The sequence below is a fragment of the Actinoplanes sp. CA-142083 genome (assembly GCF_050942195.1).
GTDB lineage: Bacteria > Actinomycetota > Actinomycetes > Mycobacteriales > Micromonosporaceae > Actinoplanes.
Genome location: NZ_CP192076.1, coordinates 1,555,001 through 1,667,415, shown reverse-complemented (window position 1 = coordinate 1,667,415; position 112,415 = coordinate 1,555,001). Strand labels below are relative to the sequence as shown.

Here is a 112,415-nt window from a genome sequence, read left to right as displayed (position 1 = left end):
ACAGCGCGCGGTGGAACGCGACCGGCGCGATGATCATCGCGGTCGAGGACGCCGCGGAGAGCAGCGCGACGACGTACACGTCCTCTTGAAATTGATTGGCGCGCGGGAAGCCGTTGGTGAACGGCAGCGTCAGCAGGAACGCGAAGAGGATCTGGATGCCGGTCTGCGCGACCCGTAGCTCCTGCAGCAGGTCGTTGAAGTTCCGGTCCCAGCGGTGCTTCTCGGTCTCGTTGCCGATCCGGCGCCGTTCCCGCGGCCTCATGCCGGCCGGATGCGGTCCAGCGCGACGCTCGCCACCGACTCCGGCGCCTGCTCGGGCGCCCAGTGGCTCACCCCGCGCAGCACCACGAACTGGTAGTCGGCCTCCACCCAGTCGCGGGTGCGCAGCGCGGCGGTGCGGGCGACGACCCCGTCGCGGTCCGGCCAGATGTACGTCGTGGGCACGGTGATCACCCGGACCGAGCCGAGGTCGCTCCCCCGCAGGCCGCGATACCAGTTCAGGCCGCCGGTGAGCCGGGCCCGGTCGTCGCGCATGGCGTCCACATACAGGGCGGCGCGGTCGCCGATCGGGCGCAGCATCGCCCTCAGCCCGCCGGCCAGCAGGAAGCGCTCGGCCACCCGCGAGCGGAACAGGGCGAAATACGCGAAGCGGGCGCGCTGGGTCGGGCGTACCCGCATCGCCAGCTGCAGCGCCTTGGGGTGCGGCACCGAGATCGCGGTGAGCGAGCGCACCCGGCCCGGATGCAGCGCGGCCAGCAGCCAGCCGACCTGCGCACCCCAGTCGTGGCCGATCACGTGCGCCGACTCGATGCCGAGGGCGTCCAGCACGGCGATCGCGTCCGCGGCCGGCTCGGTGATCCGGTAGGCCTCGACCCCATCGGGTCGCGCTCCTGGCGAATATCCGCGCTGGTCGAGGGCATACGTGCGCAAACCGGCCTCGTGCAGCTTGGGGAGGATCAGATCGAACTCACGGTGATCCTGCGGGAACCCGTGCAACAGCAGCACCGGCTCACCGTTGGCCGGGCCGCCCTCGTACACGTCGAAGGTGAGCCCACGCGCCTTGATCTCCATGTTTGTGATCACTCCCTCGCTGTCCCACAACTAACAACGGTGTTAGCGTCATCGAAACACATGCAATCCGACAGGGGAGCGCACAGCGCTGAGAGTGCGGGCAACCGCAGACCCTCGTACCTGATCTGGGTAATGCCAGCGCAGGAAGCTCGGTCTTTCTCCAGCCGCGCCGCAGTGCAGCGGCGTGCGTCTCCTCCCGGTACCCACTGGGAGGCTCACATGGCAACATCATCCAACCGATGGCGCACGATCGACATCGTGATCGCCAGCATCGTCGCGGTCGCGTTCGGCGTCATCTTCTGGGCGTGGAACCTGCTCTGGAACGGCCCCGCCGACGCCATCCCGCTGCCCGGCCGGGCCGTGCTCTACGGCATGTGGCTGGTCCCGGCGGTGCTCGGCGCGCTGATCGTGCGCAAGCCCGGCGCCGCCTTCTACACCCTCACGCTCGCCTCGCTGGTCTCGGTCGCGATCGGCACGAGCTGGGGCTGGACCCTGGTCGTGCAGGGCCCGCTCGAGGCCCTCGGCGCAGAGCTGATCTTCGCGCTGTTCGCGTACAAGATCTACAACCTGCCGGTGGCGATGCTCGCCGGCGCCACCGCCGGCATCGTCGCCTCGGTGTACGACGCGTTCGTCTGGTACCCGGGCTACTCCTGGGCCACGTTCCGGATCCCCTACATCCTGATCACCGCGGCGTCGTCGCTGGTGGTGGCCGGTATCGGCAGCGTCCTGCTGGTGCGGGCGCTGGCTCAGACGGGTGTGCTCGACCGCTTCCCGGCGGGCCGATCGCGCGCGCTGGTCTGATCCTTGATTCCATGTGAATCATGAGTCGGGTCGAGCTGCGGGGTTTCGGGTGGCGGCATGCGGGCCGCCGCGCCTGGGCGGTCCGCGACGTCGACCTGACCATCGAGCACGGTGAGCGGGTGCTGCTGCTCGGTCCCTCGGGGGCCGGCAAGAGCACCCTGCTCGCGGCGCTGGCCGGGCTGCTCGCCGACGACTCGGGCGAGCGGGCCGGCAGCGTGCTGATCGACGGCGCCGACCCGCACGAGGCCCGCGAAGGGACCGGCATCGTCTTCCAGGATCCGCAGACCCAGCTGGTGATGGCCCGCAGCGGCGATGACGTCGCGTTCGGCCTGGAGAATCGCGGCACACCGGCCAAGGACATCTGGCCGCGGGTCAGCGACGCCCTCGATCGCGTCGGCTTCCCGTACCCGATCACCCGGTCGACTGCGGCGCTCTCCGGCGGCGAGGCGCAGCGGCTCGCGCTGGCCGGCGTGCTCGCCCTGCGGCCCACCCTGCTGCTGCTCGACGAGCCGACCGCCAACCTCGATCCGGCCGGGGCCGAGCTGGTCCGCGAGGCGATCCTGCGGTCCCGCGACGACTCCACGCTGATCGTGGTCGAGCACCGGGTGGCCGAGGCGCTGCCGCTGGTCGACCGGGTGGTGGTGCTGGAGCCGGGCGGCGGGATCCGGGCCGACGGCGCGCCCGAGGTGGTGTTCGCCGCGTACGGGGACCGGCTCGCCGCCGAGGGGGTGTGGGTGCCGGGCTTCGCCATCCCGCCGCTGAAGGCCGGCACCCCGGCCACCGAAGAGCTGATCCGCGCCGAGGACGTCACGGTCGGGCAGCGGCTGCGCGTCCCGGTCTCGATGAGAGTGGGCGGCGGCGAGGTGCTGGCGGTGACCGGGCCGAACGGCGCCGGCAAGTCGACGCTGGCGCTGGTGCTGGGCGGGCTGCTCGCGCCGGCCGGCGGCACGGTGACGGCGTTCGGCGATCCGCGGCCGCCGCACAAGTGGAAGGCCGCGACGCTCACCCAGCGGATCGGGTCGGTGTTCCAGAACCCCGAGCACCAGTTCGTCACCGCGCGGGTCGCCGACGAGCTCGCGGTCGGGCCGCGCCGGCTGGGACGAAGCGCCGCCGCCATCCGGGAGACCGTGGATCAGTTGCTCGAGCGGCTGCGGCTGACGAAGCTGGCCCAGGCGAACCCGTACACGCTCTCCGGGGGCGAGGCCCGGCGGCTGAGCGTCGCGACGGCCCTGGCCACCGCGCCGCGCCTGCTGGTGCTGGACGAGCCGACCTTCGGCCAGGACCGGCGGACCTGGATCGAGCTGGTCACCCTGCTGGCCACGCTCCGCGACGACGGGCACGCCGTGGTTGCCGTGACCCATGACGACGACTTCGTGCAGGCGCTCGCCGACCGTACGCTGCCTCTGGGATCGTCGAAGTTGAACGACCCACTCCCCCGCCGGCGGCGGCAGTGACCTTCACCCTGCAGCCGGTCGCCGATCCGGCCGCGCCCCTCGCCCGGCGCAACCCGGTCGCCAAGCTGGGCGCCGCCCTGCTCTTCACGCTGCCGCTGATCGCCACGCTGGACCCCCTCACCCCGGCGCTGGCCCTGGTGATCGAGCTGACCGTGCTGCCGCTGTTCGGCCTGCGCTACGCGACGCTGGCCCGGCGCGCCTGGCCGCTGGCGCTGGCCGCGATCGGCGTGCTGGTGACCATGGTGCTGTTCGCGGCCGACCGCGGCGGCACCTTGCTGCTCGACCTCGGCCCCTTCGACATCACGACCGACGTGCTCATCTCGGCGCTCGCTCTGGTGCTGCGGCTGTTCGCGATCGCGCTGCCCGGGGTGATCGTCTTCGCCACCACCGACCCGACCGACCTGGCCGACGCGCTCGTGCAGAACGCCAAAGCGCCGGCCCGGTTCGCGATCGGCGCGCTGGCCGCGTTCCGCCTGCTGCCGCTGCTCGGCGAGGAGTGGCAGATGCTCACGCTGGCCCGCCGGGCCCGGGGCGTGGACACCGGGATCCGGGGCTTTCCCGCGACCGCCTTCGCCCTGCTCGTGGGTGCGCTGCGGCGCGGCGGGCGGCTCGCGGTGGCGATGGACGCCCGCGGCTTCGACTCCTCGGCGCCGCGCACCTACGCGCGCCGCCAGATCTTCACGAGCGCCGATGTGCTGCTGATGACCGGCGCGCTCGCGCTGGCCGCCGTGGTGCTTGCCACGACCGTCCTGACCGGCCTGTTTCGACCGATCATCGGTTAAGTTCGCCTGCGCTTCATTGATCGTTGAGGTGGGGCCACGAGGGTTTCGCACCATGGGTCATGGCCACGATCACGATCACGATCATTCTTCGGACAGCGCCGGCGGCGGAGATCTCGCCCCGGCCCTCGACTTGAGCATCCCGGACAGCGAGCTCTCGCCGTCCGACGTCTCCCGCCGCGGTTTCCTGCGCGGCGCGGGCCTCCTGGGCGCGGGCGCGGCGGCATCCGTGCTGGCCACGCCGGCTGCGGCTTCCGCCGCCGGGCTGCCGCACGCCCACGGCCCGGCCGGCGGCGGCACCGACAGGGGCGGCTTCCGCTGGCTCGCCGGCGACCACCACATCCACACCCAGTACAGCTCGGACGCCCAATACCGGGTGCTCGACCAGGCGCAGCACGGCCACGCCTTCGGCCTCGACTGGCTGGTCATCACCGACCACGGCAGCAACGCGCACGCCAAGATCGGTGTGGAGAAGGTCAACCCCGACATCCAGAAGACCCGGTCGGAGCTGCGCGACCTGCTGACGTTCCAGGGTCTGGAGTGGAACATCCCGGGGGCGGAGCACGCGACCGTCTTCGTGACGCCGAGCAAGAACGAGGTCGAGGTCCTCAAGCAGTTCGAGCAGACGTACGACGGCTCGCAGCTGCCGGCCACCAACACCGAGGCGCAGAACGAGGCCGCCGCGATCGCCGGCATCAAGTTCCTCGCCTCGCAGGTCAAGGCCCGCAAGGTGGACGGCGCGCTGTTCCTCGCCAACCACCCGGCCCGCCGCGGCATCGACTCGCCGCACGAGATCCGCAACTGGCGCGACGCCGACCCGACCGTCGCCGTCGGCTTCGAGGGCGCGCCCGGCCACCAGGCCGCCGGCATCCCCGCCCCCTACGGCCGCGGCGGCGCCCGCGGTTACTACGACAACAACCCGTCCGCCGCCTCGTACGTCGGCTACCCGCTGGAGAGCTACCGCACCTGGGGTGGCTTCGACTGGATGACCGCCACGGTCGGCGGCCTGTGGGACAGCCTGCTCGCCGAGGGCAAGGCGTGGTGGATCACGGTCAACTCCGACTCGCACGTGAACTACCTCGACCAGTCGGACCGCGGGCCGGGCAGCGACTTCGAGGCCAACGGCAAGTACAACGACCCGGTCTACACCGGCAAGACGCTGACCACGGCCGGCGACTTCTGGCCCGGCTTCTACGGCCGCACCAACGTGGGCGCCTCGTCGTTCTCGTACAAGGCGGTCATGGACGGCCTGCGCGCCGGCCGCGTCTGGGTCGACCACGGCCGGCTGATCAAGGGCCTGGACGCCCGGGTCCGCGCCGGCGGCGACCGCCGCTGGGACACCGGCACCCCGCTCGGCGGCGTCGTGCACGTCAAGCGCGGCACCTCGACCGAGCTCACCCTCGACATCGACCTGCAGGACCGGCCGAACTGGGCCGACTTCGTGCCGGTGCTCAAGCGGGTCGACGTGATCGTCGGCACCGTGACCGGGCCGGTGGCCGACAAGGACAGCTTCACCACCCCGAACACCAAGGTGGTCAAGTCGTTCGAGGTCTCCGCCGGGGCGAAGCTGGTCTCGCTGACCTACGACCTCGGTCGCCTCGACAAGCCGTTCTACGTGCGGGTTCGCGGCACCGACGGCAACCGCACCCAGCCCGGCCTGATGGGGCCCGGCGTCGACCCGTACGGCCCGAAGCTCGACGTGATCGGCGACGCCGACCCGTGGGGCGACCTGTGGTTCTACACCAACCCGATCTGGGTCCTGCCCAAGTGACGCTGTATCGCTCCGTGTCGGCCGGCTCCTCCGTGGAGCCGGCCCGCACCTTTGGCGTGAGTCTCGGGCACCGGGAGCTGTCCGAGGCCGATCACTGGATCCTGTCGCTGTCGCCGGCGCCTGTTGTGGCCTGCACGCACCTGGTTTCCGAGCCCTATCGCCACGTCGCGATCAGCCTCACCGCCGCTGGGGAGACATTTCCGACATCGGCGGAGCTGCAGCCCGGCGCCGACGCGGCTTTGACCGGAAAATTCGGGCGGGCCGTGATATTTCCGGGCTCGACCGACCTGGTCGGCACGCTGACGGTCGAGGAGATCCTGTCGCTCAGCGCGATCGCCAAGGTCGAGGTGCTCGGCTCGGGCGGGGCCACACCGGACCAGCGCGTGGACACCTGCGGCTTCGTCCGCCCGCAGTACCGCTTCGGCGAGCTCGTGCTCACCACTACCCCGGCGGCCGGCGGACTGCTCGTGCCGTTCGAAACGCGGGATCCCACCCCCTGCTGCGCGAACCACTGAATCCGGACTTTCTACGCTGTCCCGATGTCCCCCACGCTGCAGACGATGCTTTCCGACGCGCAGAGCGGGGTGCTGCTGTTCGGCATCACCCCGCCACGCAAGAACACCAGCCCCGAGCGGGTCAAGGAGATCACCGAGGTCACGCTCCAGCGGTTGTCGCGCTTAGATCTCGACGGCCTCATCCTGTACGACATCACGGACGAGTCGGACCGGATCGCGGCCGACCGCCCCTTTCCGTTCCTGCCGACCCTCGACCCGGCGGCGTTCCACGAGGAGCACCTGGGCGGCTGGGACCGCCCGGCGGTGATCTACCGCTGCATCGGCAAGTACGACGAGGACGAGCTGCGCACCTGGCTGCACGGCGTCGACCCCGGCCGGGTGCTGAGCGTCTTCGTCGGCGCCTCCTCCGGCGAGAAGCCGGTCCGCACCGACCTGCGCCGCGCCCAGGAGCTGCGCGCCGAGATCCGCCCCGACCTCCCGCTGGGCGCCGTGGTGATCAGCGAGCGCCACACCCGCTCCGGCGACGAGCACCTGCGCATGCTGGCCAAGCAGGAGCGCGGCTGCACCTTCTTCATCTCCCAGGTCATCTACGACGTGGGCGAGACCAAGAACCTGATCTCCGACTACTTCTACGCCTGCCGCGAGCGTTCCCTGCAACCCCGCCCCATGATCTTCACCCTGTCCCTCTGCGGCTCGCCGAAGACCTTGGAGTTCCTCAAGTGGCTGGGCGTAGACGTGCCCCGCTGGCTCCAGAACACCTTGCGCCACTCCCCCGACCCCCTGGCCGACTCGTACCGCGAGTGCCTGTCCATGGCCCGCGACCTGCAGGCGTTCTGCACACACTTGGGCATGCCGTACGGCTTCCACGTGGAGAGCGTCTCGATCCGCAAGGCCGAGATAGAAGGCGCCACCAACCTGGCTGCCGAGATCGGCAAACTCCTGCGCCGGTAGCTCCTCCGGCGCCGCATGAACGGGCAACACCGGCGGAAAATCGGGCCTCACCCTGCCAGAAAGCGCGATCCCACGCGCCGGCCGCTATCGGCGCGCCCGGCCACAAGATAGCGTGAGAGCGCTCTCTCAGCCGGCGACGGAGGGTTGCCTTCCTCCCCGTCCCGGCTGGGACGATAGGCCCATGCTGGTTGCGTTTTCTGTCACGCCGCTCGGTGCGGGTGAGTCGGTCGGTGACCTCGTCGCCGAGGCGGTGCGGGTCGTGCGGGCCTCCGGGCTGCCCAACCGGACCGACGCGATGTTCACCACGATCGAGGGTGAGTGGGACGAATGCTTCGCCGTCGTCAAACAGGCAGTGGAAGCGGTCGCCAAGGGGTCGCCGCGGGTCAGCCTGTCGCTCAAGGCCGATGTGCGGCCGGGGGTCAGCGACGCGCTGCACGCCAAGGTCGAGCACATCGAGCGGGCCCTGCGCGAGTGAGACGCCTGGTCATGTGGGACGTCGACTACACCCTGCTGCGCGGCGGCGGGGTGGCGTCCCGCGCCTGGAAGAGGGCGTTCACCGAGATCACGGGGCTGGAGTGGCTGGCCACGCCGGTGTTCGGCGGGCGCACCGACATGGACATCTGCGCCGAGGTCTTCGCGGTGCACGGGGTCACCGACTGCACGCCGGAGCGGTTCTTCCTGCGGTACGTCGAGCACATCCGGCTGACCCAGCACGAGTTCGGCGAGCAGGGCTCGCTGATGCCGGGCGTGCGGGACGTGCTGGACCGCCTCGGCGACGACCCGAATGTGGTGCAGACGCTCGTCACCGGCAACGTCCCCGAGGTCGCGCGGGCCAAGGTAGCCGCCTTCGACCTTACGGACGCCTTCGACGCCGACGTCGGCGGTTACGGCACCGACGACAGCGTGCGGGCCACCCTGGTCCGGCGCAGCCTGGAGCGGGCCGAGGCGAAGTACGGCGAGCGCTTCGCCCCGGTCGTGGTCGGCGACACGGTGCACGACGTGACGGCCGCCCTGGCCAACGGCGCACTGGCCGTGGCCGTGGCGACCGGCTCGACCAAGATGGCCGACCTGGTACTCGCGGGCGCGCACGCCGTGCTGCCCGACATGTCCGACGTGGAGGGCACCGTGCGAATCCTGACCGCCTGAAGGGCCGCCCGAAAGAGGCGGCCTACGAAGAAGCCGACTTGGGGGGCGCCACCGGGTTCGGCATGGCGCCGCCGAAGCGCCGGTCGCGGCCCGCGTAGAGCTCGCACGCGTACCACAAGTGGCGGCGGTCGAAGTCGGGCCAGAGCGTGTCGAGGAAGACCATCTCCGCGTACGCCGACTGCCACAACAGGAAGTTCGACGTGCGCTGCTCCCCCGACGGGCGCAGGAAGAGATCGACCTCGGGCACCTCGGGGTGGTAGAGGTAGCGGGCGATCGTCTTCTCGTTCACCCGGTCGGGCTTGAGCTTGCCGGCCGCCACGTCCTGCGCGATCCGCTGGGTCGCGTCGGCGATCTCGGCCTGGCCGCCGTAGTTCACGCAGAACTGCAGCGTCAGCGTGCTGTTGTTCTTGGACATCTCCTCGGCGGTCTGCAGCTCCTGGATCACGCTTTTCCACAGCCGGCCCGCGCGGCCCGACCAGACCACCCGCACGCCGAGGTCGACCAGCTGGTCGCGGCGGCGCCGGATGACGTCGCGGTTGAAGCCCATCAGGAAGCGCACCTCGTCAGGCGAGCGCTTCCAGTTCTCCGTGGAGAAGGCATACGCCGACAGGTACGGCACGCCGAGCTCGATCGCGCCCTCGATGGTGTCGAACAGCGAGTATTCCCCCTGCTCGTGGCCCTTGGTGCGGGAGAGCCCCCGCTCCTTGGCCCAGCGCCCGTTGCCGTCCATCACGATCGCGACGTGTCGGGGCAGCGCCGCCTTGGGCAGCTCCGGCGGACGGGCGCCGGAGAGGTGCGGGGTGGGTGGACGCGGCATCAGGAACTCTCCCGTCGATCGACAAGCGGCAGCGAGCGCAGCGCCCGCTCCATGTGCCATTGCAGGTGGGCGGCGACCAGCCCGCTGCACTCGCGGCGCACCGGCGGCTCGGCCGCGTCGGCGATCGGCCAGTCGCCGTCGGTGAGCGCGCTCATCAGCAGGAGCGTGGCCGGCGCCGGGTGGGCCGAGCCGGGCGGCCGGCAGTCGGGGCAGACCGCGCCGCCGGCCGGCACCGAGAACGCGGCGTGCCGGCCGGGAGTGCCGCAGACCGCGCACTCGGCGATCGCGGGCGCCCAGCCGGCCGTGGCCATGGCGCGCAGCAGGTAGGCATCCAGCACCAGGCCGCCGGCGTGCTCGCCGGCGGCGAGCGCCTTGAGCGCGCCCAGGGTGAGCTGGAACAGCCGCAGGGACGGCTCGCGCTCGACCGGGGTGAGCCGCTCGGCGGTCTCGGCGATCGCCGAAGCCGCCGTGTAACGCGGGTAGTCGGTGAGGAACTGCTTGCCGTAGAGCGCGACCGCCTCGACCTGGCTGACCGAGTGCAGCGAGCTGCCGACGCCCTCGGGCGAGCCGGCGAGCTGCAGGTCGACGTGGCCGAACGGCTCGAGCCGGGCGCCGAAGCGGGACATGGTGCGCCGCACCCCGCGGGCGACCGCGCGCAACCGGCCGTGGCGGCGGGTCAGCAGCGTGATGATCCGGTCGCTCTCGCCCAGCTTTTGCACGCGCAGGACGACCGCGTCGTCGCGGTAGAGCTGCCGGCGGTAGCCGGATCCGGTGGGCACGGAAGCCATTCTGCCCCGCGGGTACGACAAACCCTGACCCGGATCTCAGGGTCATCTAGGGGACGGCTCAGTGAGAGGACCGATAGTGCCGGCCGGGGCGCGACCAATAGCGTCAAGCCATGACCACGACCCTGATCCGGCGCGCCGCAGTCCTCGCCCTCATCGCCGCGTCGACGACCGCCCTGACCGGCTGCTCCGGGGTCATCGGGGCCAAGATGACCTACGACGACACCCTGAAGGCCAAGATCACCGACATCGTGCTGACCGGTGGCGCCGGCGACGTGGTGGTCACCACCTCCGAGGTCGACGAGACGACGATCCACCGGGTGATCCGCCGCTCCACCAACCCGGGCGAGTCATTCAAGCTCGAGGGCACGACCCTGAACATCGACACTTCCTGCGGGATGAACTGCTCGGTGTCGTACGAGATAAACACCGCCCCCGGCGTCAAGGTGCGCGGCAAGGAGCGGGCCGGCGACATCCGGCTCGAAGGCGTGGCCGACACCGACCTCGAGGTCACCTCGGGCGACCTCACGGTGAGCGACGCGACCGGCCCGGTGCAGATCAAGGCCACCTCGGGCGACATCAAGGTGCTCAACGCCAAGGGCTCGGTGAAGATCAAGTCGACCTCCGGCGACATCGAGGCGCTCGACGCGGGCGGCCCGGTCGACATCGGCGTCACCTCCGGCGACGTCCACGTGTCGCTCACCGCGCCCAACTCGGTGACCGCGCACTCGACCAGCGGCGACATGACGATCGGGGTGCCGGCGACCGGCAAGTACAAGCTGGTCACCAACGCCGGCTCGGGCGACGTGCACACCGACGGGCTGACCAGCGACGCCACGTCCAAGAATGTGATCGACGTGCGCGTCGCGAGCGGCGACGTCACCGTAGCCTCACTTCCGTGACCTTCTACCAGCCGCTGGGTGACGACCGCTACGCACCGACCGAGTCGACCGAGAGCCCTTGGGACAGCGCCATGCAGCACGGCGGCCCGCCCGCCGCGCTGCTCGGCCACCTCCTGCGCCTCGACGGGCTGAGACTGGCCCGCATCTCGGTGGACTTCCTGGGGCCGATACCGCGCCGCGAGTTCCGGGTGGAGGTGTCACCGCTCAAGCCGGGCCGGCTGACCGCGCTGAACGAGGCCCGCATGGTGATCGACGGCCGGGTGGCGGTGACCGCGCGGGCGTGGCACATCGCGCCCGGCCCTCAGCCGCCGGTGGTCACCGGGACCGCGGCGCCCGTGCCGCTGCCCGAGCAGGAGAACACGTTCGGCGAGGCCTTCGGCGCGCGCTGGGGCTACGGCCGCGCGATCGAGTGGCGGTGCACCGCGGGCAGCCTGGACGGCCTCGGCGAGACCCACGTGTGGACCCGGGTGCGGATGCCGCTGATCGACGGCATCGAGCCGACCGGGCAGGACCGCGCGCTGATCGTGGCCGACTCGGCGAACGGGCTCTCCGCCGAGCTCCCGGTCGACAAGTGGCTGTCGATCCCGCCCACGATGACGACCACGCTGCTGCGCGAGCCGGTCGGCGAGTGGGTGCACATGGCCTGCCGCACCGTTCTCTCCGACGACGGCCTGGGCCTGGCCGAGGCCACCATGTCCGATAATTTCGGAAAAATCGGCCAAGTGGCCCAGCCGTTGCTGGTGCGGAGCCGCTAACCCGGCAGAGAGTCGGACGCCGGCCGGAGCTGCGCCATGGCCGGCGCCGGCGACACCGGCATCCGCCGCGCCGACACTCCCGGCACCAGCGTCGGCCGCCGCCCGGCCGCCACGTCCTCGACCCATCCCACGGCCAGCACGATCATCGACAGCAGGACCGCGACCACCGCGAGCCGCCAGCTGATACCCACCCAGCCGAAGATCGGCAGCCCGGCCCACTCCGCGAACCGGGCCACCGCCACGATCAGCGGCACGTGCCACAGGTAGATCGTCAGCGCCCGCGAGTTCAGCACCGTCAGCACCCGCCGCGGCCGCACCATCGGCGAGATCCCCAGCACGACCAGGATGAACGCGGCCGACCAGAGCGCGTTGCCGAGCGGGATGTCGTTGAGGTCGAGCCCACGCGGCCCCGGGTGGGTGAGCGCCCACGCCGCGCCGGCCACGGCCAGCACGCCGACCAGCCACCAGCGGCGACGCTTCAGCAGGCCGTCGTGATGGGCGAAGCCCAGCAGCCAGGCCCCGCCGTACAGCGCCAGGTCACGCAGCACCGGCGGCGGCGTGAGCCCGGCGAAGGTGATCACCGCCAGCCACACGTACGGGATGATGATCGTCATCAACGGCGCGCGCCGGAAGACCGGCAGGACCAGCGGCGACAGCAGCACGAACCAGAGGAAGTCTCGCAGGTACCACATGGCCGCGAGCCCTTCGAGCCAGAAGCCGGTGGCCGGCGGATCCTCCAGCGGGAACGCCCACAGCAGCACCCGCCAGTCCCACACCAGCCCGATCGCCAGCATCGAGGGCACCGCCACCGCCACCAGCACCCACAGCGACGGCAGCAGCCGATGCAGCCGCTTCTCCACCGCCCACGGCCCGTACCGGTCGAGGGAAGCCGCCATCAACGACCCGGCCAGGGCGAACATCACCGACATGGCCGGGAAGACGATGCTCAGCGCGGCCCAGCCGGTGGAGTGGTAGACCACCACACGAACGGTGGCGACGGCGCGCAGCAGGTCGAGGTACTGGTTCCGCGATCGCATAGGCCCTATGACTTACCCACGCTCGGACCAAGGTCGCAAACCAGCGTGAATTATCCCATATTACGTAAAACTAGAAACCCAGCTTGCGCAATTGACGGGGATCACGCTGCCATTCCTTCGCGACACGCACGTGAAGATCGAGGTAAACCTTGCCACCGAGAAGGTTCTCTATCTCCCCCCGGGCCTTGCTGCCGACGTCCTTCAATCGAGCGCCCCGCGACCCGATCACGATCGACTTCTGGCTGTCGCGCTCGACGTAGAGATCCGCGTAGATCTTGGTGAGCCCGCCCTCGACGATCATCTCCTCGACCAGCACCGCGATCGAGTGCGGCAGCTCGTCGCGCACGCCCTCGAGCGCCGCCTCCCGGATCAACTCGGCGATCAGCACCTGCTCCGGCTCGTCGGTCAGCACGTCGTCCGGGTACAGCTGCGGCGACTCCGGCAGGTACTTGATCATCACGTCGACCAGCTGCCGCACCTGATGCCCCGACACCGCGCTGACCGGCACGATCTCCGCGAAGTCGTGCAGCCTGCTCACCGCGAGCAGGTGCTCGGCCAGCCGCTGCGGGCTCACCAGGTCGACCTTGGTGACCACCGCGATCACGGTGGCCTTCAGCTCGGCCATCTCCGCCGAGATGAACCGGTCGCCGCGCCCCACCGGCTCGTCCGCCGGGAAGCACACGCCGATCACGTCGACCTCGCTCCACACCTCGCGCACGAGATCGTTGAGCCGCTCCCCGAGCAGTGTCCGCGGCCGGTGCAGCCCCGGCGTGTCCACCAGCACGAGCTGCGCGTCGTCCCGATGCAGAATCCCCCGGATCACATGCCGGGTCGTCTGCGGCTTGCTCGACGTGATGGCGATCTTCTGCCCGACGATCGCGTTGGTCAGCGTGCTCTTGCCCGCGTTCGGCCGCCCGACGAAACACGCGAACCCGGCCCGGTACACACCGTCACTCGCGTCGCTCCGCGCCGCTTCGGCATGCCGGTGCACTTTCTGTGGGCGATCTTCCGCACGCCTTTTTTCCGTACGGGCCGGCGCCGTCCCGCCGGAATCGGGTCGTTTCCGGCCCTGAGCAGCCCCGGTCCGCCCCCGAGGCGCCCCGCCACCGGCCTTGGCTTCATCTACCTTGCTCCGGCCCGAGGACGGCGTACGCGTGCTGCCGCCGGAGCCGCGCCCACCCGAGGACTCGCCCCCGGACTCGGCCCGCCGGGCGGCCCGACGCTCCTGCCGCCGCAGCTCGTTGCGCTCCCCCGGAGTGAGCCGCCGCTCCCCCGGCGACTGACGCTCGCCCTGGGCACGGCGCTCGGCCGGAGCCCGCCGGCCCGCACCCGCCGGCTTGCTCTCGCGGCCGGGCTTGTTGCTGTCGGGCTGCGTCATGCGGTTACCGAGCCGAGCAACGAGCCATCCGGCGCCGCCACGTGGATCGGCGCGTCCGTCGACAGGTCCCGCACGGCCGCGTGCCCCGCGCCGTCCAGCTCCGACGCCTCGGTCACCACCGCCGCCGCCTCCAGCCGCGAGGCCCCCGACGCCGCCGCCAACGCCACCGCCAGCTGCAACGCGGTCACCGCCAGGCTCGGCAGCGCCACCGTCGCCGCCGCGTATGTGCGACCGTCCTGGTCGCGTACGGCGGCACCCTCGGCCGCACCCACCCGCGCGCGTGCGCTCCGCGCCAGGGTGACCAGCTTGTTGTCCTCGGCGCTCAGCGCCGTCCCTTCGGTCGCCGGCACGGCGGCCCCCACGAAGATCTGCTCAGGCATCCGCCGTCTGTCTTTCCTCGGTCTCGGTTTCGGTGTCGGGCTGGGCGGGCTTCTCCGGCGGCGCCACCCGGCGCACCAGCACCGAGTCGATCCGGTTGCGCCGCCCGGTCGTGCCCTCGGCCACCAGATGCAGGCCGCCCACGTCGACCTTCGCGCCCGGTATGGGCACCCGGCCCAGCGTCTGCGCCAGCAACCCGCCCACGGTCTCGACCTCGTCGGCGGGCAACTCGACCCCGAACAGCTCGCCCAGGTCCTCGATCGGCAGCCGGGCCGTCACCCGCACCGCGCCGTCCTCGAGATGCTCGACCGGGGGCCGCTCGACGTCGTACTCGTCGGTGATCTCCCCGACGATCTCCTCGAGGATGTCCTCGATCGTGACCAGCCCCGCCGTCCCGCCGTACTCGTCCACCACGATCACCAGGTGGGTGCGGGCCGCCTGCATCTCGGAGAGCAGGTCGTCGACCGGCTTCGACTCCGGCACGAACGTCGCCGGCCGCATCATCTCGGCCACCGCCTGCGCCGTCGACGCCGGGTCACCCGACTGGGTACGGCGGATCACGTCCTTGAGGTAGAGCACGCCCAGCACGTCGTCGACACTCTCCCCGATCACCGGGATCCGCGAGAAGCCGGACCGCAGGAACAGGTAGAGCGCCTGCTGAAGGGTCTTGGACTCCTCTATCCACACCATCTCGGTCCGCGGCACCATCACCTCGCGGGCGATCGTGTCGCCCAGCGCGAACACCGAGTGGATCATCTCGCGCTCGCCGTGCTCGACGACCCCGCGCTGCTCGGCGAGGTCGACCAGCTCACGCAACTCGACCTGGCTGCCGAACGGCCCCTCCGGGAAGCCTTTCCCCGGCGTGACCGCGTTACCGATCAGGATCAGCAGCGAGGCGAGCGGGTTCAGCACCTTGCCCAGCCAGCGGACCAGCGGCGCGGCGGCCCGGCCCACGGCGTACGCGTGCTGCCGCCCGATCGTGCGCGGGGCGACCCCGACCACGACGAAGCTCACCACCGTCATGACGCCGGCCGTGACCAGCGCCGCCTGCCAGCCGATACCCCAGCTGTCCACGGCGACCAGCGCGATCATCGTGGTCGCCGTCAGCTCGCACAGCAACCGCAGCAGAAGCAGCAGGTTGAGGTGCCGGACCACGTCCTTGGCCACGGCGGCCAGCGCGGCGGCGCCCCGCTGACCCTCCCGGGCCATCTCGGCGGCCCGGGCCATCGAGACCGTGCCCAGCGCCGCGTCGGCCATCGAGGCCAGCCCGGCCAGGAAGACCAGGATCACCGCGACAGTGATCAGCTGCACGTCCGGCAGGCCCGCCGAGGCCTGGCCTGCCGCGAGTAGGTGTGCGGGATCCACGCGATCAACCGGCCTGCCGTCCGGCCCGCCAGCCTTGCAGCAAGCGGTTCTGGAGCGAGAACATCTCGCGCTCCTCCTCCGGCTCGGCGTGGTCGTAGCCGAGCAGGTGCAGCGCGCCGTGCACGGTGAGCAGGTGCAGCTCGTCGGCGGCCGAATGCCCCGCGGCGGCGGCCTGCTTGGCGGCCACCTCGGGGGCGAGCACGATGTCGCCGAGCAGCGCCGGCTCCCCGGAGCCGGCCTCGCCGGGACCGTGGTCGACGCTGCCCTCGTCCATCGGGAACGCGAGCACGTCGGTCGGGCCGTCGCCACCCATCCAGCGGTGGTTCAGCTCCGCCATGTAGTCGATGTCGACGAGCAGGATCGACAGCTCGGCGAGCGGGTTGACCCCCATCTCGTCGAGCGCGTACCGGGCCACCGCGAGGATCGCGTCGGTGTCGACCTCGACTCCCGACTCGTTGGCGATCTCGATGGACATAGTGGTTGCTCTTACCCCTTGGACTTAGCGCCTACGCCCGGACCGGCCACCACCACTGGCGGCCCGCCCCGGAACGGCGCGAACGGATTGTGCGGCGTGCTGCTCCTGCTCAGCGTCGTACCGCGCGTACGCGTCGACAATCTCCGCCACCAGCCGGTGCCGGACCACGTCGGCGCTGGACAGCTCGGAGAAATGCACGTCCTCGACATTCTGCAGGATCTCGCGGACGAGCTTCAGTCCGCTGGTGGTACCGCCCGGCAAATCCACCTGCGTGACATCACCGGTAACCACGATCTTCGATCCGAAACCCAGCCGCGTCAGAAACATCTTCATCTGCTCGGGCGTCGTGTTCTGCGCCTCGTCCAGAATGATGAACGCATCGTTAAGGCTCCGCCCCCGCATGTAGGCCAGTGGCGCGACCTCGATCGTGCCGGCGGCCATCAGGCGCGGGATCGACTCCGGGTCGAGCATGTCGTGCAGCGCGTCGTAAAGCGGGCGCAGGTAGGGATCGATCTTCTCCGTGAGCGTGCCGGGCAGGAAGCCCAGGCGCTCGCCGGCCTCGACGGCGGGACGGGTCAGGATGATGCGGCTGATCTGCTTGGCGGTCAGCGCCTGCACGGCCTTGGCCATCGCCAGGTACGTCTTGCCGGTACCGGCGGGGCCGATGCCGAAGACGACGGTGTTCTCGTCGATGGCGTCGACGTAGTGCTTCTGGCCGAGCGTCTTGGGGCGGATGGTGCGCCCGCGCCGGGAGAGGATGTTGAGCGTCAGCACCTCGGCCGGGCGCTCGGACGTGTTCTCCTCGAGCATGTTCGCGGTACGCCGTACCGAGTCGACCGTGAGCGTCTCGCCCTTCTCGATGAGCTCGATGAGCTCGGAGAAGAGGCGTTCGGCGGTGGCGTTCTCGGCGGGGTCCCCGGTGATGGTGATCTCGTTACCGCGGACGTGGACGTCGCTCGCGAGGGTTCGCTCGATGAGCCGCAGGATTTCGTCCTTGGCACCCAGCAGGTTGACCATGATCTTCGGATCGGAGACCGAGATCTTGGTCTGCACCCGCGCCGCGCCGCTGGAGCCCGCGCTGGAAGGGTTCGGCGTACCGGTCATAGGGCGGCCCTGGGGGCCTCCGCCACCTGCTTTCGTGCTCTGCGCCGCTGACACGTCGACGCGCTGATAACGATCGTGCCATCGTATCCGCTTGGCCCGGCCGACGCCGATGCCATTATCGGGCCCTCACTCGCCGGGACCGTCCCACGCGGCGCCGCCGTCGAACGCCTCCTGCACGCGCGTGAACCGGTAGGTCGCCCAGTGCATCAGCACGACCGCGCCGCTCGCGTCGCGGGTCAGCCGCAGCTGTTCGCCGGCCTCGCGCCCGGAGACCGTACGCAGCACGTCGGGCCGGTCCGGCAGCGGCCGGAAGATCGACGGCGGCAGGTCGGCCGGCGTTCCCGCGACCCGGGCCTGCAGGGCGCCGTCGTGCCAGGAGAAGACGAACTGCGATCCCTCGCTCCACCAGGCGCCGAGCGCCGAGCGGATCTCCCGTGGCGCGGGCGGGGCCGGCGCCCACGGCTTGATGTCGGCCGGGTCGAGCTCGACGGCCATCCGCAGCAGCTCGTGCACCAGTTCGTTGATCTGGTCGGCGGTGCCGGAGGAGCCGAGCACGGCGCAGCCGAGGGCGTCGGGGGTGCCGTCGCCGCCGCGCCGGCCGTGCACGCCGGCCAGGAAGCCCGGCATCGCGCCGTTGTGGCCGACGTCCATGGCCCGCCGGCCCTGCGGGTGCAGCATCAGGCCGAGGCCGAAGCCGGAGACCCAGGTCACCTCGTCGCGGGTGGTGAGCGGCCAGCGCATCTCGTCGAGGGTGGCGGTGGGCAGCACCTTGCCACCCGGGTCCACGACCTCGGGCGAAACCAGGAACGACGCCCAGGTCGCCATGTCGGTCGCGGTGCTCCAGAGCTGGGCGGCCGGGCCGGCGCCGCCGAGGTCGAGGTCGGGTTCGGGGCGGGCGGCGTCGGAGTACTCGTCGACGAGGTAGCCGACCGCGGCCTGCGGCGGCGCGACGGGGGTGGTGGCGGTCAGGCCGAGCGGTTCGAGGATCCGGTCGGCGACCAGGCTCTCCCAGGTGGTGCCGTGCAGCCGGGCGACGAGCTGGCCGAGCACCCCGAAGGCGAGGTTGGAGTAGTGGAACCGGCGGGCGTTGGGCAGCACCCGCTCGGCGCGGTCCAGCTCGGCGAGCAGGCGGTCGGCGTCGGGCGAGATCAGGGTGTCCCAGACGTCGCCGTGCGGCTCGCGCTGGAAGCCGGAGGTGTGCGAGAGCAGCCGGCGGATGGTGGCGTCGTCGTGGGCGGGCAGCTCCAGGTACGCCGAGAGCGGCTTGTCGAGGTCGAGCAGCCCCTCGTCGCGGGCCTGCATGACCAGCACGGCGGTGAAGGTCTTGGTGACCGAGCCGATCCGGAAGCGGGTGTCGGGGCCGAGCGGGTGCTCCGGGTTGCCGGAGTCGCCGACGGTGAACACCCAGGGCTCGCGGTCGGCCCGGTGCAGGGCGACCGAGAGGGCCGGGACGCGTCCGTCGGCCTGCGCCTTGCGGGCGGCCCGCTCGTACCTGATGAGCGCGCTCATCGCATCGCTCCGCCGCTGCCGGCGCCTGGTCCTCCGGACGGCGCGGAGAACCCGGGCCCCTTCGGGGCCAGCATCGGGCCGAGCGGCTCGCCGCCGAGCACGTGCGCGTGCACGTGGAAGACTTCCTGCCCCGCGTACGTGCCGGTGTTGAACATCAACCGGAAACCGTCGGTGAGCAGGCCCTCGGCCTCGGCCACCGCCGAGGCCGCGGCGAGAAGGTCGGCGGAGCCGGCCGGATCGTTCCGCGCGAGCGCGACCACGTCGGCATGGTGTTCCTTGGGGATCACCAGGACGTGCACGGCGGCCTTGGGGTCGATGTCCCGGAACGCGAGGGTCGTCTCCGTCTCGTGCACGACGGTGGCCGGGATCTCACCCGCGACGATGCGGCAGAACAGGCAGTTGTTGTCCACCCGCCAGATCTTAGGCTGAGGGCATGATCGAGATAGAGGACGTCATCACGCAGCTCTCCCTCGAGGAGAAGGTGTCGCTGCTGGCCGGGCAGGACTTCTGGTCGCTGCCGGCGATCGAGCGGATCGGACTGCGCTCGCTGGTGATGTCGGACGGGCCGATCGGGGTTCGCGGGACGGGGTGGGCGCCGGACGATCCGTCGATCGCGCTGCCCAGCCCGACCGCGCTGGCCGCGGCCTGGGACCCGGAGCTGGCCGAGACGGCGGGCCGGCTGCTCGGGCAGGAGTCGCGGCGCAAGGGCGTGCACGTGCTGCTGGGCCCGACGGTGAACCTTCAGCGCACCCCGCTCGGCGGCCGCCATTTCGAGTGCTATTCCGAGGATCCGCTGCTCAGCGGCGAGGTCGCGGTGGGTTTCGTGCGCGGCGTGCAGGCGCAGGGCGTGGGCACGACGGTGAAGCATCTGGTCGGCAACGACTTCGAGACGGACCGGATGGAGGTGGACGTCCGGATCGACGAGCGGACGCTGCGCGAGATCTACCTGGCGCCGTTCGAGCGGGTCGTCGAGGCCGGCGGCTGGGGCGTGATGAGCGCCTACAACGGGGTGAACGGCTCGTCGATGGCCTCGAACGGGCGTCTTCAGGACGAGATCCTCAAACGCGAGTGGGGTTTCGACGGGGTCGTCGTCTCCGACTGGCGGGCCGCCCGGTCGACGGTCGGCGCCGCGCTGGGCGGGCTCGACATCGCGATGCCGCAGTTGGAGAACCCGTGGGGCGCGGCGCTGGTGTCGGCGGTCAGGTCCGGCGAGGTGCCGGAAGAGGTGATCGACGACAAGGTACGGCGGGTGCTGCGCCTCGCCCAGCGAGTGGGCGCCTTGGGCGACATCCCGGAAATGTCCGAAGTATCACTCGACGGTGACCGCATCGCGCACGAAGTGGCGACCCGCTCCTTCGTGCTGGCCCGCAACGAGAACTTCGCGCTCCCGCTGGAAGCGGCCGGCCTGACCCGGGTAGCGGTGATCGGCGCGCTGGCGATGGACGCCCGGGTCCTCGGCGGCGGCAGCGCCCAGGTCTCCCCGCCGCACACCATCTCCCCGTTGGAGGGCCTGGCCCGCGCACTGTCCGGGGTGGACGTCGAGTACGCGATCGGCGCCGACCCGCGCCCGTTCCTGCCGGCCCTGCACAGCCCGACCGAGGTGACCATCGGCGACCTTTCGTTCACCGTGGACCCCGCGGCCGTGCGCTGGATCGGCTCGCTCCCCGGCGGCCTGGACAAGGACGAGGTCGAGGGCCTGCGCCTGGTCACCACCTACACCCCCGGCGAGGGCGGCGAGCACACCTTCGCGGTCTCCGGTTTCGGCACGTTCAAGCTCTCGGTGGACGGCGTGATCCGGTACGAGGGCACGCTGCACCCCGCCGGCACCGGCCGCGCCGACCTGCTGCTCTCCCCCCGCGAGCAGCGCGTCCTGGTGGAGTTGACGGCCGGCGTGCCGGTCCGGATCGAGCTCGAGCAGACGATCGCCCGCGGCGCCGCCCACTCGGTGGCCACCACCCTCGGTCACCGCCCGCCGGCCCCCGACGAGGACGGCATGATCGCGGAGGCGGCCACCCTGGCCGCCGAGTCCGACGTGGCCGTCGTCGTCGTGGGCACCACCGAGCAGGTCGAGTCCGAGGGCTTCGACCGCAAGTCGCTGGCCCTGCCCGGCCGCCAGGACGAGCTGGTCGCGCGGGTGGCCGCCGCCAACCCCCGCACGATCGTGGTGGTGAACGCCGGCTCGCCCGTGCTCATGCCGTGGTCGTCGTCGGTCGCCGCGGTCCTGCTGACCTGGTTCCCCGGTCAGGAGGCCGGCGCCGCCCTGGCCGACGTGCTGCTGGGCGTGACCGAGCCCGGCGGGCGCCTGCCCACCACGTGGCCGCGCGCCGAGGCCGACTGCCCTGTCTTCGCGATCGAGCCGAAGGGCGGCGTGGTGGCCTACGACGAGGGCGTCTTCGTCGGCTACCGCGGCTGGCTGCGTTCCGGGAAAACTCCGCTCTACGCCTTCGGTCACGGCCTCGGCTACACGACCTGGCACTACGAGGAGATGGTGGTCAACGCGACCGAGGCGGTGGTCACACTGACCAACGCGGGCGCGCGTTCCGGCCGCGAGGTGGTGCAGGTGTACGTGTCGTCCAGCGCGCCGTCCCCGCTGCCGCGCCCGGCCCGGTGGCTGGCCGGTTTCGCCAACGTCGAGGCCCACCCCGGCGAGACCGTGACCGTCCGGATCCCGTTGCCGCCGCGCACGTTCCAGGTCTGGGACGAGGGCTGGCAGACCGTCCCCGGCGACTACACCGTGGCCGCCGCGCACGCGGTCGACGACCTCCGCCTGGAGGCTCCGCTGGCCATCGGCTGACCCCGCGCTCAGGAGCGCGACTGCCACGCCTTCCACAGGTCGGCGTAGCGGCCGCCCGCCGTCACCAGCTCCTCGTGGGTGCCCTCCTCGAGCACAGCGCCGTGCTCGAGGACCACGATGCGGTCGGCCGAGGCCGCCTGGGTGAGGCGGTGGGCGACCAGCAGGGTGGTGCGGCCCCGCGTCGCGGCCAGCGCCGACTCCTCCAGGGCCCGGGCGCCCGCGCTGCCGGCCTCGGCGGTGGCCTCGTCGAGGATCGCCACCGCCGGGTCCAGCAGGACCAGGCGGGCCAGGGCGAGCTGCTGCCCCTGCGCGGCGGTCAGCGGATGCCCGCCTTCGCCCACCGGCGTCTGCAGGCCGGAGGGCAGCGCCAGCGCCCAGCTCAGGGCGCCGACGGTCGCGAGGGCCTCGCGGACTTCCTCGGCCGACGCCGAGGGGCGCGCCAGCCGGACGTCCTCCACCAGGGGGCCGGCGAATACGTGGGTCTCCTGACTGATCACCGCGATCACCCCCGGAGCGAGCTCGTCCACCGGCACGCCGCCCGCCGACGCCGTACCGCATCGGGGCCGCAGGATGCCCGCGGCGATGGACGCCACGGTGGTTTTCCCCGCGCCGGTGGAACCGACCAGCGCGACCCGCTCGCCCGGCGCGACCCGCAGGTTGATGTTGCGCAGCACCGGCACTCGCGCGTCGTATTCGAAGCACACGTGATCGAGCGCCAGGTCGGCCTTGTCCAGCCGCACGTCGCCGGCCGGCGCGACCCGCAGCGTTCCCACCCCGACGAGCCGGGCCAGCCCGGCGCCGGCCTCCTGGATCTCGTCGAAGGTGAACAGGATCATCCCGATCGGGTTGAAGAGCCGGTGGAACAGCACCGCCGTGGCCGCCGTCTCGCCGACCGTCACCCAGCCCGAGCGCACGAACCAGAAGCCCGCCACCAGGATCGTCGCGAGGCCCATCAGCTCGGCCCGGTTGATCCGGCCGACGAAGCGGGTGAACAGCGTGAACACCCCGATCGACAGGTCCCGGGCGCGGGCCGACGCGGCGTCGATGCCGGTGAGATGGCGTTCCTCGAGGCGGTACGCGTGGACGGTGCGTACCCCTTGGAGGCTCTCCATCAGCATCTGCGACCGCTCGCCGATCGCCAGCCGCTCCCGGGCGTAGACGGGAGCGGAACGCGGCAGGTACCAATGCAGCGCCGCGAGGTAGAGCGGCAGCGCGGCGAGGCCGGCCACCCCGAGCCGCCAGTCCAGGCCGAACATGGCCGTGACGCTGAGCGCGGCGAGCAGGATCGCCGAGATGACCGTGGGGAGCACCTCGGCGGCGGCCGTGCCGATCGCGGCGACGTCGGCGCCGACCCGCGAGAGCAGGTCGCCCCGGCCGGCCCGGTCGAGGACGTTGGCGGGCAGGCGCAGCGCGATGCCGACGGTCTCCTCGCGCAGGGTGGCGAGTATCCGCTCGCCGAGGCGGCTGACCAGGGCCGTGGTGGCGCCGGCGGCCACGCCGCCGATGAGGGCGGCGACGATGACGACGACGGCGATCGGGACCAGCGTGGCGGGGGCGGCGTCTTCGCGTACGAGGTCGACGAGCCGGCCCAGCGCGGTGACCGGAACCACCGACGAGGTCGCGGCGATGAGCCCGGCCAGCAGCGTGACGGCCAGCTCCAGGCGGCGGGTGCGCAGCTGGCCCAGCAGCCATCCGCCGGTCTGCCGCGCGGTGGCGACCGGCAGCGTCGCGCTCATCGCAACACCGCCGCCCGGTAGGCGGGATCGGCGGCGGCGAGCGAGGCGTGCGTGCCGGTGGCGACGATGTCGCCGTCGCGCAGCACCACGACCCGGTCGGTGACGGCGAGCAGGGCCGGGCTGGTGGTGACGATCAGAGTGCCGAGCGTGGATCCGGGGCGGTGCCGCAGGTCGCGGATGCCCCGGGCGATGGCGTGCTCGGTGACCGCGTCGACGGCGGTGGTCGGGTCGTGCAGCACGAGCAGCTTGGGCCCGGCGAGCAGCGCCCGGGCCAGCGCGAGCCGCTGCCGCTGGCCGCCGGAGAGGGCGGAGCCGCGCTCGGCGATGGCGTGCTCGAGGCCGTCGGGGTGGGCGGCGACGACGTCGTCGGCGGCCGAGGCGTCGAGCGCCCGGTCAAGGTCGCCAAATTTTTCGGACAAGATGATGTTTTCCCGAATTGTGCCGGAGAACAGCTCGGGATGATGCGGCGCCACCAGGACGTCCTGCGAGCCGTCGTCATAGAGCTGGAGCAGCGCCGACGCGTCGGTCTCCACCACCACGCCGAGGCACTCCCCCGCCGTCGGCAGAACGGGCGGATCGGCCGGGACGTCTGTGTCCTGGGCCGCGCGCAGAACCTCGGCGATCCGGTTGGCGGAAGCGCGTGAGGTCGCGATCCACGACGGCGCCGCCGACAGCGTGCCGAACGGCTCCCCGAGAAAGGCCGCCAGCCCGATCACCGTGACCAGCTCGCCGGCGCTGATCCGCCCGGTCAGCGCGAACCACCCGGCCAGGATCGCGATCCCGCAGGCCAGCAGCGTGCTCACCATGGTCGAGGCGGCCTTGAACCCGCCCTGGGTGCGGGCCGCGAGCAGCGTGGCCCGCAGCGACTCCCGGCTCACCTCGCGGTACCGCGCGTCGGCCGCCTCCTGCGCGCCGATCCCGCGCAGCGGCCGCAGCCCGGTGACCAGGTCGGTGGCGACCGACGAGGCCCGGCCGGCGACCTCCTGCCGCTCGGCGACCCGCCGGGTGATCAGCGGCGCGGCCCGCTGCATCGCGAGCAGCACGACCGGCGTCCCGAGCAGCACGACCAGCCCGAGCGGCACCGAGATCACGCAAAGTCCGACCGCGCTGACCGCGGTGGCCACCAGGGCCCCCATGATCCGCGGCACGTAGTCGAGAAGGTAGGACGCGTGGTCGGCGTCGGTCGTCGAGATGGTGAGCACGTCGCCGGTGCGCACGTCGGCGCCCGGGGTGAGCACCTTGGCCGCGACCTCGAGGCGCAGCGCGTGCGACTCGTCGGCGAGCGCACGCATCAGCTGCCGCGCCCCGTTGCGATACGCCGTGGTGAGCAGCAGGAACAGCAGCCCGAGCAGCCCGACCCAGGTCGCCAGCCGCAGCATCGAGCCGGTCGCCACGGCCTGGTCGACGGTCTCGCCGATGACGATCGGCACGGTCGCCTCGCAGGCCTGGTGCAGGGCGATAAGGCCACAACCGGCCAGCAGGCGCCATCGGTTACGGGCCACCGCCCGCCACAGGACGCTCATCGGTTACCGACCTTGGCCCGGCGCCACCGCGAGATCAAGACCGGCGCGCGCCCCCTTTGATCTACGCGGCGCATCGGGGGCATGACGGAAGGCTAACCCAGCGAGCGGTTCTCGCCATGATCAGAATGTGTGTTGACTCTCTGTAATGTCGATCGCTTTGACGCTGCGTAGTTTTTGGCTATAGTCGGATCAGTCCGATTCACCCCTTATGCCAGGCAGGATGAGTTCATATGTCGCTCGCTCCCATCACGTTGAGTAATACCGACGCCGACTACCGTGACCTTGCGCCGATGATTCACCGGCAGCGGCTGGTGGTGGAGGGTTACCCGACATTCGTGATCACCGATGAGCACATCAAGGACTACCTGGCCAAGCTCTCGGTCGTGACCGACATGATCACGCTGATCGAGCCGGTCACGCACTGCAGCGACCTGTACGGCTGGGCCGGCTGGATCCACTGGGAGACCTCGGGCGCGCACTTCTACTCCTGGGAGCGCCCGGTCTCGTTCTTCAGCGTCGACATCTACACCTGCAAGGCCTTCGACCCGGCCAAGGTCGTCGAGTTCACCGAGCAGTACTTCCGGACCACCGAGATCGTCGCGAAGGGCTTCTGATGTCCTACGAGCTCGACGAGCCCACGGTCCGCCGGACGGTCGCGGCCGCCCTCGCCACCTACGCCGACCGGCCCGGTCGCTTCCTCGCCCTGGCCGTCGCGCCCGCCTCCCCGCTCGCCGACGTCGCGCGCACGGTCGAGCGGCAGGTCTTCGAGGAGTCGTTCGGCAACGACACCGCCACGATGACCGGCGAGTACGCCCGCTACGAGAACGACAGCCTGTTCTTCCTCGTGCTCGACCGCCGGACCGGCCTGCCCGCCGGCGCGGCCCGGGTCATCGACGGCGGCGGCAAGACCCTCGACGACGCGCCCGGCCGCATCGACACCGACCTGTCGACGATCGTCACGCTGCACGGCCTGCACAACGGGCGCATCTGGGACTTCGCCACGCTCGCCGTGCTGCCCGCCTACCGCGGCGGCAAGTCCGGCCTCGCGGTCAGCTCGCTGCTGTACCGCACGTTCCTCAACGCGGGACGGCTGGCCGGCGTACGTCATCTGGTCGCCCTGCTGGACCACCGCGCCCACCGCAACCTGAAGCTCCTGGGTGTGGAATTCGTGCCGATGGCCGGCTCGGAGCCGTTCGAGTACCTCGGCTCCCCCGCGACCGAGGCGCTCTACGTGCCGTTCCCCGAGCTGATCCCGTCGATCGCCCGCCAGGCCGGCCGGTTGCGCCGGATCGGCGAGCCGTTCCGCGGCAGCATCCGGGCCCGCGGCCTGCGCCGGCTGATCATCCGCCGGGTCGCGGCCCGCATCGCCCACCAGGTGTCCTCGGGCGACGGGCTCGACGAGCGCATCGTGCTGCCCGGCCTCGACCGCCGCCAGCTGGTGCGCCAGCTCTAATTCGGCAGCTCTAAGAAATCACCAGCGGCCGAGGCGGGCCGAGAGCACCGACAGCGCGGCGACGCCCGCCGTCGACGTACGCAAGACCTCGCTGCCCAATCGCACCGGGACCGCGCCCGCGGCTTCGAAAGAAGCCACCTCGGCATCGGCGATGCCGCCCTCGGGCCCCACTACCAGCACGATCTCCCCGCTCGCCGGCAAGCCGGCCGCGGCCAGCCGCACGGTCGCCTCCTCGTGCAGCACGAACGCGGCCGCCGCGTCCGAGAGCCGGGCCGCGATCTGCTTGGTCGAGCAGTCCGGGTCGCCGCCGACGATCGGCAGCCAGGCGCGCCGGGCCTGCTTGGCCGCCTCCCGCGCGGTGGCCGCCCACTTCTCGCGCGACTTGGCGCCACGGTCGCCCCGCCACTGCGCCACCGAGCGGGACGCGGCCCACGGCAGGATCTCGTCGACCCCGATCTCGGTCATCGCCTGCACCGCCAGCTCGCCCCGGTCGCCCTTGGCGATCCCCTGGGCCACCACCAGGCGCGGGTCGGGGGCTGCTTGCGCCGAACGTGAGACCACCCGCACCTCGACCGCGCCCTTGCCGACCGCGGTGACCTCGGCGGTCGCGCTGCCGCCGCGCCCGTCGGCGAGGATCAGCGTCTCGCCGGCGCGCAGCCGCTGCACGGTCGCGGCATGGTGGCCCTCGGGACCGGTCAGCGTGTAGGACGGGCCGGCGGGCAGGTCGTCGACCAGGAACAAAGGCGCGGACACCGGAGAATTATGCGCCGTGCCCGTCGGCCAGCACCGTCACCGTCGCCAGCACGAGCACCAGCAGCGCCACCAGCGCGGCGTGCCGCAGCCGGGAGCGGCTCGGCCAGCCGATGGCCGCCCGCGGCTCGTCCTGCCCGAGCACGACCGCGCTGAGCTCGGCCCCCACGTCGCCGGCCGGGAGCCGGTCGGCCGGGTCGGGGCGCAGCAGCCCCTCGAGCACCGGGCAGAGGGGCCCGGCCAGCCGCGCCGGGTCGGGCGGGTCCTCGGCGATGGCCATCAGCGTGTCGTCGAGGGTCGGCCGCGCGAACGGCGGACGGCCCTCGACCGCGTGGTAGAGCGTGGCGCCCAGCGACCAGAGGTCCGACTCGGGCAGCGCGAGGCCGTCCATCCGCTCGGGGGCCAGGTATTTCGGCGAGCCGAGGACGATGCCGGCCGCGGCCAGCGCGCGCAGGCCGTCGTCGGTGACCGCCGGGCCGAAGTCGGTGAGCACCACCCGGCCGTCGTCGGCGATCAGCACGTTGCTGGGCTTGACGTCGAGGTGCAGCAGGCCGGCCCGGCGCACGGCGAGCAGGGCGTCGAGCACGGCGAGGCCGATCCCGGCGACCCGGGCGGGCGGCAGCGGGCCGGACTCGTCGATGATCTGCTGCAGCGAGCGGGACGGGACGTACTCCATGACGATCCAGGGCGCGTCGGCGTCGGGGAGCACGTCGTAGGTGCGCACCACGTTCGGATGACCGACCGACGAGAGGGCGCGGGCCTCACGGACCGTCCAGTCGAGGAACAGGTCGCGCTCGTCGGGGGCGAGGTCGTCGGGGAGCGCGGTCTTCTTGATGGCGACCTGCCGGCGATCGGCCTCGTCGTGGGCCAGCCACACCCGGCCCAGGCCCCCGGCGCCGAGAGGTTGGACCAGCCGGTAGCGCCCGGCCACGATGGCGCCTGTCCTCACCCGCGGACCACTGCCGTAAACGTCACTCTGCGAACTCGATCCGGAAGATCAGTACGGACAAACCGAACCGTACATCACCCACCCGAAACCGGCTCGAAGCTGCGCACGACTTGATCGAAAATGCTGACATCGGTCGCCCAGGCGTCGGCGCGCGTTCGCATTTCGAGCACGAACATGCGCCGGCTGTCGGGGGCCAGGACCGCCCACTGCATCGCGCGCATGGCCCCGGCCGAGCGCGCCTCATAGCTGAACTCCCACACCACCACGCCGGGCGAGTCCAAGGGCTGCTCGATCCGGACCCGGCGGTAGTCGGGCAGCCGGGTCTTGGCCTCGGCCGCCGTGAACGCGGCCACCATGTTGTCAGGCACCGGCTCGTTCCGGATCTCCAGCCGGGGCCACCCGTCGCCCGCGCGCAGCCCGCCGCCGGGCAGGGGGGTGGCGTTAGGCCAGGCCAACGGCAGAGCGACGCGGAACAGGGGCGACGTCGTGTACCAGAAGAAGCCCACCGGGAGCACCGGCAGGCCCGCCGCCAGCGGTGGCGGCGGCGACGGCAGGGCCGAGGGCTCGTCGTCCCGGCTGGTCATGAAGAGCAGCGCGGCCAGCACGATCAGCGCCGCGACGGCGGCGACGACCACGGCGAGACGCCGCCGGGGCGCGGCGGCCCGGGGCGCGGCGGGATCGGCGGCCGGGGCCGGCGCGGGCAGCTCGGGGCGGTTGGCCGGCTGCCGCACCACGGCCCGCAGGCCCTCCTCCACCTGGGGCGGGGCGAGCCGGTCCGCGGGGTCGAGGCGCAGCAGGCCCTCGATCACCGGGGCGAGCGCGCCGGCCCGCTCCGGCGGATCGGGCGGGCCCTCGGTGATCGCCAGCAGCGTCGCCGCGGTGGTGTCCCGCACGTACGGCGGCAGCCCCTCGACCGCGTGGTAGAGCGTGGCACCCAGCGACCACAAGTCGGACTCGGGCAGCGCGACCCCGTCGTACAGCCGCTCGGGGGCCAGGTATTTGGGTGAGCCCAGGACGATGCCGGCGCCGGCCAGCGCGCGCACGCCCTCGGTCGTCACCGCCGGGCCGAAGTCGGTGAGCACCACCCGGCCGTCGTCGGCGATCAGCACGTTGCTCGGCTTCACGTCGAGGTGCAGCAGGCCGGCCCGGCGCACGGCGAGCAGCGCCTCGAGCACGGCCAGGCCGATCCCGGCGACCCGGGCCGGCGGCAGCGGGCCGGACTCGTCGATCACCGTCTGCAGCGACCGGGACGGCACGTACTCCATCACGATCCAGGGGGCGTCGTCGCCGGGCACGACATCGAGCGTGCGCACCACGTTGGGATGGCCGACCAGGGCGAACGCGCGTGCCTCGCGGACCGTCCACACCCGGAACAGATCCTGCTCGTCCGGGGTGAGCCCGGCGGGGATCTCGCACTTCTTGATGGCGACCGGGTCGTCGCGGTCGAGCTCGTCGTGGGCGAGCCACACGCCGCCCATACCCCCGGCGGCCAGCGGCTGCACCAGCCGATAGCGCCCGGCGACGAGCTGCCCGACCGTGGTCACCATCCCAGGCCACCCTCGAAGATCAACACGCGTTGATGAGCCAGACCGACCGTACTGCATAGACGCTCGGTGTGGGGGACGTCGCTCTCCGGACTCGACCATGTGGTGAGGCGGGCGTATGGTCGGCTGCGACTTTTCCCGAGGCGAAGCTGGGCGATGAGGCACATGCCGATACCTGGACATGGTCGGATCTGGCGGGCGCTCCCCCTTCTCTGCGCCGGCCTGCTCTTTCTCCTGCCCGGCGCCGCCCCGCCGGCGGCTCCCGCGCGCTATGCGAAGGCGCCCTCCGCGCCCGACCTGGCGATCCAGTTCGAGGCGCTGCTCGGCCAGCACTCGGTGCTCGCGGCCGACCTGATGCGCAGCCGGATCCGCGGCGACGACGACTTCGTGCAGTCCGCCAACGCGGCGCTGGGCAAGAACACCACGGCCATGACCACGCTGATCGGGCAGATGTTCGGCAAGCCCACGGCCGACAAGTTCAGTCCGATGTGGTCGGAGCACATCGTGGCGCTCTTCGCGTACGCCGGCGCCCTCGCGGCCCACGACGACGCCGCGCTCGACGACGCCCGTGACGAGCTGGTCGAGTACGAGCAGGAGCTGGGCGACTTCTTCGCCGGCGCGTCGAAGGGCCGCCTGCCGAAATCGGCGGCCCGGACGGCGGTCGTGCAGCATGTCGGACATCTGACAGAGCAGGCCGACGCGTACGCGGCGAAGGACTACACCACCGCAGACGCGCTCTACCGGATGGGCTATCAGCACACGTACGACCTCGGGCTGACCCTCGCGAACGCGCTGCTGCCCGCGGGCGACGCCGCCACGCTGAAGCAGCCGCTGTGGCGGTTGCGCTCCCAGCTCGGCAAGCTGCTCGCCGAGCACGCCGCGCTGGTGGAGGACCTCACTCGCGCCGCCGTGACCCGCTCCCCCGACTTCGCCGCCTCCGGCCAGATGATCAACGGCAACACCCGCGACCTCGCCGCCGCCATGGACTCGCTGTTCGGCGCGCCGGCGGCCCGGCAGTTCCAGGCGCTGTGGGGCGACCACGTCGAGCAGCTGGTGGCGTACGCGACCGCCACCGCCGGGCAGGATCAGGCCAAACAGGCCCAGGCGAAGGCGGCGCTGGCCGGCATCGAGACGCGGACGGCCACGTTCCTGGACGGCGCGACCGGCAAGCGGATGGGCTCCGACGAGCTCAAGGCGGCGCTGCAGGAACACGACCTGATGCTGCTCAAGCACGCCGACGCGTACGCGGCCAAGGACTACGCCACCGCGCACGACGTCGCCTATGACACGTACCAGGAGATGTTCGACCTGGCGCGCCAGATGGCCGACGCGTTCGGGGCGACGGTGGCGGCGCGGCTGCCGAAGGGCGGGGCGCAGACCGGGTACGGCGGTATGGCCGCGGTCGTGGAAAAGCGCTGATGCCGTCGTACGCCCGCGTCCCGGCCGTCGCCGCGCTCGTGCTGATCCTGCTCGCGGTGCTGGCCGGCGGGCCGGCGGCCGTCGTGTCCCCGGTCGCCACTCCCGCCGCCAAGGCCGCGCCGCCCGCGCAGCAGGACGAGACCTTCCGCTCGACCCGCACCTACGACACGGTCGCCGAGCCGGTGCGGCTGCGCATCCCCGCGCTCGAGGTGGACAGCAAGGTGCAGCGCCTCGGCCTCCAGCGCGACGGCTCGATCGCGGTCCCGGCCCGCACCGACGTGGCCGGCTGGTACGAGTACGGCCCCCGCCCCGGCCAGCCCGGCCCCGCCGTGATCCTCGGCCACGTCGACTCGCACACCGGCCCCGGCATCTTCATCGACCTCTACCGCGCGAAGGTCGGCACCACCGTCCGGGTCGACCGCGCCGACGGCAGCGTGGCGACCTTCACGATCACCAAGATCGCCCGCGTTCCCAAGGTCCAGTTCCCCACCGACCTGGTCTACGCGCCCACCCTCGACCCCACGCTCCGGCTCGTCACCTGCGGCGGCAGCTTCGACCGGTCTCGCAGAAGCTATCGGGACAATGTCATCGCCTTCGCGTCGCCGGCCTGAGCCCCGCCGCCGGGCCGGCCGCCGGCCCCGGGCGGCGCTCGCGGCGCTGATCGCGGCATTCCTGATCGCCGGCGCGGCGCCCGCCGACGCCGCGCCCGTTCCCCTTCCGGTGACCGGCGTGCTCAGCGGCGGCGGCGAGACCGCCCTGGTCGTCGACCTCGGCGCCAGCAACGGCAAGGGAAAACGGACCGTCCAGGTCACGCTCGACGGCACGCCACAGCGCGCCGACATCGTGCCGGTGATGTCCGACGGCCTCGCCGTCTCGATCGTGGTGGACGCCTCGACGGCCGGCGCCTCGACGCTGCCGGCCTGGCTGAGCGCCGCCGCCCGGTTCATCCTCGAGGCGCCCGGCAGCACGCAGGCCGTGGTGATCCCCGACCGGTTCCCGGCCGCCCCGGCCACCGCGCCGCTGCGCGGACCGTCCCAGGTGGTCGGCGCCCTCACCGGCATGCGCGCCGCCGGCGAGCGGGACACCGAGGCCGCGCTGACGATGGCCCGCGGCCAGTTCCCGCGGGCCGAGACCGGCCGCCGGGTGGTGGTGATGTACACGTCGGCCACCGACGCCGGCGGGGCGAAGGCGGCCGAGCTCGCCCAGGACTTCCGGGCGGCGGGCACGATCCTGGTGGTGGTCGGGACGGCCGCGGCGAGCGAGTTCTGGTCGGCGGCCGCGGCGGCGACCGGTGGTTTCTTCGCCCCGGCCGGCGAGCCGGTGGTGGTGCCGGCCCTCGACCAGGTCGAGTCCACGCTGCGCGACCGCTATCTGGTGTGCTTCGCGACGCCGCCGTCGCTGCCGGCCCGGGTGGATGTGCGGATCGACACCGGCGACCTGACGCTGACCGGACAGGCCATCGTGCCCGCTCCCGGCCGCGGCGGCCGGCGGGAGGGTGTCACGCCGACGATCCTCGGGACCATGCTGGTGGCGGCCGGCCTGGCCACCGTGGTGGCGATCATCGTGCTGCTGATCGCCCGCGCCCGGCGGCCGCGGCCGGAGGCCGGACCGCCCGGGCTGACGAGCGTGTTCGTCGGGCGGGCCGGGGTTCCCCAGACCGCCCGCGGGCGCGCCGCCGTTCCTCGCGAGCACGGCACGCCCTGGTCGTAGTTCAGGAATCCGCTTCCAGGTGCTTCCGCGATTGCTCGCGCACCCGGCTGAGCGCCGAGTCCCACTCGTCGGGAGCGGCGTCCGCGTCGCGCCGGCCGCTGAACCAGTCGGAATGGGAGATCACGGCCCAGGCGAGCGCCGCCAGCGCGACCAGCGACAGAATCACCTGAAGGCCCTGCACGATGTCCTCGGCCCACGAGTACCAGCCGGGGTAGAGCAGCGCGCGCACCGCCGACTCCTGGTCGCCGATCGCCGAGCCGTGCAGGTCGGCGAAGTAGTTCGCCAGCGTGCGCGTTTCGGTCGCGTCGACGCCCACCCCGAAGAGCCCGAAGAGCGTGGCCACCGCGCCCAGCACCAGGGCGGAGGTGCGTGCCCAGGCGCGCCCACGCAGCAGCCAGATCCCCAGGCTCGAGTACGCGAGGCAGACCGCCCCGAGAACAACGAGCTGGACCGCGCCGCCCCGCCCCCGCAGGAGCTCGGGCGGCTCGATCCCGTAGTCGGCTTGAATCTTGTCGAGCAGGGCGACCAGCGCGTGCGCGTCGGTGCTGGCCCTCCACTGCAACTCCAAAAGGCCGTCGAGCAGGAGCAGCAGACCGACCGGCGCGAGCGCCATGGTCAGTTTCGCCGCCAGCCGCACGAGGCGTGGAACATCGGTCCCCGTCATGCCGCGCATGCTAGTTCAGCAGGCGGTGCGGCTTCATCCCCAATTCTGCGGCGCCTGCTGGCGGGTCGTGACGTTGATGCGGTTGAAGAAGTTGGTCGTCGCGATCCACAGCACGATGGCGCCCAGCTGACGCTCGTCGAAGTGCTTGGCGGCCTCGTCCCAGATGGCGTCGGGCACCGCGTCGGCCTGGTCGGCGAGCCGGGTGGCGTACTCCGAAAGAGCGAGGGCCGCCCGCTCCCCGTCGGTGAAGTACGGCGTCTCCCGCCACACCGCCACCGCGAACAGCCGGTCGTCGCTCTCGCCGCTCTTGCGCATGTTGCGGGCGCCGGAGTCGACGCACGGACCGCACCCGTTGATCTGGCTGGCCCGCAGGTGCACCAGTTCCAGCACGGCCGGGTCGACGCCGGCCGAGTGCGCCGACTTGTAGAGCAGGTTGACCGCCTTCGCCACGTCCTCCAGGGGACCGGCGGGATTCTGCAGGCGAGCAGGCATGGCTATCTCCTAGGTTTTCCGGTGCGCCGGTCACATCGGCGCGCTTTCGTTCGTCGGTGGGATGACGAAACGCGAACGGGGAATGTGACCGATGTGGCATAAGCCACAAAGGGGGCGAAAGAGATGGACGAGTTGGCACTGGCGGAGCAGTTCGAGGCGAACCGGCCGCGGCTGCGCGCGGTGGCGCTGCGCATGCTGGGCTCCACCGGCGAGGCCGACGACGCGGTGCAGGAGGCCTGGCTGCGGCTCAGCCGCGCCGGCGGCGACGTCGACAATCTGGCGGCCTGGCTCACCACGGTGGTCGGGCGGGTCTGCCTCGACATGCTGCGGCAGCGCACGGCCCGCCGCGAGGACGAGTACGCGACGCAGGACCAGCCCGCCGCCGAGCCCGACCCCGAGCAGGAGGCGCTGCTCGCCGACTCGGTCGGCCTCGCGCTGCTGGTCGTCCTCGAGACGCTCTCGCCGGCCGAACGGCTCGCCTTCGTGCTGCACGACCTGTTCGCCGTCTCGTTCGACGAGATCGCGCCGATCGTCGGCCGCTCGCCGGACGCGACCCGCCAGCTGGCCAGCCGCGCGCGCCGCCGGGTCCGCGCCAACCCGTCCGCCGACTCCCCCGCCGACCCGGAGATCGTCGACGCGTTCCTCGCCGCGGCCCGTGGCGGCGAGATGGGCACCCTGATCACCCTGTTGGACCCGGACGTCGAGGTGCGGCTGAACGGCGCCATCCAGCACCGCGGGGCGAAGGTGGTGGCGGGCTTCTTCTCCGGCAGCGCCCAGGCCGCCCGGACCGCCCTCATCGACGGCGGGCCCGGCTTCGTCGTGGTCCTGGCCGGCGAGACCCGGTTCGCCGTGCGCGCCACCATCGAGAACGGCCGGATCACGTCGCTGGACGCGACCAGTGACCCGGCCGAGATCGCCGCCCTCGCCGTACAGGAGCTATAGCATCAGGACGATGCGCCCTTCGTTGTCGCCGGCGGCCTGGCGGACCCAGGCCGCCGCGACGTCGCCGAACGGCACGACCTCGTGCGACACGGTGAGCCGGCCGTCGGCCGCGAGCGCGGCCACCTCGCCGATCGACTCGGCCCGCTGCGCGGTGGAGAGCGCGTTGTTGGTGTAGCCCAGCACCCGCAGCGAACCGCTGCGCAGCGTCGCCGAGTCGATCGGCGCGGTCGCCGAGGCCGAGCTGCCCAGGTTGACCAGCCGGCCGCCCGGGCGCAGCACCCGCAGCGCCGCCGCGGCCGGCACCCCGAAGACCGGGTCGAGCACCAGGTCGGCCGGGCCCGAGGCGGCGCGCAGCCGGTCGGCCAGCGAGGCCGGGTCGTCGTCGGGCAGCAGCAGCACGCCCTCCTCGGCGCCGAACCGCACCGCCTGCTCGAGCGCATCGGGCCAGCGGGACACGGCGATCACCCGGCCGGCGCCGGAGAGCCGGGCCAGCTGGATCGCGGCCTGGCCGACCACGCCGCCGGCGCCGAGCACCACGACGGTCTCGCCCGGCGTGAGCCCGCCGGTGCGGGTCAGCGCCGAGTGCGCGGCGACCGCGGAGAGCCCGAGCGCCGCGATCAGCGGCAGCGGGACGCCGCGGGGCAGCGGCACCACGTCGACGTACGGCACCGAGACGGCCGCGGCCATGCTGCCGTCGCCCGGGCGCATCCCGGCCGAGGTCGCGAACCAGACCGGGGTGCCGTCGTCGCGGTAGCCGACGCCCTGCACCCCCGGCACGTACGGCGTGGCCGGCATCCCGAAGTAGCTGGTGCCCGAGGCGCACAGCAGGTCGAGCGGGGTGATCGGCGCGGCCGCCACGGTGATCGGCACCTCGCCGGCGCCGGGCTGGGGCGCCGGCCTCTTCTCCACCGCCGGCGGACGGCCGCAGATCCGCAGGACGGCCGCGGGGATCATGTCGCGATGTCCGGGTACGGCAGCGCGAAGTGGGCCATCCGCGCGCCGAACGCCTTCTGGTACTCGAGCGGCTCGGTGTTGTCCCGCTCGAACATGGCGATGAACAGCGTCAGCGTCAGGAACGGGTGCGCGCCCAGCTCGAACAGCTTCACATGGTCATGAGCCACCAGCGCCGCACGCTCGTCGTCGGTGAAGCGCTGCCAGGTGCTCGCCTCGCCGGTGACGCAGTTGAGCACCGCGTTCGCGCGTTCGGCCTCCCACCAGGAGACCAGCTCGCTCGGCGACTCCCGGTACCGCTCCACCAGGTCGGGGTCGCGATCCACCGTGTACAGGAACTTGTTCAGCAGGTACTTGCTCATGCCGGAGCTCCGTTCGGGTACCAGGTGAAGTAAGCCTCCATCGTGTGGAACAGGTCAAGGGTGTCCACGTAGTCGGCCTTCGCCCCGGCCCCGGCCACGCCCATCATCAGCATGAAGTCCATGAAGCCGTGGGTGGCGTTGCCCGGCGCGTGCAGGCTGTCGAGCGACACCTCGCGCAGGCAGTTGTCGAGGTCGCCGGTGGCGATCCACTCCACCGCGCGCTGGTCGAATTCAGGGTCGGGCCCATGTGGTCCGAATTGTCGCGGTCCACCCAGCTCGAGCGACAAATGCCCGGTGCCGATGATCGCGACCCGCAGGTGCGACGGCCACTCCTCCACGATCTTGCGGATCGCTGAACCCAGCGCGACGAACCGGGACGGCTGCGGCAGGGGCGGCGCGAAGATGTTCGTGTAGATCGGCACGATCGGCAGGTCGGCTTCGGGCCGCAGCGTGATGATCGGGCAGGTGACGCTGTGGTCGATCCGCAGCTCGTTGCTGAACGCCAGGTCGAAACCCTGGTCGAGCCCCGAGCGCAGGATGTGCGCCGACAGGTCCTCCTGGCCCTTGAGCAGCATCCTCGGCAGGCCGAACTCGCGCTCCTCGTTGTACCAGTTGGCGTCGTAGAACGGCGCCTTGCCGACCAGGAACTGCGGCATGTTGTCCAGCCACAGCTGATGGAAGTGGTCGGAGCCCACCATCACCAGCACGTCCGGGTTCGCCTTGGTCAGGGTCTCGCGGAACGCGGTGATCTTCCGGACCCACTCGTCCGCGAACGGCGGGCGGTCCTCGCCCGTGGACGTGCTGGCGCGGTAGTAGAACGGGTGATGCGTCGAGGCGATGACCGCGACGATGCTGGCCATTGTCAGTCCTCTCGAGATCCGGGGAGGGGTTCGTAAACGGCGTTCCGGTCGACGGCGAGATAGATCTGGTTGGCGATCGGGCGGCGGCGCTCCTCGGCGATCTGACCGAGCAGCCCGGCCGCGCGGGCCAGCAACGCGAATCCTCGCAGCAGATCGGTGGGCAGGCCAAGATCTGCCAGCGCCGCTCCGCAGACGCCGGCGCCGTTGAGCGGCAGCCGCCGGCCGAGCACCTCGGGGTGCACCCGGCCGATCGCTTCGAACAGCCGCAGGTGCGGGCCGCGCAGCCCTTCCTCCTCGGCGATGGCGATCAGCACCGGGGTGCGCGGGTCCTGCTCCTTGTGCACCGGGTGGCCGAGGCCGGGGACGAAGCGCTTCTCCTCGCGGGCCTTGCGCACGGCGTTCAGCGCGATCACGTCGTAGTCGCGCTCGGTGCCGGCCTCGACCAGCGTCTTGGCGAGGAACTTGCCGCAGTCCTCGGTCACGCCGAGGAAGCGGGAGCCGCCGCCGAGCAGGCCGGCGGCGAGGGCGCCCTGCAGGGAGTCCGGCGCCGACAGGTAGGTGAGCCGGGCCGCGATCGCCGTGGGGGTGAAACCGTGGTCGGCCAGCGCCACCAGCACCGCCTCGAACAGCCGCGTCTCGCCCGCGCTCGGCCGCCGCCCGGCGACCAGCCAGAACGCCAGCTCGCCGAAGCCCACCTTGCCCATCAGGTCGGCCGCGAGATCCTGGCCGAGCAGCGAGATGGTCTCCGGCGTGGAGGTGCCCAGGCCGGTGGGGAAGCTCAGCTGTTGCTGTTCCGCAGCCATGCGCGGATCTCCTCGCCGTGTTCGTCGAGCCCGGGCGGCGGCAACTCATAGCCCGCCGGGGTCTCGGAGAAGGTGATCGGATTGCGGACCCCGGGCACTCCGCCGGACGAGATCACCGGGTCGAGGCCGAGCTCGGAGGCGAGCGCCACCCCGCCGTCGATCGTGTTGATCGGCGCGCACGGCACCCCGGCGGCGAGCAGCTCGCGGAACCACTCGTCCTTGCCGCGCTTGCTCAGCCGCTCCACCAGGATCGGCCGCAGCTCCTCCCGGTTCGCAGTACGGTCCTGGTTGCGGGAGAACCGGGGATCGGACGGCAGGTCGGGCAGGTCGAGCACCTGGCACAGCTTGCGGAACTGCCCGTCGTTGCCGGCGATCACGATCAGCTCGCCGTCGGCGGTCGGCAGCGGCTCGTACGGGAAGAGGCTGGGGTGCGCGTTGCCCATCCGGAACGGGATCGAGCCGCCGGCCACGTACGCGCTGGAGTGGTTGACCAGGCCGGAAAGCGCCGACGAGAGCAGGTTGACCTCGACGTGCTGCCCCCGGCCGGTCGCGGCGCGGTGGTTGAGGGCGGCCAGGATCCCGATCGTCGCGTGCATCCCCGCCATCACGTCGAAGACCGAGATCCCCGCACGGTAGGGCGGCCCATCAGGGTCGCCGGTCAGACTCATAAGTCCAGAGATGGCCTGCACCATGAGGTCATATCCGGGCATTTCAGCGCCGCGCGGCCCCGACCCGAAACCGCTGATGCTGGCATAGATGATCTTCGCATTGGACGCCGCCACCGAGCCGTAGTCGAGGCCGAACCGGGACAAACCCCCTGGCTTGAAGTTCTCGATCATGATGTCGGCCCGCCGCGCCAGCTCCTGCGCCGCGGCCACGTCGGACGGGTCCTTGAGATTCAGCGCGACCGACCGCTTGTTCCGGTTGATCCCCAGGTAATACGTGGAGACGCCGTCCCGCACGGGCGGCATCCAGGTCCGGGTGTCGTCGCCGCCCGGCCCCTCCACCTTGATCACCTGCGCGCCGAGGTCGGCCAGCAGCATCGTCGCGTACGGCCCCGCGAGGATACGGGAGAAATCCGCCACCAGCAGACCGTGCAAAGGGCCCTGCGCCATCATCACCGCCCGTTCTGCGGACACTCGTCCGCTGAGCCAGCTTGCGCCGCCGAAGCCCGCCTGTCAACGGCACCTTGTTCACAAAGCCGAAACAGCCTATTGACCCGGCAGGTGACCGGGAGCACACTGACGCCACTCGCCCTGCCCGCTCTGCGGACAGCGGTCCGGATTCCTCGAAAGGATGGGCGATGAGCGACAGCGACCGGCCGGTGATCTTCAAGAACGGCCTGGTTCTCACCATGGACGACGCGCACACGGTCCTCCAGGGCGCCGACGTGCTGATCATTGACGGCAAGATCGCAGAAGTCGGCCCGGGTCTGACCGCGCCCGAGGGCGCGATCGAGATCGACGCGACCGGCGGCGTGGTGATGCCCGGCATGGTCGACACCCACCGCCACATGTGGCAGACCGCCATGCGCGGCTATGGTGCCGACTGGACCCTCACGCAGTACTTCGTCTGGTACTACCTCGAGTCGGGCAAGCTGTTCCGCCCCGAGGACATCTACGCCGGCAACCTCCTCGGCGCGCTCGAGGCGATCGACTCCGGCGTCACCACCACCGTCGACTGGTCGCACGGCCTGCAGACCGCCGACCACGCGGACGCGGCCGTCGACGCGCTCGAGGCGGTGCCCGGCCGGTTCGTGCTCGCCTACGGCAACATCCAGCAGGGCCCGTGGGAGTGGTCGACCTCCGACGCCTTCCAGGACTTCTACCGGCGGCGGATCGACGGCGGCAAGCTGGCCGGCTTCCAGCTCGCCTTCGACATCCCCGGCGACCCCGCGTTCCAGGAGAAGGCGGCCTTCGAGGTGGCCCGCGACCTGGGCGTCGCGGTCACCACGCACGCCGGCGTCTGGGGCGTCACCACCGACGACGGCATCCGGCTCATGTACGAGAACGGCTTCATGACGCCCGGCAACGTCTACGTCCACGCGTCCTCGCTCAGCAGCGACTCGTACCACCGGATCGCCGCCACCGGCGGCTCGGTTTCGGTCTCCACCGAGAGCGAGCAGAGCGCCGGTCAGGGCTACCCGCCCACCTGGCAGCTGCGCAAGCACGACGTCCCGGTGTCGCTGTCGATGGACACCAGCGTGTGGTGGAGCGGCGACCTGTTCTCGGCGATGCGCACCACGCTCAGCGCCGACCGGGTCCGCGAGCACATGGAGGCGCACGGCAAGAAGGAGACCGTCACCCACCACCAGCTGCGCGCCGAGCAGGTCGTCGACTGGGGAACCCGCGGCGGCGCCAAGGCGCTCGGCATGGACTCCTCGATCGGCGCGCTCACCCCCGGCCGCCAGGGCGACGTCGTGCTGATCAAGAACGACTCCTCCCCCGCGATGTTCCCCGTGCTCAACCCGTACGGCCATGTGGTCTTCCAGGCCCAGCGCGGCGACGTCGACGCGGTCGTGGTCGGCGGCAAGGTGGTCAAGCGCGACGGCAAACTGGTCGGCGCCGACCTCGCCGCGGCCCGCGCCAAGGTGAACGCGACCATCGACTACCTGCGCGAAACCATGGGCGAAGAGGCCTGGCTCCGCGGCATGAACCCGGAGATCCCCGAGGCCAGGATCCTGCACAACCCCTATCAGTACACCAAGTAGGGTTCGGCAAATGACCGACAGCGGAAGGGGCACGGGGCCTGACTTCATCGAGGCCCTGGCTCGCGGCCTCGACGTCCTGCGCTCCTTCCGCTCCGGCACCCCCGCGATGACGCTCAGCGAGATCGCGGGGCGCACCGGCCTGGCCCGCCCCACCGTGCGCCGCATCCTCATCACGCTGGAGGCGCTCGGCTACGTCCGGTCCGCCGACCGCGGCTACGCCCTCACCCCGCGGGTGCTCGACCTCGGCATGGCGTACGTGAATTCGCTGAGCATGTGGGAGGTCGCCCGCCCCCACATGGAGAAGCTGGTCTCGCAGACCAACGAGTCCACGTCGATGGCCCAGCTCGACGGCGGCGACATCGTGTATGTGGCGCGCGTGGCCGTACCCAAAATCGTCACCCTGGCCGTCACCATCGGCACGCGCTTTCCCGCCCCCGCCACCTCCATGGGCAAGGTGCTGCTGGCGGCCCTGCCGCCGGCCGCCCTGTCCGCCGTCCTCGCCGAGCCGTCCCGCTCCGGCATCAGCGCCCGCTGGCAGCCGGCCGCCGCCGATCTCGACGCCGCGTTACGCGAGGTGCGGGCCAAGGGCTGGGCGCTCGCCGACCAGGACCTCGCACCCGGCATCCGCTCGGTGGCCACCGGCGTCCGCGACGGCGACGGCACCGTGATCGCCGCCATCAACGTCACCGTCCACGCCGCCGAGACCTCGGTCGAGACCCTGCTGGAAGACCACCTCCCGAAGCTCCTGCGCACCGCCGCCGACATCAGCCACGACTGGTCCCTGACCGCCGCGGTCCCTGCCACGACGTCCTGATGCCTCCACGGCGTGCGAAAGCGCCCGACCAGTGCCAGGCTTGATATTCGTGAAGCAAGTGGACGATCTTTTCGAGCCGGCGCCCGACCGATGGGGTCTGCGCGGCGATCCGTGGGTGTGGCAGGCGATGCGCGACCACCTCACCGGCACGTACCTCCCGCCCACCCTGGGCGAGTGCGAGGCGCTTCTCTACACCGCGTTCAACCGCCTGGTCGGCGTCGACCTGGCCACCGAGATGGAGCCGATGGTCTTCCGCCAGGAGTTCGCCCACGGCGGCATGTCCTCCGGCCAGATCCATCTCGACACCTGGCGCGCCGAGCTCCTCCCGCTCCTCGTCGACCGAGCAAGAACAAAGATCTGACCCCCATTTCGTACGCGTCGGCCAAAGCCCCCGCCGCGCCACGCGACCACGTGCCGCGCAAGGGCGCGGCGCGACTCTCGCGTGAGGTGGGTGCAAGGGCTTCGTACCGTGGTGCCATGGATCCGGATTTCTTGGACTCCATGCGCGCCCGGCTGGCCGCCGCCCTGGACCCCACCGAGGCGATCCGGCAGCTCGACGCCGTCCCCGTGAATCAGCCGCTGGCCGCCCGCCTGCTCGCGGTGATCGACATCTTGGACGCCTACTACGTCCACGCCCGCGCCGGCTTCGACGACCACCGCGCCCCCACCGCCCGCCCGTTCAGCCGCGACGACTTCCGCGCCATCACCAGCGTGCCCGAGACCCAGCAAGCGGTGACCCGCCTGCTCGAGCCCGACCGAGACCGCCTGCGCCTCCCACCCGACGTCCTCACGAAGGCCTTCCTCGGCATGTCGTCCGGCCCCGCCCGCACAACCCTGTCGGCCGCCCAACTGGTCGACCTGTTCCTCAACGGCGCGCCGCTCTAGCCCCGCCCCTCGCGCCGGGCGGCGGCACTCGCTCTAGTCCCCGCCCCCGCGCCGGGCGCCGGCACTCGCTCTAGGGCCGCCCTCGCGCCGGGCGCCGGCACTCGCTCTAGGCCCGCCGCAGCAGCCGGAAGTCTCGGCGCCGCAGCAGCCTGAGCACCGTCGCGGCCGGCTCCCCGAAGGCCGCCAGCCCCACCTCGGGCGCACACACCTCGATGCGCCCGATCTCGTACTCCACGCCACCCACCACCACCCGGCACCGCCCGGCCGCCTCGACATTGCGATACCAGGCGACCTCGGGCCCGTAGGTCAGCTCCGCCACGAAGTCGTCCCCGAGCCGGGCCAGCAACAGCGGCGTCTCGTACGCCCGCCCGGTCTTCCGCCCCACGTGCCGGACCAGCGCGAACGGCCCGCGCCCCGCCCGCGCGAGGCGGACCGTCACGCGGTTGAGCGTGTTCTTGACCAGCCAGAGCCAGGCCCGCCGCACCCGCCTAATCGTGCGACCCCACCCGCGGCGACGCCGCAGCCTCGTCCAGCACCTGACCGACGGCCTCCTCGAGCGCGGCGGTGCAGGGCGACGCAGCCGCATGACCGACGACAGCCTCCTCAAGGGCGGCCGTGCACGGCGACGCGGCCGTCTGCTCGAGGATCGCCCGGTCGAACTCCGCCGCGCCGTCCGCGGCGCCCCCCTCGGCGGCCGCCTCGACGATCGCCTGGTCCAGGGCCGCGGCGAGTTCCGGCGACGTGGACCCGACGAGCTGGCGGCAGATCAGCTGCAGATGCCCGACCTGCTCAGGGGTGATGGAGTCGAAGACCAGCCGCCGGGCCTCCCGGACGTGACCGGGCGCGGCCGCCTCCAGCACCGCCAGGCCCTTCTCGGTGAGCATCGCCTCGGTGCAGCGGATCTCCGAGTTGTGCACCTCGCGCCGTACCCAGCCCTGCTTCTCCAGGCGGGTGACCGCGTGCGACAGCCGGGACGCCGAGCCGCCCGCGTACAGGGCGAGCGTGTTCATCCGCACGGCCCGGCCCGGCCGCCGGGACAGCGCGGACAGGATCGAGTACTCGAAGAAGTTCAGCCCCGAATCGCGCTTGAGCTGCGCGTCGATCGCGGTGGGCAGGCTCATCAGCAGGGAGATCAGGGTCATCCATGCGCCGCGCTCGTCGTCGCCCAGCCAGGGGACGTCGTCGTCGTGCGGCGGCGTCGTGGTGTTTGTCACCACTGAAGGGTACCCGTCTTGAACATTCAACACTTGCCGTGGCAAGCTTCTGGAGAACCCGGTGTTGAACATTCAACACCATCTGACAGGGAGCGTTTGCCGTGACCGTTCTTCGTATCGACGCCAGCATCCAGGGCCCGCACTCGGCCAGCAGTGAGCTCGCCGACATCGCCGAGGCCGAGTGGCTGGCCGTCCGGCCGGAGACCACGTTCGTGCGCCGCCACGTCGGCGCCGACCCGCTGCCCGCCGACGCCTGGGGCCACGCCGCGCTCAGCGCGTTCACCCCCGACGAGCAGCGCACCGAGGAGCAGCGCAAGGCGTTCGCGCTGGCCTCGACGCTGACCAACGAGCTCCGCGAGGCCGAGGCCGTGATCCTGGCCCTGCCGCTCTACAACTGGGGCGTCTCCCAGCACGCCAAGATCTGGATCGACCTGGCCATCGCCGGCGGCGCTCAGGGCGAACGCCTCCTCGAGGGCAAGCCCGCCATCGTCCTCACCACCCGCGGCGGCGGCTACAGCCCCGGCACCCCGCGCGAGGGCTGGGACCACAACACCGCCTACCTGCGCCGCATCGTCGCCGACGTCTGGGGCGCCGACCTGACCTTGATCGAGCGAGAGCTGACCCTGGCCGGCGTCAACCCGGCCATGGACGCCTTCATCGAGACCGCCAACCTCCTGAAGAAGACCGCCCACGAGGCCGCCACCCACGCCAGCCGCACCCTGGCCACCCGCTAGACCGCACTACCTGTGGACAACGGGCGGCCGGACAACACCGCCCGGGCCGCCTGCTCGGCGTCGATCGTGTCGCTCTTCGTGACTGGCCGCCCCACCCGTGCAGGCCGGTATAGCCGCTGCTCGTGGCCGGAAGGTGCGAGTGCCCGGCAGGGCCCCGCGGTGATCGAGTACCGCAGGTGTCCACACCGAGGACGACCTCGCCGTCGGCAGGGCGGTTCTGGCCAGAGGGCCCGGGATCGATGAGCTCACGGCGGGACGCAGCGGCAGGGATCGGCTCGAGCCTGCATAGCGGAAGCCCCCACCCGCGAAATCTTGAAGAGCCGCCGTCAGCTGCGCGCACCAACTCATCAGCTTCACCGGGCGATCAGGTGCCTCCGCCGGAAATAAGCGATATTTCCAGCGGGGGCACTGCGCGTTTCCCGCAATGTGACCCGCAGACCAGCCCATATGACCAGCAAAGGGGACGGCCCGCCGGGGAGGGCGGGACACGCTCCCATCAGCTGGCAACGGCCACCACATAGCGGGATTTCAGCGGCGGCCGCACGGGGGAAGCGCCGGCCCGGCAGCTCAGCCCGGCGCGGGCGGCAATGGCGCGACCAACGACGGTGATCGCCTTGCGCCCCGGGGACCTGTCCCCAGGGCGTATCAAATAGGTCAGTGGCCGTTGAAAGCGTCGCGCATCCGGCTGAAGAAGCCGCCCTGCTTGCTCAGCTCGGCCACGTCCTCGCCGCGGGTCTTGGCGAACTCGCGCAGCATCCGCTCCTGCTCGGCGGTCAGCTTGGTCGGGGTCTTGACGTCGAGGTGGACGAAGAGGTCGCCGCGGCCCTGGCCCCGCAGGTGGGGCACGCCCTTGCCGCGGATGCGCAGCGTCGAGGCGGGCTGGGTGCCGGATTTGACCTCGATCGCCTCCTCGCTGTCGAGCGTCTTGATCGTCAGGCGGGTGCCCAGGGCGGCCGCGGTCATCGGGAGGGTGACGCGGCAGTGCAGGTCGTCGCCCTTGCGGGAGTAGACGTCGTGCGGGCGCTCGTGAATCTCGACATACAGGTCGCCGGCTGTGCCGCCGCCGGGGCCGACCTCGCCCTGCTGGGCCAGGCGGATGCGCATGCCGTCCTCGACGCCGGCCGGGATCTTCACGGTCAGCGAGCGGCGGGTGCGCACGCGGCCGTCGCCGGCGCAGGTCGGGCAGGGGTGCGGGATGACCGTGCCGTGGCCCTGGCAGGTGGAGCAGGGGCGGGACGAGACGACCTGGCCGAGGAACGTGCGCTGCACGCTCTGCACCTCGCCGCGGCCGCCGCACGTCTCGCAGGTGGCCAGGTGGGTGCCGGGCGCGGTGCCGGCGCCGGAGCACTGGGTGCACAGGACCGCGGTGTCGACGGTGATCGGGGCCTCGACGCCGAACGCCGTCTCGACCAGGTCGAGCTCGAGGCGCAGGATCGCGTCGGCGCCGGGGCGGGTGCGCGGGCGCGGGCCACGGGAGCCGCCGCCGGCCGCCGTGCCGAAGAACGCGTCCATGATGTCCTGGAAGCCCACGAACGGGCCGCCGGGACCGCCCGGACCGCCGGGGCCCATGCCGCCGCCGGGGGCGAGCGGGTCGCCGCCGAGGTCGACGATCTGGCGCTTCTGGTCGTCGGACAGCACCTCGTACGCCGCGTTGATGTCCTTGAACTTCTCGGCGGCCTCGGGGTCGGGGTTGACGTCGGGGTGGTACTGCCGAGCCAGCTTCCGGTAGGCGCGCTTGATCTCGTCGTCGGTGGCCTCCCGGCTCACGCCGAGAATGCCGTAGTAATCCTTGGCCACGGGGTTTGGGGTCCTCATTGTCAGCGCGAATCCGTCAGTTCTGAGCCGGTCAGTTCTGGGCCAGCAGGTCGCCCACGTAGCGTGCCACCGCACGAACCGTGGCGATGGTGCCGGGGTAGTCCATCCGGGTGGGTCCGAGCACTCCCAGCCCCCCAACGATAGTCGTCCCTGGGCCGTAGCCCGTGCTGACCACGGACGTCGAGCGGAGGTTGTCTATCTCGTTCTCGTCGCCGATGCGCACCCTGGTCTTGCTGGGCTCCAGGTCGCCGATGAGCTTGAGCAGGATGACCTCCTCCTCGAGGGCCTCGAGCACGGGGCGAAGCGTGCCCTGGAAGTCCAGCACACCTCCCCGCGTCAAGTTCGCCGTTCCGGCGAGCGCCAGCCGCTCCTCGCTGCGCTCCACCAGCGTCTCGAGCAGGACGCTGGCCAGGCAGGCCATCGTGTTGCGGTGGCCGGGGGCGCACTCGTCGACCAGGCCCTGCACCAGCGGCGGGGTGTCGGACATGCGCTGACCGGCGAGCTTTTCGTTGACCTTGCGGCGCAGGTCGGTCACGTCGTCGGAGGCGACCGGGCCGGGCAGCTCGACCAGGCGCTGCTCGACGCGGCCGGTGTCGGTGATCATCACGAGCATCAGGCGGGTCGTGGAGATCGGGACGAGTTCCAGATGGCGCACGGAAGAGCGGGCCAGCGACGGGTACTGCACGACCGCGACCTGGCGGGTGAGCTGGGCGAGCAGGCGCACTGTGCGATGCACCACGTCGTCGAGGTCGACCGCGCCGATCAGGAAGCGCTCGATCGCGCGGCGCTCGGCCGGGCTCAGCGCCTTGACCTTGGATAGGCGGTCGACGAACAGGCGGTAGCCCGCGTCGGTGGGGACCCGCCCGGCGCTCGTGTGCGGCTGGCGGATGTATCCCTCCTCCTCCAGCACGGCCATGTCGTTGCGCACGGTGGCGGGAGAGACGCCCAACTGGTGGCGCTCGACCAGGGCCTTGCTGCCGACCGGCTCCTGGGTCTCGACGTAGTCCTCGACGATCGCCCGCAGGACCTCGAGCTTGCGGTCATCCAGACTCATGACCCCTCCCTCGCGGACGTTTGGCACTCCCAAAGACAGAGTGCCAGTCTACGTCGCCGTTCCCGCCGGCGCGATGATCGAGTGGACTGTCTATTCATCGACTCGTACCGCATGTCGCTCTCGACCGTATTGAGCTGCGGTCCTACGGTGGCAGCCATGACAGAACCACCTCGCCCGCCCGGTGAAGGTAATCCGTATGCGGCTAACGATCCGACGTCGGGTTCGACACCGCCACCCTCGTCCCCGCCCCCGCCGCCGCCCGGCGGTGGCTACGGCCCGCCTCCCGGCGCATACAACGCACCGCCTCCCGGTGGTGGCTACGGCCCGCCCCCGGGCGGCTACAACCCGCCCCCGCAGCAATACGGCTACGGTCCGGGGCCCAGCAGCGCCACCGATGACCGCACCTGGATCCTCGTGGCCCACTTCGGCGGCGCGGCCGGCGCCTTCCTCGGCGGTGGCTGCGCGGGCTGGATCGCCCCGCTGGTCGCGCTGCTCGCCCGGGGCAACCAGTCCCCGGTCGTGCGGGCCGAGGCCGTCAAGGCGCTGAACTTCCAGATCCTCTGGTCGATCATCGCGCTCGTCGGCTGGGTGCTCAGCTGCATCGTCATCGGCATTTTCGTCGGCATCGCCGCGTCGATCATCGCGATCGTCTTCGGTGTCATCGCCGGCGTGAAGGCCAGCAACAACGAGCCTTACAACTACCCCATGACGGTGCAAATCATCAAGTAGATCGTGGCAGGCGCCGGGTCGGGGGCCCGGCGTAGTCACACCACCTCGCGGATCACCGCATCGGCGAGCAGCCGGCCCTTCAAATTCAAGATCAACTGCCCTTTCCCGTACGCCTCCGGCACGAGCAGACCGTCTTCGAGCGCCTGTTTGGCCCCGCGCCCGTCCAGCCCCGCCAGCGGGATGCCGTCGCTGAGACGTACCCGCAGCATGATGTCCTCGACGCGGCGGTCCTCGTCGTCGAGGAGCTCGCGGGCATGGCCGGGCGAGACGCCGTCGGCGAGCCTTTTCGCGTACGTCGTGGGGTGCTTGACGTTCCACCAGCGCACGCCGCCGACGTGGCTGTGCGCGCCCGGGCCCAGGCCCCACCAGTCGGCGCCGGTCCAGTACAGCAGGTTGTGCCGGCAGCGGGAGTCCTCGCCCTTGGCCCAGTTGGAGACCTCGTACCAGGTGAAACCGGCCTCGGTCAGGGCCTTCTCGGCGGCCAGGTAGCGGTCGGCGGCCACGTCGTCCTCGGGGTAGGGCAGCTCGCCGCGGCGCATGCGGGCGGCCATCCGGGTGCCGTCCTCGACGATCAGGGCGTACGCGCTGACGTGGTCGGCGCCGGCCTCGACGACCGCCCGGAGGGACGCGGCGAAGTCGTCCGGGGTCTCGCCCGGGGTGCCGTAGATCAGGTCGAGGTTGACGTGCTCGAAGCCCGCCTCCCTCGCCTCCCGCGCCGCCTGGGGTGCCCGCCCGGCGGTGTGCTGACGGTCGAGGATCTTGAGCACGTGCGGGCTGGCGGACTGCATGCCGAGGCTGATCCGGGTGAAGCCGTTGGCGCGAAGCCGGCGCAGGTATTCGGGCGTCACGGATTCGGGGTTCGCTTCGGTGGTGATCTCGGCGTCGCTGCTCAGGCCCCAGGTCTTGTCGATGCCTTCGAGGATGCGCCCGAGATCGTCCGCGCTCAGCAGGGTCGGGGTGCCCCCGCCCACGAACACCGTGTCCACCTTTTCCGGATTTATCGTGTTTTGGGCGAGCTTGAGCTCCTGCAGGACCGTGTCGGCGTAGCCCTCTCGGCTCGCGCCGCCTAATTCGCTCGCCGTGTAGGTATTGAAGTCGCAGTAACCGCAGCGGCTCGCGCAGAACGGCACGTGGACATATACGGCAAATCCGTTTTTTCCGGCGCTCGCCGCCGCGTCGGGCGGAAGGGACCCGTCGGTGGGCACGGGGTCGCCATCGGGAAGTGCGCCAGCCATCCACCAAGTGTGCACGGCCGGCGCCTGCGTCGAAGTGGGGGCCGGAGCGAGGCGAGGTCCAGGTGTCGTCTGGGCGTGCGACGCGGGCGCCCGAATACCGGGGTTGTATTCGGGTGTTCGCGTCGTGCGGCCAGGCGGCGGCTGGGCCACGCCGCAGCCCGTCTCCCACTTCGACGCAGGCGCCGTTATGGTCTCGCCCATGGATCTGGTCCGTACCGCCACCGTCGCCGGGGTGACCACCGTGACCCTGGACAGCCCCGCCAACCGGAACGCCCTCTCCACGCCGCTGATGAAGCAGCTGCTCGAGGCGCTCTCGGCGGCGCTGACCGACCCGGCCGTCCGCGCGGTCACGCTCTCGCACACCGGGCCGGTCTTCTGCTCCGGCGCCGACCTCAAGGAGACCGCCGAGGCCCGCGCCTCCGGCCGGGTGCCCGCCGAGCTGCTGGCCGACGTGCTGGCCGCGCTCTGGGAGTTCCCCAAGCCGGTGGTCTGCCGGGTGGCCGGCCCGGCCCGGGCGGGCGGCCTGGGCCTGATCGCCGCGGCCGACATCGCGGTCTGCGTGCGGGAGGCGACGTTCGCCTTCACCGAGGTGCGCCTCGGCGTCATCCCGGCCGTGATCAGCGCCACCGTCCTCCCCCGGCTCGGCTCGCGGGCGGCGGCCGAGCTCTATCTGACCGGCGAGGTCTTCGACGGCGTGCGGGCGGCCGAGGTCGGGCTGGTCACCAAGGCGGTCCCGGCCGAAGGGCTGGAGGCGACGGTGGCGGCGTACTGCGAGGCCCTGGTGCGGGGCGGCCCGCTGGCCCTGGCGGGGGCGAAGCAGTTGCTCCGGCGGACCCCGGCGCCCTCGATCCGGGCCGAGCTGGCCGAGTTGTCGGAGCGCTCGGGCGCCTACTTCCGCTCGGCCGAGGGCACCGAGGGGGTCGACGCCTTCCGCGAGAAGCGCCCGGCCTCGTGGGTGCCTTCGCCGCGCGAGGTGTAGTGCAGTGACGGTTCCGTGGTGCGGTCGTTGTTTACGCTTGTTGCCTGGCACGGGGTAGCCGTCGAGGAGGTGTGAGTGCGCAGGACGCCGATCGTGGTGCTCGCGTTGCTCGCTGTTGTCGGCACCCTGGGCGTGGTGGTCGTGATGCGTGGCATGTCCGGCGACATCAAGCTGCCGACGATCATCGGCCCCGAGTGCACCGTCAAGGCCGACGGCGAGGTCACGCTCGACCCGGTGCAGATGGCCAACGCCGCGACGATCAGCGCCGTGGGCATCCGGCGCGGGTTGCCGGAGCGGGCCGTCGTGATCGCGCTCGCCACCGCCCTCCAGGAGTCCAAACTGGAAAACCTGGACACCGGCGACCGCGATTCGGTGGGGCTCTTCCAGCAGCGGCCCAGCCAGGGCTGGGGCACGCCGGAAAAGATCCAGGACCCGCGGTACGCGGCCGACAAGTTCTACTCCGCGCTCAAGCGGGTCAAGGGCTGGGAGAAGATGCGGGTCACCGACGCGGCGCAGCGCGTGCAGCGGTCGGCCTACCCGAACGCGTACGAGAAATGGGCGGACGAGTCGGCGGTGCTGGCCCGTGCGCTGACCGGCCGCGCCACCGGCGCGGTTGCCTGCACCGTCACGGGCGCGCCCGTCCTGCGCGGGGCGGCCGCCGCCGCGGCCCTGATGAACGGGCTCAAGCTGGACTGGGGCAAGGGCCTGGCGAAGACGCCGGCGGCGAGCCAGGCGGCGGGACTGACGGTCGCGGTCTCCGACGCGAGCACCGGCTGGCGGTACGCGCACTGGCTCGTCTCGCACGCCTCGGCGACCGGCCTCGAACGGGTACGTTTCGCCGACCTCGAATGGCACGCGCCCGACGGCAAGTGGCAGCCTGTAACCGCGGACGGCGGCGTGGACGAGCGTCAGGTCATCGCCCAAGTCTTCAGCTGACGTCGCGAAAGTCTCTCGGCATGCGCCGGGCGCGCTCCCAGGAAACGTTGCTCTCCGTGATGTTCATCGATTCGGTGGCCAAATAGCGCAGCGTATATCCGCGCATGGACAGACAGCTACCGCCCTGGTACTAAGTAGGACGTGTCGAGGGCGATCGAATGGATCCTGCTGGGTTCGGCGAGCTGTCTGGCGATCATCGTCGGCGTCCGGTGGCACCGTCCCAGCCGCGTCGGCCCCTGGCTGCTGCTGGCCGGTTCGGTCGCCGCCATCGCGGTCGGTGACGTCTTCTACGCGGCCGGGGCGATGTCCGCCGCCGAGGCGTGCTACCTGTCGATGTTCGTGCTGGTCGCGGCCGCGCTGATCCAGTTCACCCGGGGCGGCTCGCTGCTGGTGGAGCGGGCCCGCCTGATCGACCTGCTCGCGGCCGCCTGCTCGACGCTGCTTGTCGTGTGGGTCTTCATGATCGGCGACAACGTCCTGACCGGCAAGATCTCGGCGGCCGACGTGATCGGCGACCTGCTGCTGATCGGCGTCACCGGCCGGCTCGTGCTCGCCGCCGGGCGCAACGTGTCGGCGGCGCTGCTACTGGCCGGCTCGGTCGGCATGCTGGCCAGCGACATCATCTATCCGATGGCGCCCGGGGTGATCACCGAGAGCGGCTACATAGTCCTGTACGTCACGTGGGGTCTGGCCGCCCTGCATCCGTCGATGACCCGGCTGACCCGGCCGATGCCGCCGCGCGCGACCCCGTGGCGCGGGCACTGGGCGGCGCTGCTGGGCGCGGCCGTGGCGACGCCGCCCGCGGTGCTGCTCGTCGAGGCGCTCAACGGCGAGGTCCACGACGGTGTGGTGATCGCGGTGGCGGGCGCGCTCACGCTGCTGCTGACCATCACCCGCCTGGCCGACTCGATCTCGCAGAACAGTCAGGCCGCGGCCCGCGAGAGGGCGCTGCGCACGGCCTCGGGCGCGCTGGTCGCCGCGGCCGACCCACCGGCGGTCGAGGCGGCGGTGCATGCGGCCGCCGAGCAGCTGATGCCGGCGCCGCGCGGGGGTGGCCGCCCCGGCCAGCGCGGTCCGTCGACATCGCTGCGCTCGCTCATCTTCGCCGCCGATGACGAGGCGGTCCCGGTCGCGCCGCCGGGGCCGAGCCCGCGCAGCTGGTGGCACGACGAGACGACCCTGGTCTGCCCGTTGCGGCTCGAGCCACTGGCGGTCGCGCGGCCCAGCGGCGGCGCGCTGATCGTCGAGGCCCCGCGCGAGGTGCTGGCGGTGACGCGCGACGCCCTCGAGGTGCTGGCCGGCCAGGCGGCGCTGGCGCTCGACCGCATCGCGCTGGTCGAGGCGGTGGGCCGGCGCGACAGCGACCAATACCTGCGTACGGTCATCGGCAACACCGCCGAGCTGATGCTGGTGATCGACGACGACCAGCGCATCCGCTACGCGAGCCCGGCCGTCCACGACCTCCTGGGCGACGAGGGCATCACTCCGCTTTCCACGCTGACCGACCTGGTCCACCCCGACGATCGCAGCGAGGTGCGGCGGGCGTTCCAGTCCAACGGGGACGGAATCCTGTTCTGCGCCCTGCGCCGCTCCGACGAGTCCCAGATCCTGATCGAGGCGACCTACCGCGACCTGCGCGAGGACCGCCTGGTCCGCGGCTACGTGGTGACCATGCGCAACGTGACCGACGCCCACACCCACGACGAGCGCCGGCCCCACCGCGACCACGTCGACGGGCTGCCGGCCTGGGTGAACAGGCGAAGCGCCCAGCACAAGTTCCGCTACTGACCGCACACATGCCAAGCGCCGGACCTGAACCAGGTCCGGCGCTTGGTGCAGCTTCCCTTATCGGGTGAGGCGGCGGCGCGAGCCGACACCCGCCACCAGGGCAACGCCGATCGCGGCGAGCACGACCTGGAACAGGAACTCGATCCAGTCGAAGCCCTTGGTGTCCGCGACGCCGAAGGCACGAGCGATGACCGTACCGAGCAGCGCGGCGACGATACCGACCACCATGGTCAGCCAGATGGGGATGTTCTGCTTGCCCGGTACGACCAGGCGGCCCAGCGCGCCGATGACAAGACCGACGATAAGCGCCGTGATGATGCCGGTGACAGTCATGAGGTTTCCTCCTCGGGGGTGGAGCATCCGTTGCGTCCGTCGAGCCCCACAGTTCCCGAGCACCGGAGAAACCAAACCGCCCTATTTCTTGTTTGCTCCCTTGGTGTCCGAAGCGTCAGACGTCGACAGCGCGGCGATGAAGGCCTCCTGCGGCACTTCCACGCGCCCGACCATCTTCATCCGCTTCTTGCCCTCTTTCTGCTTCTCGAGGAGCTTTCGCTTCCGGGTGATGTCGCCGCCGTAGCACTTGGCGAGAACGTCCTTGCGGATCGCGCGGATCGTCTCCCGCGCGATGATCCGGCTGCCGATGGCAGCCTGGATCGGCACCTCGAACTGCTGCCGGGGAATCAGCTTCTGCAGCTTGGCGGCGATATTGACGCCGTACGCGTACGCCTTGTCCTTGTGCACGATGGCGCTGAAGGCGTCGACCGGCTCGCCGTGCAGCAGAATGTCCACTTTGACCAGGTCAGCGACCTGCTCGCCGGACGGTTCGTAGTCGAGCGACGCGTACCCCTTGGTCTTGCTCTTCAATTGGTCGAAGAAGTCGAAGATGATCTCGGCGAGGGGCAGCGTGTAGCGAAGCTCGACCCGCTCGCTGGAGAGGTATTCCATGCCGAGCAGGCTGCCGCGGCGGCTCTGGCAGAGCTCCATGACCGCGCCGACGTAGTCGTTGGGCACCAGCACGGTGGCCCGCACGACCGGCTCGTGAATCTCCGCGATCTTGCCGGCGGGGAACTCGCTGGGGTTGGTGACGACGAATTCCTGCGCGTCCTCGGTGTAGACGCGGTAGACCACGTTCGGCGCCGTGGAGATCAGGTCGAGGCCGAACTCGCGCTCGAGCCGCTCGCCGATGATCTCGAGATGGAGCAGGCCGAGGAAGCCGCAGCGGAAGCCGAAGCCGAGCGCCGCGGACGTCTCGGGCTCGTAGACCAGCGCGGCGTCGTTGAGCTTGAGCTTGTCGAGGGCGTCGCGCAGGGCCGGGTAGTCGGAGCCGTCGATCGGGTAGAGGCCGGAGTAGACCATCGGCTTCGGGTCCTTGTACCCGCCCAGCGGCTCGGAGGCCGGCCGGTTGTTGCCGGTGACGGTGTCGCCGACCCGGGACTGGCGCACGTCCTTCACGCCGGTGATCAGGTAGCCCACCTCGCCGACGCCGAGCGCGCCGGCCTTCTCCATCTCGGGCGAGACGACACCGATCTCGAGCAGCTCGTGCACCGCGCCGGTGGACATCATCTTGATCCGGTCGCGCGCCTCGATCCGCCCGTCGATGACCCGGACGTACGTGACGACGCCGCGGTACACGTCGTACACCGAGTCGAAGATCATCGCCCGGGCCGGGGCAGCGGCGTCCCCGACCGGCGGCGTGAACTGCCGGACGATCTCATCGAGCAGGTGGTCGACCCCGACGCCGGTCTTCCCGGAGACGCGCAGCACCTCCGACGGGTCGACGCCGATCAGGCCGGCGAGCTCCTCGGCGTACTTCTCGGGCTGCGCGGCCGGCAGGTCGATCTTGTTGAGCACCGGGATGATGTGGAGGTCGTTCTCCATCGCCAGGTACAGGTTGGCGAGCGTCTGCGCCTCGATCCCCTGCGCCGCGTCGACGAGCAGGACCGCCCCTTCACAGGCGGCGAGGCTCCGAGACACCTCGTACGTGAAGTCGACGTGCCCCGGGGTGTCGATCATGTTGAGCACCGCGGACTCGCCCTGCCGGTCGCCTTCGCGCACCACCCAGGGCATGCGAACGGCCTGCGACTTGATGGTGATGCCGCGTTCCCGCTCGATGTCCATGCGGTCGAGATACTGCGCCCGCATCTGCCGCGGGTCGACCACCCCGGTGATCTGCAGCATCCGGTCGGCCAGCGTCGACTTGCCGTGGTCGATGTGCGCGATGATGCAGAAGTTGCGGATGCGACTCGGGTCGGTAGCCCCGATCACATTCACACCGGGGTCGAGCGGTCCAGGCACGATCGTCCGTTCTTCTCAGTCTTGCAAAGCTGGGATGGCGCCCCGCACAAGCCCGGCGCCGGCCGCCGACACAAGGGCCGGCGCGTTCTATCGTCCCACGCCCGCGCGGGGGACCCCGCTCACACCCGCTCAAGCACCGCCCCACCCAGCGGCACCCGCCATTTCAAACCGCGCCCCGCCCAAGCGGCACCCGCAGTTTCAGACGCCGGCCCGCCAAGCGGCACCCGCAGTTCAGACGCTGGTCCGCCCAAGCGGCACGCGTCGTTTCAGATCCGCTCGAGCGGCGCATGCGGCAGCGGCGGCAACTCAGCCGTGACAGCGTCCCCGGGCCGGATCGCACCACTACGCAGCACCACCGCCATGACACCGGCCTTGTAGACCACGTCGCCCTCCGCACCCCGGCCGACCACTTCCTTGAGCAGCCCCTGCCGGAAGACGTTGATCTGCGCACAGGGATTACGCAGCCCCGCCACCACGACGGCAGGCCGAGGATCGTCCCCCCGATCCCGCGCCGCGGCCGCCGCGACAGCCACCGCCGAAGCCGCGGTAGCCGCGTCAAGCTCCGCCGCGGCCGCCACCTCCAGCACCGCCTTAACCGCCTGCGTAGCCCCCGGGCCATCCGCGCGCACCCCGACGGCTACGGACGGCCCGAAGCGCAGGATCGTGCCGACCGGCAGCGCGAGCAGGTCGATGCCGCTGGTGGTCACGTTCTCGCCCAGGTTGCCCGCCGCGACCGCGAACCCCTTGGCCCCCACCTCGGCGAACAGCTCCTGCTGAATCAGGTGCACCTGCCGGAAGTTCGGCTGCGTCGGATCGTTGCGCACCCGACCCCGGTGCTTGACGTGCACTCCGGCATGCACGTCACCTTTCACTCCGACCCCGGCGATCAGGACGATCTCGTCCCGGACCGGCTTCGTGAACGCATAGGTGTCGTTACAACTGACCGCCGCGACAGTCCCCTCGTCAGCCTCCATGACCCCGAGTGTCCCGGAGCGACCTCTCACCCTCGACCGGGTTTCCCGCTCCCTGGTCCCCGCCGCCTCTCCCCCAGCGGACACCAAGCCGCGCCACCCCCGCGAGACCCGAGCCGCGCCAGACCCGAGCCGCGCGAGACCCGACCGCGAGAGACCCGAGCCGCGCCAGACCCGACCGCGAGAGACCCGAGCCGCGTCACTCCGACCGCGCGAGACCCGAGAGACCCGACCGCGCGAGACCCGAGCCGCGTCACCCCGACCGGCGTCAGTCCGGTGGCTCGAGGAAAAGCGCCGACAAGCGCGGCAGCCTCTTCTGCATCTCCTCCTCGTTGTCGAAATCCCACAACTCGGCCGCGTCGGGCCTGGTCACCGGCCTCTCCCCGGCCGGCAACTCGGACCCGGTGGCCTGCCGATAAGCCTCGGCCGCGATGGACAGCACCTCTTCCGCCTCGAAGACCGCGCCGGTCTCCACCGCGCCGCGCACAGCCGGCACGTCGGCCAGCGAATCGGGTGACTGCACCGACCGCGCGACCGCCTCGCGGCCGTGCGCGATCAGCCAGCCCCGGAAATTGTCGAAGCCCTCGTCGGAACACCCGCCGTTGATCAGGTAGGCCGCCGCCCACAGGTCCTGCGTGCCGGAGGCGACCATGACCTTGTCGAGGTGGCGGGCCCAGGCGACGATCTCCTCCGGGTCATGGGTGGCCAGATCGGCGGCGGCGCGCTTGGCCACCTCGCCGGGGGAGGCGGGCCGATCGGCGGTCGCCCGGCCGATGACCACCCAGAAGTCGTCGGTTCTCATGGCGAGGATCCTGCCAGTCGGGTACGACAAAAATCGGGACGGCAGGATGGTCGGGTGCGGCCGATTTCCTTGCCTGATGTCGCGTACGGCGCCACCGCCGTACGCCCTGATTGGTCTGACCTGCCGGAAAGCCTGCGGCAATCCATCTCGGCGCGTCTCGGCGCGCCGATCGCCTCGGCGCAGAGCGCCGGCGGCGGCTTCACCCGCGCCTTCGCCGCGATTATCACGACATCGGCTGGGCTGAGGGCATTTGTCAAGGCCGCGCCACTTCAAGATCCAACATCCCATTGGTACGCCCGGGAGGCGGCGCTCACGTCCGCACTGCCGCAAGCCGTCCCCGCCGCGCGACCGCTCTGGACGATGGCAGATTCAGACTATTTCGTCCTATGTCTGGAAGCGATCGACGGGCACGTCCCGTCACTTCCGTGGTCACCGGGAGAGCTGGAGTCCGCGCTGACCGCCTGGTCGACCGCGGCCGAGGCGCTACGCGAGCCCACCCCGGAACTCCTGGCCGCCGGCCTGCCCGCGCTCCCGGAGATCCTGCGCGGCGAGATGTCCTGGTGGTCCGAGATCGAGAGCGGCCGCGAGCCCCTGCCCCGAACCGCCCGGCACACGATCGCGCCGGCCCGGATCCGCGAGCTGGCCGCGCTGGAGCGTGCCCTGCCGGCGCTCGCGTCCGGCGCCGCGATGACGCACGGCGACCTCCGGATCGACAACGTCCTGATCGACCGCGACGGCCGGGCCTGGCTGTGCGACTGGACGTGGCCGTGCCTCGGCGCGCCCTGGTTCGACACGGTGACGCTTCTGGTGAGCGCCTTCGCCAGCGGCCAGGACACCGACGCCCTCCTCGGCCCCTGGGACGCCCCGGACGAGGGCGTGGACGGGGCGCTGGCGGCCCTGGCGGGATACTGGCTGATCCGCGCGGACGGCGGCCCGAGCAGCGCGTCGCCGCACAGCCGGCAGCATCAGCGGTTCAGCGGGGAGCAGGCGCTGGCGTGGCTGGCCGAGCGCCGCGGCTGGTAGGCGACGGCCGTTTTGGCGGGTCGTGGCGGTGCTGGTAGTCTGGTTCATCGCGTGTGGTGACGCGCCGCTGTTGGCTGCTCCAGCAGACAGCCGCTCCGGTGGCTGGCTGTTTGTGACAGCCGGCCTCGGTGACCACCGCGCTTGAGACCAGTTTCCGAACCTAGTCAGGACAAGGCTGTCGCGTGGCGAACATCAAGTCCCAGATCAAGCGCAACCGGCAGAACGAAAAGGCCCGGCTGCGCAACAAGTCGGTCAAGTCGTCGCTGAAGACGGTGATCCGCAAGCTCAATGAGGCGAGCGAGGCGGGCAACGTCGAGACGGCTACCGTTCTGCTGCGTGACGCCTCGCGTCAGCTCGACAAGGCTGTCAGCAAGGGCGTCATCCACAAGAACCAGGCGGCGAACCGTAAGTCGGCCATCGCCAAGCGGGTCGCCTCGCTGTCTGCCTGATCCGTCAGGCCGATCCCTCACCGGATCGCCGGCGCGGCAGCACGGAAGCCGCCGCGCCGTAGCTCGCTAGACGCGAGCCGGTCATCGACGACCACACCCGGGCACCGCCGGACTTCCGAGTCCGAGGCGGTGCCCGCGTCGTTTCCGTGCGAGGGCACCGCGGCCAGCAGACCGCCTCGGCGACGCAACTCAGGCCGTGGCCGTCCTGATCGCTACGTGACGCTTCGTTGTCATGGCGGCTATCTCAGCCGGTGACGGACCGCAGCAAGGCACCGCCTACAGGCCGACGGGCTGCTTACTCGTAGCGGCGGGTGGCGGACTGCCGGACGCGCCACTGCTGAGCCTCGACCTGCTCCGCCCACGGGCGCATGACCGGGGCGCCACGCTCCCGGTTGATGACGCCGGGCAGCCGGGTCGTTGCCTCCTCGGCGATGCGGACCGCCGGGTCGCCCCCGGCCCCGCCGCCAAGCCCGCCCGCGGTGGCGGGCCGCAGGACCTCGGCCCGGGCCGCGGCCGGACCGGCAGGGATCGCCGGCTGCGTGAGCGCGCCGGCGATGACGTCGTTGAGCTTGACCATCAGCGCGACCAGGATCGGCAGCACCAGCACGCCCCACCAGCTGACCAGCTCGGCCAGGGCGAGCAGAGCGCCCAGTGCGACGCTGCCCTCCAGAAAGACGAAGCAGAGGAAGCCGCTCGGCGCGACGTGACGCAGCCGGAGCAGTCGTGCATACATCGGCAGGTGCGCCTCGGTGCGCCGGCTCATCGGGCCCCGCCCCCGCGACGGGCCGCGGCCACCGCGAAGACCGCCTGCTCGAGGGCGTACCCGCGATCCTCGGCGCCGCCCTTGACGGCGGCGTTGCAGTCGGCGGCGGCGCGCATGGCGTCGACAAGGCCCTCGGGGGTCCAGCCGCGGCTGCGCTCCTGGGCCCGCTGGATCTTCCACGCGGGCATGCCGAGGCTGCTGGCCAGCTGGTACGGGTTGCCCCGCCCGGCGGCGGCGACCTTCGCCACCGTACGGACGCCGTCGGCGATCGCGTCGGCGATCGGCACCGGATCGACGCCGACGTGCAGCGCCCAGCGCAGCGCCTCGAGCGCGGCCGGCACGTCGCCGATCATCGCCGCGTCGGCGACCGTGAAGCCGCTCACCTCCGCGCGGCCCTTGTAGTACCGCGCCACGACGGCCTCGGTGATCTTGCCGTCGGTGTCGGCGAGCAGCTGCGAGCAGGCCGCCGCGATCTCGCGCAGGTCGTTGCCCACCGATGCGAGCAGCGCGGACGCGGACGCCTCGTCGCAGCGCCCGCCGTGGCGGCGGAACTCGTCGCGCACGAACGCGATGCGCTCGCGATCGCCCTTGAGCTTGGCCGCGGCCACCACGGTGGCGCCGGCCGAGCGCAGGCCGTCGGCGAGCGCCTTGCCCTTGGCCCCGCCGAGGTGCGCGACGATCAGCGTCACCTCGGGGTCGGGACTCTTCGCATACGCCAGGAGAGCGGCGATCAGATCCTTGCGCGCGTCCTGTCCACTGCGGATCACCAGCACCCGGCGGCCGCCGAACAGCGAAGGGCTCAGCATCTCGGCGACCTCGCCCGCGCTGATCGCACCACCCTCGTACTCCCGGACGTCGGCCCCGGGGTCGGCGGCCCGAGCCGCATCGACCGCGGCCGTGATCGCGCGCGCGGCGAGCAACTCCTCGTCGCCGAGAACGAGCAACAGCGGATCGGGGGGCGCGGTGTTCACGCCCAATATCGTCGCACGGGGGTCTGACGTTTCCGCGAGCCTCACTCCTACGCGCAGAACGCCGATCACGGAAAGCGAAAGCAGACATATCGGCGGTCTGACATGCGACGACACCCGTAAAGTCGCTCGATCAGGCTGGATGTCTGCATCGCCGCACCCGGCCCGAACAACCATCATCGACCCGAACTAATACCAACTGAACGGCCTAACTCGGGCGTGTCGGTTCACCTGTCCGGCGGCGCGCCGCGAGCCACCACCGCCAGTCCACGGCCGGTGGCGACGGCGGCCAGATCCCCCGACTGATCGGTGCGCAGCACCCGCGCTCCCCCGCGAGCCAGCCGCGCGAGCAGCGAAGCGTTCGGATGCCCGTAGTCGTTGTCCTTCCCCACCGACACGAGCGCCACGGCCGGGTCGATCGCGTCGAGGAACTCCGCCGACTGGTAACTCGAGCCGTGATGAGCGACCTTCAACACGTCCGCGTGCAGCGCCGGCCCGCCCAGATGCCGCAGCAGTTCGTCCTGCTCCTCGCTCTCCGCGTCACCTGGCAGCAGCACCGTCTCGCCGTCCACCTCGGCCCGCAGCACCAGCGAGTTGTTGTTCGGATCGGAGTTGGTGCCGTGCAGCGGCTCGTAGGGCCCGATCACCGCCAGCCGCAGCCCGCCCAACGCGTACGCCCAGCCTGGCCCCACCGCGTGCAGCGAGCGCCGACCGGCCACGGCGGCGACGGAAGCCCGGCCCGCGGGCGGATCGGGCCAGTCCGGACCGACGACGGCCAGCACATCCCGGCCCCGGAACACGCCCTCCACCCCGCCGATGTGGTCGACGTGGAAGTGGCTGACTACGAAGAGCACGACCTGCCGGACGCCGAGCCGCCGCAGGCAGTGGTCGACCGGGTCGGGCTCCGGACCGGCGTCGACCACGACCGCCCGCGCCGGTCCGGCCGGCAGGACGATCGCGTCCCCCTGCCCGACCGCGCAGGCCACCATCACCCAGTTCGCCGGCGGCCAGCCGGACGCGAGCAGCCGCACCGGCAGCGCGCCGAGCATCCCGGCCAGCGCGGCGACCAGGACGAGCCGCCGCACCACCACCCGGCGGGCGGCGACCAGCAGCGCCACCGTGATCGCGGCGAGCAGGAGCGCTCCCCACACCCCGTCCGGCCACGGCAGCGCGCCGGCGGGCACCCGGGCGCCGTACGTCGCCACCACCACGAGCCACTTCGCCGGCCAATGGGCCAGCCACGCCACGAACTCGGCCCCGGCCGGCCACACCGGCGACAGCACGGCCGACGCGACCCCGAGCAGGGTGGCCGGGGCGATCGCCGGGACGACCACGAGGTTGGCCGGGATCGCGACGATGCTCACGGCGCCGGACAGCCCGGCGACGACCGGGCCGCACGCCACCTGGGCGGCCGCGGGGACGGCCAGCGCCTCGGCCGCGCCCGGCGGCCATCCTTTCCGCCGCAGCGCGTCCCGCCACGGCGGGGCCAGCAGGAGCAGGCCCGCGGTGGCCAGCACCGAAAGCGCGAACCCCGGGTCGGCCGCCAGCTCCGGGTCGTACAGGATGAGGACCGCAACCGCCGCGGAAAGAGCAGGCAGAGCCGCTCTCGGCCGGCCGGAGGCCAGGCCGATCAACCCGATCCCGCCCATCGCGGCCGCCCGCACCACGCTCGGCGACGGCCGCGCCAGGATCACGAAGCCGACCAGCACGATCGCGCAAACCACGGCTCGCGTCACCGGCCCGGCGCGGGTCCACCGCATCGCGAACAGCACCACGCCCAGCAGAATCGCCACATTGGCGCCCGAAACAGCCATCAAATGTGTCATTCCGGTCGTCCGGAAGTCGTCGCTCAGCGCCGGATCCAACCGGCTCGTGTCCCCCACGACCAGCCCCGGCAGCAGGCCACCCGCGTCGTCGGGCAGCGGCTCGCACGCCCGCTGCAGCCCCGCCCGCAGCACCCCCGCGGCCCGCTGAGCCCACGACGGACGCCCGATCAGCTCGGGCGCCTCCTTGACCGAGACCACGGCCGCTCGCAGGTCGCCGCCGCGCGGTGCCATCAGCTTGCCGCGGGTGATGACGTGCTGCCCGGGCAGCAGTCCGCGCCACCCGGGATCGCCGGCGAGCACCAGCGCCCGAGCCGACAGGGTCAGCGGCGGCGTGTCCTCGGCGCCCACCTTGCGCAGGTCAACGGCGACAAGGTAGGTCGGAGGCAGGCCCGGCGATCCGGTCAGGGCACGTGGGTCGTCGCGGATGACTGCCTCCACGCGTACGGGATCACCCGCGCGCACCAGCGCGACCAGCGGCCCGGACTCGCGGGTCGTGACCCGCGCCCCCGTCATGCCGGCGCCGCAACCCGCGCCGATCAGGGTCGCCACCGCGATCCAGAGGACCGGGCTCCGTTTGGCGAACACCAATCCCACGGCCGCGCCACCCAGGGCCACCGCGCCCACCAGCAGGCCGGAGCGGGCCGAGAGGTACAGCGCCGCGAGCGACGACAGCCAGGCCGCCGCCGCGAACCCGGCCAGCCGCAGGTCAGGCGCCCTGGCATTCACACCGTCACCAGGTCTTTCAGCTGCTCGTAACGGGCGTCGCCGATCCCGTCGACCTTGCGGAGGTCGCCGACCGCCTTGAAGCCGCCCTGCGCGTCGCGGGCGTCGAGGATCCGCTGCGCCAGGACCGGCCCGACGCCGGGCAGGCTGTCGAGGTCGGCGAGCGTCGCGGTGTTCAGGTTGATCGGGCCGGCCGGCGCGGCGGCGCCGGTGGCCGCGGGACCGGGCCCGGTCGGCAGGGCCACGCCCGGCGACGGGGTGACGCCGACCATGATGAGCTCGCCATCCACCACCTTCCTCGCCAGGTTGAGCATCGCCACGTCGACGCCGGGCTCGGCGCCACCGGCCGCGTTCAGCGCGTCCGCCACGCGGGCGCCGGGCGGCAAGCGCACCAGGCCCGGCTTGCGCACCTTGCCGCCGACCGCGACCACAATCTCGGCCGCGGCCGGACTCGCCGCGCCCGGCGCCGACGGCTTGGTCACCGCGTCGGTGACCTCGAAGGAAGGCGGCGCGACCGGATCGACCCGCGGCCGGGACCGCCATGCCAGCAGGCCCGCGATCAGGAGAACCCCGGCGGCGACCGCAGCGAGCGCCTTGACGCCCCGGCGGCCGGGATCGAACGCGCCGAGACCGAAGCGCCGGCCGCCGTCGGGTTGGCCGCCACCGAAAGCGCCCGCACTGCTCAAAGCGGGTTCCGGCTCCCCGGCATACCTGTCCACCGGCGCCGGCCACGAGGACGCCGGCGGATCCGGCCACGGGATGTCGTCGTGCGGATCCTCGGGCAGCACCCACGAGGGTGGCGCCAGCGACTTGGCGGCCGACGGCGCGGCCGGGGCGGGCGGCGAACAGAACGGCTCGGGCATGTGATCTCCGGGAGGGGACGGAGGCGGATCATCGGAGTCGTCTTTCGGCGGGGCCGGGTCCTCGGCGAGCGAGCCGGGCGGCGACGCCCAGGCCGTCCCCGGTGGATAGCCGCCGGTCGTATCGGGTCCCGGCGTGGGCGGCGGAGCGGCCTCGGCCGGTGGCAGCGGACCAAGATCGACGTCGTCCGGCCACGAGGTGACCACGTCCGTCCAGTCCAGCGGCTCACCGACCTCCGCGAGCTCGGCGAGCGCCGTCGTGTACCGGGACGGCGCCGCCGGGCCGCCATGGAGGACACGGCGAGGGGCCGCGGCGGCCTGGCTCTCCAGGACCGACCGCAGTCTTGCCGCTACGACGTTGTCCTCACGCACGCCCGGCACGGTAGGGATTTCGCGTGATCTCTGCCGGAGGCCCTGTGGACAACCTCGAACTGTGGATAACTCCCACGAGCGGAGCTTCTGTGCTATGGACTGGCATGTGAAAACGGGGATTCCGGCGCCCGCCGTCGGCGAGGCGATCATTCGGCTCCGGGCCGCGGGCTGCGTGTTCGCCGAGGACGAGGCGGCGGTGCTGGCCGGCGCGGCCGTCGACGAGGCCGCGCTGACGGCGATGGTCGAGCGGCGTGCGCTGGGCGAGCCACTCGAGCAAGTCGTCGGCTTCGCCGACTTCTGCGGGGTCCGGGTCCGGCTCCGTCCGGGCGTTTTTGTTCCTCGCGTACGGAGTGAGCTCCTGGTTCGGATCGCGGCAGATACCGCCGAGCCGGGTTCGGTCGTGGTCGATCTCTGCTGCGGCTCGGGTGCCCTGGGCCTGGCCGTGCGAGCGTCGCGACCCGGAGTCGAACTGCACGCGGCGGATATCGATCCGGTCGCGGTCGCCTGTGCCCGGGACAATCTGGACCGGAACGTCTACCAGGGCGACCTCTTCGACGCCCTGCCCGGCGACCTGCGCGGCCGGATCGCGGTGCTGCTGGCCAACGTGCCCTACGTCGCGACCCGCCACATCCCGCTGCTGCCGTCCGAGGCTCGCGATCACGAGCCGCATACCGCGCTGGACGGCGGCGGCGACGGCCTCGACGTCTTCCGCGCCGTGATCGCGAGAGCCGGCGAGTGGCTCGCACCCGGTGGCATCGTGCTCTCGGAGATCACCGAGGCCCAGGTTCCGGCGGCCGTCGCGGCGGTACGGGCGGCCGGGCTCGACGCTGACCTGCACTTCGACGAAGATCTCGAGGCGCGGGTCATCCGCGGGCGGAAAAGTGTCGGTGCCGTGCGCTAAGGTCGGCGGCCTCAAGGGAGATGGGGCGTCGGGTGGGCCTGCTGGAGAGGATTGCCCGAGCGCGGCTCGGCGGGCAGGTCATCCGCCGGTTGCGCCGAGCAGGGTTCACCGACGCACGGTATGACGCACGCGGTTTCCGGGTCCGCTTCACCGCGGACGGCGACGAGACGCCGACGATCCTGGAGCTTGCCCCGCTGCTCGCGGCGCGGGGCCGGCGACGGAGAGGACAGGTGGATCGGTTCGTCGCCGGCCTGGTGACAACGCCCCGGCTGCCGCTGGACTGGGCAGAAGCCCGGCCGCTGCTGCGCCCCGTGATGCGCGGTGGCACGCCGGGATCGCCGTTGAGGCGCCCGGTCCTGCCGTTCCTGTACGAGTACGTGGTGGTCGATCTGCCGGACACCATGACCTACGTCGGGCCGGACCAGCCGGCCGGTTGGGGGGTGAGCGCGGAGGAGGTCTTCGCGGCGGCCCGGGCAAACCTGTCCGGGGCGGTGCTGCAGGGCGTCGCGAGCGAGCCGGTCGTGGTCCGGTTCGTGGATGACGGGGACGCGTACTGGACGTCGCACCTGCTGCTGGAGCACTGGCTCGAGCGGATGGAGGGGCAGGTCGGCGGGGTGCCGGTGGCGTTCGCGCCGGAACGCGGCACGCTCCTGGTCACGGCGGACGGGAGCGAGCACCTGCGAGGGCTCCTCACCCAGGCGGAAGAGATCTATGCGGCCTCCTCGCGGCCGATCACACCCATGGCGTACGGGTACGACGAGTACGGCTGCACGGTGCCCTACCAGGCGCCGCCCGGCCATCCCCTGCACCAGGCGGTCCGGCGTGCCGAACGGGTGCTCGCCGTCCACGAGTACACCCGCCAGGCCACCCACCCACCGGAGGAGCCGGCCGCGCCGATGGCCGAGCTGCGGCTCGTGGGCTCGGACGAGCAGGGCTGGAGCACGCGCGCGACCTGGGAGCACGACGAGCCGGTGCTGCTTCCCAAGGCCGACGAGGTGCAGCTCGGCGACCAGGTGTGCGCCTGGCACGAGGTGCTCCCGCACCTGAGGGTGGCCGACGGCTACGAGCCAACCCGCTGGTCCGCCACCGGCTGGCCGACCAGCTAACCCGCCACGCGGCCAACGCGGCCGCAGGCAACGCCCGCCGTGGCGGGCACCGCCCGACGGGCAGCGCTCAAGCGCGGGCACAAGCTCAAGCGCGGGGCAGCGCGCATGGGCGCGAGCCGCGGGCGGCGCGCTGAGGCGCGGGCGCGGGCGCGCGGGCGTGGGCCGCGGGCGTAGGCGCGCTGAAGCGCAGGCGCGCGGGCGCGGGCTTAGGCGCGCTGAGGCGCAGGCGCGCGGGCGCGGACGCAGGCGCGCTGAAGCGCGGGCGCGGGCTTAGGCGCGCTGAGGCGCACGCGCGCGGGCGCGAACGCAGGCGCGCTGAAGCGCAGGCGCGCGGGCGCGGACGCAGGCGCGCGGGCGCGGACGCAGGCGCGCGGGCGCAGGCGCGCGGGCGCAGGCGCGCGGGCGCGGGTGTGGGTGTGGGTGCAGGCGACGTGCGGGTGTGGGACGGTCAGGGGCGGCGGTGGACGACGACGCCGGCGAGGCCTGGGCCTACGTGGGCGGCTACTACCGCGCCGATCTCGGTGATGTAGCAGTCTCGCAGGCGGTCCGACAGGCGCATGGAGACCGCGTCGGCCAGGGCTGCCGCGCGCTCGGGGGCCTCCAAGTGGTGGACCGCGATGTCGACCTCGCCGTCGCCGGAGGCTTCTACCGCCAGGTCGACCAGTTTGGCCAAGGCGCGGCCGGCGGTGCGGACCTTGTCGCGCACCACTATCGCGCCGTCGACGACGTGGAGGATGGGCTTCACCGAAAGGGCCGTGCCCAGCAGGGCCGACGCGGCGCCGATCCGGCCTCCGCGGCGCAGGAACTCCAGCGTGTCCACGTAGAACAGGGTGCTCACCCGCGCGGCGTGGTCGGCTGCCGCCGCGCGTACGGAATCCAGGTCTTGACCTTGGGTTGCCGCCGTCGCGGCGGCCAGGGCGGCGAAACCCAGGCCCATCCCGGTGGTTTCGCTGTCGACCACCCGGACCCGGTCGCCCACCTCGGTAGCGGCCAGGCACGCGGCCTCATACGTCCCGGAGAGCTTGGCCGACAGGTGGACCGAGACGATGCCGTCGGCGCCGGCCTTCAGGAGGCGGTGGTAGGCGTCGGCGAACTGGGACGGGGCGGGGCGCGACGTGCTGACGGCGGAACGGCGGGCGCGCAGGGCGTTCGCCACCTCGGCCGGCTGGATCTGCAGGCCTTCCAAGCCCTCGGCGCCGTTGATCACCACCGTGAGGGGGACGACGGTCAGGTCATACGAGCCGCTCAACTCGGCGGGCAAGTACGCGGTGGAGTCGGTGACGACCGCGACGGGCATGCGAGGCACGTTAACCGATCGGAGCCCGCGTAACCCCATAGGCGCCGAACGAAACGATCAGGCGGGGCGAACCGCGGACACGATGAAGGGAATTCCCTGCTGGCAGGTGGACATCATCTTGGGCTCGGAACGGCCGGTCACGGTGACCTTCTTGCCCACGGGCGTCTCGGCCCGCAGCGACTTGTCGTCGAAGAGCAGCAGATGAGACCCGGCGCCGTCCTTGATCAGGAGGCAGTTGGGCTCGACACCCGCCTCGACCGTCCCGGTGACCGTCTCAGCGCCGCTGGCGGTGGAGGGCGAAGCGGACGCGGAAGGCGAAGTGGAGACGGAAGGCGAAGTGGAGACGGAAGGCGCGGCAGAGGCGGACGGCGAAGGGGACGCAGAGGACAAGGAGGCCGAAGGAGTGTCAGAAGACCCATTGCGAGCACAACCGGCCAGGCACAGAACGAGCGTCACGAGGATGGCAGCACGACGGGTCCGCATGGTTGTTGGACGCTACCGGATCACCGCGAGTTCCTCAGACCGGCGGTGGAACCGGGCGGTCGGTGAATGCCCCCACGTTGTACGCCGCGACCTGCCACCCCCGCTCGCGGTCATGGGTGAGCTCGACCCAGTGACAGTTCTGCAGGGCGCGCAACGTGCGCAACTGCTCCAGCGGCCACCCCAGCAGGTGCCCTATCCCCTGCCGGGCCGCCGCGCCGTGCGTCGCCACCACGACCGTGCCGCCGGGCGGCGCCAGCTCGGCCGCCGCATGCAGCGCCTCGGACACGCGTTTACCCAGGTCGGCCAGGGACTCGACCTCGCCGCCGACCTCCTGCCCGTGTTTCCACCGGTCGTACTGGTCGGGGTGAAGCTCGGCGACCTCGGTCATGGTGAGGCCCTGCCAGTTGCCGAAGTACCGCTCGCGGAGGCGCTTGTCGAAGCTGATCGACAGGCCGGTGAGGGCGGCCAGCGCGGAGGCGGTGTCGGCGGCGCGGTGCAGGTCGCTGGCGACGATCGCGTCGGGCCGCATCTTGATCAGCAGCTCGGCGGCGTCGACGGCCTGTTGCCGGCCGACCGCGTTCAGCGGCACGTCGGTCTGACCCTGGACGCGATGACTCGCGTTCCAGTCGGTGTTGCCGTGCCGCCAAACGATCAGGCGGCTCACGATGCGTCGGCGTCGGCCAGGTCGCGGTCGACGAACGGAATCGTCGGGCAGTCCTTCCACAGCTTGTCGAGGGCGTAGAACTCCCGCTCCTCGGTGTGCTGGATGTGCACGACGATGTCGACGTAGTCGAGCAGCACCCACCGGCCCTGGCGCTCGCCCTCGCGGCGCACGGGTTTTGCCTTTTCCGGAAGGTTGACCAGGGCTTCCTCGACAGCGTCGACGATCGCGATGACCTGCCGCTCGTTGGACGCGGAGGCGATCACGAAGGCGTCGGTGATGTAGAGCTGCTCGGCGACGTCGATGACGACAATGTCCTGCGCCTTCTTGTCGGCGGCGGCCTGCGCGGCCGTCATCGCCAGTTCAAGCGCGCGTTCCGTGACGGGCAAGAGCGTCCCCTCGTTCGGTGTCCTGGAGATACAAGCGTCTCACACCCGTGTGACATTTCCCGAGCCCCGATAGAGGCCCCGCTTGTTGATGTACTGCACAACACCGTCGGGAACCAGGTACCACACCGGCTGGCCCTCGGCCACGCGCGCCCGGCAGGCGGACGAGGAGATCGCCATGGCCGGCACCTCGACGAGCGTGACCGAGTCCTCCGGGAGGTGGTCGTCGGAGAGCTCGAAACCGGGCCGGGTGACGCCCACGAAATGCGCCATCCGGAACATCTCGAGCGCGTCCTTCCAGCTCAGGATGCGGGCGAGCGCGTCGGCGCCGGTGATGAAGTACAGCTGGGTGTCGGCCCCGAAGACCGCCCGCATGTCGCGCAAGGTGTCGACGGTGTAGGTGGGGCCGTCGCGGTCGATGTCGGCGCGGCTGACGTGGAAGCGCGGGTTCGAGGCCGTCGCGATCACGGTCATCAGGTAGCGGTCCTCCGCCGGGGAGACACGGCCTTTCTCGTACGGCTGACCGGTGGGCACGAAGACGACCTCGTCCAGGTCGAAGCGGGCCTGCACCTCACTGGCGGCGACCAGGTGCCCATGGTGGATCGGGTCGAAAGTTCCACCCATGATCCCGATCCGGCGACGCATCAGGAAAGAATAGGCTTAATTCCGATCAAGGGCGGCGGGCGGGGCGGTTGGATGGAGATCAATCATCAAGGCGATCGCGTACGGCGGCTAGCAGGTCATCCGCGGTGAAGGGCTTCTCCAGCAGTGCCACCCCGGGGTCGAGGGTGCCCTGTGAGTGCAGCACCGGCTGGGCGTAGCCGGACATGTAGAGCACCCGGGTCGCCGGGCGCACACCGGTCAGGCGCTCGGCCAGCTCCTTGCCGAGCATCCCCGGCATGATCACGTCGCTGAGCAGCAGATCGATCGGCCCGTCGTGCCCCTCGGCGAGCTCCAGCGCCGCCGTCCCGCACGAGGCGGCCAGCACCCGATAGCCGGCGCCGGAGAGGATCCGCCCGGCCACTTCCCGCAACGCCACTTCGTCTTCAACAACGAGCAGCGTCTCGCCGCTCCCTCGCGCGGGCGATTTATCCAAAACAGGCGACAAATCGGATTTGTCAGAAGAAGCCGGCAGAAGCACCGTGACGGTGGTCCCCAGCCCCACCGACGAGGCGAGACTGACTTCCCCACCAGCCTGGGTCACGATCCCGTAGACGGTCGCCAGTCCGAGCCCAGATCCCCCTCCGCTACCTTTTGTCGTAAAAAATGGTTCAAAGGCGCGTTCCATGACGTCCACCGGCATACCCTGCCCGGAATCGCTGACCCGGAGCCGCACCTGATCACCGTGCCGCGAAGTGTCAATCACCAGGTCGCCGCCACCGGGCATGGCATCCCGGGCGTTGACCGCCAGGCACACGAGAAGCTGCTCGATCTGCCCCGGATCGCACACCACCGCCGGGAGCCCCGGCGAGGCGCGCACCAGCAGACTGATGTGCTCCCCCAGCGACCGCCGCAGCATCTCCTCCACCGACGAGATCACCGCGTTGAGGTCCAGCACCTGCGGCCGCACCACCTCCCGCCGCGCGAAGGCCAGCAGCTGATGCGTCAGATCGGTCCCCCGCTGCCCCGCCCGCACCACCTGCCCCGCGTCCGCCGCGATCGCCTTCAGATCCGGCGAGGGCGACTCCGCCTCCTCGATGACGAAGTTCGCGTAGTTCACGATCACGCCGAGCATGTTGTTGAAGTCGTGCGCTATCCCGCCCGCGAGCTGACCCAGGCTCTCCAGCCTCTGGCTGCGGTGCACGTTCGCCTCGGCCCGCAGCCGCGCCTTCTCCTGCTCGGCCCGCGCCCGCTCGCTGAGGTCCCGGATCACGCAGACGGCGAGCCGGCCCTGCGGCGTGTCGACGATCGAGACCGACGACTCGACCGGGATCTCCTTGCCGTCCCGCCGCCGGATCGTCGTCGTCACCGCGCCCACCGGCCCCGCCCGGCCCTCGTCGAGCCGCTTGCGCCGCTCGGAAGGCATCATCCGGGCGTCGTCGGTGACCAGGGCCTCGATGTGCGTGCCGAGCAGCTCGTCGCGCCGCCACCCGTACAGCTCCTCGGCCCGGTCGTTGACCAGCACGATCCGGCCGTCGCCTTCCATCACCAGGATGGCGTCGGGGGCGGCCTGCAGCAGGCCGCCGGCGAGCTCCTCCGACCACTCCACGCGCACCCACCCCCTTCGGGGAGGGTAGCTGCTAGAAGCGTTTAGCAAAGTTCGGATCGCAAAGGTCAGAAACGCGCGACGAGCGCCTTCCGCATGTCGTCGTCCATGTCCTGCACGACCCGCCGCAGGATCGGATCGAGATCTTCGTGGGCCAGCAGCTCGGCGGCGAGCCGCCGGGTCTCCGGATCGACAACGACATCCGGGTACGCGAGCCCGACCGTCCTTTCCGCGCTCATCCCGCTCCGGAGCCGCATCATCGACGGCATATCCGCGAAATACCGCGCCACGTACGGGGTGAGCAGGCCGAGCTGCTCCGGCTGCCAGAAGCCGGAGGCGGTCATCTCGACGAGCCGGTTGGACAGCGACACGTCCTCGACGATCGCCGCCCAGGCCGCGGCCTTCGCGTCGGCGTCCGGCACCGCGGCCCGGCACCGCGCCACCCACTGCTCGCCGGTGGCGCTGCGGTCCCGCTCGAACTCGGCGTCGATCTCGGCCCGGCCCGCCGCCCCCAGCACGACCAGGCGATAGAGGATCAGCCACCGCAGGTCGGCGTCGATCGCCAGCCCCTCCGGCACGCCGGTCCCGGCCAGCCAGTCCTGCAGGCGCGTCGTCTCGACCGTGGCCCCGATCAGCCCCCGGGCGGCCGCGAGCTGCCGCGACCCACCCGGCTCCGACACCGCGAGCAGCCGGTCGGCGGCCTGGGCGACCAGCTCGAGCGCGGCCGGCCGGGTCTCGGCGGTGGAGTAGCGGTCGACCAGGCTCCGGGTGGCCCGCAGCACGTCCTCGACGATCACCACCTCGGTCTCCACGGGCAGCGCCGCGAGCACGAGCGTGACCAGCTCGGCGACCGGCTGCTCGCCGTCCACCACCGCGTCGAGGGTCGAGGCCCAGAGCACCGCCCGCGCCAGCGAGTCGCCGATCAGCGGCAGCACGCTGGGCACAGCCGCCGTCGACGCCTCGTCGAGCCGGATCTTGGCGTACGTGAGATCGCCGTCGTTGAGCAGGACGAGGCCGGATTTGTCCGAGAAATCGGGGATCTCGGTGCGCGGCGCGGCGGCGATCTCGGCCGACACCAGCGACTGCCGCACGACGACGCCGTCGGAACCTCGGTCGTAGAGGCCGATCTCGAGCCGATGAGGCCGCAGCGTCGGATAGTCGGCGGGAGCCGTCTGGAGCACGGCAACCGACCCGTCCGCCCCGATCTCCGTACGCAAGGTGTTGACCTGCGCCCGCCGCAACCACACCTCGGCCCAGGCCGAAAGATCGCGCCCGCTGGCCGCGGCCAGCGCCGACAGCAGGTCCTCGAGCGTCGCGTTCCCGTACGCGTGCGCCGCGAAGTGCGCGTTGAGCCCGGTCAGGAACGCTTCGTCGCCCACCCAGGCCACCAGCTGCTTGAGGGTCGCCGCCCCCTTCGCGTACGAGATGCCGTCGAAGTTGAGAAGCGCCTCGTCGGTGTCCGTGACCGACTCGGGCGCCACCGGATGGGTCGAAGGATGCTGGTCGGCCCGCAGCCCCCAGGCCTTGCGCTGCATGGCGAAGGTGGTCCAGGTCCCGGTGAACCGGGTGGCCTCCGCCGCGACCCGCGTGCCCAGGTACTCGGCGAACGACTCGTTCAGCCACAGGTCGTCCCACCAGGCCATGGTCACCAGGTCGCCGAACCACATGTGCGCCATCTCGTGCGCGATCACGTTGGCCCGGCCCTCGCGCTGGCTCTCGGTGACCGCCGAGCGATAGATCATCTCGTCCCGGAAGACCACCAGGCCCGGGTACTCCATGGCGCCGAAGTTGAACTCGGGCGCGAACGCTTGCTGGTAGTGCCCGAAGGGGTACCGGATGTCGAACATCTCGTGGTACCGGTCGAGGCACTGCTTGGTGACCGTGAAGAGCTCCTCGGCCTGCTCGTCGAGGTGCTCGGCGAGCGCGGCCCGCACGTACAGCGCCAGCGGGATGCCGTCATGCGAATCGGTCACCGCGTGGAACGGTCCCGCAAACAGAGTCGCGAGATAGGTGGAAATTGGTTTCGTCGCGCCAAATGTCCACTCACCGGCGGAATGCGACTCGAGCGAGCCGTTGGCCGCGACCTTCCACGAAACCGGTGCGGTCACCGACACCTTGAAGACCGCCTTGAGGTCGGGCTGGTCGAAGGCCGGCAGCACCCGTCCCGCGTTGTTGATGAACAGATGCTGGTAGAGGTAGACGTTCCCGTCGGCCGGGTCGACGTACTTGTGCAGCCCTTCGCCGGTGTTCGAGTACCGCATCGTGGAGACCACGACGAGCTCGTTTTCTGCCGACAAACCCGACAGGTCAAGCCTGCCATGGGAGACCGCGGATGCCGGCACGGACGAACCGTTCAGCGTGATCGACGAAACCGAGACCGGCTCGAACTCCAGGAACGTCGACGCGCCCGGCGTGGCGGCGAACCGCACCACCGTACGGGATCCGAAAGTGTCCCCGTCCGCGGTGACATCGAGGTGGATCTCGTACTCGTGGACATCGACGGTGGCAGCGCGGGTAGCGGCCTCGGCACGGGTCAGCGGCATGACGACCATCATGCCTGTCCGGCCGAGACGGCACAGCGGCGCCTCGCGGTACGATGTTCACGTGCGCACGCTCAACCTCTGCTGGTGGCTGCCCTGACGGGCGGCTCACCCACACGCGCATGATCTCATCCGCGGCCGCCCCTTCCGGGCGGCCGTTTCGCATGTAACCAGGCCGGTTCGGGCGGGGCTGCCACCCCGCACCGGAAGGAACCGGCCATGAAACGACTCACCGGCTTTCAGCCCACGGGCAACCTGCACCTCGGCAACCTGCTCGGCGCCATGCGCCCGCTCGTGCAGGAGCAGCAGGAGGGCACCTCGATCGCCATGATCGCCGACCTGCACGCGATGACCATGGAGCACGATCCACAGGTGCTCCGCCGGAAAACCCTCGAAGTCGCCACCCTGCTCCTGGCCGCCGGCGTCGACCCGAAACGCACCGCGCTGATCGCCCACTCGCAGATCCCCGAGCACACCGAGCTGCACTACCTGCTCGAATGCGTCTGCCACTTCGGCGAGGCCGCCCGCATGATCCAGTTCAAGGAGAAGTCGGCTGCGGGCGGTCCCGTGCGACTCAGCCTGCTCAGCTACCCCGTGCTGATGGCCGCCGACATCCTCGTGCACGACGTCGACCAGGTGCCGGTCGGCGACGATCAAAATCAGCACCTCGAGCTCGCCCGCACCCTCGCGACCAGGTTCAACGCGCGCTACGGCGAGACCTTCGTGGTGCCCGAGGGCGTCCGTCCCGAGTCCGCCGCGCGGATCATGGATCTGGCCGACCCGGCCGCCAAGATGAGCAAGAGCGCGCGCTCGTCGGCCGGCCGCATCGGGCTGCTCGACCCGCCCGAGACGATCCGCCGGACGATCTCGCGGGCGGTCACCGACACCGTCGGCATCGTCCGGCACGATCCCGAGCACCAGCCCGGCGTCACCAACCTGCTGGCGATCCTGGCCGAATGCACGGGCGAGGCGCCGGGCGCGTACACGTCCTACGGCGCCCTCAAGCGCGACGTCACCGATGCGGTGGAGACGCTGCTCGCACCCATCCGCAAGCGTTACGCCGAGCTGGCCGATGACCCCGGCTACGTCCGCGAGATCTTGGCGGAGGGCAAGGCCCTGGTCAGGCCTGCGGCGCTTGCCACCGTACGTCGAGCGCGGAGCGCGATCGGACTCTTAGACTAACGCCGCCAAGCGCTTCTCGAAGCAGACCGAGTACGGGTTGCCGACGTACGGGCCGTACGCGGGGATCTGCCGGTACCCCGCCGACTGGTAGAGAGCGATCGCCGCGGGCAGGTAGTCGCCGGTCTCGAGCCGGATGACGGGCCGGCCCGCGGCCAGCGCCTCCTCCTCGATCGCGACGATCATCTGGCGGGCGATGCCGCGGCCCCGGAACGCCGGGCGCACGTACATCCGCTTGAGCTCGGCGACGTCGTCCTCGACCGCCTGCCAGGCCGCGCAGGCCACCGCCCGGTGCTCGACGACCGCCACCAGATACGCAGCGTCATCGTGCGGGACGAACACCGCGGTGTTCATCCCCTTGTCGACCTCCCGTATTTCCCGCTGCTGGGCCGTGACCAGGGCGGCAAGTTCCGGGTCCAGGGCGGGGCGAGATTCGATCAGCACAACGGTGACTCTAAGCGAGGTCAGTTTCCGTATGGTTGCGTGAAGCTGGACTGAGCCCACCCGCGGCGGAAAACAAAATGCAACCCCATGAGTACGCCCTATTCGCCGGTGTCGTCCTCATCGTCCTCGTCGGTAACCAGCACCGGCCGCTGGGCGTTCGCGAGCGTGGTGACCGTGCCGTCGGCGTCCATGTGCAGCAGTTCGTCGTCGGAGCGGATCCGGCGCGCCTTGCGGGCGGCGAGCCGCTGGGCGGCGGTGGCCCGGCCGCTCTCCTCCTCGAGGCGGGCATCGGTGCCGCGGGGCCCGGCCACGAACTCGCCGGAGTTGGGCTGCCAGTCGAACTCGCGGTCGGCGATGCGCACCGGATCGCCGGGCTGAGCGCCCTTCTTGGCCAGCATGTCCTCGACGCCGAGGCGCTCGAGCCGGTCGGCGAGGTAGCCGATGGCCTCCTCGTTGTCGAAGTTGGTCTGCCGGATCCAGCGCTCGACCTTGGCGCCGCGCACGACGTAGACGCCGTCCTCGTCCTGCTCGACCGTGAAGCCGCTCTCGTCGACCGCCTTCGGGCGCACGACGACGCGGGTGGGCTCGGCCGGCGGCGTGGCCAGCCGGTGCTCCTCGACGACCGCGGCCAGCGCGTACACCAGCTCCTTGAGGCCCTCGCGGGTCACGGCGCTGACCTCGAAGACGCGGTAGCCGCGCGCCTCGAGGTCGGGGCGGACCATTTCGGCGAGGTCGCGGCCGTCCGGAATGTCGATCTTGTTGAGCACCACGAGCCGCGGGCGGTCCTCGAGGCCGCCGTACGCCGCCAGCTCGGCCTCGATCGCGTCGAGGTCGGCGAGCGGGTCGCGCTCGATCTCGGGGGCGGCCGCGTCGAGCACGTGCACCAGCACCGAGGTGCGCTCGATGTGCCGCAGGAACTGCATGCCCAGGCCCTTGCCGGTGGCCGCGCCCGGGATCAGGCCCGGCACGTCGGCCACGGTGAAGGTCTGGTCGCCGGCCTGGACCACGCCGAGGTTGGGCACGAGCGTGGTGAACGGGTAATCGGCGATCTTGGGCTTGGCCGCGGACATCACCGAGATGAGCGAGGACTTGCCGGCCGACGGGAAGCCGACCAGGCCCACGTCGGCGACGCTCTTGAGCTCGAGCACCACGTCGAGCCGGTCGCCGGGCTCGCCCAGCTCGGCGAAGCCGGGGACCTTGCGGCGGGTGTTGGCCAGCGAGGCGTTGCCCCGGCCGCCGCGCCCGCCGCGGGCCACCTCGAAGCTGGTGCCGGCGCCGATCAGGTCGGCCAGCACCTCGCCGTCCTCGGTCTGCACGACCGTGCCGTCCGGCACCTGCAGGACGAGGTCCTTGCCGTTGGCGCCGTCACGGTTGGCGCCCGCGCCACCGCCGCCGTTGCTGGCCTTGATGTGCGGGTGGAAGTGGAAGTCGAGCAGCGTGTGCTGCTGCGGGTCGACGACCAGCGTGACGCCGCCGCCGTGCCCGCCGTTGCCGCCGTCGGGGCCGCCGAGCGGCTTGAACTTCTCCCGGCGAACCGAGACGCAGCCGTGCCCGCCGTCACCCGCCTGCAGGTGCAGCACGACCCGGTCGACGAACGTGGTCACTTGCCCAACTCTCCTTGAGAAAACAAACAGCGGGCCCCGGACCCCGAGAGGTCCAAGGCCCGCTGAGAAAAAGCTTATTCCGCGACCGGGACGATGCTGACGGTCTTGCGACCGCGGATCGTGCCGAACTGCACGTTGCCCGCGGCCAGCGCGAACAGCGTGTCGTCGCCGCCACGGCCGACCAGGTCGCCGGGGTGGAACTTCGTGCCACGCTGACGGATCAGGATCTCGCCGGCGTTGACCAGCTGACCGCCGAACCGCTTGACGCCGAGCCGCTGCGCGGCGGAGTCACGGCCGTTCCGCGAGCTGGAAGCACCCTTTTTGTGAGCCATGAGTGATCCCTACTTCCCGCTCTTGATGCCGGTGACCTTGACGCGGGTCAGCGGCTGACGGTGCCCCTGGCGCTTGTGGTAGCCGGTCTTGTTCTTGAACTTGTGGATCCGGATCTTCGGACCCTTGGTGTGCTCGGCGATCTCGCCGGACACCGTTACCTTGGCAAGCTTGGCCGCGTCGGTCACCAGGTTGTCACCATCGACGAGGAGGACCGCGGCGAGCGTCAGCGCATCGCCGGGCGCACCCGCGAGCTTCTCGACCTCGATCACGTCGCCCTCGGCAACCTTGTACTGCTTGCCGCCGGTCTTGACGATCGCGTACATCGGACGCGGACTCCCTGAGACTTACGCAGCGATGACCGCTGCTTGGCGGATGGTGCTGGCCCGGTCGGGTATTCACACCGACATGGAGCACGGCGCATGGAAAAAGCGCCGTCGGCAAGCGTACTTCATCAGGCGCGCCGATCCCAATCCGGGTCCGATACCGGCGCCTGGTCCTACGGACGGCGCGGAGAACCCGGACCCCTGCGGGGTCACCCTCGGCCGCATGCCTTGTCCAACGTACCCGTGATCGCCGCCATCTTCTCGGCGTTGATCTTCGTGACGTCGCCCTTGAACGCCTGGATCTGCTTGCTCATCTGGGTCAGGGCCGCCTTGAGCGCCTTGTCGTCGGCGAGCTTGGCCATGCCGGAGAGCGCTGACGAGTAGCTGGACACGTCCCGGTCGATCTTCTGCTGCGCCTGGGCCTTGGCCTGCGCGCCCTGGCTCGCCGCGTCGATCTGCATCTGGAGGTCGGCGATGAAGGTCTGGCCGAAGCTGGTGCTGGTGCGCTCGGCCTGCTCGCAGATGGCCTTGGTGTTGCCGGAGAGCGCCTTGTCGGCCGAGGCGGCCACGGACGGGTCGACCGGCGCGGGCGGCGCGACCGAGGCGCCGCCGCCCGTGTTCGGGGTCGCGCCGGCGGTGGCGGTCGCGTCGCTGCCGCCGCCCGAGCAGCCGGCAACAAGCAGCGGAAGGAGAAGAAGGGGCGCGAAGCGTCGCACGGGGATGTCTCCTCGGGGGAAGGATCGATCCCCGGAGGGTAACGGACGCCGACGGCGGTGAGCGGCTTGGCAGTTAAGTTTCTTTACCAAACCGCTCCCGCGTCTGCCCTTACGGACGCGTACGCCGCCGGGTTCCCCCGCGCCGCGAACGCCGGCGACCAGCGCCCGCACCCACCGGCTCGTCGTCGTCCTCGTCGTCCTCGTCGGCCGCGTCCGGGTCGTCGGCCCCGGTCAGCCGCAACGGCTCGGCCGGCTCGGCCGGCTCCGCCACCTCGGCCGGCTCGGCCACCGGCGCGTCGTAGCGGGACAGGTCGTACCCGCTGATGTCGTAGTCGTCGTCCGGGTCGGTCTTGGTCAGCGCCGCCGGAGCGGCCCGCCCCACGATCCCCGAGCCGTGCACGGGCGCGGGCGGCAGGTCGGCGGCGATCGCCACCGGGTCCTCCCGCTCGCTGGTCGCGGGCGCCTCGGTCACGGCCGGAGCCTCGATCACGGCCGGGGCCTCGGCCACAGCGGGCGCCTCCGCCGCCGCGCCCCGCCGGCGGCGGGACCGCGACGAGGTGGCGGCGGGTTGCTGCTGGGCCGGCGGCTGCTCGGTACGAGTGGCCGCGGCGACCGCCTTCACCTGGTTGCCCGCGCCACCGCCCCCGCCGCCGTTGGTCCGCTTCTCCGGCACCGGCTCGGTGTGGATCAGCACGCCCCGGCCCTTGCAGTGGTCGCAGGTCTCGCTGAACGCCTCGAGCAGGCCCGCGCCGATCCGCTTGCGGGTCATCTGCACCAGGCCGAGCGAGGTGATCTCGGTGACCTGATGCTTCGTACGGTCCCGGCCGAGGCACTCGGTGAGCCGCCGCAGGACCAGCTCGCGGTTGCTCTCCAGCACCATGTCGATGAAGTCGATCACCACGATGCCGCCGAGGTCGCGCAGCCGCAGCTGGCGCACGATCTCCTCGGCCGCCTCGAGGTTGTTGCGGGTGACCGTCTCCTCGAGGTTGCCGCCCGCGCCGGTGTACTTGCCGGTGTTCACGTCGACGACCGTCATGGCCTCGGTGCGGTCGATCACCAGGTGGCCGCCCGAGGGCAGGAAAACCTTGCGGTCGAGACCCTTGAGGATCTGCTCGTCGATCCGCTTGTCGGCGAAGAGGTCGCCGGCCCCGGTGTACCGGTGCAGGCGCTCGACCAGGTCCGGCGACACCGAGTTGAGGTAGTTCTCCACCTCGGCGAACGCCTGGTCGCCCTGCACCACCAGCTCGCGGAAGTCCTCGTTGAAGAGGTCGCGCACCACCCGGATGACCAGGTCGGGCTCCTCGGAGAGGGCTACCGGCGCGTGACCTTCGGCGGCCTTGCGCTGGATCTCCTCCCACTGCGCCTGCAGCCGCTTGACGTCGCGGGCCAGCTCGTCCTCGCTCGCGCCCTCGGCCGCGGTCCGCACGATCACCCCGGCGCCGTCCGGCACCAGCTTCTTCAGCACGTCGCGCAGGCGCTTGCGCTCGGTGTCGGGCAGCTTGCGGCTGATCCCCGACGCGTTGCCGTTGGGCACGTAGACCAGGTGCCGGCCGGAGAGCGCGATGTGGCTGGACAGCCGGGCGCCCTTGTGCCCGATCGGGTCCTTGGTGACCTGCACGAGCACCGAGTCGCCGGACTTGAGGGCCTGCTCGATCGAGCGGGCGCGACCCTCCAGGCCGGTGGCGTCCCAGTTGACCTCGCCGGCGTAGAGCACGGCGTTGCGGCCCCGGCCGACGTCGACGAACGCCGCCTCCATGCTGGGCAGCACGTTCTGCACCTTGCCGAGGTACACGTTGCCGACCATCGTGCCCGAGCTGATCCGGGACACGTAGTGCTCGACCAGGACACCGTCCTCCAGCACGGCGATCTGGATGCGGTCGGGCTTCTGCCGGACGACCATGACCCGGTCGACGGCCTCGCGGCGGGCCAGGAACTCGGACTCGCTGAGGATCGGCGGGCGGGTGCGGCGCTGCTCGCGGCCGTCCCGGCGGCGCTGGCGCTTGGCCTCGAGCCGGGTCGAGCCGGAGACGCCCTGCACCTCGTCGGTGCGGCGCGGCTCGCGCACCCGCACGACGGTGTGCACGCCGTCCTCGATGCCACCGGTCTCGCCGTCCCCGCCCGAGCCCTTGCGGCGGCGGCGACGCCGGCGACGGGTCACCCCGTCGCCCTCGTCGGACTCCTCGTCACTCTCGTCGGACTCGTCCTCGACGGAAGCCTCGGCGCCCTCCTCGGCCTCGGCGGCCTCGTCGTCGTCGGCCGGGCCCTTGCCCCGGCCACGGCCACGGCGGCCACGACGGCGGCGGCGACGGCCCGAGCCGAACTCCTCGTCCTCGGACTCGTCCTCGAGACCCTCCTCGACGTCGTCGGAGGTCTCATCCGCCTCGTCGACGGTCTCGGTGATCTCCTCGGCGGTCGCGGTCGCGTCGGCGGCCACGGGCTCGGCCGGCTCCTCCGCGGCGCCACGACGGCGACGACGGCTGCGGCGGGAGCCCTCGACCGGCTCCTCGACCGGAACCTCGGCGACGGCGGCCTCGGTCTCGGAGACCTCGGGCTGGGCGATCTCGGGCTGGACGACGACCGGCGGCACGGTGGCCGCCGTCGGCGCGGCGGTCGCGCCGCGGCGGGACCGACGGCTTGCCGGGGCGGGCTCGGCCTCGATCGGGTCGGGAGGCATGAAGAGTACGGCCGGAGGCAGCGCGGCGCGGCGCCCACGGCGGCCGGCGGGCTTCTCCTCCTCGACGAAGTCGTCGTCCAGCGGAAGGACGCCGATGATCGGGGCGGGCTCGGCCTCGGCGACCGGCTCGTCCTCGGCCGGGACCTCGACAGCCGGCTCCTCGCCGGCGATCAGCGGCTCGACCGCGACGACCGGCTCGGGTTCCACCGGCGCGGGCGCGGCCTTCTTACGCCGGCTGCGCGTCGCCTTGACCGGCGGCGCGGCCTCCGCCGCAACCTCACCCGAACCAGCCGGGCCCTCGCCCGACGCGCCCGAAGCAGCCGCGCCCTGGGTCGCAGCAACCGCGCCCTGGGTCGCAGCGGCCGCGCCCTGGGTCGAAGCAGCCGCGGCCGCCTCGCCGGAAGCAGCCGTGACGTCGCCCGCAGCGGGCGCCACCTCGGCTGAAACAGCCGGCGCGGCCGCAGGTGCCTTGCGGCGGCTGCGGGTCGCTTTGACCGGCTTGACCGGCGGCGCGGCCTCGGTGGCCGACGCCTCCACGGCCGCGCCAGGCTCGACCGATCCCGCCGCTGCGGAAGCCGGTCCCGCCGCAGCGGAAGCCGGTCCCGCCGCAGCGGAAGTCGGGCCCGGATCGGCCTCGGCTGACGCGGCGGGCGCCGCGGCCTTGCGGCGCGGGGCCCTCGTGCGACGAACAGGGGTGGTCGTAGTGCTATCGGCGGCAATATCGGCGGGTGGCGTTGCCACGTCGCTCGTGTCACCGCGCTCATTTCCCAAATCGCTCTGGGGCTCGTTTTCGAGCATGGGCGCTCTCCAGTTTCTGACGGCCCCGGGCGCGTTTGAGCGCTGCCACGCAGGGCTGCCGCAAGTGTTTCGGTCCCGGCCGGGTTAGCGGACGGGCGGCCGAAGTCTGCCGTTCGGGCGCAGGCCGCGGTTCAGCTAGCGCCCTCCGATGGCCGCATCCTCGCGATCCGCGTCCAACGGATCGACGATCTCCCCCTGCGCGGTGAGCGTGCCCTGGGCCAGCCGGGTCACCCGCGGGGGCACCGGCGGCTCCAGGCCAGCCACGACACGCAGGCCGGAAAGGACGTCATCGGGTCGCACGGCGGGCGTTACCTGTCGTACGACAAGGTCGATTATCGCACACGGTGCTGCGAACGCCCCGGAAGGTACGTCGGACTGCTCGGTCACAGCGAAGTGGGTCACAGCGGCGCGGGCGTCGAACGTGCGGCGGCCCTGCTTGGTCATGCGCTCGACAGGCACCTCGTCGGTGTCGAGGAAGGCCTTGACCGCGGCGGCCGCCACCGCCGGCTCGACCGACGGAAGCTCGATCTGCCAGCGCGACGCGTCGATCCGGTCGGCCAGGCTGCCGGCGCCGGCCACCACGGCCTCCAGAACGTCGAGACCAGGGGAAAGAGCGGCGTCGAGGGCGAGCCGGAGCCGCTCCGGATCGGTCTCCGCCTGGAGCCCGATCTCCAAATACTCCGCCTCGCTGCCCACACCGGTAGGCGCCGCGCTCGCGTACGAAATCTTGGGGTGTGGGGTGAAGCCCTGGGAGAAGGCGATGGGCACCCCGGCCCGCCGCAGCGCCCGCTCGAAGGCGCGCGCGAAGTCGCGGTGTGACGTGAAACGCAGTGGGCCGCGTTTCGCATACCGGATCCGGATCCGCTGGACGACCGGGGCCTGGCCGCCCACCGGCTGGTTCTTGGGGGGAATTGTCTTACTCCTAAGCGGGGACCCGCAGGTTGTTCACGGGGGTCAGGGGCAGCAGCTTCTTACCGGTCGGGCCGATCTGGATCTCGGTGTCCATCGACGGGCAGACGCCGCAGTCGAAGCACGGGGTCCAGCGGCAGTCGTCCTGCTCGTACTCGCCGAGCGAGTCCTGCCAGTCCTGCCAGAGCCAGTCCTTGTCGAGCCCGGAGTCGAGGTGGTCCCAGGGCAGCACCTCGGACTGCTCGCGCTCGCGGGTGGTGAACCAGTCGAGGTCCACGCCGAAGCCGGGCAGCACCTCGGCGGCGGATTCGATCCAGCGGGCGTACGAGAAATGCTCGCTCCACCCGTCGAAACGTCCGCCTTTTTCCCAGACGCGCCGGATCACTGCCCCGACGCGCCGATCGCCCCGGGAAAGCAGGCCCTCGATCAGCGACGGCTCGCCGTCGTGGTAGCGGTACCCGATCGCGCGGCCCAGCGAGCGATCGCTGTTGATCACGTCCTTGAGCATCTTGAGGCGGGCGTCGATCACCTCGGGCCGTTCCATGGGCGCCCACTGGAACGGGGTGTGCGGCTTGGGCACGAACCCGCCGATCGACACCGTGCAGCGGATGTCCTTGGTGCCGGCGGCCGCGCGGCCGGCCTTGATCACCTCGTGCGCCATGCGGCCGATCTGCGCCACGTCGTCGTCGGTCTCGGTGGGCAGGCCGCACATGAAGTACAGCTTCACCTGCCGCCAGCCGTTCGAATACGCGGTGACGACCGTCCGGATCAGGTCTTCCTCGGTCACCATCTTGTTGATGACCTTGCGGATGCGCTCGGAGCCGCCCTCGGGCGCGAAGGTCAGGCCGGTGCGGCGCCCGTTGCGGGAGAGCTCCTGCGCGAGGTCGATGTTGAACGCGTCGACCCGGGTCGAGGGCAGCGACAGCGAGACGTTGGTGCCTTCGTACTGCTCGGCCAGGCCGGAGCACATGTCGCCGATCTCGGAGTGGTCGGCGGACGAGAGCGAGAGCAGGCCGACCTCGGAGAAGCCGGAGAACTCGAGCCCCTCCTTCACCATCTGGCCCACGGTGGTGATCGACCGCTCGCGGACCGGGCGGGTGATCATGCCGGCCTGGCAGAAGCGGCAGCCGCGCGTGCAGCCCCGGAAGATCTCCACCGCGTACCGCTCGTGGACGGTCTCGGCCAGCGGGACCAGGGGCTTCTTCGGGTACGGCCAAGCGTCGAGATCCATGGTCGTGCGCTTCGCGACCCGGAACGGCACGTCCGGGCGGTTGGGCACGACCCGCTGGATGCGGCCGTCGGGAAGGTAGTCGACGTCGTAGAAGCGCGGGACGTAGATGCTCTCCGTGCGGGCCAGGCGCAGCAGCAGCTCGTCGCGCCCGCCGGGGCTGCCCTCCGCCTTCCACTCGCGGATGATGCCGCTGATCTCGAGGACCGCCTCCTCGCCGTCACCCAGCACCGCGGCGTCGAGGAAGTCGGCGATCGGCTCGGGGTTGAAGCTGGCGTGGCCGCCGGCCAGCACGATCGGGTCGTCCTCGGTCCGATCTTTACTTTCGAGAGGAATGCCCGCGAGATCCAGCGCGGTAAACATGTTGGTGTAGCCGAGCTCGGTCGAGAACGACAGCCCGAGCACGTCGAAGTCGCGGACCGGCCGGTGCGCGTCGACCGTGAACTGCGGCACCCCATGCGAGCGCATCAGCGCCTCGAGGTCGGGCCACACCGCGTACGTCCGCTCGGCGAGCACGTCCTCCTGCTCGTTGAGCACCTCGTACAGGATCTGGACGCCCTGGTTGGGAAGGCCCACCTCGTACGCGTCGGGATACATCAGCGCCCACCGCACCGTGGTGGCGTCCCAGTCCTTGACGACGGCGCCGAGCTCGCCACCCACGTACTGGATGGGCTTGCTGACCTGCGGCAGCAACTGCTCGAGCTGCGGGAAGACGGAACGTGCACTCATGGGACTCCAGGGTACGCGGACTAACTTGCCAACTCGGCCGCGGCCCTGTCCAGATCTGTCGCCAGGAGGTCCTCGCGGAACGCGCACAGCTGCAGGGTCATCCGGGCCGCGCCGCGCTCGCCGACCACCAGGCGGGTCCGCTTGCCGGCCGCGAAGAGATCACCGACGAGCGCGTCGAGCAGCCGCACCCCGGCGCTGTCCAGGAACGAGACGGTGGTCAGGTCGATCAGCACCTTGCCCGACTCGCGGATCCGGGACACGATCGCCTTGCCGATGTCGCCGGCGTTCGCCATGTCGATCTCGCCGCTCAGGTGGACGAGCTCGGCGTCGCCGAACTTGGAGAACCGGACCCACTGATCGGTCAGCTCCGTCATTCCGCCTCCCTCGCCCGGCGCATCGTCACGGTCGTGCCGTCGCTGCGGTCGAAGAGCACCGTGTCCATCGACTCGCGGATCAGCTGGAGGCCGCGTCCCCGCGCCACGTCGGTGACCGCGCCCCGCCAGGTGCCGCGGTCGGTGACCTTGACCTCGACCGCGTCCTCGGTCACCGTCGCCACCACGTCGATCGTGCCGAACGGGTCATCGCGATAGCCGTGCTCGATCGCGTTGGCCACCGCCTCCGAGCAGGCCAGCAGCACCGCGTCGCGGGTTTCCGGCTCGACGTCGTGCGAGACCAGCCAGGCGCGCAGGTCGGCCCGCAACAGCGCGATCTGCATCCGGTCGGCGCCGATCGACCGCTCGATCCTCTCCTCGGTGCCCAGCGTCAGGCAGAGCAGGCAGACGTCGTCGGCGTGGTCGCGGCCGACCAGGGTGTCGGCCAGCGCGGAGCTCAGGCCCTGCAGCGGCGCGTCCCGGCGCCGGGCGAACTCGCGGGCCAGCACCTCGAAGCCCTTGTCGATCGGCCGGGTGCGCCGCTCGATCAGCCCGTCGGTGTAGAGCAGCAGGCGGCTGCCGGCCGCCAGGGTGCGGGAGTGCTCGGTGCGGCGGCGGTCGCCGGCCCGGGTGCCGAGCGCGCCCGAGCGGGCGTCGAGGAGGAACTCCGGCGAACCGGCCGGCTCCTGCAGCAGCGGCGGGAGGTGCCCGGCGCACGCGTACGTGAGCTCGCCCGTCACCAGGTCGACCTCCGCGTACGCCACCGTCGCCATCCGGGCCGACTCCACCCGGTTGACGAACCGGTCGAGCCCCTCCAGCAGCCGGGCCGGCCCGACCCCTTCGCCGGAGAGCGCCCGGATCGCGCTGCGCAACTGGCCCATCGTGGTGGCCGCGTCGATCCCCCGCCCCACCACGTCGCCGACCGCCACGGCCAGCCTGTCCTTGGAGATCAGGAACGCGTCGAACCAGTCGCCGCCGACCTCGAGGTCCTGCGCGGCCGCCTGGTAGTAGGTCTCCACCGCGAACCGGGCGTCGCCGCCGGGCAGGTGGCCGGCGAGCAGGCTGCGCTGCAGCGTCCGGGCGATCTGCCGTTCCTGCTCGTAGAGCCGCGCGTTCTCGAGCGCCAGCCCGGCCCGGTCGGCGAGCTCGATGAGGAAGTGCTGCTCGCCCTCGGCGCCGCGACGGTCGGGGGCCATCCGCAGCGACAGCGTGCCGAGCACCCGGCCCCGGGCGGTCAGCGGCAGCACCACGCAGCCGGGCGCCTCGCCGGGCGCCGGGAAGATCGGCTCGCCGGAGGCGGTGACCCGGGCCAGCGCGTGAGCCAGCCGATCGGCGTCGGGCGGGGCGGTGCCCGCCTCCTCCAGCACGCCGGTCGGGCCGACCGAGAGCCGCACCGACGCCCAGTCGGCGATCTCGGGCACCATCCCGTCGACCAGGCGGCGGGCCCGGGGCAGCAGGCGGTGCATCTCTTCGAGCGAGCGGGTGGTCTCGGCCAGGAAGGTGGCCCAGCCCTCGCGGCGGCGCAGGTCGTCGTAGAGCCGGGCGCGGTCGAGGGCCTGGCCGGCGTGCTGGCCGAGCAGGCGTACGACGCGCAGCTCGTGGTCGCTGAGCCGGCGCTCGCCCTTGAAGCTGAACGCGAGCACGCCGAGCGTCTCGGCGCCGGACTGGTCGTCGGCCGGCCCGGTGGTCAGCGGCAGCAGCACCACCGTGTTGCGCCCGGACCGGCGCATGTTGTCGACCAGGTCGGGGAAGTGCGCCTTGGCCTCGGTCAGCGAGCCGACCACGTGCAGGTCGCCGCGCTCGGCCACCCGCGCCACCGCCCGCGGCGAGGAGCGCGGCATGTCGTCCCAGTTGCCGGTGGTCGGGTCGGTCGAGGACACCGCGACGATCGTGTCGCGTTCCGCGTCCACCAGGTAGATGCTGCTGCTCGCGGCGCCGAAGGCCGGCTCGGGCGCGCGCAGCACCGCCTCGGCGACCTCGGCCTCGGTGGGCGCGGCGGCCAGGTCGGCGACGACCTGCTGCAGCACCTGGATGCGGCGCTCCGAGTCCTCGGCGCGCTTGCGGGCGAACAGCAGCTCCTTCTCGTACCCACGCCGCTCGGTGGCGTCGAAGACCGTGGTACGGATGGCCCGCGGCTCCCGTTCGGGCCCGCGCGCCAGCAGCGAGTTGACCAGGGTGGGCAGCGTCCGGCCGTCCGCGCACACCACGTCGAAAGCGAGCTCGTGCACCTCGTCCTGCATGCGCAGCAGCGGCGCGTAGTGGGTCTCGTGATAGATCTGCCCGCCGGAGCTGAGCAGGTCCCGGAAGCGGCGATGGCCGACCAGGTCGCCGCGCTTGTACCCGGTCCAGGACAGGAAGGTCTGGTTGACCTTCACGATGGTGCCGTCGGGAAGCGTCGTCAGATACCCGCACGGCGCGTGCTCGTACAGGTCGTCCGGGTCCTCGTCCCAGGGCAGCCGTAACTCCTGCGTCACGTCCGGCCCACCAGAGTCACTCACGATCCGCTCTACAGCCAAGCCTTCATCGCGTCGACGGTTTCCTCCGGCGCACTGAGGTTGGGGCAGTGCCCGGTGGCGTTCATGTACACCAGCGTGCTGCCGGCAGTGTGTTTATGAACGTAGTCCCCCACGACCGTCGGCGCGATCACATCGTCGGAGCACTGCAGGATCAATGACGGTGTACGCAGTTTGAGCAGATCGTCGCGGTTGTCGGAGAAGAACGTGACACGCGCGAACTTCTTGGCGATCTCGGGGTCGGTGCGGCAGAAGCTGTTGGTCAGCTCCTCGCCCAGCTGGGGCCGGTCGGGATTGCCCATGATGACCGGGGCCATCTGGCTGGACCAGCCCAGATAGTTGCTGTCCAGCGAGTCGAGCAGGGACTCGATGTCCTCGCGGGCGAACCCGCCGACGTAGTTGTCGGACGGCTCGTCGATGTAGCGCGGCGAGGGACCGACCAGGACCAGCTTGGCGAAACGCTCGGGTTCCTTGACCGCGGCGAGCACGCCCATCATCGCGCTCACCGAGTGGCCGACGAAGATCACGTCCCACAGGTCGTTCTCATGCAGGATCTGGAGGATGTCGTCGGCGTAACCGTCGAGTGTGGAGTAGCGAGCGTCCTGGTATGCCGACAAGTCGGATTTGCCGTTGCCGACGTGGTCGAACAGAACGAGCCGATACGTGTCCGCGAACGCGGGGGCGACCAGGCGCCACATGTTCTGGTCACAGCCGTACCCATGAGCGAACATCATCGGCTGACCGAGGTCGTTCCCGGTCAACGTGACGGCGTTTCTCTGTGTCGTTCTCATGTCTGGGTAACCATACGGCTCCGATGCGTCCCGCACACCGCCCACTCTGTCCGTCATTCGGGTTTGGAGTCCGGTCCGCGTGGATCGGCGGGTTGGCACCCCCGATCTAGCCTCGGGGAGGACGCCGGTTCCCGGTAGCGAAGGAGAGCGACGGATGACCGACCATCAGCCGGGCGAGGTCGACCCGGCGGTCGAGCGTGATCCGACCCGCGTCGAGGGCGGCGACGAGCGGTCGACGGCGGACGCCCCGGCGCGCTGGAGCGGCTCGGCCGCCATCCCGCCGCCGGCGCCGAAGAAGTCCTGGTGGCCGCGGCGGCGACTGGAGCCGGAGGACGAGCGGACCGAGATCCCGGCGGTCGACCCGTGGGCCGGCCAGGACACCCCGATCGACCCGATCCCGATCGTGCTGGACCCCACCGCGGTCGAGCCGCCGCTGCCACCCACCCGCGTCGAGCCGCCGGCGCCGGCCCCGCAGCCACCCGCGCCACAGCCGCTTGCGCCGCACCCACCCGCGTCCCCGCCATTCGCGCCGCAGCCACCCGCGTCCCCGCCATTCGCGGCGCGGACAAATAACGCGCAGGCCGCAAATCCGCCCCGGGCAAACGCCGCGCCATCGCCGGCCGCGCCATCGCCGGCCGCGCCACCACCGACCGCGCCACCACCGACCGCGCCACCGCCTGTCGCGCCCCTGCCGAGCGGCCCGCCCAAGCTCTCCCGCCGCGAGCGCAAGCAACGCGAGCGAGCAGCCAAGATGCGCCCGCCGGTCAACCGTCTCCCGGTGCAGACCCGCCCGCCGTCGCCGCCCGCGCCACCCCCGTGGGCGACGCCGCGACCACCCCAGCGCCCGCTACCGCCCCCGCGCCGCAAGCGCCGCCGCGGCCGCCTGTTCGTGTTCGCCCTGTTCGGCGTCCTCTGCTGCTGCGGCCTGCCGTTCGCCTACTTCCAGTTCCCCGCGGCCCGGCAGTACCCGGTGACGGCCGTCCTCCCCACCGACTTCTCCGACCTGAGCCTGCGCGACGACAACGCCAGCAAGCGCGCCGCCGACCGCCTCGCCGCACAGCTCGACGCGGCGGACTCCCAGGACGGTCAGCCGTTCGCCGGCGTCTACGGCGACAGCCGCGGCAAGCGGGTCACCGTCTTCGGCGTGACCGGCTGGCGATTCACCCCGAAGAGTGACGTCCGGGCGCAGCTGGACCGCCTCGCCGACGACTTCGACCTCGGGAACGTCCAGACCTTCAACCTCGGCGAGACCGGCGCGCACGAGAGCTGCGGCAGCGGCCGGGCTGACGGGACGTCGGTGGTGGTGTGCGCCTGGGCCGACCACGGCAGCATGGCCACGGTCCTGCTGACCCGCCGCTCGATCGACGACAGCGCCGATCTCGTCAGCCGGTTGCGCTCCGCGGTGCTGACCCCGGCGGCCTAGGCCCTAGGAGTCGGCTTTCTTGGCCGGGGCGTACCTCGGCACGTACTCCTGCCCGGTCAGTTTTTGAATCTCGCCCATGACCTCGTCGGTGAGCGCTCGCAACGAGGTGCGGTCGTCGGCCCGGCCGACCGTGGTGATCGGCTTGCCGAACCGGACCGTGGGCTTGCCGCGGAACAGCATCGGGTACGGCTGCCCGATCGGCTGGATCTTCTCGGTGCCCAGCATGCCGACCGGGATGATCGGCACCCCGGCGGCGACCCCGAGCCGCGCCACACCCGTACGCCCGCGATAGAGCCGCCCGTCGGGCGAGCGCGTCCCCTCGGGGTAGACCACGACACAGTCACCGGCCTTGAGCACCGGGATCGCGCTGTCGAAGGCGGCCAGGGCGTCGCGCCCGCCGGCCCGCTGAACCCGGATGGCCCCGAGCCCGTTGAGCAGGTTGCGGGTGAACCACCCGCTGATGCCGGTGCCGTCGAAGTAGTCGGACTTGGCCCAGAAGGCGAGGTGCCGGGGGACGACGGCGCCGATGAAGAGCTCGTCGGCGACCGAGAGGTGGTTGCCCGCGAAGATCGCGCCGCCAGTCTTGGGCACGTGATCGAGACCCTCGACGTGCGGCCGCCAGCCGAGCATCAGCATGTTGCCGACCGTGACTTTGCCGATCGAGTAGAGCAGCGGCAACGCGGGTTCCTCCGGGGACGGTGAAGCGCAAAAAGTGGGGGGCAGGCTGAGGTTATCGGACCCGGCCCCGGAAGTCCCCGTCGAGCTTGCGACGCGACCCGGACATTCACCGCACAGGCGGCAAATATCCGGGCCGGGTTAACAGTTTCACAGCGTGGCGCGACTCACCGCCACCGTGATCTCCTCACCGTCGCCCACCTCGCCGGCGAAGCCCGGGGCTCCGGCGGCGGCGAAATCCACCGAAGTCGCCAGGGTCTCGCCGGCCACGAAGTCCCGGTGCGCCCCGACCGCGAGCTGAACCGCTTCGGTGGCCGAGACGGTCAGCGCGATCCGGTCCGAGACGTCCAGGCCGGCGTCGCGGCGGGCCTGCTGGACCACTCGGATCACGTCGCGGGCCAGACCCTCGGCGAGCAGCTCCGGGGTGACCACCGTGTCGAGCACGACGACCCCGGCCCCGCCGGCCAGCGGCGCCGAGTTCGCCACGTCGGCGGCGACCAGCTTCAGCTCGTACTCGCCCTCCTGGAGGGTGACCCCGGCCGCGACCGGCGCGCCGTCGACGAGTTCCCACTCGCCCTTCTTGACCGCCTGGATGACCTGCTGCACCTGCTTGCCGACGCGCGGGCCGAGCGCCCGCGGCACGACGGTGAGCACCTGCTCGCAGTACGCGGCCACGTCGTCGGTGAACACCACGTCCTTGACGTTGACCTCGTCGGCCAGCAGGTCGCCGAAGCCGGACAGGGCGGTCGCGTCGGCGGTCGCCACGGTCAGCCGGGCGAGCGGCAGCCGGACCCGCAGCGCGCGGGCCTTGCGCAGGGACAGCGCGGCCGAGGCCACGTCGCGGATTGCGTCCATCGAGGCGACCAGCGCATGGTCGGCCGGGAAGTCCGCGGCGGCGGGCCAGTCGGTCAGGTGCACCGACCGCTCCCCGGTCAGTCCGCGCCAGATCTCCTCGGCGGTGAGCGGCGCGAGCGGCGCCATGACCCGGCACAGCGTCTCCAGCACCGTTGCCAGCGTGTCGAACGCATCCTGGTCGCCGGCCCAGAACCGATCGCGCGACCGGCGCACGTACCAGTTCGTCAGCGCGTCAAGATAAGACCGGACAGCACCCGCCGCGCCCGAAATGTCATATTCGTCCATGAGGCGTTGGACGTCGGATACCAGCTCACCCGTCTTGGCCAGGACATATCGGTCAAGCAAGTGTGGCGAGTCGGTCCGAAATGACGCGACATAACTCGAAGCGTTTGCATAAAGCGAGAAGAAGTACCAGACGTTCCAGAGCGGCAACAGCACCTGCCGTACGGAATCGCGGATCGCCACCTCGGTGACCGGCATGTCGCCACCGCGCAGCACCGGCGACGACATCAGCATCCAGCGCATCGCGTCCGAGCCGTAAGTATCGAAAACTCGGTACACGTCCGGATAATTCCGCAAAGACTTGGACATCTTGCGCCCGTCCTCGCCGAGCAGGATCCCGTGCGAGAGGCAGTTCCGGAACGCCGGCCGGTCGAACAGGGCCGTGGCCAGCACGTGCATGGTGTAGAACCAGCCCCGCGTCTGCCCGATGTACTCGACGATGAAGTCGCCCGGGTAGTGGTGCTCGAACCAGTCCTTGTTCTCGAACGGGTAGTGCACCTGCGCGAACGGCATCGACCCCGACTCGAACCAGCAGTCGAGCACCTCCGGCACCCGACGCATGGTCGACTGTCCGGTCGGGTCGTCCGGGTTGGGCCGGGTCAGGTCGTCGACGTAGGGCCGGTGCAGGTCGGTGACCTTGACGCCGAAGTCCTTCTCCAGGTCTTCGAAGGAGCCGTAGACGTCGACCCGCGGGTACTGCGGGTCGTCGGACTTCCACACCGGGATCGGCGAGCCCCAGAACCGGTTCCGCGAGATCGACCAGTCCCGGGCGTTCGCCAGCCACTTGCCGAACGATCCGTCCTTGATGTGCGACGGCGTCCAGGTGATCTCCTGGTTGAGCTCGACCATCCGGTCGCGGAACTTCGTCACGGCCACGAACCACGACGACACCGCCTTGTAGACCAGCGGGGTGTCGCAGCGCCAGCAGTGCGGGTACGAGTGCGTGTAGCCCTCGTGCCGCAGCACCACGCCCTTTTCCTTCAAAGAGGCGATCACCGGCTTGTTGGCGTCGAAGACCTGCACGCCCTGCCACGGCGGCACGATCGAGGTGAACCGCGTGTGGTCGTCCACGGTCACGATCGTCGGGATGCCGGCCGCGTTGCAGACGTTCTGGTCGTCCTCGCCGAACGCCGGCGCCTGGTGCACGACGCCGGTGCCGTCCTCGTCGCTGACGTAGTCGGCCGCGAGCACCTGGTAGGCGTTCGGTCCGGCCTGCTCCACGAGGAAGTCGAACAGCGGCGTGTACTTCCGCCCGGCCAGGTCACGGCCCAGCACCGAGCCGACCTTTTCAAAACCTTCGAGCTCTTTCGCGTACGCCGGGACGCGCGCGTCGCCGAGGATCAGCTTCTCGCCGGCGGCGTTCTGCAGCACCGCGTACTCGATCTCCGGACCGACCGCCAGCGCGAGGTTCGACGGCAGCGTCCACGGCGTGGTCGTCCACACCGCCACCTTCTCGCCGGTCTCGAGCTGGAACGTCACCGTCAGCGCCGGATCGGTGCGATCGCGGTAGACGTCGTCCATCCGCGTCTCGGTGTTCGACAGCGGCGTCTCACACCGGAAGCAGTAGGCGAGCACCCGGAAGCCCTCGTACACCAGGCCCTTGTCGTGCAGCGTCTTGAACGCCCACATGACCGACTCCATGTAGCTGGGGTCGAGGGTCTTGTAGTCGTTCGCGAAGTCCACCCAGCGGGCCTGCCGGGTGACGTACCGCTCCCAGTCCTTGGTGTAGGCCAGCACCGACGAGCGGCAGGCCTCGTTGAACTTGTCGATGCCCAGCTCGACGATCTGCGCCTTCGTCGTGATGCCCAGCTGCTTCTCGGCCTCGACCTCGGCCGGCAGACCGTGCGTGTCCCAGCCGAAGCGCCGCTCGACATGCTTGCCGCGCATCGTCTGGTACCGCGGCACCAGGTCCTTCACGTACCCGGTGAACAGGTGCCCGTAGTGCGGCAGCCCGTTCGCGAACGGCGGGCCGTCGTAGAAGACGTACTCGTTGCTGCCGCTCTCGCCGGTCGGCCGCTGGTCGATGGACGCCTCGAACGTCTTGTCGGCCGACCAGTGCTCGAGCACGGCCCGCTCGACGGCGGGCAGGTCCGGGCTGGCCGGCACACCAGTGGCATCGGTGTGCTTGGGATAAGCCATCGATGGTCCCCTCAAACAGTTCACTTCGCGTGGACTGCGAGGACGAGCGCGTTTTGCGCCCGCGGTACCACCTCGCTTGGCAGGTCTGACCCTGCCCGCTCATTCGCCGGCTGACGCGCGTGCCGATCCGCCCGGTTCTACCAGGGCCTGGTGAAAGGCCCGTTCTTCCGGAGGCTCCCCGGTGATGGCCGGTTCAACGCCTGCGCTCTGCCAACGATACCGGCCGCCCCCGGATTCCCTCATCCGCACTCTGCCATTCGCGGTTGGCCCGGTCAGCGGATGGCCCGCCACTGGGTGATCGCGATGTTGTGATCGTCCGGATCCCGGAAGGTGGCCGACCACAGCTCCAGCCGATCCCCGCGGTTCACCGCCTGCGGCGGATGCACGAACCGCACACCCTTCTCCACCAGCTCCGAGTACACCGCCTCGACGTCGCCCACCTCGAGGTTCAGGAAGATCAGCCGCCCGGCCTCGGCCGACAGCCCCGACACGGTACGCAGCACCAGCCGCGTGTCACCGGAGGCGAGAACCGCGCTCCCGTCCCCGCTGTCGATCTCGTAGAACCCGAGCGTGTCCCGGTAGAACGCGATCGACCGCGCCAGATCGGTGACAAGCACCGTGATCCCCACGCCGTAAATCGCCCCCGCCGGCCCCGGCCGCGCGCTCGGATAGGCGGTGATCAGCTCATCCGCGTGCTCATCGGCCTCCACGGTGACAGGAGGCGGCGCCGCCCACGGATTCTCCTCGGCGCGCTCAGTCCCGCCGGCTTCCGTCCCGCTGTCCTTCTCCGGATGCCCGAACTTCTTGACCGCCGCCATCGCGGCCGCCGCCACGGCCCCCGCGGCAGCCGCAGCCCCCGCGATGACCCCGTGCTTGTCCGCCCCCGCCCCCGACTCCGGCGCGGCAGCACCCCCAGCCCCCGACTCCGGCGCAGCACCAGCCCCAACACCTGACTCCGGCGCGGCGGCAAGCCCAGCCCCCGACTCCGGCGCAGCACCAGCCCCGGCATCCGAATCCGGGCCGAACAACCCTCCGACCCCGGAATCCGCCGCGGCAGCAGCCTCAGCACCCGGCTCCGGCGCGGGACCAGGACCGGCCCCCGCCTCCGCGTCGTGCGCGGCGTTCGACACGAACTTCGTGGCCCGCCGCCCCTCGGCGGCCGACGGCTCGTCGACGGGCGGAGCGATCAGCCCCTCCGCCATCGCCTCGCGAGCCTCCGGAGTGGCCGTCTCCGGCTCCGGATCCCCGTCGAGCGGCAGATCGATGTCATCGTGCGCCACGGGCGCCGGCGCGGTAGGCCGCGACGTGGACGGCGCCGGCGCGGTAGGAGGCGGCGTGACCGGCTCCGGCGCGGTAGGAAAGCTCGACATCGGCGACGGCTCGGCCGCAGTAGCGGCCACCGTCGGCTCCGGCCGCCGATGCGGCTCGCCACCGAGAGGCTCGTCCTCCGAACCCTCAACCGGCTCGTCCAGAGGCACATCCACCGGCATCGCGTCGCCGCGCGGCATCGCGTCGTCCTGCGGCGCGCGAGGAGGTGGCGGCGCGTCCGTCATCGGCTCGGCGGTGGCCGTCGCTGTCCCACCGCCACGAGGCCGTGGGCTGGGTCGTCTCCCCTCGGAGCGTCCCGCCGCAGCTCCGGCCGCCGCACCCGCGGCGGCCCCTGCCGCAGCGCCAGCCGTCGTGGCCCCTGTCGCGGCCTCGGCCGTCGAAGGTCGCGTCGCGGTCCCGGCCGTCGTACTTCCCGACGCCGCGGCGGCCGCCGCGGCTCCCGGCGCTCGGCGCGGCAGCGTCTGAGGCACCTCGTCGTGATCGACCAGCTCGCCCTCGACCACCGGGCCCGCCGGGGTGTCCCGCACCACCACCGTTTCCGCGCCCGGCGGAGGTGGCGGGGGCGGCTCGTCCCACTGCTGGTCGCGCGTCGTCCACGGCGGCGGATCCACGTCGCCCAGCAGGTCGTCGTCGATGTCGTCGATGACCTCGTCGGGCAGCTCGCCGTAGTCGGGCATTTGCGGTGGCGGTGGATCGGCGCCCTTCTCGCGCGGCGTCGCGTCGTCCCAGTTGATCCGCACCCGGCGCATGTCGTCCACGTCCACCGTGATCGGCAGCGTGTCCCCGATCATTGGCCACTTCACCACCGGCACCCGCGGCTCGCGGATGGTCACCTCGGAGGTGGGCAGGCCCGGCGCCACCACCACCGCCTGGATCTCGGCCCGCCCGTAGACGGCCGACGACGTCGGCGGCGGCGAGATCGCCTTGACCTCGGCGGTGCCGGAGACCCAGGCCCGGGCCCCGCGGCGCACCACATTGACCATGCCCAGGGCGATCGACAGGATCAGCACGGCCAGACCGAAGAGGACCACCCCCCAGCTGGACATGCCGAGCCCCAGCGCCACCACGAAGACGGCGATCGTGCCCATGACGGCCGCCACCAGCTTGCGTGCCGGTGCGATCGGACGGCCGGTCTGGTTTGCCAATGTGGACCTCCCGCTCTTTCACGTCAGGTTATTGCCCGGCGCGGTCCGAGCGAAAGTGCGGTAGCTGCCCGCCCGAAACTGGGTACCGATAGGCTGAATCCCGCGTGTCCGCCTCGCAGTTCGCTGAAGGAGTCTGTTCGTGACCAGCCCCGTCGAGCGCTCGCTCGTCCTCGTCAAGCCCGATGCGGTCCGCCGCGGCCTGCTGGGCGAGATCCTCGCCCGCTTCGAGCGTAAGGGCCTGGTCATCGAGGCGCTGGAGTTGCGCACGATGGATGCGGCCCTGGCCGACCAGCACTACGCCGACCACGTGGAGAAGGCGTTCTATCCGCCGCTGAAGGAGTTCATGACCAGCGGCCCGCTGGCCGCCCTGGTCCTGGCCGGCGACAACGTCATCGAGGTGGTCCGCGCCATGATCGGCGCCACCGACGGCCGCAAGGCGGCGGCGGGCACCATCCGCGGCGACTACTCCCTGTCGAATCGCGAAAACCTGGTCCACGCCTCCGACTCCCCCGAGAGTGCCGCCCGCGAGCTCGCCCTCTGGTTCCCGAAGATCTAGTCCGGCATGTGGCACAGCCGTCACGAGTGAGCAGTCGTCGCTGACGAACATGTTCGCTACGATCGTGTTATGAGCCCACGCCGAGTACCCGTCAGCCGCCGCGACCGGCCCGCCAAGGCTCCCCTGAGCCGCGAGGCGCTGGTCGCGGCCGCGCTGGGGATCATGCGCGAGGAGGGCCTGGAGCGGGTGACCATGCGGCGCCTCGCCACCGAGCTCGACACCGGCCCGGCGTCGCTGTACGTCTACGTCCGCAACACGGCCGAGCTGCACGGCGCGATCCTCGACGAGCTGGTCGCGGAGCTGGAGCAGCCCGGCGAGCCGGACCCGGCGCAGTGGCGCGAGCAGCTCATCGGCCTGCTCTCGGCGTACACCGATCTGCTCTTCGCCCATCCCAGCCTGGCGCGCTCGGTCCTCATGCTGCGCCCGTCCGGACCGCACTACCTGCGGTTGATCGACACGATCCTCGGGCTGCTGCTGGCCGGCGGCCTGCCGGTGCGGCAAGCCGCGTGGGGCGTGGACATCCTGCTGCAGCAGGCCACCGCCACCGCGGCCGAGCACGGCAGCCGCGACGAGTCGGTGGAGGCCGACGGCGAGGAGCACGATCTCGCTCTCGCGGTGGCCGAGGCGAAGGCGGAGACCTATCACCACCTGGCCCGCGTCCGCGAGGAGATCCTGTCCGGGACCGGTTTGCAGCGGCGGCGCTGGGCCTTCGAAACCCTCATCGACGGCCTGCGCGCCAACTAACGTGAGACTCGCGCGGGCAAAACGCCGGCCCATACCCATGAAGAACATGTTCGTGACGAACGCGTTTAGGAGGAAGAATGAGCATCACCATCGTGGGAGCCGGGCTGGGCGGCCTGACCCTGGCCCGGGTCCTGCACGTTCACGGTATCCCCGCCACCATCTACGAGCTGGACGAATCCCCAGCCGCGCGGACCCAGGGCGGCATGCTCGACATCCACGACTACAACGGGCAGGTCGCGCTCCGGGACGCCCAGTTGTTCGAGCAGTTCCAGGCCATCATCCACCCCGGCGGACAGGCCATGCGCATCCTCGACCGGCACAACACCCTGCTGATGGAGGAGAGCAACGAGGAGAGCGAAGGCGGCCGGCCCGAGGTCGACCGTCCCCGGTTGCGGCAGATCCTGCTGGACTCGTTGCCCGGGGGCACGATCAAGTGGGGCAAGAGGGTCACGGGCGCCCACCCGCTAGGCGACGGCCGGCACGAGCTGACCTTCGCCGACGGCGAGACCGTGACCGCCGATGTGCTGGTCGGCGCGGACGGCGCGTGGTCGCGGATCCGCCCGCTGGTGTCCGGCGCCAAGCCGGCGTACGCGGGGATGTCCTTCATCGAGGTCGACCATCTCGACGCCGACGAGCGTCACCCGGGGCCGGCGTCGGTGGTCGGCGACGGCATGCTGTTCGCCCTCGCGCCGGGCCAGGGCTTCCTCGCGCACCGCGAGCCCGACGGCAGCCTGCACATCTACATCGCGGTCAAGTCGCCGCTGGGCTGGCTCGAGAGTGTCGACTGGACCGACACCGCCCAGGGCAAGGCGGTGCTGCTGGAGCAGTTCGCCGGCTGGGCGCCGCCGATGCGGGCGCTGATCAGCGAGGCCGACGGCGCGCTGATCCCCCGGACGATCAACGCGCTGCCGGTGGATCACCGCTGGGACCGCGTGCCCGGCGTGACCTTGCTCGGCGACGCCGCCCACCTGATGTCGCCGTTCGCCGGCGAGGGCGCCAACCTGGCCATGTTCGACGGCGCCGAGCTAGGCAAGGCGATCGCCGCCCACCCCGGCGACATCGAGGCCGCCCTGGCCGCGTACGAGAAAGACCTCTTCCCTCGCAGCGAGGAAGCGGCGCGAGAAGCGGCCGATAACCTGGCTCTCTGCTTCGACGAGAACGCACCGCAGAGCCTCGTCGACCAGTTCGCCGCCTACGGCGCGGCCGAAGCTCGCTGAAACCGGAGGAGCCGACTGCGGCTGATCGTCCTACGCTCGCGGCTCGGCGTCAGCATCGTCAGGGAAGGGTGTTCCATGCACGACGACATCCCGCTCACCGTCGGCCGCGCGACCCGCGTCCTCAACGAGCGCATCCGGCCCGCCATCTACCCCGGCAGTGTGCCGTTCGAGGTTGAGTTCCACGAGTTGCCCGGCGAGCCCATTCCACCGGCCGAAGCCCTCGAGAAGAACTACGAGCCGTACATCGTCGGCACACCCTGGGGACCGGCCTGGAACACCACCTGGTTCCGCCTGCGCGGCCAGGTTCCGCCGGAGTGGCGCGGCCGCCGGGTGGAGGCGGTGGTCGACCTCGGCTTCGACATCAACATGCCCGGCTTCCAGTGCGAGGCGCTGGTCTACCGCCCGGACGGCACCCCGGTGAAGTCGATCAATCCGCGCAACCAGTGGATCCCGGTCGGCGAGGAGGAGATGGTCGAGTTCTATCTGGAGGCCGCCGCCAACCCGGTGCTGCTCGACTACCACCCCTTCCAGCCCACGCGAGAGGGTGACATCCAGACCTCTTCGAAGCAGCCGCTCTACACGACCCGGCGGATGGATCTCGCCCTCTTCGACGAGCAGGCCTACGAGCTGATGCTCGACCTCGACGTGCTGCTGGAGCTGCAGGCCGCGCTGCCCGCGACCGCGCCCCGGCGGATGCGGATCCTGCAGGCGCTCGACGACGCCCTCGACGCCCTCGACCTGCAGGACATCGCGGGCACCGCGGCGGCCGCCCGGGCCGAGCTGGCCGGCGTGCTGGCGGCGCTTGCCGAGCACAGTGCCCACCGGGTGTCGGCGATCGGGCACGCGCACATCGATTCGGCCTGGCTCTGGCCCGTACGGGAAACGATCCGCAAGGTGGCCCGGACCGCGACCAATATGACCGAGCTCATGGAGCTCGATGCCGATTTCAAGTACGGCATGTCCAGCGCGCAGCAGTACGCCTGGCTCAAGCAGCACCGCCCCGAGGTCTGGGATCAGGTCGTCAAGGCGGTGCGCGACGGCCGGTTCCTCCCGTTGGGCGGCATGTGGGTGGAGAGCGACACCGTCATGCCCACCGGCGAGGCGCTGGTTCGGCAATTCACCTACGGCCAGCGCTTCTTCCGGGAGGAGTTCGGCGTCGAGAGTCAGGGCGTGTGGCTGCCGGACAGCTTCGGCTACTCCCCCGCGCTGCCGCAGCTGATGCGCCGGGCCGGGTTCCAATGGTTCTTCACCCAGAAGATCTCCTGGAACCAGGTCAACAAGTTCCCGCACCACACCTTCCTCTGGGAGGGCATCGACGGCTCCCGGGTCTTCACCCACTTCCCGCCGATGGACACCTACAACTCGCAGCTTTCCGGGGCCGAGCTGGCCCGGGCGTCGTCGCAGTTCCGGGAGAGTCGGGTCGCGTCGCGCTCACTGGCGCCGGTCGGCTGGGGTGACGGCGGTGGCGGCACGACCCGCGAGATGGCCGGCCGGGCGGCCCGGCTGCGCGATCTCGAGGGCAGCGCCACGGTCCGCTGGGAGCATCCGAACGACTTCTTCGCCCAGGCCCGGGCCGAGCTCGAGCATCCGCCGGTCTGGGTCGGCGAGCTCTACCTGGAGCTGCACCGGGCCACGCTGACCAGCCAGCACCGCACCAAACAGGGCAACCGGCGCAGCGAGCATCTGCTGATCGAGGCCGAGCTGTGGTCGGCGACGGCCGCGATCCGGGCCGGGCATCCGTATCCGTACGAGAAAATCGACGAACTGTGGCGCGCGGTTCTGCTGCATCAGTTCCACGACATTCTGCCGGGCACGTCGATCGCTTGGGTGCATCGCGAGGCTGTCGCCGCGTACAGGGAAATCCGCGAAGCGGCGGAGCAACTCATCGCCGAAGCGCAACGCGCGCTGATCGGCGAGGGCGACCGTCAGATCGCGCTCAATCCCGCACCTTTCACGCGCGACGGCATCCCCGCGCTTTCTGGAAAAACAACCGAAATGTCCGGCGGCAGCGTCGAGATCAGAAACCATGTGCTGTCCAATGGAATAGTCGAGGTGACCATTTCGGACGAAGGGTTGATCACGAGCGCAAAAGACCTCGCAACCGGCCGCGACGCGATTCCCGCCGGCCAGGAGGGCAACCTGCTGCAGCTGCACCAGGACTTCCCGAACAGGTGGGACGCCTGGGATGTCGACCGTTTCTATCGCAACCGGGTCACCGACCTGCGCGAGCTCGAGTCCATGGAATTCACCGAGGACGAACGCGGCGCCCACGTCACGATCGTGCGCGCTTTCTCGAAATCGCGCGTCACGCAGACGCTCACCCTCGCGCCGGGCAGCCGGGTCCTGCGCATCGATCAGGCGACCGACTGGCACGAGACCGAGAAATTCCTGAAAATCAAATTCCCCTTCGACGTACGAGCGGAGCACGTCGCCGCCGAGACCCAGTTCGGTTATCAGAAGCGCGTCACGCACACGAACACCAGCTGGGAGGCGGCCAAATTCGAGGCCTCCATGCACCGTTTCGTGCTCGTCGAGGAGCCCGGCTTCGGCGCCGCGCTGGTCACCGATTCGACATACGGCTACGACCAGACCCGCACCCCGGAAACCACCACGATCCGGCTGTCGCTGCTGCGGGCGCCGCGCTTCCCCGACCCCGAGACCGACCAGGGCCGCCAGACCTGCTCCTACGGCTTGGTGATCGGCGCCGGCGTCGCCGAGGCCACCGCCGAGGGCATCGCGATGAACCTCCCGCTTCGTCAGGTCGCCGGCGATCACGGCTTCGACCCGCTGGTGTCGGTCGAGGGCGAAGGCATCCTCGTCTCGGCGGTGAAGCTGGCCGATGATCGCAGCGGCGACCTGGTCGTCCGGGTCTACGAGTCGCTGGGCCGGCGGGCCACGGGAACCCTGACCGTCAATTACGGCGCGGGCCAAGCTCACACGGCGTCCCTGCTCGAACGGCCGGAGGATCCGGCCGGCCTGACGCTTCATCTGACTCCCTTCGAAGTGCGCACGATCCGGCTAGAGCGTCTCGAGGCTGGCCGTCCGGCGTGACTCGGTCTCGAACACCTTGAGCAGCACCGCGGCCAGCACGGCGTAGCCGATGCCGACCAGCACCTCCCAGCCCAGCGCGGGCGCGGCCGCACCCAGGCCGCGCCCGGCCGCCAACTGCCGGGCCGCCTCCGCGGCGTGCGTGATCGGCAGGAACCGCCCGGCCGTCACCATCCAGTCCGGCAGCGATTCGGCCGGCACGTTCACGCCGGTCAGCAGGAGCAGCAGCGCCACCGCGACGTTCGAGATCACCCAGACGTCCCGGAAGCGCAGGCCCAGCGCGCCCAGCGTGAGTCCGAAGAACGCGCACGCCAGCGACCCGGCCGCCATCGCCAGCAGCAGCCCGGGCACCGCCGAGACCGGCAAGCGCAGCCCGAGCAGCGCCGCGCTCACGGTCAGCGTGACCACCGCGATCATCAGGCCGTTCCCCGCGTACGGCAGCGCCCGCCCCAGGAACACCAGCGTGCGGCTGCGCGGCGAGAGCAGAACGTGCCCGAGCGTCCCGTAGCGCCGCTCGTTGCCGACCGCGAGCGTCCCGCCGAAGACGCAGGCCAGCGTGGCGGTCAGCACCGCGTTGCCGACGATGTAGAACCGGTCGTCGGCGACCTGCAGCTGGCGGCCCAGGTAGGCGAAGAACAGCAGCTGGAACAGCGGTCCGACCAGCAGGGTGCCCACGAAGATCGCGGGCCGGGTCCAGTTGAACAGGGCGCGGTACGCGATCACGCCGCCCACGGTCACCAATCGCAAAGTCCTCATGCGAGCGCCAAAGTCGCGGCCGCGCGAGCGCGACGTTCGACGTACGTGAGCGAGATCGAGCCGAAGGCGAGGCAGATCAGGCTGATCCCCAAGCAGACGGCGACGGACGGCCAGACGGGACCGCCGGTTGTCGCCTCGCGCAACGCGCGGGCGCCCCAGGTGGTCGGCAGCACGGCCGCGATCGGCCCGGTCCAGGCCGGCAGCACGGTCATCGGCACCAGCATGCCGCTGACCAGCCAGATCGGATACTCGAGCGTGTTGGTCAACGCGTTGGCGTTGCGCATCAGCACGAACGTGGACGCGAGCAGCAGGCCGAACATGCCGAGCGCGACGATGCAGACCACCGCGGCCACGACGAAGCCGAAGGGACGCGCGAAGTCGAGCGGGATGCCGTAGAGGATCCGGCCCCACGCGAGGGTGGCCAGCAGGGCGTAGGTGCCGGTCAGCCCGGTCGCCACGGTGATCGGCAGGATCACCATCACCGGTCGCCGGGGCGCCAGCATGATCATCTCCAGGGTGCCCTGCCAGCGCTGGTTCTGGATCGCGCCGCCGGAGCCGAACAGCACCGACGACCAGACGCCCATCAGCCCGGCCCCGACCGCCGCCTCGAGCAGCCGGTGCTGCTCCTGGCCGGCGCGGAACAGATACACCGCCAGCGTCGCCTGCACGATCGGCACGACCAGGGCGATCGTCACCTCGAACGGCGAGCGGCTCATCTGCTTGACGTGGGCCAGCGTGCCCAGAGCAAGCATGCGTAGCGTCCTCATGCGGCGTTCACGATCGCCACGTACGCGTCCTCGAGGGTCGGCTCGCGGCTGTTCACCCGGCCGAGCCGGATCCCGGCGAGCTCGCGGAGGATGTCGCCCTGCACGTCGATGTGCGCGTCGGACTGGACGGTGAGCAGCTGCAGCGCGCCGCGCTCCTCGATCGCGGTCTCCCGCACGCCCGGCAGCCCGCGCAGCGCCAGCACCGCCGTGTCGGGCACCCCGTACGCCTCGACCTCGACCACCCGCCGCCCGTCGGCCCGGCGCCGCAGCTCGACCGGGGTGCCCAGCGCCTGGATCTCCCCGTCGGCGATCACCGCGATCCGGTCGCAGAGCTCGTCGGCCTCGGCCATGTAGTGCGTGGTCAGCAGCACGGTCGTGCCGGCCGCCGCCAGGTCGGAGACGGTACGCCGCAGCTCGCGCGCCGCCACCGGGTCGACCCCGATCGACGGCTCGTCGAGGAACAGCACCTCCGGCGAGTGCAGCAGCCCGCGGGCGATGTGCAGCCGCTGGCGCATGCCGCGCGAATACCCCTCGACCCGTTCCCGCTCCCGCCCGGCCAGCCCGACCAGCTCCAGCAGCTCGGCGATCCGGCGCTTCTGCTCGCGCGGCGCCACCCCGTACAGCTCGGCGAAGTACCGCAGGTTGTCCAGCGCGGAGAGCCGGTCGTAGAGCCCGCGGTCGCCGCCGAACACGTAACCGATCCGGCGGCGTACCTCCCGGGTCTGCCGGACCACGTCGTGGCCGCACACCCGGGCCGACCCGGAGCTCGGCAGCAGCAGGGTGTTCAGCATCTTGATCGTGGTCGTCTTGCCGGCGCCGTTCGGCCCGAGCAGACCGAACAGCTCCCCGCGCCCCACCGTGAAGGACACGCCGCGCACCGCGTCGACCTCGGTCTTCTTCGGCCGCAGCCACCCGGTGCGCCCCCGATATGTCCGGCGCAATTCGTCCGCCTCGATGGCGTACTCGCTCCCCATGCCCGGAACGCTAGGGGGCGAGCGGACCCCTAGGAAACGAATTCGGTCGCGGCCGAATCGTCGCCGAGCAGGGTGACCAGCGCGATCCCGGCCGGTTCGAGGCCGTAGAGCACGCGGCGCCCGGCCCGTCGCCGGTGCACCACCCCGGCCGCCTGCAGGCCGGTCAGATGCTCGGAGATCGTGCTCGGCGCGAGCCCAAGCGCCGCGGCGAGCCCGGTCGTCGTCGCGGGCGTTCGCAACGCCCTCAACACCGCCGCCCGCCCCCGGCCGACCAGGATGGACAGTCGATCATCGGCGACCGGCTGCGGCGACGAGGCCAGCAGCGCCGACCCGCGCGCCTGATAGGTCACCATCACGATGTCCGGGTGGTCGCTGGAGCACATCAGCGCGCCGCGCGAGAAGATCAGCGGCACCAGCAGCAGCCGCTGGTTGACCGCCTCGAACGACTGCTCGAGCGGCTTGACCAGGGTGAGCACCGGCCGTTCCCACTTGATCCGCTCGTGCAGCTGCGACAGCAACGCGTCGGGCCCGTCGGCCGCCAGCGCCCGCGCCCGCAGCAGCACCTCCTCATCGAGCGCCGCCCGCATCGCCGGCCAGTGCGGCGCGATCGCCCGCTCCCAGTAGGCCTCGATCCCGTCCGCGAGCCGCTTCAGCACCTCGGTCCGATTTGTCGTAAAAATGCGCAGATCGGCCGAGGGATATTTCGGAAGCTGCGCCGCCACGACGTCGGCCGGCGTCTCGCGAAGCTGATCGAGCTGCTCGGCCAGCGTCGGCGTCGAGGTCAGCGGGATCGGGCACAGAAAATCGGGCGACCGCGACGGCAACTCCAGATAGAGCCGCACCGGCGCGACCGCCGGATCGATCCGCAGGATCTCCCGCGCCCGCAGCGCCCACTCGGTGTACGGCCACGGCGCGCCGTCCGGGTTCCGTTGCAGCAGGGCGACGCTGCAGAACACCTCGGCCAGCGGGCTGATCGCGATCCGCGTGCGAGCCAGCGTCGGTTCATCGATCTCGATTCGGATCACACCATGAGTTTAGGGAAAGGCCACCCGCGAGCCACGTCCGATCGATAGGCATCAGGACATGACCTCGATCTCACGACGCGGCCTTCTCAAGGCGGGTGCGCTCGGCATCGCCGGCAGCGCCCTGTTCGAAGCGCCCGCGTTCTCCTCCGCCGGCGTCCGGCCGCTGCTCACCCACGGGGTGCAGAGCGGCGACGCCACCGCCGACTCGGCGATCATCTGGGGCCGCGCCGACCGCCCCGCCCGGCTCTGGGTGCAGGCGAGCCGCCGTCCCGACCTGCGCGGCGCCCGGGTGATCCGCGGCCCGATCGTCACGCCCGGCACCGACTTCACCGGCAAGGTCCGCCTGCGCAACCTGCCGTCCGACTCCAAGATCTACTACCGGGTCCGGGCCGAGAGCATCGACCGGCCCGGCCTGTTCGGCTCCTCGGTGAACGGGTCGCTCAGCACGGCCCCGCTGCGGCGCACCGACATCCGCTTCGTCTGGACCGGCGACGTGGTCGGCCAGGGCTGGGGCATCGACCCCGCGTACGGCGGCCTGCGCCTGTTCGAATCGATGCGCCGTCGCCGCCCCGACTTCCTGCTGCACAGCGGCGACACCGTCTACGCCGACGGCCCGCTGGTCGAGCAGGTCACGCTCCCCGACGGCCGGCTCTGGCGCAACCTGGTCACCGAGGAGAAGTCGAAGGTCGCCGAGACCCTCAAGGAGTACCGCGGCCAGTACGCCTACAACCTGCTCGACGAGAACTACAAGCGCTTCGCCGCCGAGGTCCCGCAGATCAACCAGTGGGACGACCACGAGGTCCGCAACAACTGGTTCCCCGGCCAGATCCTCGACGACGTCCGCTACACCGAGAAGTCGGTCGACGTGCTGGCCACCCGCGCCCACCAGGCCTACCACGAGTGGACGCCGATCCCGTCGGCGACCGGCCCGGTCTACCGCAAGCTTTCCTACGGCCCGCTGCTCGACATCTTCATCCTCGACATGCGCACCTTCAAGGACCCGAACGACGGCAACACCTACGCCGATCCCCAGCGCGGCATGCTCGGCGCCGAGCAACGCGAGTGGCTGATCCGCGGCCTGCGCTCGTCGAAGGCCACCTGGAAGATCATCGCGAACGACCTCCCACTCGGCCTGGTCGTCCCCGACGGCGCGACCGCGCAGGAGGGCGTCGCCCAGGGCGACAACGGCGCTCCCAAGGGCCGCGAGCTCGAGTTCGCCCAGGTCCTGCAGTCGGCGCACCGCCACGGCGTGAAGGGCATCGTCTTCCTGACCGCCGACGTCCACTACACCGCGGCCCAGCACTACGACCCGTCGCGCGCGTCCGTCCAGGACTTCACGCCGTTCTGGGAGTTCGTCTCGGGTCCCGCGCACGCCGGCGCCTTCGGTCCCAACGCGCTCGACGGCACCTTCGGCCCGCAGACCGCCTTCGTGCACGCCCCGCCGGTCGCCAACACGTCGCCGGCCGAGGGCTTCCAGCATTTCGGCGAGGTGGAGATCGACGCACACTCCGGCGCGATGACCGTCTACCTGCGCGATCGCGACGGCGTCTCACTCTGGTCGACAACCCTCAAAACCGATATTTGATACGAGTCCGGCACGGTCCCCGGAGCACACGGCGACGTCCGTCGTGGCCGGGGCCCGTGCCGCCCGTTCCGGGCTTGGCTGCCGGGCCGGGCTCAGCCCAAAATCGTCTTCCGCACGTAGGCCGCATAAGCCCACGCCCCGGCGAAGATGATCCCCAGCACGGCCAGCGACCAGTGCAACAGCCCGCAGGCGATCAGCAGAGCCTGGAGCACCGCGCCCGCCACCCACGCCCAGGGCCGGCTCATCATCCCGGCCAGCAGAATCGCCGCCACGGCAAGCGCGATCACCGCGGCGACGCCCCAACCACTCAGGTCGCCGCCCAGGATGCGGATCGGCTGGATAGCCAGCAACAGCACGATCGCTTCCAGAACCAGCGTCCCCGCGCCCAGGCCACGCACGGCGGCCTTGGGGTTCCGCAACCCCGAGCGCGGGCCTTCCTGATCACTCATTTCTTCAAGAGTTTCCGGGCGTCCGCGACCGTCACGACCGAACCGGTGATCAGCACCGCCACGCCGCTCAGCTCGCCCGACGCGTCCTCCTCGGCGAGCACCACGGCCTCCTCGATCGCGTCCGGCATGGTCTCGGCCACCGTCACCCGGTCCTCGCCGAAGATGTCGGTCGCCAGCTGGGCCAGCTCGTTCAGCGGCATCGACCGCGGCGAGCTGTTCTGCGTGACCACGATTCGCGCGGCGACCGGCTCCAGCAGGTCGAGCAGGCCCGACACGTCCTTGTCGCCGAGCACCGCCACCACCGCGACCAGGTGCCGGAAGCTGAACTCCTCCTCCAGCGCGGCCACCGTCGCCGCCATGCCGTGCGGGTTGTGCGCGCCGTCGAGCAGGATCGTCGGCGCGCTGCGCACCCGCTCGAGCCGGCCCGGCGAGTCGACCTGCGCGAACCCCTCGACCACCAGCTCGGGACGCACCTGGTCGCCCAGGAACGCTTCGACCGCCGCCAGCGCGACCGCCGCGTTCTGCGCCTGGTGCGCGCCGAACAGCGGCAGGAAGATCTCGTCGTACACCGCGTGCAGCCCCTGCAGCCGCAGCACCTGACCGCCGACCGCCTGCGCGCGCTCGATGACCCCGAACTCGCTGCCCTCCCGGGCGACGGTCGCGCCCATCTCGGCCGAGCGCTCGAGGATCGGCCGCATGGCCTCCTCGGTCTGCAGCGCCGAGATCACCGTGGCGCCCTTGTGGATGATGCCGGCCTTGGCCCAGGCGATGTCCTCGATGGTGTCGCCGAGCCACTCGGTGTGGTCGAGCCCGATCGGGAGCATCACCGCGACCCCGGCCTCGATCACGTTGGTCGCGTCGTCCTCGCCGCCGAGGCCGACCTCCACGACCGCGATGTCGACCGGCGCGTCCGCGAACGCCGCGTACGCCATCGCCGTGGTCATGTCGAAGTAGGTGAGCGGCTCGCTGTTGCGCGCGTCGATCAGCTCGGCGAGCGGCGCCACCTCGCGGTACGTCTCGACCAGCCGCTCCTCGGAGATCGGCTCGCCGTCGAGGCTGATCCGCTCGCGGACCGTCTCCAGGTGCGGGCTCGTGTACCGGCCCGTGTGCAGGCCGTGCGCCCGCAGCAGCGCGTCGATCATCCGGGCCGTGCTGGTCTTGCCGTTGGTGCCGGTCAGGTGGATGGCCGGGTACGCCCGCTGCGGGCTGCCCAGCACGTCCATGAGATCCCGGATCTTCTGGATGTCGAACACCATGCGGGTGAAGCCGCGCTGGTCCAGCGCGGCCGACACCTCGTCATATTCACTGCTCATGCCTTTTGCAACGCCTCCATTGCCGCCGCAATTCGCGTGAGATCGGCCTCAGCGGCCGTCAGGCGATCCTTGATCTTGGCCACCACCTGCTCGGGCGCCTTGGCCAGGAACGCCTCGTTGCCGAGCTTGGCCTTCGCCTGCGCCGCCTCCTTCTCCGCGGCGGCGCGGTCCTTCTCCAGGCGGGCCCGCTCGGCGGCGACGTCGATCGTGCCGCGGGTGTCGAGGTCGACCGTGATCCCGCCGGTGACCGCGAGGGTCGCCGTGGCGGTGAAGCCGGCGGCCGGCTTGTCGAGCCGGGCCAGCGAGCGGATCAGCGTCTCGTGCGTGTCGATGCCGACGTTGCCGAGGCCGGTGAGCGCCGCGGTCACCCGCTGGGTGGGCTTGAGGCCCTGGTCGGAGCGGAACCGGCGAACCTCGGTGACCACCTTTTGCAGGGCGGCCAGCTCCTCCTCGGCGGCGTCGTCGATCAGCTCCTTGTCGGCGGCCGGCCACGGCGCCCGGGTCACCGTCTCGCCGCCGGTGAGCGCGATCCACAGCTCCTCGGTGACGAACGGGATGACCGGATGCAGCAGGCGCAGCAGTTCGTCGAGGACATGCCCGAGCACCCGCTGCGTAGCCGGGCTGCCCTCGGCGAGCACCGGCTTGCTCAGCTCCAGGTACCAGTCGCAGACGTCGTCCCACGCGAAGTGGTAAAGGGTGTCGCAGACCTTCGCGTACTCGTACGTCGCGAACTGCTCGTCGACCTCGCCGATCACGTGCTGCAGCCGCGACAGGATCCACTTGTCGATCGCCGACAGCTCCTCGGCCGGCGGCAGATCGCCCTCGACGGTCGCGCCGTTCATCAGCGCGAAGCGGGTCGCGTTCCAGAGCTTGTTGCAGAAGTTGCGCGAGCCCTGACACCACTCCTCGCTGATCGGCACATCCGAGCCCGGGTTGGCGCCGCGGGCCAGCGTGAAGCGGGTGGCGTCGGCGCCGTAGCGGTCGATCCAATCGAGCGGGTCGACCACGTTGCCGAACGACTTCGACATCTTCTTGCCGTGGCCGTCGCGGACCATGCCGTGCAGGTTGACCACGTTGAACGGCTGCACGTCATCCATCGCGTACAGGCCGAACATCATCATCCGGGCGACCCAGAAGAAGAGGATGTCGTAGCCGGTGACCAGCACGCTGGTCGGGTAGAACTTCTCGAGCTCGGCGGTCTGCTCCGGCCACCCCATCGTCGAGAAAGGCCAAAGAGCAGAGGAAAACCAAGTGTCGAGTACGTCTTCGTCCTGGCGCCACCCGTCACCGGTGGGCGGCTGCTCGTCGGGGCCGACGCAGACGACCTCGCCGTCCGGCCCGTACCAGACCGGGATGCGGTGACCCCACCACAGCTGGCGCGAGATGCACCAGTCGTGCATGTTGTCGACCCAGGCGAAGTAGCGCTTCGCGAGCTCGGCCGGCTCGATCCGGACCCGGCCGTCGCGCACCGCGTCGCCGGCCGCCTTGGCCAGCGGCCCGGTGTTGACGAACCACTGCAGCGACAGCCGCGGCTCGACGGTCGTCTTGCAGCGCGAGCAGTGGCCCACCGAGTGCAGGTAGGGCCGCTTCTCGGCGACGATCCGCCCCTGCTCGCGCAGCGCGTCGACGATCGCCGGGCGCGCTTCGTACCGGTCGAGACCCTCGAACGGGCCGGGCACGGTGACGACGGCGCGCTCGTCCATGATGGTCAGGCTCGGCAGGTTGTGCCGCTGGCCGATCTCGAAGTCGTTGGGGTCGTGGGCCGGGGTCACCTTGACCGCGCCGGTGCCGAACGACGGGTCGACGTGCTCGTCGGCCACGATCGGGATGCGCCGCCCGGTCAGCGGCAGCTCCACCTCGGTGCCGACCATGTGCTGGTAGCGCTCGTCGTCGGGATGGACGGCCACCGCGGTGTCGCCCAGCATCGTCTCGGCCCGGGTGGTCGCGACCACGATGGAGTTGGCACCGTCGCCGTACCGGATCGAGATGAGCTCGCCCTCGTCGTCGGTGTGCTCGACCTCGATGTCGCTGAGCGCGGTGAGGCAGCGCGGGCACCAGTTGATGATCCGGTTCGCGCGGTAGATCAGCTTGTCGTCGTACAGCCGCTTGAAGATGGTCTGCACGGCCCGCGACAGGCCCTCGTCCATGGTGAACCGCTCGCGGCTCCAGTCGACGGAGTCACCGAGCCGGCGCATCTGCCCGAGGATCGCGCCGCCGGACTGCGCCTTCCACTCCCAGACCTTCTCCACGAACTTCTCGCGGCCCAGGTCGTGCCGGGACAGCTGCTGCGAGGCGAGCTGCCGCTCCACCACGTTCTGCGTGGCGATGCCGGCGTGGTCCATGCCCGGCAGCCACAGCACCTCATAGCCCTGCATGCGCTTGAGCCGCGACAGCGTGTCCTGGATCGTGTGGTCGAGCGCGTGCCCGACGTGCAGCGACCCGGTCACGTTGGGCGGCGGAATCACGATCGAGAACGCCGGCTTGTCACTGGCCGGGTCGGCCGTGAAATAGCCCGCCGATACCCACGCCTCATACCGCCGCTGCTCTACCTCGCCCGGCTGGTACTGGGCGGAGAGGCCACCGGTGGGCCGGCTGTCCGGGGTGCGGGTCTGGGTCGAGTCGGTCACCCGCCAAGTCTACGGAGCCGCTCGCCGAACCCGAATTCGCACCTCCCTCCGTAGGTAGCGATTGCTAGGCTCGCGCAATGTCCGACGCCCCACCCAATGACGTCCCGATCGAGATCGGGTCGATCCAGCTGACGCCCGAGTCGCCCGACGCGCCGGAGCAGCAGCCCCAGCCGCGCTCACGGGTGCGGGTGGTCCTGCTGTCGGGCCTGCTCGCGGTGGCCGTGGCGGGCGGGGGCGTGCTGGCCTACACCGGCTGGCAGATAGTCACCCAGAAGGACGCCACGCTGACTCCCCCACCCCAGGTGGGCAGCCTGCGCCTGGACAGCTCCGAGGACGCCAAGGACACCGCCGACTACCTGCAGACCGCGGTGGCCGCCGAGATCGACCTGGACAAGACCGTCGGCGCCGTCTACACCGACACCGCCGGCGAAGGCAAAGACGTACTCCTCTTCGGCGGCACCGCCCTCTTCTGGACTCCGGAGAGCGACTTGGACTCCGCCTTCGACCTGATCGACGACAACCAGGGCGCCGTGACCGAGCTGCACGAGGTCGACGCCGGCAAGCTGGGCGGCACGATGAAATGCGGAACCACAAAGGCGGACGCCGGCGACCTGACCGTCTGCGGCTGGTCCGACCACGGAAGCCTCGCGCTGGCCATGTTCAACAACCGCCCCGAGTCCGAGGCCGCCCCGCTTCTCCGCCAGATCCGCGACGCCACCGAGTCCCGCTGATTGCTCCAGAAATGCTCCAGAAATGCTTCGGGAATGCTTCAGGAATGCAGAAAGCCCGCCCCGATCGCTCGGGGCGGGCTTTCTGTTCACGTTGAGTCCGGCGGCGTCCTACTCTCCCACACCCTCCCGAGTGCAGTACCATCGGCGCTGGAGGGCTTAGCTTCCGGGTTCGGAATGAGACCGGGCGTTTCCCCTCCGCTATGACCACCGAAACAGCTGCCAGCATGCACAAACAACCTGCCTGGTTGTTCGTTTGCTGTGAATCACACAGTGGACGCGTTGAGCAAAAAGTTTAAGGTGGTTAAGCCCTCGGCTTATTAGTACCGGTCGACTGAACCAGTTACCTGGCTTACATCTCCGGCCTATCAACCCAGTCGTCTGGCTGGGAGCCTTACCCACTCAAATGGTGGTGGGATACCTCATCTCGAAGCGAGCTTCCCGCTTAGATGCTTTCAGCGGTTATCCCTTCCGAACGTAGCCAACCAGCCGTGCCCCTGGCGGGACAACTGGCACACCAGAGGTTCGTCCGTCCCGGTCCTCTCGTACTAGGGACAGCCCTTCTCAAGTATCCAACGCGCACGGCGGATAGGGACCGAACTGTCTCACGACGTTCTAAACCCAGCTCGCGTACCGCTTTAATGGGCGAACAGCCCAACCCTTGGGACCTGCTACAGCCCCAGGATGCGACGAGCC

At 71.2% G+C, this 112,415-nt stretch carries 103 protein-coding genes, 2 rRNA genes and 1 riboswitch (2 of these 106 running past the window's edge); of the genes, 38 read left to right on the top strand and 67 right to left on the bottom strand.

Annotated features, from left to right (window positions below; genetic code table 11):
• Both ACQPZX_RS07990 and ACQPZX_RS07985 read right to left on the bottom strand, forming a co-directional pair.
• Nucleotides 1-262, bottom strand: the 5' end (the start) of a protein-coding gene (locus ACQPZX_RS07990; RefSeq protein ID WP_433376526.1) for a DUF6328 family protein. The gene continues 284 nt to the left of window position 1, outside the view; the window shows 262 of its 546 coding nt (coding positions 1-262); it begins with the start codon at nt 260-262; its stop codon lies off the left edge, out of view.
• Complete coding sequence (locus tag ACQPZX_RS07985) at nt 259-1,071, bottom strand: alpha/beta fold hydrolase (RefSeq protein WP_433376523.1); 813 nt, start codon at nt 1,069-1,071, stop codon at nt 259-261. The genes ACQPZX_RS07990 and ACQPZX_RS07985 overlap by 4 nt, the downstream gene beginning before the upstream one ends.
• Before the next feature lie 62 nt (nt 1,072-1,133).
• Nucleotides 1,134-1,236, top strand: a riboswitch (TPP riboswitch).
• A 54-nt stretch (nt 1,237-1,290) separates the two neighbouring features.
• On the opposite strand from ACQPZX_RS07985, the gene ACQPZX_RS07980 reads away from it, so the two are divergent.
• From ACQPZX_RS07980 to ACQPZX_RS07945, 8 genes are all read left to right on the top strand, one after another.
• Nucleotides 1,291-1,872, top strand: a complete 582-nt coding sequence (locus tag ACQPZX_RS07980; protein WP_433376520.1) for an ECF transporter S component — start codon at nt 1,291-1,293, stop codon at nt 1,870-1,872.
• A 20-nt stretch (nt 1,873-1,892) separates the two neighbouring features.
• Nucleotides 1,893-3,326: an ABC transporter ATP-binding protein gene (locus tag ACQPZX_RS07975; protein WP_433376517.1), complete on the top strand. Its 1,434-nt coding sequence runs from the start codon at nt 1,893-1,895 to the stop codon at nt 3,324-3,326.
• Nucleotides 3,323-4,108, top strand: coding sequence for an energy-coupling factor transporter transmembrane component T family protein (locus ACQPZX_RS07970; protein WP_433376514.1), 786 nt, complete (start codon nt 3,323-3,325; stop codon nt 4,106-4,108). The genes ACQPZX_RS07975 and ACQPZX_RS07970 overlap by 4 nt, the downstream gene beginning before the upstream one ends.
• 52 nt (nt 4,109-4,160) lie before the next feature.
• The gene (locus ACQPZX_RS07965; protein WP_433376511.1) at nt 4,161-5,876 is read left to right on the top strand and encodes a histidinol-phosphatase; all 1,716 of its coding nucleotides are present in this window, start codon (nt 4,161-4,163) and stop codon (nt 5,874-5,876) included.
• A gap of 14 nt (nt 5,877-5,890) precedes the next feature.
• Nucleotides 5,891-6,391 carry a hypothetical protein gene (locus tag ACQPZX_RS07960; RefSeq protein ID WP_433376509.1) on the top strand — a complete coding sequence of 167 codons (501 nt, stop codon included), beginning with the start codon at nt 5,891-5,893 and terminating at the stop codon, nt 6,389-6,391.
• A 24-nt stretch (nt 6,392-6,415) separates the two neighbouring features.
• Nucleotides 6,416-7,342: a methylenetetrahydrofolate reductase gene (locus tag ACQPZX_RS07955; protein ID WP_433376506.1), complete on the top strand. Its 927-nt coding sequence runs from the start codon at nt 6,416-6,418 to the stop codon at nt 7,340-7,342.
• A 181-nt stretch (nt 7,343-7,523) separates the two neighbouring features.
• Nucleotides 7,524-7,817, top strand: a complete 294-nt coding sequence (locus tag ACQPZX_RS07950; RefSeq protein ID WP_433376503.1) for an MTH1187 family thiamine-binding protein — start codon at nt 7,524-7,526, stop codon at nt 7,815-7,817.
• Complete coding sequence (locus ACQPZX_RS07945) at nt 7,814-8,488, top strand: HAD family hydrolase (protein WP_433376500.1); 675 nt, start codon at nt 7,814-7,816, stop codon at nt 8,486-8,488. Before ACQPZX_RS07950 ends, ACQPZX_RS07945 begins: the two co-directional genes overlap by 4 nt.
• Before the next feature lie 22 nt (nt 8,489-8,510).
• On the opposite strand, the gene ACQPZX_RS07940 is transcribed toward ACQPZX_RS07945, so the two are convergent.
• Both ACQPZX_RS07940 and recO read right to left on the bottom strand, forming a co-directional pair.
• A complete protein-coding gene (locus tag ACQPZX_RS07940) occupies nt 8,511-9,305 on the bottom strand; it encodes an isoprenyl transferase (RefSeq protein ID WP_433376498.1) in 795 nt (264 codons plus the stop codon).
• The gene (gene recO / locus ACQPZX_RS07935) at nt 9,305-10,093 is read right to left on the bottom strand and encodes a DNA repair protein RecO (RefSeq protein WP_433376495.1); all 789 of its coding nucleotides are present in this window, start codon (nt 10,091-10,093) and stop codon (nt 9,305-9,307) included. The genes ACQPZX_RS07940 and recO overlap by 1 nt, the downstream gene beginning before the upstream one ends.
• A gap of 110 nt (nt 10,094-10,203) precedes the next feature.
• On the opposite strand from recO, the gene ACQPZX_RS07930 reads away from it, so the two are divergent.
• Both ACQPZX_RS07930 and ACQPZX_RS07925 read left to right on the top strand, forming a co-directional pair.
• The gene (locus ACQPZX_RS07930) at nt 10,204-10,992 is read left to right on the top strand and encodes a DUF4097 family beta strand repeat-containing protein (protein ID WP_433376492.1); all 789 of its coding nucleotides are present in this window, start codon (nt 10,204-10,206) and stop codon (nt 10,990-10,992) included.
• Complete coding sequence (locus tag ACQPZX_RS07925) at nt 10,989-11,747, top strand: thioesterase family protein (protein WP_433376489.1); 759 nt, start codon at nt 10,989-10,991, stop codon at nt 11,745-11,747. The genes ACQPZX_RS07930 and ACQPZX_RS07925 overlap by 4 nt, the downstream gene beginning before the upstream one ends.
• Here ACQPZX_RS07925 and ACQPZX_RS07920 read toward each other — a convergent pair.
• From ACQPZX_RS07920 to ACQPZX_RS07885, 8 genes are all read right to left on the bottom strand, one after another.
• Nucleotides 11,744-12,784, bottom strand: coding sequence for an acyltransferase family protein (locus ACQPZX_RS07920; RefSeq protein ID WP_433376486.1), 1,041 nt, complete (start codon nt 12,782-12,784; stop codon nt 11,744-11,746). The genes ACQPZX_RS07925 and ACQPZX_RS07920 overlap by 4 nt on opposite strands.
• Before the next feature lie 70 nt (nt 12,785-12,854).
• Nucleotides 12,855-13,730 carry a GTPase Era gene (gene era, locus ACQPZX_RS07915; RefSeq protein WP_433385081.1) on the bottom strand — a complete coding sequence of 292 codons (876 nt, stop codon included), beginning with the start codon at nt 13,728-13,730 and terminating at the stop codon, nt 12,855-12,857.
• Between the two features lie 428 nt (nt 13,731-14,158).
• A complete protein-coding gene (locus tag ACQPZX_RS07910) occupies nt 14,159-14,542 on the bottom strand; it encodes a cytidine deaminase (protein WP_433376483.1) in 384 nt (127 codons plus the stop codon).
• Nucleotides 14,535-15,905: a hemolysin family protein gene (locus ACQPZX_RS07905; protein ID WP_433376480.1), complete on the bottom strand. Its 1,371-nt coding sequence runs from the start codon at nt 15,903-15,905 to the stop codon at nt 14,535-14,537. Before ACQPZX_RS07905 ends, ACQPZX_RS07910 begins: the two co-directional genes overlap by 8 nt.
• Before the next feature lie 4 nt (nt 15,906-15,909).
• Nucleotides 15,910-16,380, bottom strand: a complete 471-nt coding sequence (gene ybeY, locus ACQPZX_RS07900) for an rRNA maturation RNase YbeY (RefSeq protein ID WP_433376477.1) — start codon at nt 16,378-16,380, stop codon at nt 15,910-15,912.
• Nucleotides 16,381-16,404: 24 nt separating this feature from the next.
• Nucleotides 16,405-17,484, bottom strand: coding sequence for a PhoH family protein (locus ACQPZX_RS07895; RefSeq protein WP_433376474.1), 1,080 nt, complete (start codon nt 17,482-17,484; stop codon nt 16,405-16,407).
• Nucleotides 17,485-17,610: 126 nt separating this feature from the next.
• Nucleotides 17,611-18,993, bottom strand: coding sequence for a serine hydrolase domain-containing protein (locus ACQPZX_RS07890; RefSeq protein ID WP_433376471.1), 1,383 nt, complete (start codon nt 18,991-18,993; stop codon nt 17,611-17,613).
• Nucleotides 18,990-19,403: an HIT domain-containing protein gene (locus ACQPZX_RS07885; protein WP_433376468.1), complete on the bottom strand. Its 414-nt coding sequence runs from the start codon at nt 19,401-19,403 to the stop codon at nt 18,990-18,992. The genes ACQPZX_RS07890 and ACQPZX_RS07885 overlap by 4 nt, the downstream gene beginning before the upstream one ends.
• A 23-nt stretch (nt 19,404-19,426) precedes the next feature.
• On the opposite strand from ACQPZX_RS07885, the gene ACQPZX_RS07880 reads away from it, so the two are divergent.
• Nucleotides 19,427-21,787 carry a glycoside hydrolase family 3 protein gene (locus tag ACQPZX_RS07880; protein WP_433376465.1) on the top strand — a complete coding sequence of 787 codons (2,361 nt, stop codon included), beginning with the start codon at nt 19,427-19,429 and terminating at the stop codon, nt 21,785-21,787.
• Between the two features lie 8 nt (nt 21,788-21,795).
• Here the strand turns inward: ACQPZX_RS07880 and ACQPZX_RS07875 are convergent, their stop codons facing one another.
• On the bottom strand, nt 21,796-23,523 hold the full coding sequence (locus tag ACQPZX_RS07875) for an ABC transporter ATP-binding protein (protein ID WP_433376462.1): 1,728 nt from the start codon (nt 23,521-23,523) through the stop codon (nt 21,796-21,798).
• Complete coding sequence (locus ACQPZX_RS07870) at nt 23,520-25,046, bottom strand: ABC transporter transmembrane domain-containing protein (protein ID WP_433376459.1); 1,527 nt, start codon at nt 25,044-25,046, stop codon at nt 23,520-23,522. The genes ACQPZX_RS07875 and ACQPZX_RS07870 overlap by 4 nt, the downstream gene beginning before the upstream one ends.
• A gap of 290 nt (nt 25,047-25,336) precedes the next feature.
• On the opposite strand from ACQPZX_RS07870, the gene ACQPZX_RS07865 reads away from it, so the two are divergent.
• Together ACQPZX_RS07865 and ACQPZX_RS07860 are read left to right on the top strand one after the other, a co-directional pair.
• Nucleotides 25,337-25,660: an S-adenosylmethionine decarboxylase gene (locus ACQPZX_RS07865; protein WP_433376456.1), complete on the top strand. Its 324-nt coding sequence runs from the start codon at nt 25,337-25,339 to the stop codon at nt 25,658-25,660.
• The gene (locus ACQPZX_RS07860; protein ID WP_433376453.1) at nt 25,660-26,499 is read left to right on the top strand and encodes a hypothetical protein; all 840 of its coding nucleotides are present in this window, start codon (nt 25,660-25,662) and stop codon (nt 26,497-26,499) included. The genes ACQPZX_RS07865 and ACQPZX_RS07860 overlap by 1 nt, the downstream gene beginning before the upstream one ends.
• Nucleotides 26,500-26,517: 18 nt before the next feature.
• Here the strand turns inward: ACQPZX_RS07860 and ACQPZX_RS07855 are convergent, their stop codons facing one another.
• The 3 genes from ACQPZX_RS07855 to ACQPZX_RS07845 form a co-directional block, all read right to left on the bottom strand.
• A complete protein-coding gene (locus ACQPZX_RS07855) occupies nt 26,518-27,252 on the bottom strand; it encodes a 16S rRNA (uracil(1498)-N(3))-methyltransferase (RefSeq protein WP_433376450.1) in 735 nt (244 codons plus the stop codon).
• A gap of 7 nt (nt 27,253-27,259) precedes the next feature.
• A complete protein-coding gene (locus ACQPZX_RS07850) occupies nt 27,260-28,198 on the bottom strand; it encodes a serine/threonine-protein kinase (protein ID WP_433376447.1) in 939 nt (312 codons plus the stop codon).
• A gap of 74 nt (nt 28,199-28,272) precedes the next feature.
• A complete protein-coding gene (locus ACQPZX_RS07845; RefSeq protein WP_433376444.1) occupies nt 28,273-29,745 on the bottom strand; it encodes a serine/threonine-protein kinase in 1,473 nt (490 codons plus the stop codon).
• A 162-nt stretch (nt 29,746-29,907) separates the two neighbouring features.
• Here ACQPZX_RS07845 and ACQPZX_RS07840 point away from each other — a divergent pair, with 162 nt between their 5' ends.
• The 3 genes from ACQPZX_RS07840 to ACQPZX_RS07830 are packed head-to-tail and all read left to right on the top strand — an operon-like array spanning nt 29,908 to nt 32,871.
• Nucleotides 29,908-31,161 (top strand): hypothetical protein, encoded by a 1,254-nt coding sequence (locus tag ACQPZX_RS07840; protein WP_433376441.1) that lies wholly within the window; start codon nt 29,908-29,910, stop codon nt 31,159-31,161.
• Nucleotides 31,161-31,772 (top strand): class F sortase, encoded by a 612-nt coding sequence (locus ACQPZX_RS07835; protein ID WP_433376438.1) that lies wholly within the window; start codon nt 31,161-31,163, stop codon nt 31,770-31,772. Before ACQPZX_RS07840 ends, ACQPZX_RS07835 begins: the two co-directional genes overlap by 1 nt.
• Nucleotides 31,744-32,871 carry a hypothetical protein gene (locus tag ACQPZX_RS07830; protein ID WP_433376435.1) on the top strand — a complete coding sequence of 376 codons (1,128 nt, stop codon included), beginning with the start codon at nt 31,744-31,746 and terminating at the stop codon, nt 32,869-32,871. Before ACQPZX_RS07835 ends, ACQPZX_RS07830 begins: the two co-directional genes overlap by 29 nt.
• Nucleotide 32,872: 1 nt before the next feature.
• Here the strand turns inward: ACQPZX_RS07830 and ACQPZX_RS07825 are convergent, their stop codons facing one another.
• Nucleotides 32,873-33,535: a hypothetical protein gene (locus ACQPZX_RS07825; RefSeq protein ID WP_433376432.1), complete on the bottom strand. Its 663-nt coding sequence runs from the start codon at nt 33,533-33,535 to the stop codon at nt 32,873-32,875.
• A gap of 33 nt (nt 33,536-33,568) precedes the next feature.
• A complete protein-coding gene (locus ACQPZX_RS07820) occupies nt 33,569-34,027 on the bottom strand; it encodes a carboxymuconolactone decarboxylase family protein (protein ID WP_433376429.1) in 459 nt (152 codons plus the stop codon).
• A gap of 123 nt (nt 34,028-34,150) precedes the next feature.
• On the opposite strand from ACQPZX_RS07820, the gene ACQPZX_RS07815 reads away from it, so the two are divergent.
• Nucleotides 34,151-34,969, top strand: a complete 819-nt coding sequence (locus tag ACQPZX_RS07815) for a sigma-70 family RNA polymerase sigma factor (RefSeq protein ID WP_433376426.1) — start codon at nt 34,151-34,153, stop codon at nt 34,967-34,969.
• Here ACQPZX_RS07815 and ACQPZX_RS07810 read toward each other — a convergent pair.
• Genes ACQPZX_RS07810 through ACQPZX_RS07790 form a run of 5 tightly spaced genes read right to left on the bottom strand, consistent with a single transcriptional unit; the run spans nt 34,964 to nt 39,084 of the window.
• Entirely contained in the window at nt 34,964-35,923 is a 960-nt protein-coding gene (locus ACQPZX_RS07810) for a quinone oxidoreductase family protein (protein ID WP_433376423.1), read from the bottom strand. The two genes, ACQPZX_RS07815 and ACQPZX_RS07810, sit on opposite strands and share 6 nt — an antisense overlap.
• Complete coding sequence (locus ACQPZX_RS07805; protein ID WP_433376420.1) at nt 35,920-36,282, bottom strand: hypothetical protein; 363 nt, start codon at nt 36,280-36,282, stop codon at nt 35,920-35,922. Before ACQPZX_RS07805 ends, ACQPZX_RS07810 begins: the two co-directional genes overlap by 4 nt.
• Nucleotides 36,279-37,142, bottom strand: a complete 864-nt coding sequence (locus ACQPZX_RS07800; RefSeq protein WP_433376417.1) for an extradiol ring-cleavage dioxygenase — start codon at nt 37,140-37,142, stop codon at nt 36,279-36,281. The genes ACQPZX_RS07805 and ACQPZX_RS07800 overlap by 4 nt, the downstream gene beginning before the upstream one ends.
• A 2-nt stretch (nt 37,143-37,144) precedes the next feature.
• Nucleotides 37,145-37,945 carry a citryl-CoA lyase gene (locus ACQPZX_RS07795; protein ID WP_433376414.1) on the bottom strand — a complete coding sequence of 267 codons (801 nt, stop codon included), beginning with the start codon at nt 37,943-37,945 and terminating at the stop codon, nt 37,145-37,147.
• Nucleotides 37,921-39,084, bottom strand: coding sequence for a CaiB/BaiF CoA transferase family protein (locus ACQPZX_RS07790; RefSeq protein ID WP_433376411.1), 1,164 nt, complete (start codon nt 39,082-39,084; stop codon nt 37,921-37,923). Before ACQPZX_RS07790 ends, ACQPZX_RS07795 begins: the two co-directional genes overlap by 25 nt.
• 164 nt (nt 39,085-39,248) lie before the next feature.
• Between ACQPZX_RS07790 and ACQPZX_RS07785 the strand changes: the two genes are divergently transcribed.
• The 4 genes from ACQPZX_RS07785 to ACQPZX_RS07770 all read left to right on the top strand — a co-directional run bounded on the left by ACQPZX_RS07785 (nt 39,249) and on the right by ACQPZX_RS07770 (nt 42,354).
• A complete protein-coding gene (locus ACQPZX_RS07785; RefSeq protein ID WP_433376408.1) occupies nt 39,249-40,655 on the top strand; it encodes an amidohydrolase family protein in 1,407 nt (468 codons plus the stop codon).
• Between the two features lie 10 nt (nt 40,656-40,665).
• The gene (locus tag ACQPZX_RS07780; RefSeq protein WP_433376405.1) at nt 40,666-41,469 is read left to right on the top strand and encodes an IclR family transcriptional regulator domain-containing protein; all 804 of its coding nucleotides are present in this window, start codon (nt 40,666-40,668) and stop codon (nt 41,467-41,469) included.
• Between the two features lie 49 nt (nt 41,470-41,518).
• Nucleotides 41,519-41,830, top strand: a complete 312-nt coding sequence (locus ACQPZX_RS07775; protein WP_433376402.1) for a hypothetical protein — start codon at nt 41,519-41,521, stop codon at nt 41,828-41,830.
• Nucleotides 41,831-41,946: 116 nt separating this feature from the next.
• Nucleotides 41,947-42,354, top strand: a complete 408-nt coding sequence (locus tag ACQPZX_RS07770; RefSeq protein WP_433376399.1) for a hypothetical protein — start codon at nt 41,947-41,949, stop codon at nt 42,352-42,354.
• Between the two features lie 106 nt (nt 42,355-42,460).
• On the opposite strand, the gene ACQPZX_RS07765 is transcribed toward ACQPZX_RS07770, so the two are convergent.
• Nucleotides 42,461-42,838, bottom strand: a complete 378-nt coding sequence (locus ACQPZX_RS07765; RefSeq protein WP_433376396.1) for a nitroreductase family deazaflavin-dependent oxidoreductase — start codon at nt 42,836-42,838, stop codon at nt 42,461-42,463.
• 4 nt (nt 42,839-42,842) lie between these two features.
• Complete coding sequence (locus ACQPZX_RS07760) at nt 42,843-43,568, bottom strand: MarR family winged helix-turn-helix transcriptional regulator (RefSeq protein ID WP_433376393.1); 726 nt, start codon at nt 43,566-43,568, stop codon at nt 42,843-42,845.
• A gap of 101 nt (nt 43,569-43,669) precedes the next feature.
• On the opposite strand from ACQPZX_RS07760, the gene ACQPZX_RS07755 reads away from it, so the two are divergent.
• On the top strand, nt 43,670-44,302 hold the full coding sequence (locus ACQPZX_RS07755; RefSeq protein ID WP_433376390.1) for an FMN-dependent NADH-azoreductase: 633 nt from the start codon (nt 43,670-43,672) through the stop codon (nt 44,300-44,302).
• Between the two features lie 654 nt (nt 44,303-44,956).
• Here the strand turns inward: ACQPZX_RS07755 and dnaJ are convergent.
• Nucleotides 44,957-46,099 (bottom strand): molecular chaperone DnaJ, encoded by a 1,143-nt coding sequence (dnaJ, locus tag ACQPZX_RS07750; protein ID WP_378976063.1) that lies wholly within the window; start codon nt 46,097-46,099, stop codon nt 44,957-44,959.
• Between the two features lie 49 nt (nt 46,100-46,148).
• Nucleotides 46,149-47,171, bottom strand: a complete 1,023-nt coding sequence (gene hrcA / locus ACQPZX_RS07745; protein WP_433376387.1) for a heat-inducible transcriptional repressor HrcA — start codon at nt 47,169-47,171, stop codon at nt 46,149-46,151.
• A 156-nt stretch (nt 47,172-47,327) separates the two neighbouring features.
• Between hrcA and ACQPZX_RS07740 the strand changes: the two genes are divergently transcribed.
• Nucleotides 47,328-47,900 carry a DUF4870 domain-containing protein gene (locus ACQPZX_RS07740; RefSeq protein WP_433376384.1) on the top strand — a complete coding sequence of 191 codons (573 nt, stop codon included), beginning with the start codon at nt 47,328-47,330 and terminating at the stop codon, nt 47,898-47,900.
• 35 nt (nt 47,901-47,935) lie between these two features.
• On the opposite strand, the gene hemW is transcribed toward ACQPZX_RS07740, so the two are convergent.
• Nucleotides 47,936-49,135, bottom strand: coding sequence for a radical SAM family heme chaperone HemW (gene hemW, locus ACQPZX_RS07735; protein ID WP_433376381.1), 1,200 nt, complete (start codon nt 49,133-49,135; stop codon nt 47,936-47,938).
• A gap of 187 nt (nt 49,136-49,322) precedes the next feature.
• Between hemW and ACQPZX_RS07730 the strand changes: the two genes are divergently transcribed.
• From ACQPZX_RS07730 to ACQPZX_RS07720, 3 genes are all read left to right on the top strand, one after another.
• Nucleotides 49,323-50,114 (top strand): enoyl-CoA hydratase-related protein, encoded by a 792-nt coding sequence (locus ACQPZX_RS07730; RefSeq protein ID WP_433376378.1) that lies wholly within the window; start codon nt 49,323-49,325, stop codon nt 50,112-50,114.
• Nucleotides 50,115-50,189: 75 nt separating this feature from the next.
• Entirely contained in the window at nt 50,190-51,050 is an 861-nt protein-coding gene (locus ACQPZX_RS07725; RefSeq protein ID WP_433376375.1) for a hypothetical protein, read from the top strand.
• Nucleotides 51,051-51,191: 141 nt separating this feature from the next.
• Entirely contained in the window at nt 51,192-52,838 is a 1,647-nt protein-coding gene (locus ACQPZX_RS07720; protein ID WP_433376372.1) for a PAS domain S-box protein, read from the top strand.
• 57 nt (nt 52,839-52,895) lie between these two features.
• Here the strand turns inward: ACQPZX_RS07720 and ACQPZX_RS07715 are convergent, their stop codons facing one another.
• The 4 genes from ACQPZX_RS07715 to ACQPZX_RS07700 all read right to left on the bottom strand — a co-directional run bounded on the left by ACQPZX_RS07715 (nt 52,896) and on the right by ACQPZX_RS07700 (nt 56,906).
• Nucleotides 52,896-53,171 (bottom strand): GlsB/YeaQ/YmgE family stress response membrane protein, encoded by a 276-nt coding sequence (locus ACQPZX_RS07715; protein ID WP_378976057.1) that lies wholly within the window; start codon nt 53,169-53,171, stop codon nt 52,896-52,898.
• 81 nt (nt 53,172-53,252) lie between these two features.
• Nucleotides 53,253-55,133, bottom strand: coding sequence for a translation elongation factor 4 (gene lepA, locus ACQPZX_RS07710; protein ID WP_433376368.1), 1,881 nt, complete (start codon nt 55,131-55,133; stop codon nt 53,253-53,255).
• Nucleotides 55,134-55,399: 266 nt separating this feature from the next.
• Nucleotides 55,400-56,107: an MOSC domain-containing protein gene (locus ACQPZX_RS07705; RefSeq protein ID WP_433376365.1), complete on the bottom strand. Its 708-nt coding sequence runs from the start codon at nt 56,105-56,107 to the stop codon at nt 55,400-55,402.
• A gap of 265 nt (nt 56,108-56,372) precedes the next feature.
• Nucleotides 56,373-56,906 carry a DUF4240 domain-containing protein gene (locus tag ACQPZX_RS07700; RefSeq protein WP_433376362.1) on the bottom strand — a complete coding sequence of 178 codons (534 nt, stop codon included), beginning with the start codon at nt 56,904-56,906 and terminating at the stop codon, nt 56,373-56,375.
• Between ACQPZX_RS07700 and ACQPZX_RS07695 the strand changes: the two genes are divergently transcribed.
• Nucleotides 56,802-57,929 carry a phosphotransferase family protein gene (locus tag ACQPZX_RS07695; RefSeq protein ID WP_433376359.1) on the top strand — a complete coding sequence of 376 codons (1,128 nt, stop codon included), beginning with the start codon at nt 56,802-56,804 and terminating at the stop codon, nt 57,927-57,929. The two genes, ACQPZX_RS07700 and ACQPZX_RS07695, sit on opposite strands and share 105 nt — an antisense overlap.
• Before the next feature lie 182 nt (nt 57,930-58,111).
• On the top strand, nt 58,112-58,378 hold the full coding sequence (gene rpsT, locus ACQPZX_RS07690) for a 30S ribosomal protein S20 (protein ID WP_020512628.1): 267 nt from the start codon (nt 58,112-58,114) through the stop codon (nt 58,376-58,378).
• A 295-nt stretch (nt 58,379-58,673) separates the two neighbouring features.
• Here rpsT and ACQPZX_RS07685 read toward each other — a convergent pair whose 3' ends face one another.
• From ACQPZX_RS07685 to ACQPZX_RS07670, 4 genes are all read right to left on the bottom strand, one after another.
• Nucleotides 58,674-59,141, bottom strand: coding sequence for a hypothetical protein (locus ACQPZX_RS07685; protein WP_433376356.1), 468 nt, complete (start codon nt 59,139-59,141; stop codon nt 58,674-58,676).
• Nucleotides 59,138-60,121: a DNA polymerase III subunit delta gene (gene holA / locus ACQPZX_RS07680; RefSeq protein WP_433385078.1), complete on the bottom strand. Its 984-nt coding sequence runs from the start codon at nt 60,119-60,121 to the stop codon at nt 59,138-59,140. Before holA ends, ACQPZX_RS07685 begins: the two co-directional genes overlap by 4 nt.
• A gap of 215 nt (nt 60,122-60,336) precedes the next feature.
• Nucleotides 60,337-62,661, bottom strand: coding sequence for a ComEC/Rec2 family competence protein (locus ACQPZX_RS07675; RefSeq protein WP_433376353.1), 2,325 nt, complete (start codon nt 62,659-62,661; stop codon nt 60,337-60,339).
• Nucleotides 62,658-63,521 carry a helix-hairpin-helix domain-containing protein gene (locus ACQPZX_RS07670; RefSeq protein ID WP_433385075.1) on the bottom strand — a complete coding sequence of 288 codons (864 nt, stop codon included), beginning with the start codon at nt 63,519-63,521 and terminating at the stop codon, nt 62,658-62,660. Before ACQPZX_RS07670 ends, ACQPZX_RS07675 begins: the two co-directional genes overlap by 4 nt.
• Nucleotides 63,522-63,984: 463 nt before the next feature.
• Between ACQPZX_RS07670 and ACQPZX_RS07665 the strand changes: the two genes are divergently transcribed.
• Together ACQPZX_RS07665 and ACQPZX_RS07660 are read left to right on the top strand one after the other, a co-directional pair.
• Nucleotides 63,985-64,791: a putative protein N(5)-glutamine methyltransferase gene (locus ACQPZX_RS07665; RefSeq protein WP_433376350.1), complete on the top strand. Its 807-nt coding sequence runs from the start codon at nt 63,985-63,987 to the stop codon at nt 64,789-64,791.
• A 20-nt stretch (nt 64,792-64,811) separates the two neighbouring features.
• Nucleotides 64,812-65,897: a hypothetical protein gene (locus tag ACQPZX_RS07660; protein ID WP_433376347.1), complete on the top strand. Its 1,086-nt coding sequence runs from the start codon at nt 64,812-64,814 to the stop codon at nt 65,895-65,897.
• Nucleotides 65,898-66,345: 448 nt separating this feature from the next.
• Here ACQPZX_RS07660 and ACQPZX_RS07655 read toward each other — a convergent pair whose 3' ends face one another.
• The 7 genes from ACQPZX_RS07655 to pepN form a co-directional block, all read right to left on the bottom strand.
• Nucleotides 66,346-67,194 (bottom strand): DegV family protein, encoded by an 849-nt coding sequence (locus ACQPZX_RS07655; protein WP_433376344.1) that lies wholly within the window; start codon nt 67,192-67,194, stop codon nt 66,346-66,348.
• A gap of 57 nt (nt 67,195-67,251) precedes the next feature.
• A complete protein-coding gene (locus ACQPZX_RS07650; RefSeq protein WP_433376341.1) occupies nt 67,252-67,584 on the bottom strand; it encodes a hypothetical protein in 333 nt (110 codons plus the stop codon).
• A gap of 127 nt (nt 67,585-67,711) precedes the next feature.
• Nucleotides 67,712-68,341, bottom strand: coding sequence for a histidine phosphatase family protein (locus ACQPZX_RS07645; RefSeq protein ID WP_433376338.1), 630 nt, complete (start codon nt 68,339-68,341; stop codon nt 67,712-67,714).
• Complete coding sequence (gene rsfS / locus ACQPZX_RS07640) at nt 68,338-68,727, bottom strand: ribosome silencing factor (RefSeq protein WP_433376335.1); 390 nt, start codon at nt 68,725-68,727, stop codon at nt 68,338-68,340. The genes ACQPZX_RS07645 and rsfS overlap by 4 nt, the downstream gene beginning before the upstream one ends.
• A 39-nt stretch (nt 68,728-68,766) precedes the next feature.
• Nucleotides 68,767-69,369 (bottom strand): nicotinate-nucleotide adenylyltransferase, encoded by a 603-nt coding sequence (gene nadD, locus ACQPZX_RS07635; protein WP_433376332.1) that lies wholly within the window; start codon nt 69,367-69,369, stop codon nt 68,767-68,769.
• A gap of 58 nt (nt 69,370-69,427) precedes the next feature.
• Nucleotides 69,428-70,933, bottom strand: a complete 1,506-nt coding sequence (locus ACQPZX_RS07630) for an ATP-binding protein (RefSeq protein ID WP_433376329.1) — start codon at nt 70,931-70,933, stop codon at nt 69,428-69,430.
• A 65-nt stretch (nt 70,934-70,998) separates the two neighbouring features.
• Nucleotides 70,999-73,473, bottom strand: coding sequence for an aminopeptidase N (gene pepN, locus ACQPZX_RS07625; RefSeq protein ID WP_433376326.1), 2,475 nt, complete (start codon nt 73,471-73,473; stop codon nt 70,999-71,001).
• 216 nt (nt 73,474-73,689) lie between these two features.
• Here pepN and trpS point away from each other — a divergent pair, with 216 nt between their 5' ends.
• Nucleotides 73,690-74,652: a tryptophan--tRNA ligase gene (gene trpS, locus ACQPZX_RS07620; RefSeq protein ID WP_433376323.1), complete on the top strand. Its 963-nt coding sequence runs from the start codon at nt 73,690-73,692 to the stop codon at nt 74,650-74,652.
• Here the strand turns inward: trpS and ACQPZX_RS07615 are convergent.
• The 11 genes from ACQPZX_RS07615 to ACQPZX_RS07565 form a co-directional block, all read right to left on the bottom strand.
• The gene (locus ACQPZX_RS07615; RefSeq protein WP_433376320.1) at nt 74,644-75,093 is read right to left on the bottom strand and encodes a GNAT family N-acetyltransferase; all 450 of its coding nucleotides are present in this window, start codon (nt 75,091-75,093) and stop codon (nt 74,644-74,646) included. The two genes, trpS and ACQPZX_RS07615, sit on opposite strands and share 9 nt — an antisense overlap.
• 98 nt (nt 75,094-75,191) lie before the next feature.
• Nucleotides 75,192-76,697, bottom strand: a complete 1,506-nt coding sequence (obgE, locus tag ACQPZX_RS07610; RefSeq protein ID WP_433376317.1) for a GTPase ObgE — start codon at nt 76,695-76,697, stop codon at nt 75,192-75,194.
• Between the two features lie 74 nt (nt 76,698-76,771).
• Nucleotides 76,772-77,029, bottom strand: a complete 258-nt coding sequence (rpmA, locus tag ACQPZX_RS07605) for a 50S ribosomal protein L27 (RefSeq protein ID WP_433376314.1) — start codon at nt 77,027-77,029, stop codon at nt 76,772-76,774.
• 9 nt (nt 77,030-77,038) lie between these two features.
• Nucleotides 77,039-77,353 (bottom strand): 50S ribosomal protein L21, encoded by a 315-nt coding sequence (gene rplU, locus ACQPZX_RS07600; RefSeq protein ID WP_433376311.1) that lies wholly within the window; start codon nt 77,351-77,353, stop codon nt 77,039-77,041.
• A 209-nt stretch (nt 77,354-77,562) separates the two neighbouring features.
• Nucleotides 77,563-78,069: a hypothetical protein gene (locus ACQPZX_RS07595; protein WP_433376308.1), complete on the bottom strand. Its 507-nt coding sequence runs from the start codon at nt 78,067-78,069 to the stop codon at nt 77,563-77,565.
• A gap of 109 nt (nt 78,070-78,178) precedes the next feature.
• Nucleotides 78,179-81,541 (bottom strand): Rne/Rng family ribonuclease, encoded by a 3,363-nt coding sequence (locus tag ACQPZX_RS07590; RefSeq protein WP_433376305.1) that lies wholly within the window; start codon nt 81,539-81,541, stop codon nt 78,179-78,181.
• A 135-nt stretch (nt 81,542-81,676) separates the two neighbouring features.
• On the bottom strand, nt 81,677-82,372 hold the full coding sequence (locus ACQPZX_RS07585) for a TIGR03936 family radical SAM-associated protein (RefSeq protein ID WP_433385072.1): 696 nt from the start codon (nt 82,370-82,372) through the stop codon (nt 81,677-81,679).
• A gap of 91 nt (nt 82,373-82,463) precedes the next feature.
• Nucleotides 82,464-84,407 carry a TIGR03960 family B12-binding radical SAM protein gene (locus tag ACQPZX_RS07580; RefSeq protein WP_433376302.1) on the bottom strand — a complete coding sequence of 648 codons (1,944 nt, stop codon included), beginning with the start codon at nt 84,405-84,407 and terminating at the stop codon, nt 82,464-82,466.
• A gap of 20 nt (nt 84,408-84,427) precedes the next feature.
• The gene (locus ACQPZX_RS07575; RefSeq protein WP_433376299.1) at nt 84,428-84,781 is read right to left on the bottom strand and encodes an STAS domain-containing protein; all 354 of its coding nucleotides are present in this window, start codon (nt 84,779-84,781) and stop codon (nt 84,428-84,430) included.
• Entirely contained in the window at nt 84,778-87,276 is a 2,499-nt protein-coding gene (locus tag ACQPZX_RS07570) for a SpoIIE family protein phosphatase (RefSeq protein WP_433376296.1), read from the bottom strand. Before ACQPZX_RS07570 ends, ACQPZX_RS07575 begins: the two co-directional genes overlap by 4 nt.
• An 8-nt stretch (nt 87,277-87,284) precedes the next feature.
• Nucleotides 87,285-88,082, bottom strand: coding sequence for an alpha/beta fold hydrolase (locus ACQPZX_RS07565; protein ID WP_433376293.1), 798 nt, complete (start codon nt 88,080-88,082; stop codon nt 87,285-87,287).
• Nucleotides 88,083-88,236: 154 nt separating this feature from the next.
• On the opposite strand from ACQPZX_RS07565, the gene ACQPZX_RS07560 reads away from it, so the two are divergent.
• Complete coding sequence (locus tag ACQPZX_RS07560; RefSeq protein ID WP_433376290.1) at nt 88,237-89,505, top strand: hypothetical protein; 1,269 nt, start codon at nt 88,237-88,239, stop codon at nt 89,503-89,505.
• Nucleotides 89,506-89,508: 3 nt separating this feature from the next.
• Here the strand turns inward: ACQPZX_RS07560 and ACQPZX_RS07555 are convergent, their stop codons facing one another.
• From ACQPZX_RS07555 to ACQPZX_RS07545, 3 genes are all read right to left on the bottom strand, one after another.
• The gene (locus ACQPZX_RS07555) at nt 89,509-90,183 is read right to left on the bottom strand and encodes a lysophospholipid acyltransferase family protein (protein WP_433376287.1); all 675 of its coding nucleotides are present in this window, start codon (nt 90,181-90,183) and stop codon (nt 89,509-89,511) included.
• Between the two features lie 147 nt (nt 90,184-90,330).
• Complete coding sequence (gene ileS, locus ACQPZX_RS07550) at nt 90,331-93,456, bottom strand: isoleucine--tRNA ligase (protein ID WP_433376284.1); 3,126 nt, start codon at nt 93,454-93,456, stop codon at nt 90,331-90,333.
• Nucleotides 93,457-93,728: 272 nt separating this feature from the next.
• Nucleotides 93,729-95,930, bottom strand: a complete 2,202-nt coding sequence (locus ACQPZX_RS07545) for a VOC family protein (protein ID WP_433376281.1) — start codon at nt 95,928-95,930, stop codon at nt 93,729-93,731.
• Nucleotides 95,931-96,069: 139 nt separating this feature from the next.
• On the opposite strand from ACQPZX_RS07545, the gene ndk reads away from it, so the two are divergent.
• The 4 genes from ndk to ACQPZX_RS07525 all read left to right on the top strand — a co-directional run bounded on the left by ndk (nt 96,070) and on the right by ACQPZX_RS07525 (nt 101,498).
• Complete coding sequence (ndk, locus tag ACQPZX_RS07540; protein WP_433376278.1) at nt 96,070-96,486, top strand: nucleoside-diphosphate kinase; 417 nt, start codon at nt 96,070-96,072, stop codon at nt 96,484-96,486.
• A 69-nt stretch (nt 96,487-96,555) separates the two neighbouring features.
• Entirely contained in the window at nt 96,556-97,230 is a 675-nt protein-coding gene (locus tag ACQPZX_RS07535; RefSeq protein WP_433376275.1) for a TetR/AcrR family transcriptional regulator, read from the top strand.
• Nucleotides 97,231-97,307: 77 nt separating this feature from the next.
• A complete protein-coding gene (locus ACQPZX_RS07530) occupies nt 97,308-98,447 on the top strand; it encodes an FAD-dependent oxidoreductase (protein WP_433376272.1) in 1,140 nt (379 codons plus the stop codon).
• A 75-nt stretch (nt 98,448-98,522) separates the two neighbouring features.
• A complete protein-coding gene (locus ACQPZX_RS07525; RefSeq protein ID WP_433376269.1) occupies nt 98,523-101,498 on the top strand; it encodes an alpha-mannosidase in 2,976 nt (991 codons plus the stop codon).
• Here the strand turns inward: ACQPZX_RS07525 and ACQPZX_RS07520 are convergent.
• Genes ACQPZX_RS07520 through ACQPZX_RS07505 form a run of 4 tightly spaced genes read right to left on the bottom strand, consistent with a single transcriptional unit; the run spans nt 101,466 to nt 105,017 of the window.
• Complete coding sequence (locus ACQPZX_RS07520) at nt 101,466-102,251, bottom strand: ABC transporter permease (protein WP_433376266.1); 786 nt, start codon at nt 102,249-102,251, stop codon at nt 101,466-101,468. The genes ACQPZX_RS07525 and ACQPZX_RS07520 overlap by 33 nt on opposite strands.
• Nucleotides 102,248-103,018: an ABC transporter permease gene (locus tag ACQPZX_RS07515; protein WP_433376263.1), complete on the bottom strand. Its 771-nt coding sequence runs from the start codon at nt 103,016-103,018 to the stop codon at nt 102,248-102,250. Before ACQPZX_RS07515 ends, ACQPZX_RS07520 begins: the two co-directional genes overlap by 4 nt.
• On the bottom strand, nt 103,015-103,992 hold the full coding sequence (locus ACQPZX_RS07510; RefSeq protein WP_433376260.1) for an ATP-binding cassette domain-containing protein: 978 nt from the start codon (nt 103,990-103,992) through the stop codon (nt 103,015-103,017). Before ACQPZX_RS07510 ends, ACQPZX_RS07515 begins: the two co-directional genes overlap by 4 nt.
• A 29-nt stretch (nt 103,993-104,021) precedes the next feature.
• Nucleotides 104,022-105,017 (bottom strand): ArsR/SmtB family transcription factor, encoded by a 996-nt coding sequence (locus ACQPZX_RS07505; RefSeq protein ID WP_433376257.1) that lies wholly within the window; start codon nt 105,015-105,017, stop codon nt 104,022-104,024.
• Nucleotides 105,018-105,075: 58 nt separating this feature from the next.
• On the opposite strand from ACQPZX_RS07505, the gene ACQPZX_RS07500 reads away from it, so the two are divergent.
• Nucleotides 105,076-106,602 carry an alkaline phosphatase D family protein gene (locus tag ACQPZX_RS07500; RefSeq protein WP_433376254.1) on the top strand — a complete coding sequence of 509 codons (1,527 nt, stop codon included), beginning with the start codon at nt 105,076-105,078 and terminating at the stop codon, nt 106,600-106,602.
• Between the two features lie 92 nt (nt 106,603-106,694).
• Here ACQPZX_RS07500 and ACQPZX_RS07495 read toward each other — a convergent pair whose 3' ends face one another.
• The 3 genes from ACQPZX_RS07495 to ACQPZX_RS07485 are packed head-to-tail and all read right to left on the bottom strand — an operon-like array spanning nt 106,695 to nt 110,991.
• Nucleotides 106,695-107,051 (bottom strand): DUF4233 domain-containing protein, encoded by a 357-nt coding sequence (locus tag ACQPZX_RS07495; protein WP_433376251.1) that lies wholly within the window; start codon nt 107,049-107,051, stop codon nt 106,695-106,697.
• Nucleotides 107,048-108,364 (bottom strand): bifunctional folylpolyglutamate synthase/dihydrofolate synthase, encoded by a 1,317-nt coding sequence (locus ACQPZX_RS07490; RefSeq protein WP_433376248.1) that lies wholly within the window; start codon nt 108,362-108,364, stop codon nt 107,048-107,050. Before ACQPZX_RS07490 ends, ACQPZX_RS07495 begins: the two co-directional genes overlap by 4 nt.
• Entirely contained in the window at nt 108,361-110,991 is a 2,631-nt protein-coding gene (locus tag ACQPZX_RS07485) for a valine--tRNA ligase (RefSeq protein WP_433376245.1), read from the bottom strand. Before ACQPZX_RS07485 ends, ACQPZX_RS07490 begins: the two co-directional genes overlap by 4 nt.
• Before the next feature lie 77 nt (nt 110,992-111,068).
• Between ACQPZX_RS07485 and ACQPZX_RS07480 the strand changes: the two genes are divergently transcribed.
• Nucleotides 111,069-111,722: a hypothetical protein gene (locus ACQPZX_RS07480; RefSeq protein ID WP_433376242.1), complete on the top strand. Its 654-nt coding sequence runs from the start codon at nt 111,069-111,071 to the stop codon at nt 111,720-111,722.
• 95 nt (nt 111,723-111,817) lie between these two features.
• Here ACQPZX_RS07480 and rrf read toward each other — a convergent pair.
• Both rrf and ACQPZX_RS07470 read right to left on the bottom strand, forming a co-directional pair.
• Nucleotides 111,818-111,934, bottom strand: a 5S ribosomal RNA gene (gene rrf / locus ACQPZX_RS07475).
• Between the two features lie 85 nt (nt 111,935-112,019).
• Nucleotides 112,020-112,415: ribosomal RNA gene (locus ACQPZX_RS07470) — 23S ribosomal RNA — on the bottom strand (it continues 2,716 nt past the right edge of the window).

What these genes read in the sequence shown, in the direction of transcription:
- ACQPZX_RS07985 (WP_433376523.1), bottom strand. Translation starts at nt 1,071, where the DNA reads ATGGAGATCAAGGCGCGTGGGCTCACCTTCGACGTGTACGAGGGCGGC.
- ACQPZX_RS07980 (WP_433376520.1), top strand. Translation starts at nt 1,291, where the DNA reads ATGGCAACATCATCCAACCGATGGCGCACGATCGACATCGTGATCGCC.
- ACQPZX_RS07975 (WP_433376517.1), top strand. Translation starts at nt 1,893, where the DNA reads ATGAGTCGGGTCGAGCTGCGGGGTTTCGGGTGGCGGCATGCGGGCCGC.
- ACQPZX_RS07965 (WP_433376511.1), top strand. Translation starts at nt 4,161, where the DNA reads ATGGGTCATGGCCACGATCACGATCACGATCATTCTTCGGACAGCGCC.
- ACQPZX_RS07955 (WP_433376506.1), top strand. Translation starts at nt 6,416, where the DNA reads ATGTCCCCCACGCTGCAGACGATGCTTTCCGACGCGCAGAGCGGGGTG.
- ACQPZX_RS07950 (WP_433376503.1), top strand. Translation starts at nt 7,524, where the DNA reads ATGCTGGTTGCGTTTTCTGTCACGCCGCTCGGTGCGGGTGAGTCGGTC.
- ACQPZX_RS07940 (WP_433376498.1), bottom strand. Translation starts at nt 9,305, where the DNA reads ATGCCGCGTCCACCCACCCCGCACCTCTCCGGCGCCCGTCCGCCGGAG.
- recO (WP_433376495.1), bottom strand. Translation starts at nt 10,093, where the DNA reads ATGGCTTCCGTGCCCACCGGATCCGGCTACCGCCGGCAGCTCTACCGC.
- ACQPZX_RS07930 (WP_433376492.1), top strand. Translation starts at nt 10,204, where the DNA reads ATGACCACGACCCTGATCCGGCGCGCCGCAGTCCTCGCCCTCATCGCC.
- ACQPZX_RS07920 (WP_433376486.1), bottom strand. Translation starts at nt 12,784, where the DNA reads ATGCGATCGCGGAACCAGTACCTCGACCTGCTGCGCGCCGTCGCCACC.
- ACQPZX_RS07910 (WP_433376483.1), bottom strand. Translation starts at nt 14,542, where the DNA reads ATGCCTGAGCAGATCTTCGTGGGGGCCGCCGTGCCGGCGACCGAAGGG.
- ybeY (WP_433376477.1), bottom strand. Translation starts at nt 16,380, where the DNA reads ATGTCCATCGAGATCGCCAACGAGTCGGGAGTCGAGGTCGACACCGAC.
- ACQPZX_RS07895 (WP_433376474.1), bottom strand. Translation starts at nt 17,484, where the DNA reads ATGACCGGTACGCCGAACCCTTCCAGCGCGGGCTCCAGCGGCGCGGCG.
- ACQPZX_RS07890 (WP_433376471.1), bottom strand. Translation starts at nt 18,993, where the DNA reads ATGAGCGCGCTCATCAGGTACGAGCGGGCCGCCCGCAAGGCGCAGGCC.
- ACQPZX_RS07880 (WP_433376465.1), top strand. Translation starts at nt 19,427, where the DNA reads ATGATCGAGATAGAGGACGTCATCACGCAGCTCTCCCTCGAGGAGAAG.
- ACQPZX_RS07875 (WP_433376462.1), bottom strand. Translation starts at nt 23,523, where the DNA reads ATGAGCGCGACGCTGCCGGTCGCCACCGCGCGGCAGACCGGCGGATGG.
- ACQPZX_RS07870 (WP_433376459.1), bottom strand. Translation starts at nt 25,046, where the DNA reads ATGAGCGTCCTGTGGCGGGCGGTGGCCCGTAACCGATGGCGCCTGCTG.
- ACQPZX_RS07865 (WP_433376456.1), top strand. Translation starts at nt 25,337, where the DNA reads ATGATTCACCGGCAGCGGCTGGTGGTGGAGGGTTACCCGACATTCGTG.
- ACQPZX_RS07860 (WP_433376453.1), top strand. Translation starts at nt 25,660, where the DNA reads ATGTCCTACGAGCTCGACGAGCCCACGGTCCGCCGGACGGTCGCGGCC.
- ACQPZX_RS07845 (WP_433376444.1), bottom strand. Translation starts at nt 29,745, where the DNA reads ATGGTGACCACGGTCGGGCAGCTCGTCGCCGGGCGCTATCGGCTGGTG.
- ACQPZX_RS07840 (WP_433376441.1), top strand. Translation starts at nt 29,908, where the DNA reads ATGCCGATACCTGGACATGGTCGGATCTGGCGGGCGCTCCCCCTTCTC.
- ACQPZX_RS07835 (WP_433376438.1), top strand. Translation starts at nt 31,161, where the DNA reads ATGCCGTCGTACGCCCGCGTCCCGGCCGTCGCCGCGCTCGTGCTGATC.
- ACQPZX_RS07830 (WP_433376435.1), top strand. Translation starts at nt 31,744, where the DNA reads ATGTCATCGCCTTCGCGTCGCCGGCCTGAGCCCCGCCGCCGGGCCGGC.
- ACQPZX_RS07825 (WP_433376432.1), bottom strand. Translation starts at nt 33,535, where the DNA reads ATGACGGGGACCGATGTTCCACGCCTCGTGCGGCTGGCGGCGAAACTG.
- ACQPZX_RS07820 (WP_433376429.1), bottom strand. Translation starts at nt 34,027, where the DNA reads ATGCCTGCTCGCCTGCAGAATCCCGCCGGTCCCCTGGAGGACGTGGCG.
- ACQPZX_RS07815 (WP_433376426.1), top strand. Translation starts at nt 34,151, where the DNA reads ATGGACGAGTTGGCACTGGCGGAGCAGTTCGAGGCGAACCGGCCGCGG.
- ACQPZX_RS07810 (WP_433376423.1), bottom strand. Translation starts at nt 35,923, where the DNA reads ATGATCCCCGCGGCCGTCCTGCGGATCTGCGGCCGTCCGCCGGCGGTG.
- ACQPZX_RS07805 (WP_433376420.1), bottom strand. Translation starts at nt 36,282, where the DNA reads ATGAGCAAGTACCTGCTGAACAAGTTCCTGTACACGGTGGATCGCGAC.
- ACQPZX_RS07800 (WP_433376417.1), bottom strand. Translation starts at nt 37,142, where the DNA reads ATGGCCAGCATCGTCGCGGTCATCGCCTCGACGCATCACCCGTTCTAC.
- ACQPZX_RS07795 (WP_433376414.1), bottom strand. Translation starts at nt 37,945, where the DNA reads ATGGCTGCGGAACAGCAACAGCTGAGCTTCCCCACCGGCCTGGGCACC.
- ACQPZX_RS07785 (WP_433376408.1), top strand. Translation starts at nt 39,249, where the DNA reads ATGAGCGACAGCGACCGGCCGGTGATCTTCAAGAACGGCCTGGTTCTC.
- ACQPZX_RS07780 (WP_433376405.1), top strand. Translation starts at nt 40,666, where the DNA reads ATGACCGACAGCGGAAGGGGCACGGGGCCTGACTTCATCGAGGCCCTG.
- ACQPZX_RS07770 (WP_433376399.1), top strand. Translation starts at nt 41,947, where the DNA reads ATGGATCCGGATTTCTTGGACTCCATGCGCGCCCGGCTGGCCGCCGCC.
- hrcA (WP_433376387.1), bottom strand. Translation starts at nt 47,171, where the DNA reads ATGAGTCTGGATGACCGCAAGCTCGAGGTCCTGCGGGCGATCGTCGAG.
- ACQPZX_RS07740 (WP_433376384.1), top strand. Translation starts at nt 47,328, where the DNA reads ATGACAGAACCACCTCGCCCGCCCGGTGAAGGTAATCCGTATGCGGCT.
- hemW (WP_433376381.1), bottom strand. Translation starts at nt 49,135, where the DNA reads ATGGCTGGCGCACTTCCCGATGGCGACCCCGTGCCCACCGACGGGTCC.
- ACQPZX_RS07730 (WP_433376378.1), top strand. Translation starts at nt 49,323, where the DNA reads ATGGTCTCGCCCATGGATCTGGTCCGTACCGCCACCGTCGCCGGGGTG.
- ACQPZX_RS07715 (WP_378976057.1), bottom strand. Translation starts at nt 53,171, where the DNA reads ATGACTGTCACCGGCATCATCACGGCGCTTATCGTCGGTCTTGTCATC.
- ACQPZX_RS07705 (WP_433376365.1), bottom strand. Translation starts at nt 56,107, where the DNA reads ATGGAGGCTGACGAGGGGACTGTCGCGGCGGTCAGTTGTAACGACACC.
- ACQPZX_RS07695 (WP_433376359.1), top strand. Translation starts at nt 56,802, where the DNA reads ATGGGTGGCCAGATCGGCGGCGGCGCGCTTGGCCACCTCGCCGGGGGA.
- ACQPZX_RS07700 (WP_433376362.1), bottom strand. Translation starts at nt 56,906, where the DNA reads ATGAGAACCGACGACTTCTGGGTGGTCATCGGCCGGGCGACCGCCGAT.
- ACQPZX_RS07685 (WP_433376356.1), bottom strand. Translation starts at nt 59,141, where the DNA reads ATGAGCCGGCGCACCGAGGCGCACCTGCCGATGTATGCACGACTGCTC.
- ACQPZX_RS07670 (WP_433385075.1), bottom strand. Translation starts at nt 63,521, where the DNA reads ATGCCCGAGCCGTTCTGTTCGCCGCCCGCCCCGGCCGCGCCGTCGGCC.
- ACQPZX_RS07665 (WP_433376350.1), top strand. Translation starts at nt 63,985, where the DNA reads ATGGACTGGCATGTGAAAACGGGGATTCCGGCGCCCGCCGTCGGCGAG.
- ACQPZX_RS07660 (WP_433376347.1), top strand. Translation starts at nt 64,812, where the DNA reads ATGGGGCGTCGGGTGGGCCTGCTGGAGAGGATTGCCCGAGCGCGGCTC.
- ACQPZX_RS07655 (WP_433376344.1), bottom strand. Translation starts at nt 67,194, where the DNA reads ATGCCCGTCGCGGTCGTCACCGACTCCACCGCGTACTTGCCCGCCGAG.
- nadD (WP_433376332.1), bottom strand. Translation starts at nt 69,369, where the DNA reads ATGCGTCGCCGGATCGGGATCATGGGTGGAACTTTCGACCCGATCCAC.
- pepN (WP_433376326.1), bottom strand. Translation starts at nt 73,473, where the DNA reads ATGCCGCTGACCCGTGCCGAGGCCGCTACCCGCGCTGCCACCGTCGAT.
- trpS (WP_433376323.1), top strand. Translation starts at nt 73,690, where the DNA reads ATGAAACGACTCACCGGCTTTCAGCCCACGGGCAACCTGCACCTCGGC.
- rpmA (WP_433376314.1), bottom strand. Translation starts at nt 77,029, where the DNA reads ATGGCTCACAAAAAGGGTGCTTCCAGCTCGCGGAACGGCCGTGACTCC.
- rplU (WP_433376311.1), bottom strand. Translation starts at nt 77,353, where the DNA reads ATGTACGCGATCGTCAAGACCGGCGGCAAGCAGTACAAGGTTGCCGAG.
- ACQPZX_RS07590 (WP_433376305.1), bottom strand. Translation starts at nt 81,541, where the DNA reads ATGCTCGAAAACGAGCCCCAGAGCGATTTGGGAAATGAGCGCGGTGAC.
- ACQPZX_RS07580 (WP_433376302.1), bottom strand. Translation starts at nt 84,407, where the DNA reads ATGAGTGCACGTTCCGTCTTCCCGCAGCTCGAGCAGTTGCTGCCGCAG.
- ACQPZX_RS07575 (WP_433376299.1), bottom strand. Translation starts at nt 84,781, where the DNA reads ATGACGGAGCTGACCGATCAGTGGGTCCGGTTCTCCAAGTTCGGCGAC.
- ACQPZX_RS07565 (WP_433376293.1), bottom strand. Translation starts at nt 88,082, where the DNA reads ATGAGAACGACACAGAGAAACGCCGTCACGTTGACCGGGAACGACCTC.
- ACQPZX_RS07560 (WP_433376290.1), top strand. Translation starts at nt 88,237, where the DNA reads ATGACCGACCATCAGCCGGGCGAGGTCGACCCGGCGGTCGAGCGTGAT.
- ileS (WP_433376284.1), bottom strand. Translation starts at nt 93,456, where the DNA reads ATGGCTTATCCCAAGCACACCGATGCCACTGGTGTGCCGGCCAGCCCG.
- ACQPZX_RS07535 (WP_433376275.1), top strand. Translation starts at nt 96,556, where the DNA reads ATGAGCCCACGCCGAGTACCCGTCAGCCGCCGCGACCGGCCCGCCAAG.
- ACQPZX_RS07530 (WP_433376272.1), top strand. Translation starts at nt 97,308, where the DNA reads ATGAGCATCACCATCGTGGGAGCCGGGCTGGGCGGCCTGACCCTGGCC.
- ACQPZX_RS07525 (WP_433376269.1), top strand. Translation starts at nt 98,523, where the DNA reads ATGCACGACGACATCCCGCTCACCGTCGGCCGCGCGACCCGCGTCCTC.
- ACQPZX_RS07520 (WP_433376266.1), bottom strand. Translation starts at nt 102,251, where the DNA reads ATGAGGACTTTGCGATTGGTGACCGTGGGCGGCGTGATCGCGTACCGC.
- ACQPZX_RS07515 (WP_433376263.1), bottom strand. Translation starts at nt 103,018, where the DNA reads ATGAGGACGCTACGCATGCTTGCTCTGGGCACGCTGGCCCACGTCAAG.
- ACQPZX_RS07510 (WP_433376260.1), bottom strand. Translation starts at nt 103,992, where the DNA reads ATGGGGAGCGAGTACGCCATCGAGGCGGACGAATTGCGCCGGACATAT.
- ACQPZX_RS07500 (WP_433376254.1), top strand. Translation starts at nt 105,076, where the DNA reads ATGACCTCGATCTCACGACGCGGCCTTCTCAAGGCGGGTGCGCTCGGC.
- ACQPZX_RS07495 (WP_433376251.1), bottom strand. Translation starts at nt 107,051, where the DNA reads ATGAGTGATCAGGAAGGCCCGCGCTCGGGGTTGCGGAACCCCAAGGCC.
- ACQPZX_RS07490 (WP_433376248.1), bottom strand. Translation starts at nt 108,364, where the DNA reads ATGAGCAGTGAATATGACGAGGTGTCGGCCGCGCTGGACCAGCGCGGC.
- ACQPZX_RS07480 (WP_433376242.1), top strand. Translation starts at nt 111,069, where the DNA reads ATGTCCGACGCCCCACCCAATGACGTCCCGATCGAGATCGGGTCGATC.